The following is a 115,343-nucleotide window of genomic DNA, read 5'->3' as shown; positions in this document are numbered from 1 at the left end:
CACATTATTAAGTCCAATATCGTTTTTATCATTAGCAGGAAATTCTTATGGTGGAACTTGGATTTTATGGTTTGCACAATTAGGTATGTTTATAGCAATACCTTTGACAATAAAATTTTTCTTGCCTTTGTACAGTAGGCTAGAAATAGATACAGCATATGAATACTTAGAAATGAGATACGAAAGTAAAGGTCTTAGAGTAATTGGAGCTTTAATGTTTATAATATATCAAATAGGACGTATGTCTATCATAATGTATCTTCCATCAGTGGTTCTAGCTGGTCTTACAGGAATACCTGTAAATGTACTGATAGTAGTTATGGGCGTAATAGCAATAATTTATTCATATACAGGTGGATTAAAGGCTGTTTTATGGACCGATTTCATACAAGGGATGGTACTAATAGTAGGTGTTACAGGGACATTGTTCTATTTAATAGCAAGTATAAATGGTGGTTTTGGAACAGTGATGGATACACTTACAAGTGGACATAAATTCTTAGCAACTAATGAAGTTATGTTTGATAAAAATATACTGTCTACAAGTGCATTTATAATATTTGTTGGAGCTGGTCTTAATACTTTTTCATCATATGTATCAAGTCAAGATATAGTTCAAAGATTTACTACAACAACTGATATAAAGCAACTTAACAAAATGACATATGGAAATGGTGTTTTATCAATGGGACTTGCAACTGTGTTTTATCTAATTGGAACTTGTTTATTTATATACTATACTCAAAATCCAGATTTAGCTCAAACAGTTCAGCAAGACCAAGTATTTGCATCGTATATAGCTTATGAATTACCAGTAGGTATAACAGGAATACTACTTGCAGCAATATATGCAGCATCTCAATCAACTTTATCAACAGGACTTAACTCAGTTGCTACAAGTTGGACTTTAGATATACAAACTATAATAACAAAAGATATGAGTATGGAAAGACAAACTAAGATAGCACAATATATATCATTAGGTGTAGGTATACTTTCTATAGTTGTTGCAATAATCTTAGCAAATGGAGAAATAAAGTCAGCATATGAATGGTTCAATAGTTTCATGGGACTAGTTTTAGGAGTTCTGGCAGGAGTATTTGTGCTTGGAGCATTTTGTAAAAAGGCAACTAAAATGGGAGCTTATGTCGGATTTATAATATCAGCAATTTTGGTTGTTTATCTAAAATATCGTATGCCAGAAGTAACTTCTTGGGCATATTCTTTAATAACAATAACTACTTCTGTTGTAGTAGGTACAATAGTTAGTGCAATAGAAGCTAAGGTTAAAGCAAAAGTATCTTTACCAAGAGCTGAAACTACTGTTTATTATGAAAAATAATATGATGTTTAAATGATAAATTGTCTTATAGAGTGATTAGATAAATAATTTAGTTACTCTATAGGACTGTAGAATACAATTTATATGTAAAAGTGTAAAAAAATGTATTTAAAATTATATAGGGAGACAATGCTTATGATATTTGGAAATATAAATCATAGTAAGACATATTCAACATTACATGAAGATTTACTTAGATGTTTCGAATATGCTAAAGAGAATTCATTAATAGATTATGAAAAAGGTACTTATACAATAGATGGTGATGATATTTTTGTGAATATTGTAGAGTATAAAACTTGCGAAAAAGAAGAAAGATTCTGGGAAGCTCATAAGAAGTATATAGATGTACACTTAATGCTTGATGGATGTGAAAGAATAGACTTAAATTTTATAGAAAATTTAGAGCAAAAACCATATGAAGAAGAGGGAGATTTTTTACCCCTTGATGGTAAAAACAATGGATATGTAGAACTTAGAAAAAATGATTTCTTAGTGTGTTATCCAGAAGATGCTCATATGACAGCAATAAAAGTTTTAGAAAAAGAAAATATCAAAAAAGCTATTTTTAAGGTTTTGGTTAGATAATGAGGATTTATACAACCACTAAGGCTGAAAATAGTGATTTAACTTTCAGCGATTAGTGATATTTCGTAAATTTTAGTTAGATTACTATTTTCAGCCTTAGTTTTTTATAATGAAAATTGGATGTAATCAAAAGGTTAAAATTTTATAGAGGAGTTAAATCATGGAAGATATAGATATATTTTTATTAATAGGACAAAGTAATGCCAGAGGATTAGGAAATCAAAAAGAGAGTGTTATTCCTAATGAAAATTGTTTTGAATATTTGAGTACTGATGAAATTATAAATATGAGGTGTGAGCTAGAGACTTCAGAAGGTGATGGTACTATAGCACCTGCATTTTCAAATGAATGGAATAAGTTCACTGGAAATAAAGTTTGTTTTATTCATAATGCAAAAGATGGGTCAAGAATAAAAAATTGGAATCATGATAATAACTGGTTTCTAAATGATACTATAGAAAAATTTAATGCAGGATGTAGTACTTTAAGTAAACATTATAATATACAAAGTAAGTATGTTATTTGGATTCAAGGTGAAAGTGATGCAAAATATGGTAGCGATGCCTTATACTATAAAGAAAGTTTAAAAAAGATTGCGTATAGACTTAAAAAAGAATGTATGATTGATAAAATGTTTGTAAGCTTAACTGGTTATTGGCTTGGAGAAGATGAATATTTTGTTAGAACTAGACGAATTGCAGCAGCTCAAGAATCTGCTTGTAATGAATGTGATATACTGTGTGTAGGAAGTAAAATTGCTATGCAATTTCATGATAAAGGCTTAACTATTGACGATGTTCATTATACTCAAGAAGGTCTTAATATCCTAGGAGAGGACTTATGTAAAAATATTTATAAGTATCATATAACTAAGGAAAAAAGTGTCTTAAGTGATACAATAGATTTATCAGAAGCAAGGAAATATATTTGTGAATTGGAAAAGATAAGTAAAAAATTTGTGTAATATAAAATTTTGAATAGAGTTGTTAATTTATAAAAATAATTTGTATGGAGATATGTTATGAAAAATTACGTTTGTATAGATGTTGGAGGTACTTCAATAAAATATGGATTTATTAGGGAAGATGGATTTATAATTGATAAATCAAGTATGGATACTGAAGCAAAGGAAAAAGGTGGAGAAGGAATATTATCTAAAATAAAACAGATAGTGAAAAAATATATAGAAGAAAATGACATAAGTGGTATATGTATATCTACTGCAGGTATGGTTGACCCAATTAAGGGGAAGATATTATTTGCATTGGAAGAGCTGATTCCAAACTATAAAGGTATGGAATTAAAAAAAGAGATAGAAAAAGAATTTAATATAAAATGTGAAGTTGAAAATGATGTTAATTGTGCTGGACTTGGTGAGATGTGGATTGGAGCAGGAAAGGGTGCAACATCTTCTGTATGCCTGACAATAGGTACTGGAATTGGTGGTTGTGTTATAATAAACAATAAACTAATAAATGGATTTAGTAATAGTGCTGGTGAAGTAGGATATATGAATATAAATGGAAGTTCTTTTCAAGAGTTAGCATCTACTAGTAGTCTAGTTAAAAAAGTAGCAAAAATAAAGAGTTTAAATGAAAATGACTTAAATGGAAAAATAATTTTTGATTTAGCAAAGAATAATGACGAAGATTGTTTAAAAGAGCTCAATAATATGATAAAATCATTAGCAGTTGGAATCGCAAATATATGTTATGTAATAAATCCAGAAGTAGTAATTTTAGGTGGTGGAATTATGGCACAGGAGGAATTTCTAAAACCTAAAATAGACAAAGCATTAAAGGAGGTTCTTATAGATAGAGTTTACAAAAATACTAATGTAGAATTTGCAAAGAGACAAAATGATGCAGGAATGCTTGGGGCATTATATAATTTTTTAAATAAAATATAAAGAATAGAAGGGTTTTTAATGAGTATTTTAGAACAATTGGAATCACCAACGTTTAAAGTCACAAAGTCAGATAAATTATTGATAACTTATATAAAAGAGAATATAGAGGATGTATTCTATAAGCCAATATCACAAATAGCGAAAGAAAGTAATATTGGTGAAGCAACTATAACTAGATTTGTAAAAAAGATGAACTTTAGTGGGTTACAAGATTTCAAGGTAACTTTAGCACAAGAGATATCAACCATGAATAAAAAAAATATTATAAATAAAAATATACAAAATGATGAACCAGCTTTGGATACAGCAAAGAAACTTTTAAATTCAAATGTAACTACTTTAGAGAATACTGTAGAGATAATTAATAGTACTGATGTTCACAATTGTGCAAGACTTATAATAAATGCAAAGAAAATTTATTTTATAGGTATTGGATATTCTGGTATAATAGCACAGGATTCAAACTATAAATTTATGAGAATAGGACTTAATTGTGTGAGCTTTGATAGTAGCCATACAATGATAATGATGTCTTCCATAATGGAAGAAGGCGATTTAATTGTAGCGATTTCACATTCTGGTGAAACTGAGGAAATCATAAAAACTGTAAAACTTGCAAGAGATAATAATGCTAAAATTATATCAATAACTGAAAATAAAAACTCTGAATTAAAGGATATTTCAGATGTACACTTATCTTATGTATCAGGAGAAACTGTATTGGAAACTGGTTCAATATCTTCAAAATTAGCACAATTTTTCATTATTGATTTAGTATATACACAGGTAGTAAAAGAACTTTCTAATGAAGCTATTGAAAGAAAAATTAAAACAACAAATGCTATAAAATTGTTTAAAGAATGAATAAAATAAGAAATTTGTAATGTTTTATAGAGCTTTCTTATAAATTTAGGAATGGAGAGATATTACATGTCTAAATTAAAAGATTATAATATTGATAAAGTAATGATTTTTAATAATTTATGTGATAAAACAAAGAATCAACTTAAGGAAAAAGCTAAACTAAAAAGATTACAAAAAAAAGAAATTCTATTTTATGAAAAAGATAGCTTAGACAGTGTTTATGTACTTTTAGATGGAAAAATGTCTATTTTTAAGATAAGTGAAAATGGTGAGAGAAAAGTAATTTTCATATTAAATAGTGGTGAAATTATAAATGATATTACCTTTGATTCTAGTAAAAATTCTACTGTAGGATGTGAGGCATTTGAAAACTCAATTGTAGCTTATTACAGTATAGAAGAATTTTTAGAAATTATGCAAAATGATTTTCAACTTACAAAAGATATTATCTCTTATATGGAAAGAAGAATAAGACGTCTATACAGACAGTTAAAAAATTCTATATCTATAAAAGTAGATAAAAAGCTTGCAGCAAAACTATATAGATTAAGTAAAGAATTTGGAATTTGTTGTGGTGAATGGACTTTACTAAATGTAAACATTACAGTTACATATTTAGCTGACATGCTTGGATGTAAAAGAGAAACTGTTTCTAGAATGATAAAAGTATTGCAAAAGGAAGAACTTATAAAGATTGATAGTAAAGGCTTTTATGTTAAAGAAATTGAACTATCAAAATACTTTAAAAGCAATTAATTGTAACTAAATAAAGACATTATTAAGAGAATCTATTTATAGATTCTTTTTTATTGTGTAATTCGCCAATATTTGTATTAAGTTTGTTGAAACAGCTGAACTCTGATAGTATAATTAGTTTAACAATAAAAAGTGGATATACATATGTTAACACAGCTTCTAAGAAAAGGATGTATTAAAATGAAAAATAAAAAGTTCATAGGCTATGCTCTAGGTTTTATTTTTATATGTATGTTTGTGATGATTTCGCTTTGGGATTTTACTTGTAATGTTAATTCATTAGTAGAAAAAAATAAAAAAATGCATTTAGAAGAACTAGCATTACAAAGTTCAAACGCTATAAATATCAAACTTAATTCGTTAATCCGATTTATAAATAGTATTTCTAAAACTATTTCAGATTCAGATAGCATGAGGAGAGAAGAATTAATAAAAATATTAAATGATGTATCAAAAGAATCTAATTTTGAAAAAATTTATATTGCATATCCAGATGGTACTGTTTATAAAGATAATAAAAAAGTAGATAATATATCACAACAGAGTTATTTTAAGAAAGCAATGAAAGGTGAGAGTAATATTTCTGAAATTATAAGTTCACCTGCAAGTAATGAAAGTAGCTTTATGGTAGCATCTCCAATATATAAAAATGATGAAGTAATAGGGGTATTGTATGGGTCTTATTATACAAGCAGATTAAGTGAATTTATAGATGGAAATAGTTTTAATGGAGAAGGACATACTTATGTTTTTGAAAAGTCAGGAAAACTTATCTTAAAGTCTACTCAAAGAAAAACTAATGATGACATAGATAATATTAGTGATTTTTTCAATTCAATTTCTTTTGGAGAAGATTATAATTATAAGAAATTTAGCAGAAATATATCAAACAAGAAAAGTGGATTCATAGAATATAAGTTTAATGGAAAAGATAGATATGCTATATATGCTCAAGTTGGCATAAATGATTGGTATACTTTATCTTTTATTCCAAAATCTTTAGTACTGAAAGATATTTCAGAAATAAACAAACTTGCAATTATATTAACACTTAAAAACTTCATATCACTTTTAGTTTTAATTTTAATTGTATTTTATAAGGAAAAAAAGTCAAAAGATAGAATTGTGAAGGCTAATTTAGAAATATCTTCACTTACTAATAATATACCTGGAGGAGTCTTTAAGTGTACAATAGGAGAAAAATATGAATTTGTATTTTTAAGTGATGGTTTTATAGACCTTTTTGAGTACACTAAAGAAGAGATAAAATCCATATTTGACAATAATTTTTATGATGTAATTTACAAAGGTGATATAGATAGAGTAAAGAAAGAGTTTGAATTTCAACTGTTGAAGTCAAAAGTAGTTGAAGTAGAATATAGGATGATTACTAAAAATGGAAATTTTGTATGGGTTGTAAATAAGTGTGAACTTATAAAAGATTCTGATGGAAAAGAGTATTTTTATTGTGTATTAGTTGATATAACAGATTTAAAAAGAACAGAAGAAGATTTGAAAATTAATGAAGAAAGGCTTAGGATTGCTTTATTTAAGACTTCTAATATAGTGTTCGACTATGATGTTAAAACGAAGTCTATACACAATTTTAGTGATGTTTCTTCAATATATGGATTAACGAAAAATGTTAAAAACTCAATAGAATATTTTGTTAATTCAAAAATAATACATAATGACTTTATTGATATTTTTGAGGAATCTTTTAATAAAATCGAAAAAGGTGAAGAAAGTGTAGTGTCTGTGATAAAAATAAAACAAGTTAGTGGCGAATACATATGGAATAGGATGACTTTAACTAATATATTTAGTGAAACAGATATGTCAATTAAAGCAATAGGATTGTTGGAAGATATAAATGAGCAGAAAAAAATTGAAATGCAATATAATCAAGAAGAACAGTATCGAAAAGCTATGTTATCTGAAGCAATTGCAATATATGAAGTTAATTTTTCTCAAGATAAACTTATATCAAATAATATAGATTCTAATAATAATTTAAATTTAAGGATTGATGGCAATTACTCTGATGTAATGAAGAATATTGCTGATGATATAATATTTATTTCAGATAAGGAAAATTTTAAAAATATGTTTCATCTTGAAAATGTTTTGGATTCATATAGCAGAGGAGTAAATGAGTTAAAACTGGAATATCGTAGATATGACGATAATGGAGAGCTTTTGTGGGAGCTATGCACAATGCATTTATTTAAAGAACTTCAATCTAATCAGATTAAAGGGTTTGCATATATTAAAGATATAGACAAGCAGAAAAAAGACGAGATGGAGCTTAAATTTAAAGCTGAACGTGACATCTTAACAGGAATTTATAATAAAGGAACAACAGAAATTTTAATAAAGAGATTTATTAGCTTAGAAAGTACAAAAGACAGTGTACATGCATTTTTTATTATTGATTTAGATGATTTTAAATCTATCAATGACAGTCTAGGTCATATTTTTGGTGATAAAGTTTTGGTTGAAGTTTCAACAAAATTAAATTCTATTTTTAGAGAAGATGATATAATTGGACGTATTGGTGGAGATGAGTTTGTAGTTTTTATGAAAAATATAAAAGATACAAAACACATTGAAAATAAAGCAATTGAGTTATGTAATGCATTTAGAAATTATTATACTGGAGAAAATAAGTCGTATAAAGTTTCTTGTAGTATAGGCATATCTGTTATGCCAAATCATGGAATAACCTTTATTGAGTTGTATAAAAAAGCAGATAAGGCACTTTATTATTCAAAACATCGAGGAAAGGACAGATTTATTATATTTAATGATTCTATTTAAGTTTTCAAATATAAACGATTGTTTATGCACTTTAATTAGATATTACATAAAATTAAATAAAAATAAATTAACTGTCTTCATATGATTTAGTCATAAAAGGAGTGGGACTATGAAGAAAAAATATAGATTTATTATTACTTTGGTTGTTTTTTTACTTTTGTTAAATCCATGCTTGATTTTGGCGGATTCTAATAAAGAAAAAGTGAGAGTGGGGTATTGGCCTAGTTATGGAATCTCTGTTACAAAGGATGGTAATTTGTATGGATATACCTATGATTACCTTAATGCAATAGCTAAGATAAATAACTGGGAATTAGAATATATATCTTGTGGATGGAGACAAGGATTAGAAATGCTCAGAGAAGGAAAAATTGATATATTTGGAGCATTGCAAAAAAGTGAAGAGCGTGAAAAATATTATGATTATACAGATTTAAATTTTGGATATGAATATGGAGCATTATATGTAAATGAGAGGAACAATAGCATATCATATAATAATCTAAAAGAAATTGATGGAAAAGTGGTAGGGACTGTATCAAATAATCATTTTAAGAGTGTATTTGATGAATACTGTAAAAAAAATAAAATATCTGTAAAATATAAATATATTGAAAGTTCAAAAGAACTTCAAAAAAAACTTGAAAAAGGAACGATTGATATGTTACTTACAGGTAGTATTAGAGATATGCCAAATACAAAGGTAGCTTTACGCTTTTCATCAGAACCTATATATTATGCAACGACTAAAGGTAATAAGAAGATACTAGATGGTTTAAATTATGCATTAAAAGAGATAAAGCGAGAAGATATATATTATGATGGTAATTTGTTTAATAAACATTATAAAGATACTTCAATAGCTTCAGAAGGATTTTCTTTAGAAGAGAAAGAGTATATAAAGAAACATCCTACAGTAAAAGTCGTATCTGGTACAGATACATCACCATTATCTTTTTATGATAAAAATACAAATTCTTATAAAGGAATATCAATAGATATATTAAAATCAATTTCTAAAAACTCAGGTTTAAAATTTGAATATATAAAAGTAGAAAACTTTTCAGAAGGTTTAAAAATGGTTGAAAATGGTGAGGCAGACATATGTGCAAACATGTTTATGTCGCGGAGCACTGAGTTAGAACACAACATTATGTTTACTGATGGATATCTTGAAACTACTATGTTAGGCATAGCAAAAAGAACTATTAGAATGGATGAAAAAACTAAGGTTGCAATGATAAAATGGACAGGAATAGAGTCATTCGTAAAAGAATATTATCCGAACCAAAATGTTATTTTTTATCCAAATGCTAACAAATGTATAGAAGCCATAAAAAAAGGGGAATGTGATATATTTATTGGAAGTAATTATATATTAAATAATATAATTAATACTGACGAATTTGATGGTCTTATGTTTATGCCCATTGAAAATCAAGTTGTAGATATTGGTATAGGTGTTTCTGGAAAAACAAATTCAACATTATTGTCAATACTTAATAAATCTATTAGTAGAGTTACAGAAGAAGAAGTGGCAATTGCAGTTACAGGAAGTACAAAATATTTAGAACATGAAGTTACAATGTTAGATTTTATACAACATAATATGGTGGTATTTATTTTAATGGTAGCATTTATTGTATTCATAATTTCTGCAATATTTATTTTTAATTATAAAAGACAGGTAGAAAAATTAGAAAATGTAGCTTATGTCGACGAAGTAACAGGCATAAGAAGTTTATTGAAGTTTAAAATCGATGCTAATAAGCTTTTTGAGAAATATGGAGTAGATAAATTTGTTATATATTATATTAATATAGATAAGTTTAAGTATATAAATGATATGTTTGGTTTTGAGTTTGGGGATAATATTCTAAAGTACATAGCAAAGCAAATAGGAAAGAGCCTTTTTAAGGACGAGATATATGCAAGACTATCAGATGATAGATTTATTGTAATGACAAAGAAAAATACCATAGAAAATTTAAGAAAAAGAGCAATAGATTTTTTTGAAACAGTTAGTAAAAATAAAGAAAGAACATTCAAAATAGATATAATACTTAAATGTGGTGTATACTTAATTGATAAAGATGATGTCAATATTGATGTAATGATTGACAGGGCTAAGATAGCCTGCCAAACAATAGAAACTAATTATAAAAGTAAGGTAGCTTTTTATGATGATAAAATAAGGCTTTCTATATTGCGTGAGAAAGAGATTGAAAATAATATGGACAATGCACTCTTGAATGAAGAATTTGTAATTTACTTACAACCTAAATTTAATCTAAAAACAGGTGAAATTATAGGCTCAGAAGCTCTTGTTCGTTGGATGCATCCAACTAAAGGGATTATTCCTCCTAGTGATTTTATTCCTTTATTTGAAAAAAATGGTTTTATAGAAAAACTTGACCTATATGTTTGGGATAAGGTATTTAATGTAATGGCAAGATGGTTAGAAAATGGATTAGAAGTGTTACCAATTTCTATGAACGTTTCAAGAATCCATCTAAGTAATAGAAATATAGTAGCCAGTCTGACGTCTTTAATAAAAAAGTATAATGTACCTACATATCTCATTGAACTTGAGTTGACTGAAAGCTTATTTTTATCTAATATAAGTGTTCTCTTAGATATATTAAATGATTTACATGATATTGGATTTATTGTATCTATGGATGATTTTGGAAGTGGATATTCTTCTCTTAGTCTTTTAAAAAAATTATCAATAGATGTATTGAAGATTGATAGAGAATTTTTAAATGAGACGATTACATCTATACGTGGAGAAAAAATTATAAAGAATACAATTAAATTAGGTAAGGATTTAGATATGATAATTGTCGCTGAAGGAATAGAAACTGAAAGTCAACTGAATTTATTAAAAAATGCAGGATGTGATATTGGACAAGGATATTACTTTGCAAAACCCATGGATATAGAATCTTTTGAAAAACTTGTATTTAAATGATTAGATTTTTAATTAAAGAATATAAATAATAAAAAAAATATTAATAGAGTTTACTAAACTCTATTAATATTTTTTTTTATTTTTGAAACTGTGACAATTATCACAGAAGTATAGAAAATAAAGTGTTAAGATTTAAACAAGATAACAAGTAAGTAAAATTAAAATATAAGAAAGGTGATAAAAATGAAATTAAAATTAGATTCATCTAAATTCAATGAAGGTCTGAAGCATCTAAAAAAAGACTACAAAATATTTGCACCAGTTTTAATACCATTTAAAGGTACTTTTTCAGATACTGACATAATAAGATACCAAGAGGTAAACGATTTCGAAGAAATGGAGTTTGCTCAAAAGGCAAATTTCTCACCAAAAGAAGTGATACTCCCTATAAATCAAGTCTTATTTTATTTTACTGAAAAAGAGTTTAAGGAAAGCGATTTAGACGATAAGAAAATTTTGATTTTCTTAAGAGCTTGTGACATAAATGGAATAAAGAGACTTGATGAAATATATCTAAATAATGGAGAAGAAAAAGACTATTTTTATAAAAACATTAGGGATAAAGTAAAGTTTGTACTTGTAGGATGCAAAGAAAGCTTTAGAAATTGTTTTTGTGTAAGTATGGATTCTAATAAAACTGATAATTATTCAATTGGACTAAATATAGAAGGAAATACTCTATATTTAGATATAAAAGATAGTGAATTTGAAGTATTTAATGGAGAACCAGCTGAATTTAATGTTAATTATGTAACTGAGAATCTAATTTCTGTAGATGTACCAGAGAATATTGATTCAAATGAAATGATAGGAAATTCAATATGGGATGAGTATGATACAAGATGTATTGGATGTGGTAGATGTAATTTTGTATGCCCAACATGTTCATGCTTTACAATGCAGGATATTTTTTATAAGGAAAATGAAAACGTAGGTGAAAGAAGAAGAGTTTGGGCTTCATGCCAAGTAGATGGATATACAGATATAGCAGGTGGAAATTCTTTTAGAAAAAAACAAGGTGAAAGAATGAGATTTAAAGCTATGCATAAAATCAATGATTTCAAAAAAAGATTTGGATATCATATGTGTGTTGGATGTGGAAGATGTGATGATGCCTGTCCACAATACATATCATTTTCAAAATGTATAGAAAAAATAAATGATTTAGTGACTAGTAAGGAGGAAATATAAATGAATTCATATATACCAGTAAGTGCAAAAATAATAGATATAACTAAACACACTGATAAAGAATGGACTTTTAGAGTAAATTGCGATACAAAAGGTGTATTGCCTGGAAAATTCTATGAGATATCTATACCTAAATATGGTGAAAGTCCAATATCAGTATCAGGGTATGGAGAAGACTATATTGATTTTACAATAAGAAATGTAGGGAAAGTTACTAGTGAGTTGTTTAATTATAAAGAAGGCGATTCTTTTTTTATAAGAGGACCTTATGGAAATGGATTTGATGTATCTCTTTATGAAGGAAGAGAAATTGTAGTAGTGGCAGGAGGAAGTGCTTTAGCTCCTGTAAGAGGAATAGTTGAACATTTTTATAACAATAAAGAAAAATGTGAAAAATTTAAACTAATAGTAGGATTTAAATCACCAAAAGATGTTTTATTTGCAGAAGATTTAAAAAGATGGAGTGAAAAACTTGATATCTTAGTTACTGTAGATGGAGCGGATGAAGGATATAATGGAAACGTAGGATTAGTAACAAAATACATACCAGAATTGGATATAAAAGATATAAATAATACTTCTGCAATTGTAGTTGGACCTCCAATGATGATGAAATTTACAGTAGGAGAATTTTTAAAAAGAGATTTAGATGAAAAGAATATTTGGGTTTCTTATGAAAGAAAAATGTGTTGTGGAATAGGTAAATGTGGACACTGTAAGATGGATGATACTTATATATGTTTAGATGGACCAGTATTTGATTATTCATATGCTAAAAATCTTATTGATTAGGGGGCGGAATTTGTGATAAGAGATTTAAATACTAAAAAAGTAATGAAAAATGCTTATAGAATTACAAAAACAAAATATAAAACTTCTTTAAGAGTTAGAGTACCAGGTGGTCTTATTGACCCTGAAAGTTTAACTATAGTTTCTAAAATTGCAAGTGAATATGGTAATGGTCAGATACACATAACTACAAGACAGGGCTTTGAAATATTAGGGATAGATATGGAAGATATGGAAGAAATAAATAAAATTATACAGCCTGTCATTGAAAAAATGAGTATAAATCAAAATGAGAAAAATGCAGGGTATCCAGCAGCAGGAACAAGAAATATAGCCGCATGTATAGGAAACAAGGTCTGTCCAAAAGCGCAATATAATACAACTGAATTTGCTAAAAGAATAGAAAAAGCAATATTCCCAAATGATTTACATTTTAAAGTGGCTTTAACTGGATGTCCAAATGATTGTATAAAAGCTAGAATGAATGACTTTGGAATTATTGGTATGGCTTTACCAGTATATGAAAAAGATAGATGCGTAAATTGTGGAGCATGTGTAAAAAAATGTTCTAAAATATCTGTTGGAGCATTAAAAACAGAAAATAATAAGGTCGTAAGAGATGGAGATAAGTGTATAGGATGTGGAGAATGTGTGCTTAATTGTCCAACAAATGCATGGACTAGAGATGAGAAAAAATACTATAGGTTAGCCATAATGGGCAGAACAGGAAAGAAAAATCCTAGGTTAGCAGAAGATTTTCTTTTATGGGCAGATGAGGATAGCATAATAAAGATAATACTTAATACTTATAAATATGTAGAAAAGTATATAGATAAAGATGCTCCAGGAGGAAAAGAGCATATAGGATATATAATTGATAGAACAGGATTTATGGAGTTTAAAAAGTGGGCACTTGAAGGAGTTCAACTTCCAGAAGTAACTAAGATGCATGAAAATATATACTGGAGTGGTGTTAAATATTAATAAATTAATTAAAATACATGTTTGGGTAAATTAAAAATTAAATAGAAGGAAGAGGGAATTATGCATAAAGAAACTTTGGATAAATTAACTAACGCAGCTATAAATAAAGTAAATTTATTAAATATGAGTAAAGTAAAATATTTAGTATCTTCTGCATTTGCGGGCCTTTATGTAGGAATAGGTATACTTTTAATATTTACTATTGGAGGACTTTTAACTGATGCAGGCTCACCTATGACTAAGATAGTAATGGGATTATCATTTGCAATAGCACTTAGTTTGGTTGTAATGACAGGGACTGAACTATTTACTGGTAATAATATGGTTATGTCGGCTGGTATGTTAAATAAAGGTGTAGGTATAAAAGATACTTCAAAGATATGGATATATAGTTGGGTAGGAAATTTAATTGGAGCTTTGATTTTAGGTCTTATATTTGTAGGAACTGGTCTAGTAGACAAAGGACCTGTAGCTGAATTTTTTGCGAATACGGCAGCAAGTAAAGCTTCCATGCCGTTTATGGCTCTTTTCTTTAGAGGAATTTTATGTAATATTCTAGTATGTGTATCAGTATTATGTTCATTTAGAACTAATAGTGATAGTGCAAAAATAATTATGATATTCTTATGTTTATTTGCTTTTATAACATCAGGTTTTGAACACAGTGTAGCAAATATGACAGTTTATAGTGTTTCATTATTTTCATCAGCAATAAAAACAGTTAGTATTGGAGGAGCTATTTATAATTTAGTAGCTGTTACACTTGGAAATATTGTTGGAGGAGCTTTATTTATGGGGTTGGGTACTTATATATTAGGTAAAGAAAAACTCAAATAAATTTATTGTATAAACAAAATAACTCTCTTAATAAATATAACTTCAGTATTATTAAGAGAGTTATTTTTATTTTTTGAAAAAATATTTGAAAGAAAAATCATATGGGAGCATATGAATTTATATGTATATATACATAATAAAGTGTGTGATATTATGAATTATATATATATATTGATTTATAAAAGTTAGAATCCTTCCGTAAAAAAGACGATTTTGAATAAGGGAACAAATGTGATAAAATAGGTCTTGTTGAAATTTTTAGGGGGGATATGATGACAAAAAAACTGGTAATATCAAAAACAAAAATGTTTATTTTTATAATAGCATTTATTTCTGTATTTATATATTTATTTGGAAGTAAGAATACACTAATAGGCGTAGGTATAGTAACGGCTATGTTGACACTATTAGAAAGAGATTTAACCATTTCTCCAATTAAAAATTTACTAAAATATTTAGCAATAAATATAATTTTAGGAGTATTATCATTTTTTGCGGTACAAAATATGTATTTAGGAATTTTATTAAATTTTATAGCATTATTTATAATAGGATATGTGTTTAGTTATGACCTAAAAAGAGCAGTATATGTACCTTTTGGTCTAATGTATATATTTATGGTAAGTATACCTGTAGGAATAAGTGAACTTCCTATGAGATTGTCAGCTTTAGCTATTGGCGCAGTTACAATAATGATTGCCCAGTTTGTTATGAACAGAAATAGAATGAAAAACGTTGGTGATAAGGAACTAATATCTATATGTGATGAACTGTTAGAAAAAATTAGTCTTTTAAAAAATATTATTAATGATGATAATTCTATAAATAAATCTCATATTAGAAAAATGGATAGTTGTAATTATAGAATAAACTCTATATCCAAAAGTCTTAAAATGGTTATTTTTGATAACAGAAAAGATGACTTTTATATAAGTATTAAAGGAATAGACATAATAAATATTTTATTTTCATTAGAAAGAATAAATTTAATACTGGACAGATATAAGACAGATAGTAAAGAATTTGAGGATGAAGATATAAAAAATATTATAGAAGAAAGTAACACCAATAGTAAAGCAGACGTATTAACTGTAGGGTTTAAAGAAGTAAACTATATTAAAATGTGCTTAGAAAATAAAGATACAATAAGTGATAAAGAAATATTAGGATTTAGAGATTATGTTATTGCTCAAGATACTAAAAATATAAATTTAAAAGAAATTTATAATGTGTTAGAAAATTTATATGAATTTTTATTAGATTATAAAAAAGTAAAAACAAGAGATGAAAAAAAGGCTGAAAGAAAATCAAAGATACCAAAGGAATTTAAAAGACTATCGATATACAAGAAAAACTTCAATTTAAACTCTATAAGATTTTCTTATGCAGTAAAGATTGCTTTAGCTACATCTATAGCTGGATTTATTATGGACTATTTCCATTTAAGAGATGGGAGATGGATAATGTTAACTGTGTTCTCATTAACACAACCTTATGCAGAAAATTGCATTCAAAGGTCCAGAAAAAGAATAGAAGGTACACTTGTGGGAGCTATAATATTTATTGTTTCATTTTCAATAATAAAAGATAGTACATTAAGGTCATTAATAGTTCTCTTAGCAGGATATATAAACTCTTATGTAGTTGATTACAGGAAATTAATGATGTGTGTAACTGTTTCAGCTCTTGGCTCAGCAGTAGTTATGGGAGACCCTAATGTTTTAACCATAAGTAGGATTTCATATGTGGCATTAGGAGCCATTATTGCATTAATAGTAAATAAGTTTATATTACCATATGATGCTAAAACTGGTTATCAACATGTCATAGACATGTATAAGGGAATAGTTAAAAATATAATTGATGAAGTCAATAATTCTATAGAAAATGTGACTAATACTTACTACATAAAGAATTTATTATTGGTACCATCACTTATTGAAGATAGAATTATGTTGATAAATGCTATATATAAAGATAAATATCAAGAAGATTTTTTAGAAAATCAGAGATTACTAATAAGTAATATGTATAATCTATATATAAATATTAATAAGAATAAAATTAAAGATGAAGATATAGAAAAAATATTGAGAGATACTAATTATATTTCAAATTACAATGCAGATAAGTATGATGAAGGAAGAATGATAATCTTAGAAAGTATTAAAAATTCTAAGAATATAGGTGACAAAATAATTTGTCTAAATTTGTTACAGACTTTAAATGGTGTCAACGAAATGTATAGAATAAGTGATATCACTAGAGTTTCAATAGAAGAAACAGCATAGATATTGATTTAATTAAACCATGAAATAGTCATATATTTAGAATAAAGTATATGACTATTTATTTTATATAAGATTAAAAAAATAGTATATAAAAAGCAAAAAACATATATTTATGAATTTTGTATGAAAATAGTTAAAATATTGATTTTTTTCATTGGTTGAAAAAACAATTTACTTAGGATAAACTATAATAGTATTCAAATATTATGGGGGTTAGATTTATGAGTAAAGATGTAAAGGTAAAGCGTAATAAGAAATATGATACATTTAGTATAACTATGGAACTTGAGAGACCTTTACTTTATGATGAGGTTGAAAACAAAGATGATAAAAATAATAATAATAAAAAACTTAATATAAAGAATAAAATATTCAAGGGAATAGGTATACTATTTGTATTGATTTTACTTGGTTTTTTCATATGGATAAATAAAACATATGAACCTCAAAAACTAGCAAAAGAAGCTTTGGTTAGTAATAGTAAAGTAGAGGTAACTGTAAATGGAAATATTTCATTTACACCAAAAGGAAGAAAAGTTTCAAAAGGTTTAATTTTCTATCCAGGGGCTAAAGTAGAAATAGAATCTTATGCACCACTTGCTAGAAAAATAGCAGAAAGTGGATATGAGGTAGTAATTGTAAAGATGCCACTTAATATAGCCTTACTTGGAACCAACAAAGCTCAGAAAGTTATGGATTCTTACAACAATATAGAGCATTGGGTAATAGGAGGCCATTCGTTAGGAGGAGTTGCAGCAGCAAATTTTGCACGTGATAATAAATTAATCGATGGAGTTGTATTTTTATCTTCTTATCCAATGGGTGATGAGTTGAAACAGCTAGGCAAAAAAGTTATATCTATATGGGGAAGTAAAGATGGTGTAGTCAATTTTAAAAGTCTTGTAGAATCAAAACAAAAACTTCCTGATGATACAACTTATGTTGAAATTGAAGGTGGAAATCATGCACAATTTGGAGATTATGGAAAACAAAAAGGAGATAACGATGCTATTATAAGTCAAGAAAAGCAACTTAATATTACTGCTAATAGTATTATTAAATTTTTAAAGAATATATCTTAAATTAAAATTTAAAGTCTATAATTATATAAAGTATTATTTTAATTAAATATTAATAATATAATAGAATGAAGATTCGATTACAAGGGGGATTTTAATATGGAATATGATATGCCACTGTATAGACCACCAAGTGAGGCTTATAGTCTTATAATACAAGTCACACTAGGATGTTCTCACAACAAATGTACATTTTGTAGCATGTACAAGTCAAAAAAATTTAAAATAAAGCCATTAGAAGTAATAAAAAATGAAATTGATATATTTAGAAGACATTATAGACATGTAGAAAGAATATTTTTAGCAGATGGAGATGCATTGATAATACCAATGGAGAAATTAAGAGATATAATCTTATATGTAAAAGAAGTTTTTCCAGAATGTGAAAGAATTACTTTATATGGCTCACCTAAATCTATAGAGAAAAAATCTGATGCTGAACTTAAAGAGTTAAGAGAACTTGGTGTTAAGATGATTTATTTAGGACTTGAAAGTGGAAATGATGATGTATTAGAAGATATTAAAAAAGGATTTAATAGTGAACAATTAATAAAAGTTGGTAAAAAAGTTAAAAAAAGTGGTATCAAATTATCATCTACAGTAATAGCAGGTATTGGAGGAACTAAAAAAACACATCAGCATGCAGTTGACACTGGAAAAATGTTAGGAGCAATTTCTCCAGACTATGTTGGTGTACTTAGTTTAATGGTAGAACCTAATACTGAACTTTATGATTTACTTCAGGCAGGAGAATTTACAATATTGGAAGATAAAGCTGTATTACAAGAAATTAAAGAGATGATAAAAAATATAGATGCCAGTGAAAAAATTGTATTTAGAAGTAATCATGCATCTAACTATGTTAACTTAAAAGGTATATTACCTGATGATAAGCAGCGTTTAATTGATGAGATTGATTACTATCTAAGTAATCAAAAATTAAAAAGAGAAGAATATAGAAGGTTATAGCTTTTACCTATCAATACATATTGATTGATAAGTAAAATGCTAAAATTGTCTAGATTGAAAAAATCATGCTACATTAATAGCCATTTACTATTAATGTAGCATGATTTTTTTGTAAGAAGATATAAGGATGATTCATAGAAAATATCTATTAATAATGATTAAAACATGCACTGGTTTAATATATTTCTTAGCATTATAATAAATACATAAATTTAATTTATAAAAATTACAAATATAAAATGTGTGGAGGAATAGAAATGAAAAAATATCAAAATATCTTTGAGTCATTAACTATAAAAAGGATGAATGTAAAAAATAGAATAGTTATGCCACCAATGGGGACAAATTTTGGTGGTGAAAGTGGAGAATTTAAAGATGAACATATCAAATATTATGAACAAAGAGCAAAAGGGGGAACAGGGCTTATAATAGTAGAAAATGCTTGTGTGGATTTCCCTTTAGGTTCTAATGGAACAACACAGATAAGAATAGACCATGATAGATATATACCTGCTTTATATAAATTAACAGAGACCATACATAAGTATAACACATGTGTAGCAATACAAATTAATCATTCAGGAGCTTCTGCTATGCCAGATAGGATAGATGGTTTAGTTCCTGTATCTTCTTCAAATGTACCTTCAAAAAAAGGAGGAGCAATTCCTAGAGAACTGGATATAGAAGAAATTTTAAATATCGCAAAAAAATATGGAGAAGCAGCTAAGAGGGCTCAAATAGCAGGTTTTGATGCAGTTGAGATACATGCAGGTCATTCATACTTAATAAGTCAATTTTTATCTCCAATTTATAATAAGCGTACTGATGACTTTGGTGGAAATATTGAAAATAGAAGTAGATTTGCAAAACTAGTGATTGATAAAGTTAGAGAAGAGGTAGGTCCATTATTTCCAATATCTTTAAGAATAAGTGCTGATGAATTTATGGAAGAAGGAAATACTCTGGCTGATACTCTAAAAGTTCTAGAATATTTAGATGAAGAAGTGGATATATACAATGTATCAGTAGCATTAAATGATTCTATACAATTTCAAATAGATAAGATGACACTGGAAGATGGATGGCGTTCATACATATCTAAAGCAGTTAAAGAAAAATTTGGTAGACCAACTATAGTAACGGGAAATATACGAAATCCAGAAATAGCATCAAAAATACTTGAAAATGGTGAAGCAGATTTTATAGGTATTGGTAGAGGTCTCATAGCTGATTCTAATTGGGTTGAAAAAGTACAAAATGGAAAAGAAGATTCAATAAGAAAGTGTATTTCATGTAATATAGGATGTGCAGGTAATAGGATTGGCTCCAATAGACCTATTAGATGTACAGTAAATCCCGATTTAATAAATGGAGAAGAATATACACAAAGGAAGGTAAACAAAAAAACAAATGTAGTTATTATAGGAGGAGGAACTGCTGGTCTTGAAGCAGCAGCCACAGCAGCAGAAGTGGGATGTAATGTATTTCTAGTAGAAGAAAAAGAAGAGATAGGAGGACTTGCTAAAGTAATATCGACTTTTCCAGATAAAATGAGAATACACGATTTTCCAAAGTACTTGACACAAAGAGTTAATAAATTAAAAAATTTAATTATATTTAGAAATACAAAAGCTGATATTAAGTTTTTGGAAAATTTAAAGCCTGACATAATTGTAAATGCTACAGGCTCAAGACCATTGATTCCTCCAATAACTGGCTTATTGGATAGAATAGATAGAGAAGGAGAAAATGTAAGTTCCATATTCAAACTATTTGATGATATAGAATCTTTCAAAACGGAAGATTTGAGAGCTAAGAAAGTAGTTGTTATAGGAGGAGGAGCTGTTGGATTAGATGTTGTAGAATTCTTTTCAGAAAATAAGGCTAAAACTTGTATAGTTGAGATGTTGCCAGTAGTAGGAAAAGATTTAGACCCTATAACAAAGGTGACAATGGATAAAATGCTAAAAGATTACAATGTTGATGTATATACAAATACACGATTATTAGAAGTTGGGAAAAATACTTTTAGAGTAAAGAAAGATGAAGAAGAATTTTTGCTAGATTTTGATTACGGATTTATATGCTTAGGTATGAGTTCTAATAATCCAATTTTAAGTGATTTAAAGGAGTATTTTGAACCAAGAAATGTGGAAATTTTAAACATAGGAGATAGCAAAGTTGCTAGAAGAATAATAGATGGGGTTAGGGAAGGAAGAAATATAATAACAACATTAGAAAAATTAAATCTTTTATAGGTAATAAAAAGTAAAGTAACCTTGTATAAAGTTACTTTACTTTTTGATTATGAATTTTAATACTATTTTATTTTTTTATGTATTAAAGGCAATACAATAGCTCTAAATAATCTCTTATAAAGATAATAACTAAAATTAAGTTTAATATAAATAGTCATCAAATATTAAACTAATTTATCAATATCTCCTGATTGGATATAATCAATATTTGATTGAATTTTTTTGTATGGCCAATTCCACCATTTAATTTCTAATAACTTTGAAATTGTATCATCACTAAATCTTTTTTTTATGACTTTTGCAGGTATGCCTCCAACAATCGAATATGGTGGAACATCATTAGTAACTACTGCTCTTGTTCCAATAATTGCACCATCACCAATATGTACTCCTGACATAATTATGGAATCATATCCTATCCATACATCATTTCCAATTACAATATCGCCTTTATTGTCCCATGCATCTTTTATATGGCAGACATCTAAGCCCCATTCTTCATAAAAGATAGGAAAGGTATAAGTAGACTGTGATTTCATTGTATGATTTCCACTAGTCATTAAAAATTTTGAATTACATGCTATTGAGCAAAACTTACCAATTATTAATTTATCGTTATTTATTGGGTAATGATATAATACATTGTTTTTCTCAAAATCTCTTGGGTCATTATAAAAGTCATTATATATTGTATAATCTCCAACTTCTATATTTTCTTTTGTGATTATATTTTTAAGGTATACAGTTTGATAATCATTACTTCTTGGGTATATTTTATTTGAATTTGGAATAGTCATGTTTAAATCTCTCCTTTATAATATGTTATGTTTGACTATTCCGTTATTGCAATACATCTCTTCACAGAATCACTCCTTAAATAGCATTTATATTTAAATTTAAATCCATATATTTGATATTTAAAAACAGACTTTTGACTATATAACATTTTATAACAATTGTATATTTAATTGATTATATATCAAGACCATAAAACTTGCAACCACTTAGTATAGATTAAATAAAAAATAATTTTTAATTTGAATTGTATGAGTATTTGATAGATACTTAATTTTTAATAGTAATTTGACTATAATATCTTGTGTATGGTAGAATTATGATTATATAAATATTAACTTAGTATTTGTATAAACTTATTATCTATGTTAAGTAAATAGATAGTATTTATATGTACTTATTTTTAGGAGGTTTTATTATGAGTCGACTAGAGAGACTCGAAATGAAGAATGTAGAAACTAAGCATTTACAAGAATTCAATCAATTGTTACGTTATGTATTTCAAGTGACAAACCATGATTTACAACAAGTTGGTTGGGAAGAAAGAGAAATAACACTTGCTAAATTACCTGTATTAAGACAAGCCGATGTGCTTGGTTGGTTTGATGAAGATAAACTAGTATCTCAAATAGCCGTTTATCCATTTAAAATCAACATATTTGGTAAAGAATATGATATGGGTGGTCTCACTGGTGTTGGAACATATCCAGAATATTCTAATCTAGGTCTTATGGATAAATTAATGAGACAAGCATTAGCAGATATGCGAGAAAGAAAACAATCTATATCTTACTTATTTCCATATTCAATTCCATACTATCGTCGTAAGGGATGGGAAATAATATCCGATAAAATATCTTTTGAAATTAAGGATACTCAATTACCAAAAACAAAAGTTGTTTCAGGAGAAGTTAAACGTGCAAGCATAGAACATAAAGATATACGAAGTGTCTATGAACGTTTTTCTAAAATGAACCATGCGTGCATGATTAGAAGTGAACTAGCTTGGGAAGAATACTGGCGTTGGGATTTAGAAGAACTGACTTGTGCTATTTATTATGATAAAAATCATAACGCACAAGGTTATGTATTGTATTGGATTTCTGAAGAAATATTCTATATTAAAGAGATGGTATTTGTAGAAGAAGAAGCACGTACAGGATTATGGAATTTTATAAGTGCTCACTTTTCAATGATAAATAAAGTAGTTGGCAATACATATACAGATGAACCATTGGCATTTTTACTTGAAGATGGAGATATTGAAGAAAATATAAAACCATATTTTATGGGAAGAATTGTTGACATAGAACAATTTATAAGTCAATACCCATTTAAGAGACAAGAAAGTGATGTAAAATTAGTTTTTCAGTTGAAAGACCCTTTACTAGATTGGAATACAGGAGTATTTACACTAAATGTTTCTAAAGATGGGAAAGGTATCTTAACTGTTGGTGGTAATAAGGTTGATTTAATGCTTGATATACAAACACTTACAACTATGTTACTTGGCTATAAAAGACCAACGTATCTTCATAAAATAAAACGGATTATTTGTGATAAAGATATAGTCTGTTTATTAGAAAATCTTATTGAACGTGAAAATCCATACTTCTCAGACTATTTTTAATAAATTTTAAAATTTACCTGGGATTGTGTCATAGTATATGATACAATCCCTTTTCTAGTTCGTTTCTTAGTTTATATCTATTAAATTATTGGTTTTGCTATAATCAATAACAAAATTCTTAAATTCACTAACGGCAGGCGTTAAATATTTATTCTTCATTGTAGCTAAATATATGTATCTTTCATGTATAGGGTTTGCTATGGATAAAATTTTTACATTAAAGTATTTAAGTGCAAAGATATTTGGAACGACAGCTATTCCATAATTAATGGAGACTAGTCCTGCAACGGCAGTATCTTCTTCTGTCTCACAGATAATTTGAGGTTTTACATTGACCTTTTCAAATAGATTATCAATGATTGGTCTAATCCCACTATCTTCGCTGAAGAATATAAACGGATAATTTTCTGTATCCTTTAAATCTACACTATCATTTGATGCTAAAGGATGGCTATATGGTACTATTACAACCAATTCTTCTTGAAGTATAGCTGTAAAATCTATATTGGATTCATTTGGAACAAAAGAACAAAATGCCAAATCAAATTTCTCATCCTTTAGACCTTGTATAATCTTCTTTGTAGTACCTTGACCAAATGAAAATGAGATATTTTTATTTGACTCTTTTTCTAAAAAATTACCAATTATATTTGGAATGAAGTGAGCACCTAATGTGTAAATAAATCCTAGGTCTACAACACCTTTTGATATACTAGTATATTCTCTAAGTTTTTTTTCTCCTCTTTCCAATTCACCTAATGCTTTATCAACATAGGTTAGAAAAAATTTACCATATTTAGTGAGACGAACATTTCTGCCTTGCTTTTCAAATAAAAAAGTACCCAATTCTTTTTCAAGAGCTGATATAGCATGACTTAAGCTTGGTTGAGTTATAGATAATTGAGTAGCTGCTTTTGTATAATGCTCAACTTTAGCTAAAACTCTGAAGTAATGCAAATGATTTAGGTTCATTGATATTCAATCCCTTCATAAGTAATGAAATTCGAGTTATTTCTACATAATTATACCATAATTTGTAGATTAATTCTATCAACATCGAGAATAATATATATTATATAAAATACAATTTAAAGAATATTATGAATATTATAAAGTATCACAGTAAATTTAACTTTAAATATACTTAATATATGAGATTTATTATATATAATGTATATCATTTTTACTGTATAATAAAGTTGTGGAAAAAAGAGAATCTAAAATCCTATAGGATTTTTATGCATGGAGGAGAGTATGAATAAGATAGTTCAAGTAAAAAATATTAATATAGGAGAAGGCATACCTAAGATTTGTGTACCAGTTATAGGGAAAAACAAAGAAGATATTATAAAAGAGGTTAAATTATTAAAAGAAACTTGTTTGGATATTATAGAATGGCGTGTTGATTTTTTTGAGAATGTGGAAAATATTCAGGAAGTTAAGGATATACTTTATGAATTAAAAAGTTACATATCTGATATACCTTTATTATTTACATTTAGAAATGTAGAGGAAGGGGGAGAAAAATCAATATCAAAAGATTATTATATTACATTGAATAAAGAGATTTCTAATACTGGTTTGGTAGATTTAATAGATGTAGAGTTATTTATAGGAGATGAAATTGTAGATGAAATGGTTGGTTTTGCTCATAAAAATGGAGTGAAAGTAATCATCTCTAATCATGACTTTTATAAAACACCAAAAAAAGAAGAAATTATATCTCGTTTATGTAGAATGCAAGAGCTAGGAGCAGATCTGCCTAAAATAGCTGTTATGCCACAAAATAAAAACGATGTGCTAGTGTTACTTGAAGCTACAAATGAAATGGCTAGAGTTTATGCAGATAGACCAATTATAACAATGTCCATGTCAGGAATTGGAGTTATAAGTCGATTATGTGGGGAAATATTCGGTTCTGCATTAACTTTTGGAGCTTCTAAGAATAGTTCAGCGCCAGGGCAAATATCATTTAAAGAGTTAAATTCAGTGCTTAGTTTATTACATAATAGTATTAAATGATTTAAAAATGTGAAAAGTAATATCTTATAAATCAACTATGGCATATTTGAAATATGCCATTAAAACACTATAAATTATATATGTAATACAAGAGTATTACTCTGTTTTTTGAGTATTGTACATTACAACATTTGTATCTATCATCATCTATTACACTAGAATGTACAGGATACTTATTTTCATTTAACCAATATTTTTGCATATTCTTAGTCCAAGATTTTGGGAATTTAAATACTTTTTTGTTTATTATAATATCTTCATCTTCAAAGATATTAACTTCTTTTTCAATTTTTATTTTTCTACTATATATTTTATTGATGGATTCTTTATCTAGTTTTACATCCCTATACATATCAGGACAGTAACAACAAACATAATTTCTGTTTTTTCGACGTTTAAATTTAACAACTTTTTCTATGCTAATTTCTAATTTTTCTATATCGTCTTTTATGAATTTAATATCTTCTATATTGTCACTTGAAAAAAGTTCTGTCAATCTTAGAGTATCTACAGTTTCTCTAATTATCTGTTTTTTATAAGAGCAAAGCTCATTTCCCAAAATAAGGTTTAACTTATTAAGTATGTAGTCATTTTTATATTTAAACATCTTGATTTTTTCTAATTCAGTGTTATCTTTAAATTTCAACTTTTCATACCTAAAAGTGATTTTGCTAAAAAGAGTATATTCTACATCAATATATTCTTTTGCAATCTTAAATTTATCGCTACCTTCAATCACAATCATAGCCTATCTCCAATCGTTTTATATTAAAATAAGGCCATAGAACATGGTCTAATAGTGCTAATTAGCACTATAAGACAATGTTAACACAAAAAGACAAAAAAAGGTTATTTATTTCAAATAACCTTTTTGTTTATATAAAATATAAAGAATCTATATTCTATTCTTTTTTACTATATCTATAATCTGCAATATCAGATTTAGCTCTCTCGAATTTAAGTCTTTTAACACTTCATTTATATCATTTTCTAAATATGTCTTTCCAATGGGAGTAATATCTTTTATAAGAGTATCTGCAGAGATATTTAATACACTTACAAATTTTATGAATGTTTTAAGACTTGGATTCTTCTTACCACTTTCTATTTGATTTATATACCAAGGTGATACTCCAACCATATTTGCAAACTCTTTTGAAGTTAAATTCGCTTTTTTACGTTCTTCTTTAAGTCTTTTACCTATACAATTCATTACTGTCATTACTTTCCTCACTTATATTTCTTTGTATTTAATAATGCATTTTATTAACTCTAACATTGCGGCTTGTTCCTTTTCAGTTAATTTATTAATCATTTCATAACATTCCAAAGGTATAGAGTTATCAATGCCTTCTGCTGTAATAATATTTGCAAATAACAATTCAAGTGGTATATTCAAAGCAGTAGCGATTTTCATTATAATATTGATGGATGTATTTGTTTCAGCTCTCTCAATCTGACCAATATATGTTGTATGTAAACCTGCTTTTTCTGCTAGAAATTCTTGACTATATCCCATTTTTGTTCTATAGACTTTTATTCTATCTCCTATTATTTTTCCTATATTTGCCAATTATTATCCCTCCACCTTAGATTATATTCATAGTTTAAGTTGTTTTATATAGACTATTTATACTTTTTTAGTCTGAATATAGACTATATATGTTTTTAAACTGAAATATATGCTATTTATTTTGCATAGTCTGTATCTACAATAAACAAATATGGATAAATTACATTTTTAATTAGACAAATATTTTTCATAATTTCATACCCGTACTACAATAATAAAACGAATTAATAATATGTTAATTATAGCATTTTTTATTATAATTACATATTATAAATGTAGAATATATTTTGAAAATTTGAATAGTTTTGGATTTGACAATATTAGAGGATTGAAGTATATAGAAAGTTTTTCGATAAGTATTTGAAATATGACTATTATGTTAGTAGATTTGATATTTCTAAAGATAATAAATAGATATAAAATAGAAAAGTGATTATAATAGATGAGAATGTATACAATAAGATTTAATAAAAATATATAATTAAATAAATAATGGAAAAATATTACATTAGTTTTGATAATAAAAAGATAAGTATACAATTCTTTATAAACATAAGTTATATATAATATTATCTAAGAGTGATAATTTCATAGAAATATTTAATACCTTATAAATTACATTATATGTATATATATTGTAGTTCAATAGTGATATAATAATAAAAAAATTTAAAGAGAGTGAGAGTACATATGAGAAAACTAGAAGAAATATTAGAGTATAATAAATCATTTGTAGAGAACAAAGAATACGAAAAGTATGCTACATCAAAACATCCAAATAAAAAAATAGTAGTTTTATCTTGTATGGACACAAGATTAACTGAACTTTTGCCTAAAGCTATGAATTTAAAAAATGGAGATGTAAAACTAATAAAAAATGCAGGAGCTACTATAATGCATCCGTTTGGCAGTATTATGAGAAGTATTTTAGTTGCAATTTATGAGTTTGATGTAGATGAGGTTATAGTTGTAGGGCATCATGGATGTGGTATGTGTAATGTTGACACGGATAAATTACTTAGTAAAATTTTAGATAGAGGGATATCTAAAGATGTAATACTTACACTTCGTAGTGCTGGAATTGATACCAAGCAATGGTTACATGGATTTGATTCTGCGGAAGAATCTGTAAAAGATAGTATTAATTTAATAAAAGGACACCCTTTGATTCCTGAAGGAATTATTGTACATGGTCTAATAATATCACCAGAAACTGGAAAATTGGATACTGTTGTAAATGGGTATGAAGACAAATAAAATATTATAGTAGTATATAAGCAATAATACAGTGTTAAATAAAATGTTGTTTCAAGTTTATTTTGGAACAACTTTTTTATTTGAAAATATATGAAAAGGTTTATTTTAAGCTTTCTAATAAAAAAATTATAAGTAGCTAGCTAATTAAAAAACTTACTATTATTTATTAAAATTATAACTAAACTATACGAAAATATTTAATAAATGAAATTTATATGAATTTTTTATAAATATATTGAAAAAAAGTATATGATATAGTAGAATAACACTTAGCCGACTAAGTAATATAAAAATAAGGAGGGGAAGTATGAATAATAATTCTGAAGAAAAATTGAATGATGTTTTCTTGCAATTAATGCGAATATATTTTATAAGAACTCATTTTTATTTTGATAAATTAGGCTTATATCATGGTCAGCCACAAATACTTTTTTCACTAAAGATGAAGAATGGGCAAAGTCAAAAAGAATTAGCAGATAAAAGAAAAGTAAAAGCATCCACTACTACAGTTATGATAAAAAGAATGGAAAAAGCTGGACTCGTAGAAAGAAAACAAGATGAGAAAGACCAAAGAGTGTCTAGAATTTTTTTGACAGATAAAGGTTTAGAAACATGTAATAAAGTTGAAGAATTTAATCAGGAATTAGAAAGAGAATTCTTTTTAGGATTTAGTGAAGAAGAAAAGATAGTACTTAGAAGACTCCTAATGCAAGTAAGAGATAATTTAAAAGCAGGATGTCATAAACATGAGGATGAAAAATATTTTTAAATTTTAAAATAATATTTTTCAATTTAATGTCATTAGACTAATTAATATTACAGAAGGGAAGAAATGTATGTTTAAATTAATTAAATATTTAAAGAAGTCAGCATTATCAATAGTGGTAATAGTATGTCTATTGGTAGTTCAAGCAGTATGTGACCTTTCTTTACCAGAATACACATCCAATATAGTAAATATAGGTATACAACAAGGTGGAGTAGAAAACTCTGTTCCATCTGTGATTAGAAAGGGAGAGTTAGATAAAATTACTTTATTCATGGATAAAAGTAGTAAGGATAAAGTATTAGATAACTATACTTTATTGAATAAAGAAGATTATAGTAAGTATAAAGATAAGTATCCAGGTCTAAAAGATGAATCTCTTTATGAGTTAAATACTAAAGATGAAGATACTATAGATGATTTAAATTCTATCTTTGGTAAAGCCATTTTAATAGTAGCAGGACTTGAAGGTGATAGTAAAGAAGTAAAAGCGATGAAAGCTCAACTAATGAGCCAACTTCCACCACAAGCTACTCAAGGTGGAGATATTGATATGTTTAAGTTGTTATCTGCAATGCCAAAAGAGCAATTAGAAACATTAACTAAAGAGATGAGTAAAGGTTTTGAAGGTATGCCAGAAAGTATGATAACACAAAGTTCGGTATCATATGTAAAGGCAGAATATGAGAAAATAGGTATTGATACAGAAAAAACTCAAAATAATTATATATTACTTACTGGTGCTAAAATGCTTGGTATAGCTATGGTTAGTATGGTAGCTACAATAACAGTAGGATTCTTAGCAGCAAGAGTAGCAGCAAGTGTTGGTAGAAATCTAAGAAGTGGAGTTTTTAGAAAAGTTATGTCATTCTCAAATACTGAGATGAATGAATTTTCTACAGCTTCATTAATTACTCGTAGTACAAATGATATTCAACAAATTCAAATGTTGATGGTTATGTTACTTAGAATAGTATTCTATGCACCTATAATGGCTATAGGTGGAATAATAAAAGTTCTAAATACAAATACTTCAATGGCATGGATTATAGCAGTAGCAGTAGTTGCTATTTTATCATTAATAGTAGTATTATTCTCAGTGGTTATGCCTAAGTTTAAACTAGTTCAAAAGCTTGTTGATAAGTTAAACTTAGTCAGCCGTGAAATAATAACTGGTATACCAGTCATTAGAGCTTTTAGTACTGAAAAACATGAAGAAGAAAGATTTGATGAAGCAAATACAAATTTAACTAAAACAAATCTTTTTGTAAATAGAGTTATGACATGTATGATGCCTGCTATGATGCTTATAATGAACCTTATCACAGTTCTTATAGTTTGGAGAGGTGCATATAGTGTTGATTCTGGGGCAATGCAAGTTGGAGATATGATGGCATTTATACAATATACAATGCAGATAATAATGTCATTCTTGATGATATCAATGGTATCTATTATGCTTCCAAGAGCATCTGTTTCAGCTACACGTATAGATGAAGTAATAGTATCAGATATAAGTATTAAAGACCCTCAAAAAACAGAAGTGCAAGAATTTAAAGAAGATAAAAAAGGTCTTGTTGAATTTAAAAATGTTTCATTTATGTATCCAGATGCAGAAGAACCTATATTGACAGATATATCTTTTACAGCAAAACCAGGAGAAACAACTGCATTTATAGGAAGTACTGGTAGTGGTAAGTCGACTCTTATAAACTTAATTCCTCGTTTCTTTGATGTTACAGAAGGAGAAATATTATTTGATGGAGTTAATATAAAAAATGTTTCTCAACATGACTTAAGAGAGAAAATTGGGTATGTACCTCAAAAAGGAATATTATTCTCTGGTACTATAGAGTCCAACTTAAAATATGGTAGAAAAGACGCAACAGATGAAGAAATGAGAACTGCAGCTGAAATAGCTCAAGCTACAGAATTTATTGATTCTAAACCAGAAGCTTTCAAAACTGAAATTTCTCAAGGTGGAACAAACGTATCTGGAGGTCAAAAACAAAGACTTTCTATAGCAAGAGCAATAGCAAAAAATCCAGAAGTGTATATATTTGATGATAGTTTTTCAGCTCTTGACTTAAAGACTGATGCAGCTCTTCGTAAGGCTTTAAAATCGCAAACTGCTGAAAGTACAGTACTAATAGTTGCACAAAGAATTAGCACAATCCTACATGCAGAACAAATAGTTGTTCTAAATGAAGGAAAAATAGTTGGAATAGGAACACATAAAGAGCTTCTAAAAAATTGCGAAGTTTATGAGCAAATAGCTTTATCACAACTTTCAAAGGAGGAGCTAGATAATGAGTAGAATGGGAAGAGGCCCTATGGGAAAATCTATGGGAGCAGGTCAAAAAGCAAATGATTTTAAAGGAACTATGCGAAAACTAATTGCTTATTTATCTAAATTTAAAATATCAATAATTTTGGTAATTGTATTTGCTATTGGAAGTGCATCATTTTCCATAGTAGGTCCAAAAATCTTAGGTAAGGCAACTACAAAGATATTTGAAGGATTAGTGAGCAAAGTTTCTGGAGGTAATGTAGGTATAGATTTTAATGCAATTGGAAAAATCTTAGTATTTTTACTTTGCCTTTACTTGATAAGTGCATTATTCTCTTTTGTACAAGGATTTATAATGAGTGGAATTTCTCAAAAAGTATCCTATAATTTAAGAAAAGAGATTTCAGTAAAATTGGATAGATTGCCAATGAAATACTTTGATACTAAGACACATGGTGAAATATTATCGAGAATTACAAATGATATAGATACTTTAAGTCAAAGTTTAAATCAAAGTATGACACAACTTATAACATCAGTGACAACTATGATAGGTGTTTTGATAATGATGTTATCCATAAGTGGTATTATGACATTGGTAGCAATTTTAATATTGCCAATCTCAATGTTTGTAATTTCGAGAATAGTAAAGAAATCACAAAAATACTTTAGGTCTCAACAAGAATATTTAGGAAATGTAAATGGTCAGGTTGAGGAGACTTACAGTGGTCAAACAATAGTAAAAGCATTTAACCGTGAAGACGAAGTAATAGAAGAGTTTGATAAATTAAATGATAATTTGTATAATTCAGCATGGAAATCTCAATTCTTATCAGGGATAATGCAACCACTTATGATGTTTATTGGAAACTTAGGATATGTAATGGTTTCAATCTTAGGAGGTTGGCTTGCGATTAAGAAAACAATTGAAGTTGGGGACATACAATCATTTATACAATATGTAAGAAACTTTACACAACCTATGACTCAGATTGCACAGGTTGCTAACTTGCTACAATCAACAGCAGCAGCTTCTGAAAGAGTATTTGAGTTTTTAGAAGAGGAAGAAGAAGACCAAATTGTTGAAAATGCAGTTTCAATAGATGGTTTAGAAGGCAAAATTGATTTTGAAAATGTCAACTTTGGATATAATTCAAACAAGACTATAATAAATGATTTTTCTGTAAATGTTAAACCAGGCCAAAAAGTTGCCATTGTTGGGCCTACAGGAGCAGGTAAAACTACAATAGTTAAGCTCTTAATGAGGTTCTATGATGTTAATAGTGGTGCGATATTGATTGATGGTCATAATATTAAAGATTTCAATCGTAGTGAACTTAGAGAAATGTTTGGTATGGTTCTTCAAGATACATGGTTATTTAGTGGTTCCATTATGGAGAATATAAGATATGGTAAATTAAATGCTACAGATGAAGAAGTTATAGAGGCAGCTAAATCTGCACATGTTCATAGATTTATCAAGACATTGCCAGATGGATATAAGATGAAACTAAATGAAGAAGCAAGTAACGTTTCTCAAGGTCAAAAACAATTATTGACTATAGCTCGTGCCATTTTAGCTGACCCTAAAATATTAATATTAGATGAAGCTACAAGTTCTGTTGATACTAGAACAGAAGTATTGATTCAAAAAGCTATGGATAATCTTATGGAAGGTAGAACAAGTTTTGTTATAGCTCATAGATTATCAACTATACGTGATGCTGATATGATTCTTGTTATGAATGAAGGAGATATAGTTGAGCAAGGAAATCATGAGGAACTTCTAAAGAAAGGTGGATTCTATGCCAATCTTTATAATTCTCAATTTGAAGAAGATGAAGCAATGTAACAAAAAATTGTTTTAGAACAGATATGTAATTTATTAAGATAAGCTAAATAGATAAGATTATATTTTATAAGTATAGTCTTATCTATTATTTTATGTCTTTACAAAGTATGTATTTTATTATACTATGTAATAAGGAAAATGTTGGAGGTGGTTATCAAAATGTATATTTAATCGTATTCTTTAAATTTTATTATAAATAAAATTTAATTTTAATAGTTGTTGATTGTATAAAAGTGTATATTTCTATTACTTTTATTAATCATGTAAAAACTACTTAAATTTAAGAATTGGGTTAAATATAATATGATAATTACATGTTAGTCAATTAAATTGGCATATTTTTAATATATATTTAGAATTTTAATCCTTCTTATGATATAAGTAGCTTGTTTGTATTACTTAGATTTGTAAGGAGTTTTTTTATTGAAAAAACTACATAATATAATTGAGAGGGGGTGTATGAAAGTGATTTTTTCTATAAGATTGAGAAAATAATACACGATTATGGTTATTATAATGTTAAATTAGAAGTGTCATTTAAGGATAAAATAAAGGTATAATTCTTAATGAATTTAATTATAGAGCCATAATCTCGTGCTATATATTAAATAAAAATAGCAGATAAGGAGAATATGGATATGGCGAAAAAAGGAATAATAGTAGGACTAAACATAAATAATAAATCTGAGGATTTTAATGAACTGATGATTGAACTTGAAAACTTGTGTTCAGCATGTGATATTGATGTTGTGGGAAGTATAATTCAAAATGCAAAGCAAGTCAATAGAGCATATTACATTGGTACAGGTAAAGTCGATGAGTTATTAGACTTAATAAAGAAAGAAAATACAGATATAGTAGTATTTTACAATGAACTTTCTACATCACAACTCAAAAACCTTGAAGAAAAATTTAATTGCGAAATTATAGATAGGACAGCATTAATACTTGATATATTTGCACAGAGGGCAAAAACTAGAGAAGCTAAACTTCAAGTAGAAGTTGCTAGTTTAAAATATATGTTACCAAGGCTTATAGGTTCAAATGAAAATTTGGGACGCCAAAGTGGTGGTGTTGGTACTAAAAATAGGGGTTCTGGTGAGAAAAAGTTAGAACTTGACCGTAGAAGAATAGAAGAAAAGATAACTTTTCTAAATAAAGAGCTTGATGATTTAAAATTTCAAAGAGAAACCCAAAGAAGTATGAGGAGAAAATCAAATCTCCCAAATGTTGCTTTAGTTGGGTACACAAATGCTGGGAAATCTTCAATCATGAATAAATTAGTGGACACATTTAAAAATTCTGAAGAAAAGAAAGTTTTTGAGAAAGATATGCTATTTGCTACGTTAGAGACTTCTGTTAGGAATATAGTTCTTTCAAATAACAAAGAGTTTTTATTATCTGATACTGTTGGGTTTGTAAGCAATCTTCCACATGACCTAGTGAAGGCATTTAGGTCAACTTTAGAAGAAGCATGTGAAGCAGATATATTATTACATGTTGTTGATATTTCAAATCCAAGCTACAAAAATCATATTAAAGTAACTGAAGATACTTTAAAACAGATAGGTGCTGATTGTATACCTATGATAAATGTATATAATAAAGTTGATTTAATAGGTGAAGAAGTTTTAAATAATATTGTAGACGATATAGATGGAATCTTTGTTTCAGTAAAAAAAGATATAAATATGGACAAAATGATAAAATGTATTTGTGATAGTATATTTAAGGATTATATAAGATGTAAGATTTTAATCCCATACAGTGAGGGTTATATAGCATCTTATTTTAATGATAATGCAAGCATAATAAGTACAGAATATACCGAAGAAGGAACTGTTTTAGATGTTGAATGTAGTGATATAGAGTTTAATAAGTACAGAAAATATGTTTTAGAGTAGATTTTAAAAAATTAATATAACTTAAAATGTATTTAATGCAAATATTTTAAATCTGAGTTAAATTATACTCATAAAATATAAATATATAAAAAGGGTTCTTAAGGACCCTTTTTATATATGATAATTGTTCTATGAAAAATCAAAACTTACATTATGATTATAGAAAATACAGGTGTATTTTACTATTCATATATAACATACATATTTTTTTGAATGATTCATATGCAATATAACTATTAAATTAGTATATTTGTCATAAATATGAGAAAGTGATAGTAATTAATATATATTATAATATGTATATTCAATACATTTTTTGGAAATTATATTTATGATGTACTGTGGAAAATATTAAAGAAAAGAATATAATAACATATTATTTGATTAAACAAAGTATTGAGAAAAAGGCAATCTAGAACCTAAATAATAATAACAATATTACTGTGTTTACGCAAAAAAATTGTACAACATTTTAGATTGTAAAGTAAAGGATTAAAATAACTAATTACAATAGCAAGTTGTAATTAAAAGTCCGTGATATAATGAATAAAGAAGCAACAAATATAAAATTATTGACATAATAGTAATTAGTTACTATAATAAAAAGTAACTAATTACTATTTGTAAATAGTGATGGAAAGTTTGAGGATTAGCATATAGAGAGGGACAAAAAATGGATATAGAAACTTTAATGAAAAAAATTGTGGTGGATGATGATAGTAGGAAACAAGCTATATTTGCAAATTTGTTTGTAATGCAAAATAAACTTCAAACTGCATGTGACAAGTTAGACCCAGAACTTACAATGAAACAATGGTTACTTTTAGCACTTGCAGAATCTATAGATGAGACTGTGACATTGACTAAGCTTGGAGAGCTTATGGGATGCTCACGACAAAATGTAAAGAAATTAGCTGTTGCTTTAGAAAAAAAGGGGTTTGTACAAATTGAAAAAAATGAAAAAGATTCAAGAGCTACTTGCCTTTTAACAAAGGATAGAGTAGAAGAGTATTCAGAAAGAGTAAGAGATATGCAAATTAAAGTATTAGAGCTTTTATTTAAAGATTTTACAGAAAAAGAGGTAGAACAATTATTTTCTGGGATTATGAAATTAAGCAGAGGAATTGAGTATGTAAGAGATTATGTAGAAGACAATAATTTATAAGATAGAAAAGTAAAAAATCAACTTGGTATGGCATCAAAAGGAGATAATTTATGGAAAATACAGTAGTGATTTACAAAAGTAAATATGGAGCAACAAAAAAATATGCTAAATGGCTTTCAGAATTATTGATTTGTGATAGTTTTGAGATTAAAGATATAAACATAGAAAAAATTATGAAATACGATACTATTATCTTAGGAGGAGGTCTTTATGCTTGTAATATAGCAGGGATTTCTTTTCTAAAGAAGCATTATGAAGAATTAAAAGGAAAAAATCTAATAGTTTTTGGTGTAGGAGCATCACCATATAGTGATGAAGTATTAAAAAAATTAAGAGAAGCTAACCTTAAAGATGAATTAGATGAAATTCCTTGTTTTTATTGCCGTGGAGAATGGAATGAAACAAAAATGTCATGGTTAGATAGTGTACTTTGTGGTTTTTTAAAAAAAGCTATAGCCAAACAAGAGCGTAAAGGACTTAAACCAGCAGAAGCGCCATTGTTGTCAGGAGAAAGTTTTGAATGGTGTGATAAAGAATACTTAAAGCCAATACTTGAATATTTAGACAATATTAAAAGTATAAACTTATAAGTATCTTTAAATATGAGATGTTATAAAAATACATTATAGAATATTTACAAAATAATTTTGTGAATGATAACCTATAATTTGATTGTTCATTATAGTGTTATAATTTAAAAATCATTCAATTTTAAAATATGATTACTAGCCTACTTATTTAATTAAAGGGGCTTTTTTTATTGATAAATTTATGTTATATTTATGTGAATTTCTTAGAATATAAATTGGTAAAATAAAAGTATATAGAATTTTATCTACAATATAAAATAGAAAAATTCTTCAAGAGGGGATTTTAAATAATGGATATAAATAAGTTAGTGATGCTTCAAAGGCAATATTATAATACAGGAAAAACAAGAGATATATCATTTCGCCTAGAAAAGTTAAAAAGATTGAAGTCAGTTGTATTAGAAAATGAAGAAAAAATACTTTTGGCATTAAAGAAAGATTTAAATAAGTCAAACTTTGAAGGTTTTATGACAGAAGTAGGTATGTTTTATAGTGAACTTGATTTTGCTATAAAAAATATAAGAAAATGGGGTAAGACAAAAAGAGTTAAATCAAGTATGGTTAACTTTCCATCTGTATCTAAGATTATTCCACAACCTTATGGTGTTACACTTATAATGTCACCTTGGAATTATCCGTTCCAGTTAGCACTTATACCATTAGTATGGTCAGTGGCAGCAGGTAATTGTGTTATATTAAAGACATCTGAATATTCTGTGTCAACATCTGGTATAGTTAAAGAGATAATTGAAAAGATTTTTTCAAAAGAGTATGTTGCAGTTGTTCAAGGTGGTCAAGAAGAAAGTGAAAAATTATTATTAGAAAGGTTTGATTATATATTTTTTACAGGAAGCACTAATGTTGGCAAAATAGTAATGAAATCAGCATCAGAGTATTTGACTCCTACAACTTTAGAACTTGGAGGAAAAAGCCCTTGTATTATTTTAAAAGATGCAGATATAGACCTTACTGCAAAAAGGCTTACATGGGGAAAACTAATAAATGCAGGGCAAACTTGTGTAGCGCCAGATTATGTATTAGTACATGAAGATAGGAAAGATGAATTAATAGAAAAAATAAAATATTATATTATTAAGTATTTTGGAGATAATCCATGTAATAATGAACACTTTCCTAAAATTATAAATGAAAGACATTTTAATCGTATAGTATCTCTTATCGATATAGATAAAGTAGTATATGGTGGAGATTATAATAATGAGAAATTAAAAATAAAGCCAACTATAGTAAATGATGTTACTTGGGATGACAATATAATGAAGGAAGAAATATTTGGACCTATATTTCCTATTTTAACTTATAAAGACTTAGATGAAGTTGTACAAGAAATTATACAAAGACCAAATCCATTAGCACTTTATATTTTTACAAAAAATAAGAAGCTAGAAAATAAAATTTTAGAAATGATTCCAGCAGGTGGATGTTGTATCAATGATACAATTACACATATAGCTACAAATTACTTGCCATTTGGTGGAGTTGGTGAGAGCGGAATGGGTTCATATCATGGAAAAGCTGGGTTTGATACATTTACTCACTATAAGAGTGTCTTAAAGAAATTAAAATTAGATATTCCTATCAGATATGCACCATATAATGATAAATTAATTAAGATTCTAAAAAAAATAATGTAGATTATATTGTAGAAAGATGAATATAAATAAAATTGAGAACTTGTATTCTAATTATACTTTATAGAATTTAAAATTTTAATTTGGTATATTTGTTATAAAAGTAGTGATTTTGTGATAAAATTTAGTTATATAGAAATAAGGAGGAAAAAATGAAAATTAATTGGAATACAAAGTACACAACAATAGCAATTTATACATTTATAATAGCTGCTTGTAGTATTATATTTTATCTAGTATCATCACAAATCGATGTGTTTTCTAATAATTTAGATGCTATATTTACAACTTTACAGCCTTTTATAATAGGATTTGCTATTGCATATCTTCTTAATTTTATTTTGAAATTTTATGAAGATAGAGTTTTTATAAAAAGTGAGAAATTAAAAAACCTAAAACAAAAATCAAAAAGAGGATTGGGTCTTTTATTAACATATGCAACAGCCGCATTGATACTTTACTTATTTATGTATTTCGTGTTGCCTCAAGTAATTGAGAGTATTGTTGGACTAGCAAATGATATACCTATGTATGTAAATAATGCAACTAAGCTTATTGATAAATTAATGACTGATTTAAATCTTGATGAACAATATTTTAATTTAGCAGTAGATAAATGGAATGAATTTGTTGCATATATTATAAAATTTGTAACTGATTTAATACCGATATTAGGAAATATGTTAAAGAATGTAGCTTCTAGTATATGGAATATTGTTTTAGGATTAATTGTTTCAGTTTATCTACTAATTGATAAAGAAAAATTCTATGGATTAAGTAAAAAAATAACTTATGCAGTATTTACAGAAACACAAGCTGCGAGAATTTTAGAATTGACTCATAGAAGTAATTATACATTTGGAAGATTTCTAGGTGGGAAGATATTAGACTCATTTATTATAGGTATTCTAACATTTGTAATACTTACAATAGTTAAAATGCCATATACATTATTAATATCAGTTATAATTGGTATTACAAATATAATACCTTTCTTTGGACCTTTATTTGGAGCTATACCATCAACACTAATAGTATTGTTTGTATCTCCTATAAAAGCTTTATGGTTATTGTTAATTATATTAATAATACAACAAATAGATGGAAATATTATAGGGCCTAAAATACTTGGAGATTCAATTGGTATATCTGCATTTTGGATTTTATTCTCATTGTTGGTTGCAGGAAAATTATTAGGATTTGTTGGAATGGTTATAGGAGTTCCAATGTTTGCTGTAATTTATTCTATAATTAAAGATGTTGTTGAAGGTAAATTGGATAAAAAGGGATTACCAACAGATACCTCCGATTATATGTAGCCAAAACAGATATTATGTGTAATTAAAAATATATAAATTAAGAAATCTTTAAAGCACTGAGAAGCTTAAACTCTTGGTGCTTTTTAGATATAAAATCATTATAGAAGAGGTGTTTTTTGTGGCGTTTATAGAATGTAAATTTAAGTCTAAATATACAGGAGGAGAAACTGATGTAATTGTAGTTTTACCTGTAGCAAATGGAAAAGAACTTTTTAGTGGTAAAGAGATATATGATTTTGAGGGTAAGTTTAAAACATTATACTTATTTCATGGTTTAGAAGATGACCAAAGTTCATGGATTAGATATACTAATGTGGAACATTATGCTAAAAATAAAAATATAGCTCTTGTAATACCAAGAGTAGAAACTAGTTTTTATACAGATATGGTGTATGGGCACAAGTATTTTACCTTTGTAAGTGAGGAATTACCTAAGTTTGTTAGAGCTATATTTCCTTTATCAGACAAGAGAGAAGATAATTTTGTAGCTGGCATGTCTATGGGTGGATATGGTGCGTTAAAGTTAGCACTTTCAAAACCAAAAGAATTTTCAGCAGTTGCAAGTTTTTCTGGTTCACCTGACATGATTCATGAGTTAGAAAATCAACAAATAGAAACTAATGCAGATATTCTATTTCATGATTTTGGAAGACCAGAGGATGCTAGAAATAGTGATAACGATTTACTTTACATACTTAAGAAACTTAAAGAAAGAAATGAAGATATTCCTAAAATTTATCAATTCTGTGGTGATAGGGATTTTTTATATGAAAATAATCAGACATTTAAGAAATATGCAGAGTCTTTAAATGTAGATGTTATATATGAAGAGTGTGTTGGAGGTCATGAGTGGCGTCTCTGGAATTTATGGATAAAGAAGTTTATAGATATGATTGTGTAGGTACTTATGGTATTAAGAAAAAATATTAAAAAATATCTTTAAATATAATAAAGACTGAAATCCTAAAATCTAATTATGATTCTAATATTTCAGTCTCTAAAAGTTCAATAAAGTTTTATTAAGTTCTTATACGAGTTATTATTGGTGTGAAGTTATCAACTATATCTATATAGTATTTACTCAGTTCTTCTAAAATATCTTCACATAAATCAGTGCTATGACCAAGGTTAATGAGGAATTGTTTTGTAAAATATCTTATTACAGCTTGAGAAGATATATCATACTTGTGTGAAATATAAACTCTAATTATCTCAGGTTTCATGGCAAGTATACCAATACAAGAAAGTATTAACTCGTCATGTTCTATAGATTCTTTATCATTAACATATCTCTTCATTACCATTTCAGTTACACTTCGTTGATAGCTTAAAATAGCTTCTTCATAAGCTATATCTAAATAAAAATTCCTATACGCTTCATTTTTTAGAAGAAAACAAAGGTCAGCATTCATGGCAAGAAAGAACATCATCATAGTACCTTCTTCATGATAATTATAGATTAAAGACTGCATTTCGTCTCTTATATCTTCATATATTATAGCCCCTATTTCGCTTTTACTTGAGAAGTAATAACTTATTAGACCTAAATTTATATTAGCTCTTTCTGCAATTTGCCTAGTTGTCGTTTTATGATAACCTTGTTCAAAAAATAATTCTCTAGCAGCACTTACAATACTAGCTTTTGTTTCTTTTCCTTTTTCTGATTTTGACATATTTACTGTATATACCTCTCTTTTCAATCTTTTTTTGAAAATTTGCTAACTATAAATATTGTAATAGAACCACCTATTATAGGAATTAAAATTCTGTCAAAGACAGTAAGAATGCCAACCATATTTAATAATGCCAATATCATACTTACTATAACAGCATAGATAGCACCTTTTTTTGTAGCACCTTTCCAGCAAAGGCCAATTACAAATGGTGCAAATATTACACCTGTACATAATGGTGCTGGCCAAAATAATAATTCTAATAAACTATCAAATTTAAGTGCTATAATTGCACCTGCTACAGCTGTTAAAGCTGAAGCAATTTGAGAATATTTTAAAGTATTTTTCAAATCATTAAATTCTATATCAGGATGTAATAATTTGTTGTAAATATCTCTTGATATGATAGCACTCATTGAAGTCATTAATGAATCTGCAGTAGACATTATGGCAGCTAATATAGCAGCTAAGAATAATACAGAAATTAAAGGTGGTAAAGTTGTTGATATCATTTGAGGTAAAACCTGGACAGATGATATGTTTGGAAATAAACTACCACCAATAGCTCCAATTATTCCTATAGGAAAAGCAAGAAACAATAGTATAAATCCTGCAATTATACTACTTTTAACTGCATTTTTAGCATTATCAGCACATTGATATCTTAAAAAACTTTCATAAGAAAATATTGAGCCTAAAACTAATGGTAAAACCGTATACATAAAATCACTAATCGATTTATTTCCTGGAAAGAATGGTTCTTTTACCATTGATTGTAACATAAGTAAAGGGTTGTCGCCAACTAATTTTAAGCTTATATAAGCCACTATTGGTAAAAATACTACACAAATAGCAAGTTGAATAAAAGCTGATACTGCAACTCCCCACATTCCTGATGTATAAGTATATATAATGATTACTATGACTCCTATAATTACTGCTACATCATAAGGGATGCCAAATGCAGTAGATACAGAACCAAAAGATATTAATTGACTGCCCATGATGGCTAATATTGATATTGGTGTCACAAGACTTTGATAAGTTCTTAAAAATACACTATGACCATATCTAGTTTCAATATAGTCTGCAGGTGTTATATCACAAGATAAACTCCTTAACTTTCCTGCAAAAAATGCGTTTATAAAACAAGCCAAAGCCGCACCTATAGTAGAGTACATACCAACCCATAACCCTCTTTCAGCTCCCCATTGAACTCCACCTACTAAGCATCCTCCTCCAAAAGATGTAGCAGCGATAGTTGCGGCGAGTATGGGTAAAGGAAGATTTCTACCTGCAATTAGGAAATCAGATGCCGTTTTAACTTTTTTAGAAAAATAAAAACCAATCCATATGTACACTGCACACGTAGCAATTAAAAGTAACATAGTTTCTTCTCCTTTATAAAATATTTTAATAAAATTTATAAAATATATTTTAAATATATTTTATATAAAAGTAGTACGATATTTATTTTTATTAGTTTTGGATTAGTATAGCTATAACAACTTATAGTACTATGTAGAATTACATAAAAAGAAAAAATTGAAAATTCTGAAATTGATATTTATAATGATGTTTGTCTGATAGATTCTTTTTGTAATTGTAACATGCTTTTATTTTTAAATCAATAGTACATGTATAAAAATAAAAGAAATTTAAAGGAGAAAAAAATATTTTTAATATCTAGGCGTAGTATGGAAAAATCTTGAATAAATTATTCTTGAATAAATTTATTGGAATTTAAAATTATCAAAAATTTGATAAAATAATTTGAAATATATGTTTTAATGATATTTTAAAACGGCAAAACAATAAAAGACAAACTTAAATTAAGTTAAATCAGCTTTAAAGTTAATTTTAAAGGCAAAAAATAAAAATAAAAAAGTGTTTGACAATTATGAATTTTGAGAATATAATTAAATTAAAATTATACACATATAAAAAAATAGACTGAATCAAAAAGAAAAAGGAAAAGATTCAGAATATAAAATATTATACGTGAATAATAAAAAAGTAATTAAATTTTATAAGGGAGGGGTAGATGTGAGTAGTCAAGAAAGCAAACCAAAAGGAAACCTTATATCAAATTTTAGAGATGATATGAGAGACCCTAAGAAAAGAGCAATATACACATATTCAAGTTCTATAAACCTAGCATACAATTTTATAGGTTATTTTGTATCAACAGTAACAAATATCTTTTTAACTGATGTAGCAAAGCTTGGTGTAATTATGGCAGGTGGTATGCAAATTGTACAATCTTTCATAAAAATTGCTGTAGCTCCTATAACAGGTACAGTATTTGACAAGCAACCATTTAAAAAAGGAAAATATTACCCATGGCTTAGATATACACCCGCAGCATTGGCATTGACATATGGGATATTTTTCATAGTTCCATTGATGAAAATAAGTCCAGCATTACTTTTACCTTTAATGACCGCTTTATTATTAATAGCATCTTGTGCTCAACAAGTAGTTTTTACTATAATTTATGCTATTTACCCTGTAGTAGCTAAAACACCTAAAGATAGAGTTATAGGTTCAACTACTACAAACATATTTAAAGAAGTCGGTAAATTTTTAGTAGGTTTTTCATATCCGTTATTATTAGTTTTATTTGCAGATGTATTAGGTGGAGAAGGAATGGGTTATCTAGGTACCTATTTATTCTTTGCAGCAGGATGTCTTTTAGTATTTTGGTTTTCTTCAACAGAGATAATAAAATCTGGCGCAGAAGATGAAGTTCTTCAAAAAGAAGAAAAACCAAAGATTAAAGCAAGTGAGATGGCAAAAGCTCTATTTACTAATGTTCCACTTATGATGGCATTTTGTCTAGAATTTCTTATATGTATAAGATCTATAGGTCTAGGGCCTTTAGCTCCATATTATTTTAAATATGTAATAGAAGATGAACGTGGGTTAGCCGTATTTTTATCAATAATGCCTTTAGTAAGTGTAGCGTTCATGTTCTTCGCACCAATATTTATAAAAATATGTAGAGAACAAAAACTAGCTTCAATAATTTCTTTTTCTATATGCGCAATATGTCACTTATTAGTTGCATGGACTCCTTGGGGAAAAACTACTTTAGGTGTAACTATGTTACTGGCAATTGGTGGTGGTTTTGCAAATGTAGTATCAATAATAAACCTTAACTTCTTTGCTGGTTCTTGTGACTATGGACATTGGAAATCAGGAAAAGATTTACCTGGTTTAAGTATGTCATTATATCCAGTTGCAATACAAGTGGGCGTGTTACTTGCAACTACTATAAGAACAGTTTTGATGAATTCAATGGGATATCAAGCTGATATGGTAGTTACAGAAGCAGTTAAAAGTGGCTTCATAAACATGATTTCTTATTCTATGGCAATACCTTTAATAATAGCTGTTGTTATAGCCATCTTATATCCAGTAAGTGATAAGAAACTGAATCAAATAAGAGAAGAATTAAATCAAAGAAATGCTTAGTTAAAAGAGATTTAAATAGATGATTAATTTTAAAATATTAAAGTAAGTAGACGCGATGGCGTTTATATAAATGAAAATACATATACAGAGGGGGCTTTTAAAAAATGATAGAAAAATTATTGAGAAATACAGTAAAAGAGTTACATCAATACGTTCCAGGTGAACCAATAGAAAAAGTTAAAGAGAAATATGGTGTAAAAGAAATAATAAAACTAGCTTCAAATGAAAATCCTCTAGGTCCATCACCAAAAGCAATGGAAGCTATGATTGAAATGTTAAAACAAGGTCAACTTTATCCAGAACCAGAAGCTAATGAACTTAGAAGAAAATTAGCTGACAAGCTAGATTTAAAACCAGAAAACTTTATTGTTGCTAATGGTGCGGATAACGTTATCACATTAATAGGTGAAGCTTTTATAAATAGAGGAGATGAGGTTATATACTGTGACCCAACATTCCCATCATATAGAACTGCAACTGTAAAAAATGAAGGAATACCAGTAGAAGTACCTTTAACAAAAGATTATAAGTATGATTTACAAGGTATATTAGATAAAATTACAGATAAAACAAAATTAATATGTGTATGTAATCCTAATAATCCAACAGGAACAATTGTGGATGATAAAGAGTTGGAAGCATTTTTAAAGAAAGTCCCTGAAAACATTATAACTATATTAGATGAAGCATATATAGAATTTTTAACAGTACCTAATTATGTAGATGGACTTAAGTATGTAAGAGAAAATTACAATGTTATAGTAACAAGGACTTTCTCTAAAATATACGGTCTTGCAGGTCTTAGAGTAGGGTATGGTATTGCTAAAGATGAGATAATAAGAACTTTATTTACAGTAAAAGAGCCTTTCTCTGCAAATCGTGTTGCTATAAGTGGAGCAACAGCAGCACTTGATGATGATGAATTTATAAAAGAAACATATGACTTGAATAGAGCAGGAATGGCTTATTTTAAAGAAGAGTTTACAAAAATGGGATTTGATGTTGTTGATTCACAATCAAACTTCCTTTATGTAGACATGAAGACAGATGTACCAAAGCTATTTGAAGATTTGAAAAAAAGAGGATTTGTAATAAGACCAAGTGCTACACATGCACGTGTAAGTATTGGAACTATGGAAGAAAACCAAAAATTTGTAGCAGTTTTGAAGGAAATATTAAATTTTAAAGAAGAACCAAGCATTGGATAATAGGTAGAAATATTACGAAATGGGGTGTAGATATGAGCTTAAAAATAAACGCAGAGAGATGTAAAAGTTGTGAATACTGCGTTATATCTTGTAAAAAAGGAGCATTAAAAATATCAGATAACATAAATAAAGAAGGATATGCTCATGTAGAAGTTGATGAAAGTAAATGCATACTTTGTGGAATTTGCTATCAAGTGTGTCCAGATAATGTTTTTGAAATAATTAAAGAAGAAGCATGTCAAGAAGCTTAGAAGGAGTTGGAATAATATGAAGAAGATGTGGAAGGGGAACCACGCCATTGCAGAAGCAGCTCTAAGAGGTGGTTGTGAGTTTTATGCAGGATATCCAATTACACCACAAACAGAGGTAATGGAATTTTTATCACATAGAATGTCTGAACTTGGAAGAACTTTTATACAATCTGAAAATGAAATGGCTGCTATATATATGGTATATGGAGCATATGCAAGTGGAATGAGGTCTATGACAAGTTCCTCAGGACCAGGAATATCTCTAAAACAAGAAGGGATTTCATATTTATGTGCAAATCACTATCCTTGTGTAATCGTAAATGTACAAAGATGGGGACCTGGACTTGGTTCACTGGATTCAGCACAGACAGACTACTTAAGAGATACTAGAGGGGGAGGAAATGGAGATTACCATTTAATCGTTTATGCACCAAACAGTATCCAAGAAACTGTGGATTTAATGTACAATTCGTTTGATGTAGCAGAGAAATATAGAGTACCTGTTGAAATTTTGACAGAAGCAGCTTTAGGTCAAATGATGGAACCAGTAGAATTTCCAGAGTTCAAGAAGAGAGAAGAAGATTTAGGTTGGACTTATGATGGAAGTAATAGAGACCATGCAAAAGTTGCAGATAACCAAAAACCAGCTTTTTGTATGGAAAAACGTATGAGAATAACTGAAAATGAACAGCAATGGGAAGATTATCAAGTCGAAGATGCGGAATATGTGTTTGTAGCGTTCGGTATACCATCAAGAACAACTATGAATGCTGTTAGAAGACTTAGAGAACAAGGTGAAAAAGTTGGAATAATAAGACCAATAACAGTGTGGCCTTTCCCATATAAGGCATTTGAAAAGGTAAATAAGAATGTAAAAGGATTTATATCAGTAGAGTCAACAGATACAGGTCAGTTAGTAGAAGATGTTGCTTTAGCATCAAAAAAAGTATGTAAAGAAAATGTACCTGTTTATGGACTATTCAGTGGAAATCATATACCAAAAACACTGCAAGTAATGGACACTTATAGCAAAATAAAATCTGGCGAAATCAAGGAGGTGTTCTAATATGGCTACAGAAAAATTAACACCTAGCGTTGTTTCAATACCAAACAAATTTTGCCCAGGTTGTGGTCATGGAATAGTAAACCGTATAATAGCAGAAGTAATAGAAGAACATGGATATGAAAAAAATCATGTATTAACTTTGGGAGTTGGTTGTGTTTGTAATATGAATTTTAGCTGGAATGGAGATAAGATGCAAACTGCACATGGTAGAGCTTCATCCACAGCTATAGGAATTAAAGTAGCACTTCCAGAAACATTAGTAATGACTTATCAAGGTGATGGAGATGCTTATGTTATAGGTCTTTCTGAAACTTTAAATACCGCATATAGAAATCATAATGTTACTGTATTTGTAATAAATAACAATAACTTTGCGATGACTGGTGGGCAAATGTCATGGACTACTATGCCAGGTCAAGTTACAACAACAAGTGTAAATGGAAGAGATATAAACACTACTGGTAGTCCATTAAAAGTTCCTGAAATGATGGCAGACTTCTTTGATGTAGCATATGTAGCAAGAGGTTCAGTTCATAGTCCAAAGGAAATAATTAATCTAAAAAAATATATAAAAAATGCAATAGAAGCTCAATTGAATGGAGAGGGGTATTCATTAGTTGAAATATTAGCACCTTGTCCAACTAACTGGGGTGTATCATTAGAGAAATCTATCAAGTGGATGGAAGAAGAAATAGTGCCATATTACACTCTTGGCGAATTTAAGCAAAGGGATGGTGAATAATTATGGAAAAAGAGTTAGTATTTGCAGGGTTTGGTGGTCAAGGAGTTTTAACTCTTGGTCTAATTGTAGCTGAGTCAGCACTTGAATTAGGAAAACAGGTAACTTGGATGCCTGCATATGGTCCAACTATGAGAGGTGGAAAAGCATATAGTGTAGTAAAGTTTTCTGATGAGAGTATAGGTGGACCTGATATGGAAGAAATAGATGTTTTAGTAGCAATGAATAAGCCATCTTTAGATTATATAAACTTAGTCAAGGAAGGTGGAACAGTAGTTATTAATACATCTGTAATAGATGATAATATAGCATTAAGAGAAGATATAAATGTAGTTAAAATAAATTGTCAAGAATTAGCTCAAAAAGTAAACAATCCCAAGGCAGCAAATATAGTAGTACTTGGAGCATTAATTGCTAAAACTGGATTACTTGAAAAAGAATTAGCTTTAAAAACTATGTGTGATTTCTTTGAAGAGAAAGGAAAAGGTAAATTCAATATTCAAAATAAAGCAGCATTCATGGAAGGCTATAATAACGCCATTTAATAAATTACCCTTATCTTAAATGATTTATCTCAAGATTTAATAATCTTTAGTGCCAAGATAAGTTTCATCTTGAGATAAAATTCATTTAAAATCACAACTATAAAATATAGGAGAGTGAATTTATGAGCTTGGAAAAACTTATTAGACCAAAGAGCATTGCTATAGTAGGAGTTACTGATAAGCTTGGCTTTGGTAGAAGTGCAGCACTTAGTATAGTAAAAAGTAAAGATACAGATAGAGTATATTATGTAAATCCTAAAAGAGATAAATTGTTTGGAAGAGATTGCTATAAAACGATACAAGAAGTACCAGAAGTGGTAGATTGTGTAGTAGTATGTACACCTAGAAATATAGTTCCATCTGTATTAAAAGATTCTGGAGAATTGGGAACAAAAGCAGCTGTAGTATATGCTAGTGGATTTGCAGAAGAAGGAACAGAAGAAGGAATAGATTTAGAAAATCAACTTATAGAAATATCAAATACATATGATATGAAAATATTAGGTCCAAATTGTATGGGATTATTAAATTGTATAGATAAAGTTAATCTATGGGCAGGTGGTTCTAAATGGGATTTAGATACTAAAAAACCTGGGATAGGAATTGTAGGTCAAAGTGGATTTATAACTGCAGAGATTGTTTCAAGTGATTATTTTAATATATCTTATGGTTTCTCAACGGGAAATGGAAATATAGTTACATTAGAAGATGCTGTTGACTTCCTTGTAGATGATAATTACGCATCAGTAATAGCTATATATCTTGAAGGTTTAAAAAATCCTCAAAAATTTATAGACTCTCTAAAAAGAGCTGCACAAAAGAGAAAACCAGTAATAATATTAAAATCAGGAAGGTCAGAAAAAGGAGCTATTTCTGCTGCTTCTCATACAGGAAACTTAGCTGGCTCGAGTAAGGCTTTTGAAAGTATTTTTGAAAAATATGGAGTGATTTCGGTAGAGAATTTGGAACAATTTATGTGTTTAGCACAGGCTTTTAGTGTTCTAGATGGTAACTTGCCTACAAATTCTAATTTCGCAGCAATAAACTTCTCAGGAGGAGAAAATACTATTTGTGCAGATTTAGCAGAAGAAAATGGTGTAGACCTTGCAGAAATATCTTCTGAAACGAAAGAAGAAATGAAAAATTATCTTCCAGGATTTGCGACACCTAAAAATCCATTAGATGCTACAACTGCGTTATTCCATGAAAAGGATATGATAGTAGGTCTATTACATACATTTGAAAAAGATGATAGTGTTGGATTTACTATGGTAGGTGCAAATATAAGAGATGAAGAAAATGAAATGCATGAGACACTTTGTCAAGCTGTAAGTGAAGCAAGAGAACAAGGGTTAAGGAAGCCTGTGTTTGCAGTTCCAACGCTTGAAGGAAATAGATATCTAAATTATAGAACTAGATTAGAAGATAATCAAGTACCTATAATGTCATCAGTTGGAACTACGTTTACTTGTTTTAATAAAATGGCTAAATTTGTAGATTATGATTATTCAAAGAGAACTTTAGAGTTTGAGGCTGTTAAGAAAAGAGAATCAAATAATGTAGTAGCTCTATCAGAGTTAGATAGTAAGATTGAGATGAAGAAATATGGAGTACCAGTGCCAGGGCAAGGTAATGCAAAAAGTATTGATGAATTAGATGAAATTTTGAAATATATTAACTATCCTGTTGTTTTAAAAATAAATTCTTCCGAAATATTGCATAAATCTGATGTTGGAGGAGTTAAAGTAGGAATTAAAAATAGAGATGAGGCAATAAATGCATATAATGAGATTTTAGCCAATGTAAAAAAAGAAAAACCAAATGCTAAAATTGATGGTATATTAGTTCAAGAAATGGTGGAAAGTGGTATAGAAATTATTATCGGTATTACTAATGATGACCAATTTGGTCCAATGTTACTAGTTGGTCTAGGAGGAGTATTTGTAGAAGTATTTAAGGATACTACTTTATATCCATTACCTATAAATCATGATGAAGCTATGATGATGCTTAGAAAATTGAAGTCATTTAAGCTTTTAGATGGATATAGAGGAAGCGAACCTTGTGATGTTGAAGCCCTTGCAGACATGATGGTTAAGTTAGGAAAATATGCCTATGAAAATAAAGATGAAGTTAAAGAAATAGATTTAAATCCAGTGTTTGTATATCCTAAAGGAAAAGGTGTATGTGCAGTAGATGCTTTAATAGTTAAATATAAATAGCTCATAAGTTTTGGTATTCAACCATAATTAAAGTACTGGCTGAAAATCACATTTATAAATTGAGTAGTGTGATTTTCAGTCACCCCAAATTTTAAATTTAAGTATCTTAAAGTGAAAATAGATTTTTAAAAATTATAAAATAGAACTGTATAAACAATAAAATACTACATATAAAACGAATAATAAAAGGTGTCTTAATGCAAATAATCAATGTTGATTTTCATTAAGACACCTACTTTATTATATTAAAAGGTTTTAAATACTATATTGTTACAGGTGGATTTGTTGGGGCTGCATATGCACGATTAGCAAATTCCTGGTCAACAAAGAATAGACCACCTTCTCCAGCAAGTTTAACACGCTTTATATTGTCTTCACAATTTGTTTCTTCCTCTGCTTGTTCAGATATAAACCAAAGTAAGAACTGAGAAGTTCTAAAGTCTGCCTCAGAGTTTGCTACAGCTGCTAAATTGTTTATTAAAGATGTAACCTTTTTTTCATGAGCTAATGTACGCTCAAGAATATCCATTGCAGAAGTAAAGTCTGAATCTGGCATTGGGATAGCATCAAGTTGAACTTTTCCTCCTACATTATGTAAATATTTGTAGAAAAACATAGCATGGTCTGTCTCTTCTTTATATTGAACATAAAACCAATTAGAAAATCCTTTAAGTCCTTCTGCTTCAAGGTAAGAAGACATAGAGAGATAAAGATATGCAGAATATAATTCATGGTTAATCTGCTCATTAAGTAATTTTTCCATTTTAGCTGAAATCATTTTCATACCTCCAAATTTTAAACGCTCTTATAAAATATAATAATATTAAATGGAAAAATATTCAATAAAAGTGTTTAAATATTTTACATATTTAATAAAAATTTATACTTCCATTAAAAAATTTGTAGCTGACAATGGCTATAGAGCCGATTAATGGTGCATTTGCTCCAAAATTTGAATGTTTTACACTTATTTTTTTATATTTAGAAAAACTTGCCGAAGCAGTTAGTTTTTTTAATAATGTATTTTCTATGAATGTGCCTGGTATATTAAAATCGTAGCCTATTATTATAGAACTACAGTCAATCAATGTAAGTGTATTTACTAATGCGTATGATATATATGTACAAAATTCATCAAGTAAAAACATAGCAAGAGTATCTTTATTATTTGCCTCATCTATTAACTTAACTAGAGAAAAGTCTTTACAGTTAATTAATGGAGAGTTAGGATAAATATGGCTCAATGATTCAACTCTTTTAATTAAATTACTAACACTTGTGTAATAATCCAAGCATCCATTATTACCACAACTACATAATGGTCCACTAAAATTAATAGATGTATGTCCTATTTCTCCACTCTGACCCAGATTACCAGTATGAAGCCTATTTTCCAGTACTAGACCAGCTCCAATACCATTCATTATGTGCAAGTATATATAATTTGATATATCTTTACCTAAACCATACATTTTTTCAGCTAAAGCACCTGAATTAGCATCATTTATCAAAAATATTGGCAAATCAGACATTTCTTCTATAAAATTAACTATATTTAGATTTGATACATTTCCAAAGTCTGGAGGATTCAATATAATACCATTTATATTATCTACTGGACCTATTGAAGAAATACCAATTCCAATTATATCTCTTTTATTATTCTTCATTATCTTAGTAAACATTCTTTTTATTATATCTTTTAAGACCTCATTTGATAGATACTTAGGGTAAGTTTCAGAAAGTTGTTTTACAATATTACCTTTCAAGTCTGAAATAATTACCTTACATATATTTCTTCTTATTAGAATTCCACAGATACAAGGTGATATATTAGAAATATCTAATAAAATAGGTTTACGACCTGATGAATGTGCATTTAAAGTTGATGACTCTATTTCTCTAATCATGTTTTCATTAATAAGTTCTGTAACTAGATTTGATAAAGTCATTTTGGTAAGTCCTGTAGACTTTGCTAAATCAACCCTAGACATAGGTGTATTTGTAGAAAGTAATTTCAATATTATTAACTTATTTTTAATTTTTACATCTTTTATGTTAGAACCTTGTTTGTTGCTCATCGTAAATCTCCTTAAATAAAGTTAAGTGTTTTATTTATTTTCAAGCACAATGTCACTTTATAAAACAGTAACATTTTTTAATTTGAAAATACCATTAATTAGAATATATCACATTATATATCATAAGACACATAAAAATATGTTAGAATTAAATTAAAATTGAAAAATATGTTTACATATTATATAGTAAAAACAGTATGTACTTAATAAAAAAATTGACACATAATAAATTTATTAAAAAATGTATTTTTAACAATATTGATAAAGAATTTACTTAATAATGAATAGATTCTGTAAAGATATAATCTGTTTGTTGTATACAATAAATTTCCATTTTGTAAAAAAATATAATAAATATGAGATATAAATGTCGATTTTTATTACAAATTGTTACTAAATATATGTACATATGTACTGAAACCTTAGAAATTGTAACTAAAATGTAAATTTTTCCTCTAATCTATCTAATATTATGGAAACTTTTTGTAATTTATGATATAATAACAAATATATAATTATTAAATTATAATAAATGACTATAGCATAGATGTAGTACTATGCTATAGTCATTTTTGAATTAAACTTGATATATCAAGGGGGAAGAATATGAGAACAATTAAGAGAGTTTTAGCATTAGGTCTAACATTAGCTATATTTCTAATAAATGTGCCTAATGTAAATGCATTAACATCAGATACTATTAAAGGTAACAATATATATGAGACGGCTGGATTAATAGCAGACAAAAAGAGTTATGATACAGCGATTATGGTAAATATGGATAGTTCGATAGCAGATGGTCTTTCAGCAAGTGGTCTTGCTGGTGCTGTTGATGCTCCAATTTTACTTGCACAAAAAAATAACATACCAAATGAAACGAAACAAAGATTAAAAAATGTCAAAAAAATATACATAATAGGTAAAGAATTATCAATAAGCAAATCAGTAGAAACTGAACTTAAAAACACAGGAGCACAAGTAACTAGATTAGGTGGAGATGACAGAATAAAGACTAGTTATAGTGTTGCTAAAGAGGTAAGTAGTATTAAAAAAGTTGATGAAGTGATATTAACTAATGCATATAAAGGAGAAGCTGATACTATAAGTGCAGCACCTGTGTCAGTAAGAGATGTAGCTCCTATAGTGCTTACAGATGGAAAGAGTGTTCCTTTTTCAACAAGTGATGTAAAATCATATGCAGTAGGTGGAAGTATATCTATGAGTACTAGCTTAGTTAATAAGACTAACTCTAAAAGACTTGGTGGCTCAGATAGATATGATACAAATAAGAAAGTTATAAAAGAATTTTATCCAGATGCATCAGAATTTTATTTAAGTGATGGATATGATTTAGTAAATGCACTTACAGGTTCTACAATTGCTAAAGAAAATCCAATTGTGTTGGTGTCAGAAAGTAGTGATAAATCTATATTAGCAGGAGCAGACAAAATTACTAGATTAGGTACAATAAGTGATAGCATATATAATAAATGTGTTTCTGCTGCACAGAATAATGGTGACTCATCTACAAAAGGTGATTCTCCTATGAAAAATGAGACAAGCATATTAGGTGAACCAACAGCTAGTTTAGAAGCTTGTTTAAAATGGGCTAAATCTAAAAGAGCTAATGATTTATTTATAGAATTAATACCAATATTGTATGATACTGCTGTTCAAGAAGGTGTAAATCCTGTATTAGCAGTAGCTCAATCTGCAAAAGAAACTGGTTTCTGTAATTTTGGTGGGGTATTAGATGCATCATTCAAGAATCCTTGTGGACTTAAGACTTCTTCAGGAGGTTCTGATACTGATAAGAATGCCCACTCAAGATTTGGTACGTGGGAAGAAGGAATCTTAGCTCAGATTCAACATTTATGCTTATATGCAGGACAAGATGGTTATCCACTTTCAAATCCAGTAGACCCTAGACATGAAAAATCTTTATTTGGGAAAGCTAAAACAGTTGAAGGTCTTTCTAATAATTGGGCTGGAGGTCAATATGGACAAGATTTAGTTAGAATGATGGGGGAAATTGAGGCTACAAAATAATTAAAGTATTAATTTAAGATATGCTTATTAAAGATTATCAAATAGCTGACAAATAAGGAATGATTATTGTGAAAAAGAGTAATATTTTTAGTATCATATTTCCCACAATTATAATGATATTAATGTTTTTAACCTTTGCTACAGATATATTTAATATACCAAATGTTCAAGCTAAAGGGATTTTTGTAATAGGAATGGTATTGATTTTTCCAGTTGCCTTTTTAATGCAGGGGATAGTTTGTGTATTAAATAAAACTAATTGGATTTTATCACTTGTAGTGTCTTTAGTAACTTATATAATATTAATGTATATATTTTTAAATGATTCAGCATATGTATATGTTTTACTTTATGCAGCTTTCTATATGATTGGGCATATAACTGCTAAACTCTATTACAAAATTAAGACTTTTAAAAGTTAAATAAAAAAGTGTATGAAAGAGAAGCATCTTTAATGATTTTCTAAAATCAAAATAGATGCTTCTTTTTTATGAAAGATTATGTAAATAAAATTTAACTCTTATAATATTCTTTTAACACTTGTATACAATGAACTCGTAGTATAATTGAGATAGATAAAATAAAGGGAGGGATAATATGAATTTAATAGATAATCATATTCATACTAATTTTTCAAGTGATGGAAAGGATTCGATGGAAGATACAATAAAAAAAGCTATAAGTATTGGTGTTAGATATTTAACTTTTACAGACCATTTAGAGCATGATGAAGGTAGAGGCTTTTGCATTAATTATAATGACTATGTTCCAGTGTTTAATAAGTTCAAAGAAAAATATAAAAAGGACATAGAGTTATTATTAGGAGTTGAAGTTGGTTATAGAAAACATCTAAAAAATGAAATAGATGAAATAATAAACTCTAATCCTTTTGATTTCATATTGTGTTCAACTCATACAATTGATAATATACCTGTTCCATCAAAGGAGTATTTTAAAGGGCTTAGCAAAGAAGATGCATATTATAAATATTTTAATAGTATACTTGAAACTAATCGTGAATTTAGAGACTATAACATATATGGGCATTTAGATTATATATCTAGATATGGAATATATTCAGATAATAGAGTTATATACAATGATTTTAAAGATGTTATTGATGAAGTTTTAAAATCAATAATCGATAATGGAAGTGGTATAGAGTTAAATACTTCTGGTTATAGATATGGATTAAATGCTATACATCCAAATGAAGATATATTAAAAAGATATAAAGAGCTTGGCGGATTTATAGTTACTGTAGGTTCTGATTCTCACAGAGTAGAAGATATATGTAGAGATTTTGATGTGGCTTATGATATGCTTAAGTATCTTGATTTTAAATATGTATCTTTATTTAAAGAAAGAGAAACTTATTTTATAAATATAGAAAAAGTTAAATCTAACAATATAGCTTAGAGCATGTTTTGAAATGAATTAACAGATAGTAAAAAAGTTAATAGTATAATATTGTATCCTCTAGAAAAATACTAGAGGTTTTTATTTTGCAAAAATAACTGGATAAAATTAAATTTAATAATATAATTTATTTTAACTTGGATAGCATATTGTTAATATATTTTACTATTATATATTTTTATTGTGATATAATAATAAAATATATTAACCTATCTTTAAATTATGTAAATTATTATAAAGGAGGGAGAAATTTAAATTGTCTAATAAAAATAAAAAGAATATAAATTTAAGCAATAAAATCAAAGAAACTACTAAAAAAAATTTAACAAAAGAAGCCATATTACATATACCAATGAGTAACTATGCCTATGGTTATGATAGAGAAACATTACATATAAGACTTAGAACTAAAAAAAATGAAGCAAAAAAAGTGATTTTGAGAATAGGAGACCAATATGTATGGGACAAAGGTGGTGCAGGAGGAGGAAATTTAAATGCATCTGGGATTGGTTGGTCTGGTGGTTCAAATATAATAATGGATAAAGAAGTAGAAACTGAATTATTTGATTATTGGATAGCTAAGTGCAAACCATTAAACAAACGTTCAAGATATGGGTTTATAATAGAAGGCCAAGAGGAAAAGATTCTATTTACAGAAAAAAGGATAATAGAGTTGGGCAATGAAAATGACGAAAAAGAATTGTGTGAGATAAGTAATTTTTTTGGATACCCATATTTAAATTATATAGATGTACCTAAAGTACCAGATTGGGTTAAAGAGACTATTTGGTATCAGATATTTCCAGATAGATTTGCAAATGGTGACCCATCTATAAATCCAGTAGGAGTGGAGGAATGGGGAGCTATTCCAACAAGAGATAATTTTACAGGTGGAGATTTGCAAGGTGTGATAGAACACTTAGATTATTTGAGTGATTTAGGGATAAATGGAATTTATTTTTGCCCTATTACAGTTGGAAATACAAATCATAGATACGATACAATTGATTATATGAAGATAGACCCTTCATTAGGAGATAAAGAGACTTTAAAAAGGCTAATAAAAGAAGCTCATAAGAGAAATATAAAAATAATGTTGGATGCTGTTTTTAATCATATAGGATACTATTCTAAACAGTGGCAAGATGTAATTAAAAATAAGGAAAATTCTAGGTATAAAGAGTGGTTCTATATAAAAGACATGAGCAAAGTTGATACTCCAATAGAACAAATAGATGAAAAAAATATACCTTATGAAACTTTTGGCTGTGAAAAGTATATGCCTAAACTTAACACAGAAAATTTAGAAGTAATAGAATATTTATTAGGTGTAGGAAAGTACTGGATACAGGAGTTTGATATAGATGCATGGAGATTGGATGTCTCAAATGAAGTAGACCACGTTTTTTGGAGAAAGTTTAGAGAAGAACTTAAAAAAATAAAACCAGATATATATATACTGGGGGAAATTTGGCATGGTAGTTTACCATGGTTGATGGGGGACCAATTTGATTCAGTTATGAACTATTTGATGTCAGAAGCTATGAAAAAATTCTTTTGTACAGATGAGATAAATGCTGAAGAGTTTAAATACATGATAAATGATATAATGGTAAGTTATCCAATGCAAGTTAGTGAAGTTATTTTTAATTTACTTGGAAGTCATGATACTACAAGGATACTGAATTATGCTAGAGGAAATGTTGATAGAGTTAAACTTGCATATTTGTTTATGTTTATACAATCAGGCAGTCCTTGTATATACTATGGTGACGAAATTGGAATGGATGGAGAACTGAGTTCAATATCTGAAGGACAAAGAAAATGTATGGAATGGAATGAAGAAAAATGGAATAAGGATATATTTGATTTTATGAAGAAGATTATTAGGCTTCGTAAAGAAAATAAAGAACTTAGGTCTATGTCAAATGAATGGATATTAGCAGATAAGGAAAATGGAACTATTCTACTAAAAAAAGAATCCATTTCCATAATAATAAATAATTCATCTAAAGATATAACTTTAAAATTACCAGATTATTTGTCTAATAGAAAAGTAAAAGATTTGTATGAAGAAAAAATAGTAGACTTAAAAGAAGAAATAAGAGTAGAAAAATACAAGTTCATCATTTTAAAATAATATAAAATGTATTTATAGAAGATAGATGAAATACGCTATCATAGACGTAAGTGCTAGTTCAAATAGAAACTATTTTCAGTAAAATAGATTCAGTATGTTTTTTATTTGAATAAAAACAAATATTAACACTTCTAATCATTCTGTAATTCAATAAGAAAAGTAATTACTGAATAGGTAGGGGGAAGGAGCGATATGAATGACTATAAAGAACATATAGTTATAGTAAAATCAGGAACTGTAAATTTAATCTTAGGTGTTATATTTTTATTAATTGGAATCGTTATAAATGTATTACTTCTATATGTTAAACAGTATTATATAGCAGTAATCACTTTTATATTTACAATGTATGGATTATTTTCAATTTTTGATTATACAAGAAAATATATTATTTTTGATTTACATAATATTAAAGTTCGTAAATGTATAGGAAGTGAAAAAGAGTATTCATATCATGATATCACTAGGATTTCAATAAATAATAAAAAACAAGGGTGTCCAGTTAAAATATATGTAGATAAAAGTAAAATTGTAACTTTTTTTATATCTGATAAAAATTACATGTCTGCTATAGCTGAGATGAAGCGAAGAGAGTTACCTTTTGATAATAAAGCCATAGACTATATATCAGATACTTCATTATGGGTTCCAATTCGAGATAATGAAATTAAAGAATTCTGTAATGAAGCATCACTAAAACTTGAAAATCAGATTCGGGAAAATCTGCATAAAATAGAAAAAGAATTGGGAACAGATATATCTTTTTCTTTTGGTATGGATGTTGAAGAAAATCCATTTGTATGTGTATTTTTAGTGTGTATTATGAAGAATAAAAACTATACAAAATTTGTAAAAAAATACAGGGGAAAAGAAGCATGGGCTATATTTCCAGTATATATAGTTGGACCACAATTATATAATAAAGAAATTGAAAAAGGAAAGTTTATTTGCAATATAAACTATTTAAATGCCTTTTCTGGAAGAATGTGGTCAAAGTTTTGTAGAGCAATAAAAAAACAAGGTGTAAAAGAAAGTGAAATGGAAATAGATTTTGAGTTAAAGACTGAATTAGAATAGAAAATTCTATAAATAATACCTTAAATGTAAGAGAGAAGGTATAAAATAAATTGATTATTAGTCTAAAAATTTCTTGTAGAAAGAGGAAATAAGAATGATTGAAGCATTTATATTTGATTTGGATGGTGTAATTACAGATACTGCATATTATCATTATATGGCTTGGAGAAAACTAGCTCATAAGGTTGGTATAGATATAGATACAAAATTTAATGAATCTTTAAAAGGCATAAGTAGAATGGAGTCATTGGACAGAATATTAGAATTTGGAAATAAGAAATATTTATTTTCAGAAGAAGAAAAAGTAAGAATGGCCGAAGAAAAAAACAATTATTATGTATCATTGATAGATGAGATAACTTCAAATGATATTTTGCCTGGAATAGAAAATTTATTAGGTGATATAAAATCTAATAACATAAAAATAGGTTTATCATCTGCAAGTAAGAATGCAACAAATGTGCTAAATCATTTGGGTATGAGTGATAAATTTGATTTTATAGCTGATGCAGGAAAATGTAAAAATAGCAAACCTCATCCAGATATATTTCTTATGTCAGCAGAAGGGCTTAATGTAAATCCTCAAAACTGTATAGGAATAGAAGATGCAAGTGCAGGGATAGATGCTATAAATTCTTCTAATATGTTTTCTGTTGGTGTTGGAAACTATGAGAATTTAAAAAAAGCAAATTTAGTTGTAGATTCAACAAGTCAATTAAATTTCGAATATATACAAGAAAAGTATAATGAGTATATGGTTAGGAGAGTCATATGAAATGTTTATTTAATAATATAGATGAATGGAAGATTATACAAGATAAGATTGAAATCAAAGAAAATAGATTAGCAGAATCTATAATGAGTATAGGTAATGGTTATATGGGTATGAGAGGAAATTATGAGGAAAATTATAGTGGAGATACTCATAAGGGGTCTTATATAGCTGGAGTATGGTTTCCAGATAAAACTCGTGTAGGATGGTGGAAAAATGGATATCCAGAATACTTTGGTAAAATCCCTAATTCAATTAACTATATAGGAATAAGAATTTTTATAGATGACATAGAATTAGACTTAGCAAAATGTAAGATTGAAAATTTTTATAGAGAATTAGATATGAAAAATGGTATTTTAAATCGTAGGTTTATTGTACACATAAGTGATAAAAAATTTGAAGTTAACATTATTAGATTTTTAAGCATATCAGTTAAGGAGTTAGCAGTAATTAAATACAGTATAAAAGCATTAAATTCTGATGCTAAAATAAAATTCATACCATATTTAGATTCAAACATAAAAAATGAGGATTCAAATTATGAGGAAGAGTTCTGGAATGGAGTTTCTTCAAGTTCTTCAGAATATCGAGGAAGCATACTTTCTAGAACAAAGGAAAATGCATTTAATACACCAGTATTTACTGTGGGTGCAATGATGTATATTAAGGCAAGAGGTAAGATAAAAGACCTATCTCATACAAATGAATATAATTACTGTGAGAATTCAATAACAATGGATATTCTAAAAAATGAGGTTGCTAGTATAGAAAAATATGTATCTATAACTTCAACTAGAGACTATAAGGAAAGTGAGCTATTAGGAAAATGTGAAGATATTTTAAATAGAGAAATATCTAAAGATTATGATGATATATTAAATGAACATACAACGTTATGGAATAAAAGATGGAAAAGTGCAGATGTAAAAATAAATGGAGATAAAAGTAGTCAACAAGGCATACGATACAATTTATTTCAACTATTTTCAACATATTATGGAGAAGATTCAAGATTGAATATAGGTCCCAAGGGCTTTACTGGAGAAAAGTATGGAGGGGCTACTTATTGGGATACAGAAGCATTCTGTGTTCCAGTATATCTAGGGGTAGCAGATAAGAAGGTAACTAGAAACCTTTTGGAATATAGATATAATCAATTGGAACAGGCAAAAGATAATGCAAAAAAACTAGGGCTTAAAGGTGCTTTATATCCAATGGTTACATTTGATGGAGTAGAATGCCATAATGAGTGGGAGATAACATTTGAAGAAATACACCGAAATGGAAGTATAGTATATGCAATATATAATTATGCAAATTATACAGGTGACTTTGAATACATAAAAGAAAAAGGAATCGATGTAATAATAGAAATAGCTAGATTTTGGGCTAGTAGAGTTCATTTATCTATAAAAAAAGATTTGTATATGATACATGGTGTAACCGGTCCAAATGAGTTTGAAAACAATGTCAATAATAATTGGTATACTAATTATATAGCTAAATGGTGCTTAGAATATGCTGTAGAAAATGTATTAAAATTAGACATAGAATATAGTGAATGTATTGATAGAAATAATGTAACTAAAGAAGAAGTTGAGCTATGGCAAATGATATCAAAAAAAATCTATCTGCCATATGATGATGAGTTAAAAATAATAGTTCAAAATGATAATTTTTTAGATAAAGAATTTATAGAAGTAAAGGATTTACCAAAAGAAAATCTTCCTCTTAATCAAAATTGGTCTTGGGATAGGATTCTTAGGTCGTGTTTTATAAAACAAGCAGATGTATTACAGGGAATTTACTATTTTGGAAATAGATTTACTAAAGAAGAAAAGAAGAGAAACTTTGATTTCTACGAAAAATATACTGTACATGAATCTTCTTTATCTTCTAGTATTTATTCCATTATTGCTTCTGAAATAGATGATTTGGACAAAGCTTATGAATTATACTCAAGAACTGCTAGGCTTGATTTAGACAATTATAATAATGATACCAATGATGGACTTCATATAACTTCTATGTCTGGTTCATGGCTTTCTATTGTACATGGATTTGCAGGTATGAGGACATGGGATGAAACATTATCTTTTGACCCTAAGTTACCTAAAGAATGGAGAGGTTATTCTTTCAACATAAGCTATAGAGATAATATTATTAATGTAGATGTATGTAGTGATTTAATTAAAATAGAAAATTTAAAAGGTAAGCCAATGAAAATTATTGTATATGGTAAAAAATATATATTAGAAAAATATATAAAAATTGATAGAAATAAATTTAAATAATATTTTTATTATGTTAATAGTTAAAATAAGTTTATCTAATTATGAATTTATTTTAACTATTTTTGTTTAATAGAAAACTATATATTATAACAATAATTGCGCTTTTAGTTAAATATATTTCATAAATCTTCATAAAATCTTCAAAATTTCGTAAAGAAAATGTAACAAAAATAAGATATATTGTATTCAGCAGATAATATAAGGGAGGACAATAATTATGAAGAATAAAAAATTCATTGTTATAATACTGATAATATCAGTTTTAATAGGTGTAGGAGTAAAAGAGTATTTCACCAGAGATATAAACAAGGAAGATATAGAGGTTAGTAAGTATATAAAATATTCTGATTTAGCAAGTAAAAATAATGTACAAGTTAACTGGAAGTATGTAGCTTCTATTGTTGCTATATTGAATAAAAACAACTTAAAAGAAGTTAAAGATTCACAAATAAAAGAAGTATCAGATTTATTTGTTAAAAATTTTTCTGAAAATAATAAAATAAATAAATTAAGTAATGTCTTGGATGAATTAGAATTTAGTAATAAACAAAAAAGATTGGTTGATAATTATATTGACGAACTTAAGGATTATGGCATAAAGCCAGAAAGATTGAAGTCTGATACACAGTATATGAAGTTTATAAACGAAATTAAAGAAGAAGCTATACAAAATTACGAAGATTATAAAATACTTCCATCTATAACTATTGCACAAGCTATAATTGAATCTAGCTGGGGCAAATCAACTTTAGCAAAACAACACAATAATCTATTTGGTATAAAGGCAGACGCCTCTTGGAAAGGTAAATCAGTGACTTTAGAGACAAAAGAACATTTAGATACAATTATAGATGATAAATTTAGAATATATGATGATAAAAACGAATCTATAAAAGACCATGCAAAGTTTTTGGCTACGAATAAAAGATACAAAGCCAATGGTGTATTTGATGCAAAAACGTATATATATCAAGCTAAAGCATTGGAAAAAGCAGGTTATAGTACAGCAAAAGATGAAAATGGAAAGAGCATCTATGCAGACCGTTTAATAGAAATAATTCAACAATACAATCTTCAATTAATAGATAGTGAAATTCAAAGCAACATGTAACTTTGATGTAACATAAGGATGATATATTTATCGAGGAGGTGGCTTTTATGAAAAAAATAGTCTCGATATTTATAAGTTGCATGGTTGTTATAACTACTATTACTGGTTGCAGTAGTGGGGAGGTGGCTAATAGCAAATCATCCATGTACAATGTTAAAAATTTGGATTTTAGTTTTGAAGTGAAACCTGAAACCTTTGAGGTATCAGTTGAATCTAATGGTTCAAGAGAAAAGATATCCGAGCCATTAAAAGAAAGGAAGGTATCAAATTTCAAAAAGACAAAAACAGAAGCATCATGGACATATCCTGATGAAAACATAGACATAAATATAAAAAAAGAGAACAATTATTTAGATGTAAACATTAAATCTAATTCAGAACAAGAAGCTAGTTTTAATTGGCCTAAAGTTGAAGGTGAAAGTTATGTACTACCACTTTATGAAGGTAAGTTTATACCAAGTAATGATAAGTATTGGAAAGAACATTTAAATGAGTCTACTTATAATGTTATAGAATCTTTTTCAATGCAATTCTTTGCAGTAAATAAAGCAAAATATTCTGTGTTATATATTATTGAAAATGAATTCAACAATGAAATTGAATTTAGTTCTAAAGATAAGATTAATTTTACATTTAAACATGAGTATCCAAGTATCAATAAAAATAAAGAGTATGGGTTTAAAGTGTACTTGACCAATAAGAATATTACAGATGTAGCGAAAACTTATAAAAATTATATAGTTGATAAAGACGAATTTAAAACATTAGAAGAAAAATCTAAGGAAAATAAAAATATTGAAAAACTCTATGGAGCACCACAAATTTATTTTGGAGATAAATCTATAATCACAATAAATGATATTAAATGGAATAAATTAAAAGAAAACTTATCAGATGATTTGATTAATTGGATGAAAGAACTTTTAAGTATGAAGTCTGATGATAGTGAATTTATAGAAGTGACTAATCAAATAAAAACTCAAGATTATATAGATAAATATCAAAAAAATCAAATAGTTCAAGCATTTAATGAGGTTATGCAAATGAATACTTTTTATAATGACAAAGTTTTTAATAGTAAGGATAGAGATATAAAAAGAGTATTAGACAAAGGTATATCTAAATTAAATAGAGTAGAACTTATAGAATTTAACAAGAGATTATTAAAATCAAAACTAGGAGATAGTGTGAATGATGTTGCTACATGGACAAGATATAATATAATTGATGTGATTAATGACATCAATAAATCTGGTATTAAAAATGCCTGGATAGGTTTTGATGATATGAAAGAAGGTTATGTATCTCCAGAGATGGTTAAGAGAGCTAATGATTTAGGGTATCTAGTAGGGCCATATGATTCATATCATTCTATACACAAGCCAGGAGAAGAAAAATGGAGTACAGCATCATTTAAGGATAAATCTCTATATGAAAATGCTACTATAGAAAATAAAAAAGGTGAAAAAGAAACTGGATTTCAAGGAGAAGGAAGAAAATTAAATCCTACATTGTCTTTACCAAGTGTGAAAGAGAGAGTACAAAGTATATTGAATGAAGGATATAAATTTAATTCTTGGTTTATAGATTGTGATGCTACAGGTGAAATCTATGATGATTATTCTCAAAGTCACATAACAACTCAAGCACAAGATTTAAAGGCTAGACTTGAAAGGATGTCATATATAAGAGATAATGCAAATATGGTTATAGGTTCAGAAGGTGGAAATGATTTTTCAAGTAGTACCATAGCATTTGCGCATGGTCTTGAGACACCAGCATTTGCTTGGGTTGATAAAGACATGAGCAAGAATAAAGATAGTGAATACTATGTCGGTAGATACTATTCCCCAACAGGAGGAGTACCAGAAGTATTTTCAAAACAGATACCTGTAAAAGAAAAATATAAAAAAATATTTATAGACCCAACTTACTCTCTTCCTTTATTTAGATTAGTTTATAATGATTCTGTTGTATCTTCTCATCAGTGGTTATGGGGAACTTTCAAAATTAAAGATGAAGTTGGAAGCAGAATGATGAGAGAAGTATTGTATAATACGCCACCTATGTATTATATAGATAGAACTGAATGGGAAAAACACAAAGATGAAATAGTTTCACACAATAAAGTATGGTCAGAATTTAATAAAAAGGCTATAAAAAGAGAAATGACAGATTTTAAATTTATTTCTGAGGATAGGTTAGTTCAAATGACTGAGTATGGAGAAGATTTAAAAGTAGTAGCTAATTTCTCTCAAAAGGATGTTAAGTATGGGGCTGAAGTTATAAAAGCAAAATCTTTGGTAATATATGATGATGATAATAAAGTTGTATATAAACCAGAACAATAAATTTAATAAAAACAAATAAACATTATGTCAAATGGTCATTCTGAAATAAGAATCAGTCTAGCCATTTGACATTAAAAAGTATCTTTGAGGAAATGAAATGTATATTTTTAGCTGTAATATGATTTTATTATGATATCTCATTCTTATATAGATACTTAGCAAGAACTGAAATTAATAGCATAATTATAAACATACATATTATAGGTATATAAACTTTAAGGCTAAAAACTTCAAATAATTTACCATGCATAATTTGACCTACTGGAGCAACACATTGTGATACAGCTGTAATAGTGGCCATTACCTTTCCCAATAATTCATTAGGTGTTTGTTTTTGAACAATAGTTAGGACAAATACAGTGATAATTGTCATAGACATAGCAATAGGTATAATGCAAATAAATAATAATATAAAAGATGGATAATATCCTAGTCTGAGCATTGAAGGAGAAATTGAAATAGCCATTGGAATCATTAAAATACTAATTAGCATTAACCAGCGATATAATGTATTCATCTTCATTTTTTTTGCAAATAAACCTATTGAAAGTGCACCTAAAACACTACTAAATTCTATAATCCCTATTCCTATGCCATACATATTATTGCTACTGTGCATTGTTACACGCAAAATATATTGTATTCCGACAAGTAAAAATGGAGTTAAAAATAAATTTAAAGAAGCTGCCAGAATCATAGCTTTACTAATATAAGGCTGTTTTACAACATAAGAAAATCCTTTTTTCATGTCATTAACTATAGTCATTACTATGTCACCATTAAAGTCTCTTTTATTAAAAGGGATATAAATAAACATCTCCATTACTGCTGATAGAAAAAATGCAACGCAACTTATAATAAGAAGCATCTTAAGTCCAATAAGACCGTATAAAAGACCTCCAAGTACAGGAGCAAACATACTTGAAAGCGCACCTATTCCATTTACAATTCCATTTGCTTGTTCTAAATCTTTTTCATTTACTATTAAAGGTATGCTTGCCTGTACAGTAGGCTGATACATACAACTAATAATAGATAAGAGTATCATAATAATTCCAATTAATACAATAGAATCATTTAGAGTAGAAAAAAGACAGATAAAAATGAGGATAATTATAGAACTCATAAAATCAAATATAACCATTAGATTTCTACGATTGAATCTATCAGCTATTGCACCACCAATTGGGGACAATAGAAGTGGAATATTTGATATTGCATATAAAGTTGCAAATATATCTGCACGACCTGTTATATCTAAAATATAAGTAGAAAGACCAAATCTTAATAATGATGAACCCAGTATAGATATAATTTGACCGAGTACTACAAGGTTAAAGTTTTTGTTAAAAGAATTATTTGTTTTATCTAAATTTTGCATATATAGGACACCTCTCTTTTTCTTGACCGACTGTCGGTCTATTAAAATTATAATAAATTATATTCCAAAAGTCAATAGTATATATTCAATGAAAAATTTTAAGATAAGTTTTTACTGTTAATATAGAAATCAATATGTATGAAAGATTATTATGTCTTAAAAAGGATAAGAGCTATATGGTGAATAATCAAAAATGGGTAATTTAGAAGAGTTTTTATGAATAGTATTAATATATAGATATAGGGAGATTGATGTGATTATGTATGAAAATAATAAGGTAATATATAATTTTGAAAGATGTGAAAGACTAGAAAATACTTTTTATTTATCTCAATTTAATACATATAAAAATTTTAAGTTAGCTTCTAAAAAATCCATAGTAAATTCATTGGAGACATCTGTTTGTAATATGAATATTCATAATATAAGTCTTGTTGATACGATGGAATGTGTATCATTAGAAGATGAGCAAATGACGGGTAAGAAATTAATTTTAGTTGGTGATATAGATACTGATGTGATACTAGATTATGTGGGGAATAAGAGAAATAGAAGCTCTAATAAGAGAAATATACTTAAATTAAAAATACCTTTCAGTACATTTATACAAATGCCTAGGAGAATAGAAAATAAAGAGAAAATTAATTTAAAGTATCTTATACAAGATATGGCATCGTCTATTTTAGATGATAATAATTTATTTATTAGTGTGACTGCAATTATAAGTTATGAAAATAGTTCTAAAATGGAGTAATCTTTAGATTATAGAAAGGTGGATGCAATGAGAATAACTAAAACTACTTTTAATGATGTCTTTTCAAATGATATAAGTGGAAGTATTTTAAAAGTAGAAAAATATGTTGATAAAAAATGTGCATCTGTATTCGACATTTTGACTTACACTATTATTGTTACAAATACGAGTAAATATAAAACAGGAAATATATTTTTTAAAGATTATATTTCTAAATATATAGAATTTATAAATAATACTGTAAAAGTTAATAGTATTACAAAATGTGGATTAGACCCACAACAAGGTTTTTACATAGGAAAAATAGATGCTAATTGTAAAAAAATAATATCTTTTAAGAGTGTAGTTTTGCCAAATTCAGCATATAGAGTTATAAAGAATAATGCTAATATATACTATTATTATAAGTGTACCCTAGATAAATTTCCAACAAGAATATCAGTGGAAAGTAATAGTGTTTATACCAACATAAACAAAACTGTATTTAAGCAGTTGAATATAAGCAATACTTTAAAGATGCCTAAAAACCTAAAAGATATATTAAAAGTAAACATAAATAGTAAGATACTTTATGTTAAACCTATAAAAAATCCTACAAACAAAGGAAAAGATTTAAATCTGTGCAATTTAATAGTTTTTGGAAGTATAGAATTTGAAATGGACTATAGTTGTAGAAATCATAGTAAGTTTAAAGTAGTGAGCAAGTCTGATAATATTCAGAAAGAAATGGGTTATGATAATGATTTACAAAATAATAATAAGAATATAAGTGACTGTAAGAAGCAAACAAATTTTAATGAGAATAAAGTAAAAAAGATAACAAAAACTTTTGGATTTTCTTGTTTTATTTGTTCACCAGTTGGAATTGTTTATGAGGATATGAAAAATATAAATATAAAAATTGAACATACATCAGTAAATGAGCTAAATGCAGATGAATTATTTATAGATACATCGCTTTTATTGTATTATTAACTCTTCAAAGTTAAAAATTAAATTTATTAAGCTAGCATTTTATTAGATAGAAAAACATAGATATTGATATATATTGTATATATAAATAATTAATAGAAATTCTTAATTTTAAGTAATTCTAAATAATAAGTATAATATAATATTTTAAAAGTGTAGATTTATGATAAAATAAGACAAATATGTTAAAAAAATGATAATCACAGAGAACTTTTGCCTTCTTCAATTAATATATTATTATTAGTAATAACTTTAAAATCATATTACTATTATATAAAAATTGGCTTAAAAGAAGGTGAAAAAGGTAAATGAAAATATGCATAACAGTAGGTCATAGTATACTAAAGGGTGGTAAAAGTACAGGTGTAAGTGGCATAGTTGATGAATACAATTATAACAAAAAATTAGCTCCTATGTTAGCTGAGATGCTTATAAGTCAAGGTAATACAGTAGATGTAATAGTTTGTCCAGAAAGGCATTTTATGTCAGAAAGAGAAGAATTTTTCTATAGAGTTCCAAAAGTAAATAGTGGCAAATACGATTTACTAGTAGAGCTACATTTAAATAAAGGTGATGGAACAAAATCTGGTGCAGAAGTGCTTTATTATGGTAATGAAGGATTAGAATATGCTAAAAGAGTATCTAATAAACTTGGAGAATTATTTGAAAATAGAGGAGCTAAAAAAAGAGAAAATTTATATATATTGAGAAACACAAATCCAGTTGCAATACAGATTGAAAGTTTTTTCTGTGATAATGTGGATGATTGTAATAAAGCCAATGAAGCAGGTTATGATTATATAGCACGATTAATTGCAGAAGGTATATTAAACAAAGATATAAGTATGTGAGATTATGGTGACTTAGGTGTTGATTAATACCTTTTAATTTTAGATACAAACTAAAACACAAGATATTGGTATAATTTAAACCTGTAAAAGATACATTAGTTTAGTTATCCACAAGAAATACCCCTTGAAAGTATTGATTTATCAATATATTCAAGGGGTATTTAAATATAAATCTATAATTTATTTAGAACTAAACTGTAACTTTATATAATATAGATATTATTTAAGTATAATAAATAATATAAAAATGTTACAACCTTGTATTATAATAAGATAATGTAGAAAAATATAAGAGATAAGATAAATATAATAAGGTGGTAATATATGAAATATACATTCGAAAAATTTAAATTAAACGAAAAGATACTTAAGTCATTGAAAAATTTAGAATATAATATACCTTCTAGAGTACAAATAGAGGTTATTCCAAAACTGTTAAATGGTCAAAACATAGCAGTGAAATCAAAAACAGGAAGTGGAAAAACAGCAAGTTTTGCGATACCTGTATGTGAGAATATAGATGTAGAGTACAATAATATTCAAGCACTTATAGTTGTTCCAACAAGAGAATTAGCTTTACAGGTGAAAGAGGAGATATCAGGAATAGGGAGATTAAAGAAAGTTAGATGTAGTGCTATCTTTGGTAAGCAACCTATAAAAGAACAAATAGCAGAATTAAAGCAAAGAGTTCATATTGTTGTAGCTACTCCAGGCAGAATAATTGACCATATAAATAAAGGTACTATTAAATTGGAAAATATAAAGTATTTAGTAATAGATGAAGCTGATAAAATGTTTAATAAAGGTTTTGTTGAGCAAATGGAAAAAATATTATCAAGTTTACCTAAAGAGAAAACAATAGGACTATTTTCAGCTACAATGAGTGAAGAAATAAAATATATATGTGAAAAATATATGCCAAACTATGGCATTATAAATGTAGGCGAAAATGAAGATAAGAATAATGAGAAAGTAAAACAAATAGATGATAGAATAATAAAAGTAAATGAACAAGATAAGTATATAATTTTAAAAAATTTAATATACAGTGAAAATCCGAAGAGTATAATAATTTTTTGTAATACTAGAGAAAAAGTATCTAGACTATATAATAAGATGAGTAAAGATGGTTTTTTGGTAAGGCAGTTACACGCTGATTTATCACAAGAAAAAAGAATATTTGTAATTAAAGATTTTAAAGACTTAAAGTTCAATGTGTTAGTTAGTAGTGATGTAGCATCTAGAGGAATACATATCGATGATATTTCTTTAGTTGTAAACTATGATGTACCTTATGATAAGGAAAACTACATACATAGAATAGGAAGAACTGGAAGAAAAGGAAGTAGTGGAAAAGCTATTACTATAGTGGATACATGGGATGAAAAATATATAGAAGGCATAGAAGAATATATAGGATATAAAATATATGAAATACCTGAAATAGAGAAAAGTAAAGTTATATCAGGGAAAAGATTGTTTGATGAATATTCAAAAGAACTTTTAAAAGAAGCATTAAAAAGAAAGAAAGTCAGTAAAAGTTATCAAAAGGGCAAAGATACAAAACTAAATTCAGAAGATGAAGTGGTAAGATTATATTTAAATGCTGGTAAAAAAAAGAAAATAAGAGTTTTAGATATAGTTGGGGCGTTCAGTAACCTAAAAGAAATTGCTAATGATGATATAGGTGTAATAGAAGTTCAAGATTTGTGTTCATATGTAGATATATTGAATTATAAAGGAGACTTAATATCAAAAAAATATAAGGAAATACCTATAAAGAAAAAGATGGTTAAGGTAAAGAGAGATATGAGATAGTTGAAGTTAAGAGTGTGAATTAAGTTTAATAAAATAATTTTATATTTTCAAAAAATTATTGAGTTACGAAACTTTAAAAAGTAAGTTATAATGGTCTTATGTGTTTATAATAATAGTCACTATGGATATAAGTTATAAACATATATTTATAAAGATATTAGAGGAGGGAATGTATGGCATATTTCACTTATAATGACAAGAAATGTTACTATAACGAGATAGGAGAAGGTATACCATTACTTTTTTTACATGGTAATACTGCTTCTTCTAAGATGTTTAATGAAGTAGTTGATTTTTACAAAGATGAATACAAGGTAATATTAATAGATTTTGTAGGTCATGGTGAATCTGAAATGGTGGATAAATTCTCTGTAGATTTATGGTTTGATGAGGCTATGCAGGTTATATGCTTTTTAGAAAAAATGAATTATAAAAAGGTAAATATAATTGGAAGTAGTGGAGGGGCTCTTGTAGCATTAAATGTTGCCCTTGAAAGACCTGACTTAGTTAATAAAGTAATAGCAGACAGTTTTGAGGGAGAAGTTCCTTTAGAGTCATTTGTAAAAAATGTGAAGATAGAGCGTGAAGAATCAAAAAAGGATGCTGGGGCAAAAGCTTTTTATATTTATAATCAAGGAGACAACTGGGAAAAAGTTGTAGATAATGATACAGAAGCTATTTTTGAACACTATAAAACTATAGGTAAATTTTTCCATAAACCTCTAGAAACTATGCAACCAGAAGTACTTTTAACAGGAAGTAAAGAAGATGAGTTTGTATCTTTAGTATCTCCTGATTTTTTTGAAAATACTTTTTCAGCACTTATTGAAAAAATTAATAATTGTAAAATGTACTTGTTTGATGAAGGTGGTCATCCAGCCATTTTATCAAATGGATTGAATTTTTCAAATGTAGCAAAGGAATTTTTAAAAGAATAATTTAGTAATACGATTATTTAAAGTTTTAGTATTTACATAAAATGTAGCTTAACTATATAAATTTTAGAATAAATTTATATAGTTAAGCTGTAAGGTTAAATACTTTAATTAAATAAATCTATTATCTCATCATCAGACAAGCTTTTCAAGACACCTTCATTGGATAATTCTCCATTTATAAATTGGTTTATAAGTTCTTTTTTACTTTCTTGTAATTTTATTATTTTTTCTTCTATAGTTCCTTTAGCAATCAATTTTATAACTTGTACTGAATTTTTCTGACCAAATCTATGAGCCCTATCACTAGCCTGATTTTCCACTGATGGATTCCACCATGGGTCGAAGTGAATTACCATATCAGCAGATGTAAGGTTAAGACCAGTTCCACCTGCTTTTAGAGATATTAAAAAAACTTTTTTATCCATACTATTATTAAACTCATCTACAAGCTCAAGTCTTTCTTTAGCATTAGTTTTACCATCTATATAATGGTATTCAATTTTGTACTTATCAAGTTCTTTACTTATGTTTTTAAGTACAGAGGTAAATTGTGAAAATAGTAATATCTTGTGGTTTTCATTTATACTGTCCCTAAGTATTTCTAAACATGTTTCAATCTTTGAACTTTTTTTACCATAATCTTTTACTACTATACTTGGGTCTAAACAAAGTTGTCTTAACTTTGTTAAGTAAGAAAAAATAACTATTTTATCTTTCTTTAGATTTTTATCTTTTATTTTGTCTTGTATATCTTTTGCATATACACTATATATCTTTTTCTGTTCCTTATTTAACTCGACAAAAAAGTTTTTCTCAATTTTATCTGGAAGCTCTTTCATAACTTGTTTTTTACTTCTTCTAAGAATAAAAGGTTTTATAAGTTTTTTTAAATTTTTAACATTATCTTCTTTATTTATGAACAACTCTTGGAATTTTGTTTTACTATATAAATAACCAGGCATTATAAAGTCAAATATAGACCACAATTCTAGAAGATTATTTTCCATAGGAGTACCAGTAAGTGCAAATTTATTTTCTGCATTTATATTTTTTACAGATTCAGTCACCAAAGCTACAGGATTTTTGATATTTTGAGCCTCATCTATGATACAATAATCAAATTTTATTTCACTATATTTTTCTAAATCATTTCTAAGGGTTCCATACGTTGTAAGTATTATGTCAAAATTTTGTAACTCCATAAAACATTTTTCTCTATCTCTCTTACTTCCATGTATCAATAAAACTTTTATATCTGGAGCAAATTTTTCAAATTCATTTTTCCAATTATAAATAAGTGATGTGGGTGTAACGATAAGACTTTTTTTATTAGATAATGATAATAAAAATGCAATAGTCTGTATTGTTTTACCAAGACCCATTTCATCAGCTAATATACCACCAAATTTATAATAATCTAAAACTTTAAACCAATTAAAACCATTTACTTGGTAGTCGCGAAGATTTGCTTTTAAGTTGTTTGGAATTTCCAAATTTATACTATCAAAGTTTTTGAATTTTTCACAAATACTATCCAATTCTTTTTTGCCATCTATAAACTTTAAATTTTTACCTTTTATCATGTCATTTATATAGAGAGCTTTATTATTATGAATTTTGTTGTTTTTTGATTTATCTATTATATCTAGATTTTCAACTAATTCAAAAAAGTCTTGTGTTTCTCTTTCTGATAAATCTATAAAGTTTCCATCTTTAAGCTTATAAAAAGTACGTTTTTCTTGAAAAGCTTTCAGAATAGACTTGTACTCTTTTGGATTTATATCAGATATATTAAAATTAAATTCTAGATAATTTTGATTAGTTTGATTGATTGAAGCTTGAATTGATGAAGAATTGTATATCTTTTTCAATTTAAACTTCTCAGAATAATATATATCTCCAAATTCTTTTAAAGATTCTAATTGTGAATCTAAAAATGTAAATAGGTCATAATCGCTTCCTTTAAATACATAACTGTTATTTTCCTTTATAAATTGTGAAGAAGTTATTTTATTCTCAATTTTAGCTTCTTTTTGTGTATTAGGAAGTATAAATTTTTTCTCTTCATTGTCATATATATACTTTATATCACAACATATGTTTCCATCAATCATATCAAAGTAGAATTCAGCTCTAAAATCTTTTGTTATATTATTTGTTATATTGTCATCTAAATAAACTTCTTGAGATATAGCCCTTAATCTAGGTACCAATAATCCTAAAACATCTTTAGAGTCTTCCTTGTCAAATTTAAGTTCTTTAGATTTTGATAATACTTGATAGATTTTTGAATAATCATGAGCTTTTTTATGTGATAACAAGTATAGATTACCATCATATAAAAGTACATCATTTTTTTTTGTAAGTGGAACAGGTAGCGAATCTTGAGAAGATAAGACTATTTTATCTTCTATATTTTTAAAATTAAACTTTAGTGGCAAAGTATCATTTAATATTTTTGGGTGGTATTCTTTTTTAGAAAAAATAAGTGTAAAATCTTTGTATTTAATAGCATTTAAAAACTGTTTTAAAGAGCTTGCATTTATCTCCATAAACTTCTTTGAATATGATGAAGAAAAATTGTATGAAAGATTTGTGCCATATTCTTCTATAATGTCTACTAATTTCTCATCTTCATCAGCAAAATAATGAATGCTAGGATTATAAGTAAATTTTTTTCCAAAATCCAACTCATATCCATTAAGTTTTGAATATGCAAATTCAGTAATATTTTTTAGAATATACATCTTGTCAATTCCAATTTTAAATTCGGCAATTGCTTTATTTGAATCTATATTTATTAATACATCTAAATTAACTCTTTCTCTTTTAGTATTATCTAAAAAAGAAAGCAGTTGCTTACTTAAGTCTAAGTTAGTTTTAGAATTAGTATTAGAACTTTTATCCTTATCATTACCTAATATGTCTATTAAAATAGGAGGAACATCTTTTTTACTTTTTATTTGTCTTAAACTTTTTATAACAATAGCAACTATATGTTTACATATGAAAATTCTTTGATTTACACCCTTTGATTGACAATCAGCACAACCACAATCATTTTCAATTATCTTAAAATGTCTTATATCTATAGTTATTGAGCTAAAATAAAAGCTATAATTATCTTCAGAATTGACTCCACCACGAAATGTCAGCAGATTATTCTGTAGGTCATCAATATCTATGTCTATATAATCAACCAACTGATTAGTGTAGTATTTTACACCTCTTGACCACCTTGATGGCTCTGTATTTCTTTTTATTAATTTATATATCATATCTATTTTCATTTTATTCACCTTACCTCACTGTATATATTATAATCTAAATGCATTTAATTTACACTCTAAATCTATAGCTAAAATTAAAGTATATATAAATAGCTTTTATCTATCATAAGATATATGCAAATAACAATTTACTATTAGATTTTTGTCGTATTATCTTATAAACTATGAATGAAAAATAATTATCTAAATAAATATTAGAAATATAAAGCTTTATTATTAAAATATTCTTAAATATTATAATATATAGGATTTAAAATATGATATTTGAATGAAAAGAATGTATAATAAGTTTAATAATTATATTTATTATTAGGAAAGGAGAGTGTCAATATGAATAGTTGTAATTTGCTTAAAGCTAAAATACCATGTGAAGAAACTGGCATAGAAATAAAGAGAACTTTGTGCGATATTTGTTCTCCAGGGATACATTGTGGAATTGATGCATATGTTAAAGATGGTAAAATTATAAAAATAGAAGGTACAAAAGAACATCCAATGAACAAAGGATTGCTATGTACAAAAGGTCTTTGTAATAGAGAGTATATCTATAGAGAAGATAGAATAAAGACACCATTAAAGAGAATTGGTAAAAGAGGTGAAGGTAAGTTTAAGCCAATATCATGGGAAGAGGCTTATAGTGAAATAGGAGAGAAATTAAATAAAATAAAAAGTGAATATGGAGCAAAGCATGTAGCATTTTTTACAGGTTATGGAAAGTGGTATAGACCGTTTTTACAAAGGTTTGCATCTTCCTTTGGTTCTCCTAATTATGGCACAGAATCTAGCTCATGCTCAACATCAGCACAGATGGCTGGAAATGTTGCGACTGGGAGAAACTTTACAATGCAAGATATGGAAAATACAAAGACTTACTTAGGGTGGGGATTTAATCCATACTACTCTAAATTTTTAAATAGTGTAAATCTTATAAAATTAAAAGAAAAAGGAATAAAGTTTATAATTGTAGACCCTAGAATAACACCAACAACTCAAAAAATAGCAGACCTTCATTTGAGAGTTAAACCTGGTACTGATGGGGCCTTGGCTCTTGGTATGGCAAATCTATTTATACAAAGAGATTTAATAGATAAAGAATACATAGAAAAACATGTATATGGATTTAACGAATATAAAGAATATGTCAAATCATTTGATTTAGATACTGTAAGTAAGATTACAGGTGTTTCTAAGGATGATATAATAAAAGCAGTAGATATGTTGTCTCAAGGTCCATTTTGTATAAATGAAAGTGCAGCTCCAATAGTTCATCATCAAAATGGATTTCAAAACTATAGAGCAATGATGTCTTTATCAGCTATAACAGGTAATTATGACAGAGTAGGTGGTAATATACCAAAACAAGATTACTTTGCTGGTAAGTTAGGTGGATTTCAAGCACTAGAGAAAGATTTTGTAAAAGAGGTTCTACCTAAAAATATAAATGAAAGAATTGGTGGAGAAAGGTTTCCTCTATGGAATGAGATGGTGACTCAATTTCAGGCTATGGATTTAACAAGGCAGATAGAAGAAAAAACACCATATGAAATAAAAGCTTTGTTTTGCCATGGGATAAATGCTAGAATGTTTCCTAATTCGGGCAGACTTTTCAAAGCATTAGATACTGTAGATTTTTTTGTAAATATAGACTTATTTATGACAGATGCATCAAAATATGCAGATATACTTTTACCTGCATGTACATCTTTTGAAAGAGAAGAATGTAAGAGTTATCCAGGTGGATATATTACATATACTAAAAAGGTTATTGATACATTATATGATTCAAAATCAGATGTAGAAATACTTTCAGATTTAGCAAATGTTATGGATATAGATGATGACTTATTAAAGGCAGGTTATGAAGCAAGTATAAGACATATGTTCAAAGATACATGTGTGGATGTAGATAAACTTAAAGAAAGTGATTTGCCATTAAAATGTAAAGACTTTAAACCATACATAGTAGGTTCATACACAAGAGATGGATATGATACTAGCACATCTAAGTTTGAATTAAAATCTGTAATTATTGAAAAATATAAAGATTTTGGGTTAGATGCACTACCAACATATAGAGGATTTAATGATGATATAGATAGTGATTATACTCATCTATTGACATCAGGAGCAAGAATTCCAAATGCATTACATTCAAGACTTCATGACATAAAGCTTTCAAGGCTATTAAAAAATGAAGCTAGTTGTGATATTTCTAGTTTAGATGCAAAAGAATTGGATGTTATTAATGGAGATTATATAAAAATAACTACTAAGATAGGAAGTTTAAATGTGAAAGTTAATGTTACAGACAGAGTTTTATACAGAAATATACATATGTATCATGGATACAGAGAAGCTGATGTAAATAGCATCATTTGTGATAATTTTGACCCTTATAGTGGATTCCCTGCATATAGAAGTTGTAAGTGTAAGATTGAAAAGATGAATAGATAGATGGAGGGATAAAATGAAAAGTTTATTTAAATTTAATAAAGAATTATGTACAGCATGTGGAGCATGTTTACTTGCTTGTGTAGACCAAAATGATAATAATATAGATAATGGCGAATTTTTTAGACGTGTATTTACAATGGAAGATGGTGAAAATATAGAATATTTTTCGTTAGCATGTATCCATTGTGATGAGCCAAAATGTTTGGATATATGCCCTAAAGGCTGTTTTAAAAAAGATGATGGGTTTGTTTTATTGGATAATCAAAATTGTATAGGATGTAAACTTTGTGAGAAAGCTTGTGAATATGGAGCTTTGAATTATAGCAAGGATGGCAAGGCAAATAAGTGTAATGGGTGTGTTGAAAGATATGAATGTGGTATGGATTCACCTTGTGTAATGGTATGTCCTACAGGAGCATTAGAATTTAATAAATAAATCAAAAAATAGTGACTTACACTTAGTTGTAAGATGTTTTTTATGAAAGACTACATTGAGTTTGTATTATAACAAACTTAATGTAGTTTTTTTTATGGATATAGTTGGATACTATAATATGGCTATGGGGGATAGTTTTTTGCTATTGGACAAAGAATGGAAAAAATATTAAACTTATGTTGTTCAAAGTCGAAGTATAATACAATAAATAGAAAATTGTATTATATTTGTAGTATATAAATAAGGGGTATTGAAATGGAAAATACAAATACATTAATTTTAAAAAATATTACTCATTATTATCAATCTAAAAATGGAGAACATATACATGCTATTAATGATATAGACCTTTCTGTAAAAAAAGGAGAATTTCTAGCTATTGTTGGTTCTAGTGGATGTGGAAAAAGTACACTTTTAAACATAATGTGTGGTATGTTAAAACCTACAAAAGGAGAAGTCTTAATTGATGGAAAACCATTGCATTTTGGAAGACATAAAATAGGATACATATCACAGATGGATACTTTACTTCCTTGGAGGAAGATAGTTGATAATATTGCTCTTGGTCTTGAGATAAGGGGAGAAGATAAAAAACATAGAATAAAATTGGCAAAAGAGCTTATGCAAACTAGTGGTTTAGCTGGTTTTGAGGAAAAATATCCATATGAGCTTTCTGGAGGTATGAGAAAAAGGGCGATTATAATGCGTGCTTTAGCCCAAAATCCAGATGTTATTTTTATGGATGAACCATTTGGTCCATTAGATGTATTTACAAGAGAATTGTTACAAGATGAAATTTTAAATATTTGGGAAAAAAGAAAAAATACTATTGTGTATATTACTCATGATATATCAGAAGCAATAACATTAGCAGATAGAATTATACTTATGAGTTATAGACCTTCATCTATTAAATCAGAATATATTGTAGATTTACCTAGACCACGTAATAATATTGAAAGTAAATCAAGCTCTCAATTTATAGAATTAGAAAAGCAAATTTGGGATGATATAAAGTCTGAAGTAATAAAAGGGAGAAAAGAGGAGATGGGCGAGTATGGAGCTTAAAAAAATACTAAAAAAATGTTATTGTTTAATTTTTATAGCAGTATTTTTAATGGTTTGGGAATATCTATCTGATAATAATTTCATTAATACTTTTTTCTTTAGTTCACCATTGAGTATCATAAAAGATTTAATAGCTATGTTTGGTACGGGTGAAATATGGCCCCATATTTATATAACGTTAAAAGCTTCATTATTTGGTTTATTTTATGGTGTAGTATTTGGAGTAATAATAGCATTTTTATTTGGAAATATACCACTTTTAGCAGATATATTTGACCCAATATTAGTAGGATTATATGGATTACCAAAACTATCACTAGGGCCTTTATTTATAATTTGGTTTGGAATAGGGTTACAAGCCAAAATTTTTATGGCTGCAATAATGGTGTTCTTTTTGGTGTTTTTTAATGCATATGCAGGTTTTAAAAATGTAGATATAAATTTAATAAATACATTAAAAATTATGGGTGCATCCAAGTTGCAGATTATACAAAAAGTAATATTACCTTCCTGTGTTCCTTGGATTATGGCTAGTTTACGTTCAGGAGCAGGGGCTTCAGTTTTAGGTGCAATAGTTGGAGAATATTTAGGTTCTAATCAGGGATTAGGATGGATGGTACAAGCAGCTGGAGGTGTTTACAATATTACAAGAGTATTATCTTGTATCTTTTTAATGATGTTTATAATGTCAATGCTTGATTATATATTAAAACATGTGGAAAAAAGAATTTTAAGGTGGAGAGAGAGTATTGACTAAAAAATAATGTGAGGAGAGAAAATATGAAAAAATTTATTTCGATTTTGTTATGTAGTGTTATGTTATTGGGTATGGTTGCTTGTAACTCTGGAAAAGAAGAAGAAAAGAGTTCAAAAAATGCTAAAAAAGAAACAAAACAGTTAGAAAAAGTTAAAGTATCTGAACCAGTGAGAGGTGAGCTTTGGGGACCAGCATACTTAGCAAAAGCACTAGGATTTTTTGAAGAAGAAGGTTTAGATGTAGAATTTGTTACAGTACAAAGTGATATGCCAACAGCACCAGTGTTATCTGGTGATGCTCAATTTGGTCTATATGGTCCAGAAATGATTTTAGGTTTTAATGAAAAAAATCAAGGCACTAAGTTATTACTTTCAACTACACAAAAATATCCATATTCATTTGTGGTAGCACCAAAATATAGCAGTGTAAAAGATATGAAAGGTAAAACTATAAATGGTGCTGATAGTGGTTCATCTCCTAGAGCATTTGTACGTTCTGTGTTAAAAGAAAATGGTCTTAATCCAGATACTGATGCTACATATGTAAATCTTCCAAACTCAGCATTAGTTGCAGCTTTAGAAAAAGAAGATGTTGCAGGTAGTTATGTATCTCCATCTGCTCGTAAAATTGTACTTGATGCAGGTAATAAGTTAGTTGAAGATATATATAATCCAGAAGTTCATAAAAAGTTAATTGGTTCTGAAAATTATGAAATGTATATAACATTTACTACAGATAAATATATAAAAGAGAATCCAGAAACAGTACAAAAATATGTAAATGCTATATATAAAGCTATATTATGGACAAATGAAAACTCTGCAGAAAAAACAATAGAAACATTGAAACCATTATTCCCAGGAAATGAAATGCTTGAAGATTCTGTAAAAGAAATAAAAGATAATAATATATATTCTAAAGATGGAAGTTTCACTGATGATGGATATGCAGCTATAAATAGAATGTCTATGGCTTCAGGTGTTATTAAAAAAGAAATACCTCGTGAAAAGGCTATAGATGATACTTTTTTAAAAAATGCTCAAAAAAATGTTAAGTTAGATAAATAGATGCAGAGAAAGAAATTGCCTTAAAAGCTGAAATTTTTAAGGTGATTTTTTCTATGTTACTATAATAATTTATCAAACAATATATTAAATTAGGAGATGATGATGATGGAATTGACTTCTGCTGAAAGAATGAAAGCATTAATGAATAAAGAAAAGTTAGACCGTATACCAGTTAATCCAAACGTTACTTTATATGCGGCTAACATTTCAAATTATTCTTCAAAAGAATATTATATGGAACCTGAAAAAGCTTTTAAAGCTCAAATGTGTTCAATAAATTTACATAAGTACGATGCTACTCCAGGTTATGCTATTCCAGAATGGCAGACTTGGGATTTTGGTGGTGAATTAATGTTTTCAGAAACTCCAAGAATAAGACTACCAAAAGTGATAAGAAGACCTATAGAGGATATAAAAGATGTTAAAAATCTAAAAATACCTGATGTAGACACTGCACCATCAGCAATTAGGTCTTTGAAATTTTCTAAAATATGTGTGGAAAATGGGTTTGGATTTTCAGTTCCATCAGGTTCTCCATTTGGTGGAGTACAAAGTATTCTAGGAACAGAACTATTATTAAAATCCTTAAGAAAAGACCCTGAAGTAATACATCATCTTCTTAGAATGGTGACTGATTACATGATGGCAATAACAAAGAAAAGCATAGATATATTTGGTGTAGAAAAAATATCAACATTTTCAGCATATCCTATGGAATCTCATGGAATAATTTCTTCAAAAGATTTTGAAAAATTCTCCATTCCATATATAAAAGAGATTCAAGATATGTATCAAGAATGGGGGATTAAGAAATGGATAGTACATCTTTGTGGAGACCATAAGGAAAACTTAAAATACTGGACAAATGAATTAAAATTACCAAGAAGAACTGTATTTACATTAGGTTATGAGATGGATATGAGAGAGACAGCAGAAGTTTTGGGAGATGAATACATTATTGGTGGAAATGTAAGAAACTCTATTATACATTCAGGGAAACCTGAAGATGTATATGAAGAGAGTAGAAAAGCAATTGAACAAATGAAATATTCTCCAGGAGGATTTATATTGATGCCAGATTGTGCATTAACTCCTCTTGCTCCAGCATGTAATGTACAAGCTATGGTGAAAGCAGTAGAAGATTTCGGAAGATATGATTAAGATATTCATATTGACATTATGGAATAGACTCTTTGAATATATGCTAGTTAGTAAATAGATTTTTCATATTAGACAAAAAATAATAAAAATATTAAATTTAAGATAAGATAAATTATTTTGACATAAAAGTATTTTAAAAATGACCTTATGGTTACTATTATTGTTCAATTTTAAAAATTGGAAAAATGAAAATTAAATTGGTTAAGGGGGAAATATATATGAGTAAAGAAAAAGAGGAATTGTTAAAAAAATTAGCTCATAATGTAGTTGAGATGGAAGAAGAACAAGTAGTAGAGATAGCTGAAGAATATTTAAAACAAAATTTTGACGCATTTGAAGGAATAGATAAGGGGCTTTCTGTTGGAATGCAAAGAGCTGGTGAGTTATATGAAGAAGAGGAATATTATGTTCCAGAACTACTTTTATGTTCAGATGCAATGAATGCAGGTATTGATGTTTTAAAACCTCATATTAAAAAAGAAGATTCAAAGAAAACTGGAAAAATAGTAATGGGTGTTGTGCAAGGTGATACTCATGATATTGGAAAAAATATAGTAAAAATAATGTTAGAAACAGCTGGATTTGAAGTTTACGATTTAGGAAGAGATATACCTATGAGTGAATTTGTTGAAAAAGCTAAGGAAGTAAATGCTGATATTATAGCAATGTCTACTCTTATGACTACAACTATGGATAATATGGAAGTTTTAATAGAAGATTTAAAAGGTCAAGGAATAAGAGATAGTTTTAAAATAATGATAGGTGGAGGTCCTATATCTGAAAGCTATGCTAAAAAGATAGGAGCAGATGGATATTCACCATCAGCAGCAAAAGCTGTTGAATTGGCAAAAAAATTAGTATCCTAAGCGTTATTTATATTATATAAAAAGGATGGTAAATTAATTTGTATACTTGCAAAGAGAGATTATTGAAAGTTTTAAATAGAGAGTCTGTTGATAGACCTCCTTGTATTTGCCCTGGTGGTATGATGAACATGGTTGTAGAAGATGTGATGGATATGAAAGGAATAAGTTGGCCTGATGCACATTTTGATGCTATTAAAATGGCAGAACTCACTTATGGTATCTATGAAAATGATGGTTTTGAAAATTGTGGCGTACCATTTTGTATGACTATAGAAGCTGAGGCAATGGGAGCTAAAGTTGATTTTGGAACTAAAATCACAGAACCTAGAGTGAACTTTTATCCTATGGACACAATATCTGATTACACAAAATTAAAAGAACTTGATATAAATATTGGACGAGCAAAAGTTGTTATAGATGCAATTAAGTATCTAAAAAATAAAGATAGTGATGTACCTATCATTGCCAATGTAGTCGGTCCAATAAGCGTTGCTACATCTTTAATTGAACCTACTATATTTTATAGAGAATTGAGAAAAGATAGAGAAAGTGTCCATAAGCTTTTAGAGTTTGTGACAGAAAATATAATTAAATTTGCAAAGGCACAAATTGAAGCTGGTGCAGATTTAATAGCTATTGCTGACCCAAGTGCTACAGGAGAAATACTTGGACCTAAAAAATTTGAAGAATTTGTGGTTCCATATATAAATAGAATTTTAGATTCATTAAATGAAGATGAAAATAATATTCCAAGCATAGTACATATTTGTGGAAGATTAAAAACTATATATCCTCAATTGAATAGTATTCGTAGTTTAGGTATAAGTTTTGATTCAATAACTGATGAAAAACAGGTTGTATTAAATGTTCCTAACAAAGCAATTATTGGTAATGTAAGTACATATGCCCTTGAATATGGAACTGAGGATAAAGTTGGAGAAATAGGAAGAAGATGTATAAAAAATGGTATAAATATTTTATCTCCAGCATGTGGAATAGGAGCTAGGACTCCAATTAAAAATATACAATCAATGGTTCTGAGTGCACGAGAAAGTGAATGTTAAGCATATGGTAGGTGTCAAAATGTACATATTAACTGTAAATGATAGATATGGAGAACAAAAAAGATTAAAGTTTGATTCTGGAAAAAATTTGTTAGAAATTTTAAAAGAAAATGGAATAATGATTGAAAACCCCTGTGCAGGTAAAGGGTATTGTGGAAAATGTAAGGTTAAAATCTTAAGTAATATTAAAGATAAGAATTTAGAGGAACAAAGAAGGTTTTTAAGTGAGGAAGAAGTTTTAGATAATATTAGGTTAGCATGTTTATATCAAGTACATGGAGATATTGATATAGAATTGTTGCATGATGAAAAAAAAGTAGAAGTATTAGATGAAGGTTATATGCCTAAGTTTGATTTAAATCCTGCTGTAAGAAAAGAATGCAAGATATTTTCAGAAAAGTCTCTTTTACAAAGTGATGCAGTAGAAAAATTATTATTAGAAGATAAAGAAAGTTTACCCTTAAATGTAATAAAAAGGTTTTCTAACTTAAAAGAAGGAGAAACCTATACAATAACTAGGTATGATGGAAAGATTATATCCATAGAAAATGGAGATACAAGAAGTTTGATGTATGGATTTGCAGTTGATATTGGTACAACTACTATGGTGGTATCATTAATAGATTTAAATACTGGTAAAGAAATTAAAAGTGCTTCTTCTATAAATCCTCAAAAAAGCTATGGATTGGATGTGTTATCAAGAATTAATTTTGCATCAAAAGAGAAAAATGGAGCAGAAATTCTAAGTAAAGTGGTTGTTGAATGTTTAAATAATCTATTTAATTATTTGTGTGAGGATAATAAAATAGCAAAGGAAAACATTTATGATATATCAATTGCTGCAAATACTACAATGTTACATTTACTCTTAGGAATAAATCCTAAAAGTTTAGGAATAAATCCATATAGACCGATGTTTAAAGATAGTAAGACTTTTTTAGCTTCAGATATAGGTCTAGAAATATCAAATTACACGAGGCTTTATTGCTTACCAAGTGTGTCTGCATTTATAGGTGCTGATATTACTGCAGGTGCTATTGTCACAAATTTAAAAAAAGTAAATCAGAAGATACTTTTCATAGACATAGGAACTAATGGAGAAATGATTTTATCTGATTGTGGAAAATTAATTGCATGTTCGTGTGCTGCTGGACCAGCATTAGAAGGAATGAATATAACTTGTGGAGTACGAGCAGGTGAGGGAGCTATTGAGGGAATAAGTATCAAAGATGAGGGAATACAAATAGATATTATAGGACAGGGAAATCCAAATGGTATTTGTGGAAGTGGTATTTTAGATTCTATATCTGAAATATATAAAGCGGGTTTGATTAATAAGAGCGGAAGGCTAAAGAAAAAAGATGATTTTAATGAGGATAATTTTCTTAAAAATCTTTTGGTAGAGGATGGTAAAAAGAGAAGTATAGTATTATCTAAAAAATATAATATATATATTACTCAAAATGATATTAGACAAGTTCAGCTGGCAAAAGGAGCTATTTTATCTGGTATTTTATCTATGTTACATAATTTAAAGTTAAATCCTAGAGATATTGACAAAGTAATAATAGCTGGTCAATTTGGAGCACATTTAAAGGTTGAAAGTATTGTTGGTGTAGGAATGGTTCCTGTAGAATTTAAAGATAAAATTAGTTATATTGGAAATTCCTCTAAAAGTGGTGCAATTTTATGCCTTTTAGATATATCAAAAAGAGCTGAAGTAAATGATGTTTTGAAAACATGTGATTACTTAGAATTATCATTACTAGAAGATTATGAACGTTTATTTGCAAGTTGTTTAAGCTTTGATATAAGTAAGTTGAGTAAATAAGTAAGTGGAGGTGAGTTAAAATTAAAGAAAAATACAATTTTAAATGTACATATGATACTACAGGAATGGAAGAGTTAAAATTTCTAAAGGAAAACAATCTAAAAATACCAGATGTTTATCTAAAATGTGATGAAATGGTAAAGGCTACAAAACTTTTAAAAGAAAGTACAAAAAATAGAGTTTGTTATCTTCCGTTATGTGACACTATGTGTGCACAAAGTTTAGGAGCAAATATTTTAATTGATGAATTGAGTACACCAAGAGTAAAAAGCTATAAATATAATGATATTGAAGAATTATTAAATCTTCAAAAAGTTTATTTAGATGAAGTAGAAGCTAATGAAGTATTAAAGGCAATAAAAAAATTATCATCTGAAAACGAAGATGTTATTTTAAGTATTGAAGGCCCAATTACCATTTTGAGTAGCTTAATAGACTTAACAAATATAGTAAAAGCTTTGAAAAATAGAAAAAATGATTTATACAAAATTCTAGAATATGTAAAAGATTTTATTGTAGAGTATGCTGTTAAAGGAGTAGAATCTGGAGCTAAAATTATATCTTATGCTGACCCAACTGGAAATATGGATATTTTAGGTAAGAGAACTTTTTGTAACTTAAGTAGTGATATAACAATAGAAATATTTAAAGAATTACAACAGAAAATAAATGGTAAAGCAAGTATACATATCTGTGGAAGAACAACAACTTCACTTTTGAATTTAGGACTTATGGAGATTGAAGAACTTAACTTTAATAATAATATGACTTATGCAGATGTTCTATTGAAAGAAGGTATATGTAAAGGAAGAATGTTTGGGCAAAATTGTATTAAAAATACTAATAAAAGTGTATTCAATGAAAAGATATATACAGTCAGAATATTATAAGCACTTTAACTTTGAAGTAATATAAATTTTAATTATTGGGGCGTGTTGAGATGAAAATATTAAAAGATGAATTAACACCTAAAGAAAGGGCAATTTTATATAAATCAGGAAAAGAAGTTGATAGATTACCATGTTCATTTTCTTTATCTGAAACAGCACCTGTTATGTATGGATTAAATATAAGTGATTATTATTATTCTTCAGAAATGATGATTGAAATGGAACGAAATTTAGCAAGAGATTTTAATGTGGATTCTATGGGTGTAGGTTTAGGTCTTAGAGGCATAGGAGAAGCTCTTGGTTCTAAGTTAAAATATCCCAAAGATTCAGTCTCTTTTATAGTTGAGCCTGTACTCAAAGATTATTCAATGCTTGATTCTTTAGATATAATAGACCCTTATAAAGATGGGAGAATGCCAGCTATTATAGAAGCATTAAAAGTCTTAACAGATGAATTTTCAAATGAAAGATTTATAGGTTCAAGTTTAGCAGGTCCAATTAGTAATGTTGTAGCTATAAGAGGAGCTGAGAATATACTAAAAGATACTGTTAAAAATAAAGAAAATTTACATAAACTTTTAAAATATACAGTAAAATGTATGCTAAGATACACAGAAGTAATTTATAAAGAATGTGAGTCAAGTGTCAGTCTAGCTGAACCAGTAGCTTCATCTAATCTGATAAGCTTAGTGCAGTTTAAGGAATTTGTAAAACCATATTTAGAAGAATTCGTACTAGGAGTTAAAGAAATTACAGGTTCAGCACCATCTATACATATATGTGGAAAGACTAAAGACAGATGGCAAGATTTAGTTGATGTAGGTCTTTCTGCGTTTAGTGTTGATAATTGCGAAGATTTAGAAGAGGTTAAAAAAGCAATTGGAAACAGTATGGGTATCTCTGGAAATGTACCACCAGTAGAAATTATGAGAAATGGAAGTATTAATGATGTAATGGAATCAGTAAAGGAATGTATCTTAAAGGCAAGTGACAATCCATGTGGATTTACGTTATCTCCTGGTTGTCAAATTCCAGTAGGAACTCCTATTGAGAACATACATGCATTTATGAATGCTGCTAGAATTTACAGTAAAAATGCTGTAAAAGGTAAATTATGTACATTTTAAATATTAATAAAAATATCATTGGAGGAAGTCATGAAAATTAAAAAATTAATTAGTTTATCACTAATAGCTATACTATCATTATCATTAGTAGCATGTTCTGGAAATGATAATGAAAAAAAAGAAAGTGAGTCTGCTAAAAAAGAAGTAAAAACTGTTAAAGTAGGTACATCTGACCCTATTATAAAAGAAATGTTAGATGCAGTACAAAAAGATTATTTAAATGATGGTTATAAAATGGAAGTTACTCTTTTTGATGGAGATATAATAAGTCCAAATAGTGGAGTTGCTGAAGGAACTTTAGATGCCAATTTCTATCAACATAGTGCGTTTTTAGAGCAATTTAATAAAGATAAAGGTACAGACTTGTCAGCAGTAGGAGAGCCTATTTATTATTCAAAAATGGGTGTATACTCAGATAAATTAAAAAGCTTAAATGATGTTAAAGATAATATGAAAGTTGCTATACCATCAGATGCAACTAATAAATCAAGAGCATTAGTTTTATTAGCAGATGAAGGTTTAATTAAATTAAAAGATGGTGTCAAAACTTATAGTCCTTTAGAGGTAGTTGAAAATAAACACAATCTAGAATTTATAGAAATGGATACTGTAAAAATTCCAAGTGCACTTCCAGATGTAGATTTAGGAGTGGTTAGAGCAATACAAATAATGAAATCTGACAAAGACCCAGAAAGTGCTTTAGCTTTTGATGAGCATGGGTCAGAATATGGTATAGTTTTAGCTACTAAAAGTGAAAATAAAGACCAAGAATGGGCTAAAGCTTTAACTAAAGAGTTAAAAGGAGAAAAAGTAAAAGCTATAATAGAGAAAAATTATGGTACTACATCAGTTCTTATAGAAGATAAATAACATAATTTTTAGATTTAACTATTTAAAAGAATTAAGCTGTTTTATGTGTGTATAAAAAACGGCTTAATTCTATGTGAAAAACTTGAGGTGATTATTTGATAAATGTGTCTAAATTGTATAAATCTTTTGGAAGTTTAGATGTGTTAAAAGATATATCTCTTTCTATAGAGCAAGGCGAAATATTTGGTTTGATAGGGAAAAGTGGTGCTGGGAAATCTACACTTTTAAGATGTATAAATCTATTGGAAGATTATGAAAAGGGTGAAATTTTGGTAGATGGATGTGAAATAAAAAACAATTCACATCGCAAAATCAGAGAATACAGAAAGAATATAGGAATGATATTTCAACATTTTTCTCTATTAGAAAGACAAAATGTATATAATAATATAGCTATTCCAATGAAGTGTTGGGGATATAAAAAAGATGAAATAGAAAAAAAAGTAATGGAACTTGTAAAAATAGTAGGTATAGAAGATAAGATATATCAAAAGCCTAAAGAATTGAGTGGAGGACAACGCCAGAGAGTTGCTATAGCTAGAGCTTTATCACTGGAGCCTAAAATTTTACTTAGTGACGAAGCGACATCTGCACTTGACCCAGAAACTACAAAATCTATACTATCACTTTTGAGAGAAATAAATGAAAGACTAAATATAACTATAGTATTAGTCACTCATCAAATGGATGTTATTAGAGAAATATGTAATAGAGTAGCTATATTAGAATATGGAAAGATAGCTGCATTGGGAGATGTCCAAAAGCTATTCTTGAATCAACCAGACTGCTTAAAGAGACTTTTAGGAGAGCAATCGGAGATTATGCCAGAAGAAGGTGTAAATATAAGAATATTATTTAAACAGGATAAAGCTAAAAATACATTGATTCCAGAAATGGCAAAACAAATTCCAGTTAATTTTTCAATTGTGTCTTCTAAGCTAGAAAAATTCAGAGATGATATTATAGGTACCACTGTTATAAACATGGATGCTAGAGATAAAAAAATAATTAGTGAGTATTTAAATAGTAGATGCATAATTTGGGAGGCTTTAGATAATGGATAATCCAAGTCTTGTAATAAATAAAATAATAATTCCTGCAGTGTTTGATACTATTTATATGGTTACATGGGCTACTGTTATATCTTCTATAATCGGTTTTATATTAGCTATTATATTAGTAGAAACTTCAAATGAAGGACTTAGACCTAATAAATACATATATAAGATTTTAGATTTGATGATAAATATAATTAGGTCATTTCCATTTATCATATTGGCGGTGTCTATAACTCCAATTACAAGATTTGTAGTAGGTACTTCTATTGGAAAACAAGCAGCTATGTTACCTCTTATAATAGTTGCATCTCCATTTATAGCTAGATTAATTGAAAGTAATCTTAGAGAAGTTGATAAAGGTATGATTGAAGCAGCTAAATCTTTTGGTGCTTCAAATTTACAAATATTGTTTAGTATTATGTTTAGAGAAGCTATACCATCTATATGTTCAAGTATAACTCTTGCAACTGTATCAATACTTGGTAGTTCTGCTATGGCAGGAGCATTAGGGGCAGGAGGTTTGGGGTCAGTTGCTCTGATATATGGTTATCAAACATTTAACGATACCATAATGTATGGAACTGTAATTATAATAATTATAATGGTTCAAGTGATTCAAACTATTGGAAATGTATTATATAAAAAATTGAAATAAAATTAGATTTAAAAGGAGAGAACAAACTATGAAGAAGCTTAAGTTAATTATTATGCTTGTTTTAGCATCATCACTTTTAATTACAGGATGTTCATCAGGAAATAATAAAAATAAAGAAGAACAAAAAACTATAAGAGTTGCTACATCAGGAACGTATTTCCCCTTTGCTTTTAAAGAGAAAGATAAACTTAAAGGGTTTGAAGTGGATTTCTGGGATGAATTTTCTAAACGAACTAATTGTAAAGTTGAATGGGTATTAACTGATTTTAGTGGATTATTTGGATTATTAGAAGCTGATAAAGCAGATGTAGTATCTGCTCAACTTACTGCAACACCAGACAGAAAGGAAAAATATGGTTTTTCAGATGCTTATAATTATAGTGGAACAAATATTATTGTTAGAAAAGATGATAATAGTATAAAATCAATAGATGATTTAGTTGGCAAAAAGGTAGGTGTGGGTACTGGAGCAGTGGCAAATGAAATACTAAAAGAAAAGTATCCAAATGGCGAAATAAAAATAGTAAATTATTCAAGCGCAACTCTTAAAGGGAACTATCAAGACCTAGAAATGGGAAGATTAGATGCAGTGGTTGCACAGGACGTTGAGGCTTTAATAGCCATAAAAGAACAAAAATTAAATCTTAAAATGGTAGAACCTCCTATTCAATTTGGTGCTTGTTCTTTTGCACTTCAAAAAAATGAAAAAGGTGAAGAATGGACAAAAGAAGTAAATAAAGTAATTGCAGATATGCACAAAGATGGAACTTTGACTAAAATATCTGAAACTTGGCTAGGAAAAGATATTACTAAGGAGCCTACTAATGAGTAATTTGAACTTTGAATTTTGTCTAAGTATATTTCCATTTTTAATTAAAGCCTTGGGAATAACAATACTAATATCTATTGTTGCATTTTTTATATCAATATTATTGGGTGTGATACTTGCATTTTTTACACAGACAAAATCAAAAATTTTGAAATACATAACTAGAATATACATTTCATTCTTTAGAGGAACACCACTTTTAATTCAAATATTTTTCTTTTACTTTGGATTTCCGATGATATTTTCCTTCATGAAAAATTGTTCTCCTTATTTAGCAATAGTAATTTGTTTAGGTGTAAATTCATCTGCATACATGGCAGAAATTATACGAGCATCCATTGAGAGTGTTGATAAAGGACAACAAGAGGCCTGTTATGCTTTTGGATTAAGTAAATATCAGTCAATGGTTAAAATAATCTTACCTCAAGCAGCTACATCTGCAGTACCTCCTATTGTAAGTTGTACACTAGATATAATTAAGGGGTCTTCCTTAGGTTTGACTATAGGAATACAGGATTTAATGGGAGTAGCTCAAGTAGAAGCTGCATCAAGTTTTAAGTTTTTTGAGATATATATGGTAACGATACTAATTTATTGGGCGGTATCTATAGTATTGAGTAATATACAAATCAAGGTTGAAAAAAGGATAGGAAAAGCATATTAGATTTTGGTGTTTAAAGATAGGTTATATAAATATGTTCCTTCTTGTAAATAAATTTTTAATTTTAGAAAAAAGACATTTAGTAGTCTAAATATCAAAAAAATATAGTATCAAAAGGGTCTATATAGTCAGTTAATAAAATAGTTTTTTTCTATTGGAAAAATAAAGAAAATTCTATTATAATTTAACATGTGACAAAAGCTTGCAAAAAACAACATTAAGTGAGGGGGGACTTATTTTATGATTTTTAGTATGAAATATTTTTTAGAATTATTTCCAATAATAATGAAATCATTCAATATAACTGTTATTTTGGCAATAAGTTCATTAGTATTTTCATTAATTATAGGTACAATAGTAGCGTTATCATCTTATTACAAAGTGAAAGTATTGAATCAAATATGTAAAGTGTATGTATCTATCTTTAGAGGTACACCTCTTATGCCACAGTTATTCTTTCTATATTTTGGACTGGCATATATGAGTGATTTTGTTAAAAACATGGACCCAGTATTTGCAACCTCTATAGTACTTAGTTTAAATATGGGAGCTTATATGTCTGAAACTATAAGAGCATCCATACTTTCAATTGATAAAGGGCAGATAGAAGCATCATATGCAATGGGATTAACAAATTTACAAACCATGAAAAGAATAGTGATACCACAGGCTATAAGAGTTGCCTTGCCATCATTATTCAATAATTTCATAGATTTAATTAAAGGGTCTTCTGTAGCTTTTGTTGTTGGAGTAAATGATATAATGGGTGCTGCTAAGTCACAAGGAGCATTGAGTTTTAAGTTCTTTGAAGTGTATGGAGCAGTTATGGTAATTTATTGGTGTATAATAACTCCTTTAGGATGGGGACAAAAAAAGTTAGAAAAGAAGATAAGCGATTATTAGAATATTAAAAAAATACATATAAAGTATTTTTACATAAAAATGGTGTGAGGAGAAGAGATATGATAAAAAGAAATATTATAAAATGTTTAGTAGCAGTTTTAGCATTAGCAGTTGTAACTACTGGTTGTTCAAAAAAAGAGGAAGCAAAGGATGAAAAGGTTATAAATGTAGCTTCATCTAATTCAGCCGACCCATATTCTTATGTTGATAATGGTGAGCATAAAGGTTTTGAAGTTGACATGTGGAAAGAGATTGGTAAAAGAAGTGGATATGAAATAAAAATGGAGCCAACAGGTTTTAGTTCTATATTTGGTATGTTAGATTCTGGTAAAGTTGATGTAGCAGCCAACTTCTTTGGAATGTCTAAAGAAAGATTAGAAAAATATGATGCTTCTATACCTTATGGTTCTGATGCTGTATGTATCGCTGTAAAAGATGGAAATAATGAAATTAATAAACTTGAAGATTTAAAAGGAAAAGTTGTAGCAGTATCAGAAGGTTCTCAAGGTCAACAAGTTGCAGCTAGTGTTAATAAAGATAATTTATTTGAAGAAAAGGTTTATGGTGATGGAACTAATGGTATTCAAGATTTAGACTTAGGAAGAGTTAGTGCCTGGATTGATGCGGAACTTACTGTTGTAGGTGATGCTAAAAAAGCTAACATTAAGATAAGAGTATTAGATGATAAATTATCAGTTACTAACATAGCATATTTCTTTAAGAAAGATGATGAAAAATCTAAGACTATAAAAGAAGATGTAAACAAAGCAATAGAGGAAATGCTTGCAGATGGAACAGTGAAAAAAATATCTGAAAAATGGTTTGGAATGGATGTAAGTGCTGATATACAAAAATAAGTACTCCAAAACTAAAATATAAAGTTTTGATAACTATAGATAAGTATACTAAATTTATCTATAGTTATCTGTGTATTATAATGTATTTATAGTAGTCTTTATAAATAAAAATAAGTTATGGAGGTATTGTAAATGATTGAAACTAAAATAAAATCTATTGCACTAAAAAATAGGGAAAAAATCATAAAAATAAGGCGACAGATACACCATAATCCAGAGTTGGCATTTAAAGAATTTAAAACATCCAAACTTATAAAGGAAGAACTAGATAAACTTAATATAGAATATATAGATGTTGCTGGCACAGGAGTATTAGCTACTATAGAAGGAAAAAATATTAGTGGTAAAACCATACTACTTAGAGCGGATATGGATGCTCTTCCAATAAAAGAGGAAAATGATTTAGAATTTAAATCAATAAATGATAATATGCATGCTTGTGGGCATGATGCACATGTTTCATGGTTGTTAGGAACAGCAATGATTTTAAATGATATAAAAGAAGAACTAAATGGAAATGTAAAGTTACTATTTCAACCTGGTGAAGAAAAAGGTGGTTCTGATATTGTAATTAAAGAAAATGTACTTGAAGGTGTAGATGTATTAGCAGCTGGTCATTGTTGGCCAACCATTGAATCAGGAAAAATTGGAATAGCTAGAAATTGTGCAATGGCAGCAACTAATACTTTCGAAATAACAATAATCGGAAAGGGTGGACATGGAGCAGAGCCTCACAATTGTATAGACCCAATTGCAGTTGGAAATGCAGTGTATTCGTCTATTCAACAGATAGTATCAAGAAAAATTGATCCAGTTGTACCAGTGGTAGTATCTGTTTGCTCTTTTAATTCTGGTGTTTCCAAAAATATAATACCAGATATATGTACACTTCAAGGAACTATTAGAGCAGTAAGTCAGGAAAAAGTGATTGAAGTAAGTAAAATTCTAGAGAACATAGTAAGAAGTGTATGTAAAGCACATGGAGCAGACTGCAAGTTTGAAAAGAGTGCAGGAGGAGATGCTATTATAAATGATAAAAATATGATAGAACTGGGGAGAAAAAGTGCTTGCAAAATACTTGGAGATGAAAATGTTGAAATGATTGATTTTCCAGCAATGACAGGTGAAGATTTTGCTATTTATATGAAAGAAAAACCTGGTTTATTTATGTATATAGGTACAGGTAATAAAGAAAAAAATATAAACTATAAATTGCACAACAGTAAGTTTGATATAGATGAAAAATGTTTGAGCATAGCATCTTCCTTATTATCTCAACTTGCAGTAGATTATTTATGTCAATTTTAGAGTATATTTATTAAAAAAGGTGGAGAATTATGATAAAAGTAGAAAATTTACATAAAAGTTTTAAAGGGACAGAAGTTCTTAAAGGTATAAATCTAGAGATAAATCAAAGTGAAGTAGTAGCTATACTTGGACCATCTGGAACAGGTAAATCAACACTCCTTAGATGTTTAAATTATCTAGTTGAGCCTACAAAAGGGAAGATAATGATTGGAGATGTAAAGGTAGATGTAGAAAAAGCGACAAAAAAAGATATAGCAAATTTAAGAAAACATACATCTATGGTATTTCAGAATTATAACCTATTTAAAAATAAAACTGCACTAGAAAATGTAATGGAGGCATTAATAGTAGTACATAAAAAAAGTAAACAAGAAGCTAAAGAGATATCTTTAAAATTAATAGACAAAGTAGGTATGTTGGATAGAAAAGATTTTTATCCATCAAAATTATCTGGAGGCCAACAACAAAGAATAGGTATAGCTAGAGCTATGGCAGTAAATCCAAATGTAATATTATTTGATGAGCCAACATCAGCACTTGACCCAGAACTTGTTGGAGAAGTGTTAAGTGTTATAAAATCACTTGCAAAAGAAGGAATAACAATGCTTATTGTAACTCATGAAATAAATTTTGCAAAAGAAGTTGCTGATAAAATCATATTTATGGATAATGGTGTAATAGCTGAAGAAGGAACTCCTAATGAGATATTTAATAATCCTAAAAATGAAAGAACTGCAAAATTTTTAAATATCATTAGGAAAGAAGAAGTATTTAATTAAAAAAATATAAGTTAAGTATTTTAAGAGATATAAGATACTCCTATTAAATTTATGAGCTAGAGAATAGATTTAATAGGAGTATTTTTTTATTATTGGATTTATTATTTAATTTTAAATTAGAAACATAACTTATTTGAACTTTAGTTTTAAAAATATCGTAAAATATTTAAATGCATAAAAAAATAATATTTGACAAAATATTATATGTATTTACAATAGTAGCTTAATGAAATTACAGAGTGTAGTAATTAAAGTGACTATACTAAAACCTTATCTTAAATTATAAATTATTAAACTTGAGAATAATTAAACTATATTATATATATTTTTTTATATTGTTTATTTTATTGAAATTAATATAGAAATAAAGTTTTAAAAGTAGAATTTTATTAGGATTTATATATAGATATGAACTATTAAAAACACATTAAAGATACAAAAAAACTATAGAAATTGACATATATTCCAGTATTTGCTAAAGTAGCTGTTGGGGAAAATTACAAAGATTATTAATGCGCATTAGATAATTCACTTTAATTTTTTTAGAGTTTTAAGTAATTTACAATATAAAACATTAGAAGGGAAAATATAAATGAAGGACTTTTTAAAAAATTATAAGTCATCAATTATACTTTTATTATGTACCATAATAGGGGCAATAGTAGGATTAATACTTGGTCCAAAAGCTTCAATACTAAAACCATTTGGAGATTTATTTATAAATGCTCTATTAATGATAGTAGTACCATTAGTATTTCTTAGTGTTTCTTCAGGTGTTGCTAGTGTAAAAAATATGGAACGCTTTGGAAAAATAATGAAAAATACAGCTATAGTATTTATGGGAACAACACTTGTAATTGCAGTTTTAGGTATTACATCTGCATTATTATTTAATCCATCTAAAGGATTAGATGTATCGAGTGTAAAAAGTTTAATGGTGGCTCAAGATGCAGAGAGTTTAGAATCAAAAGGAACATTATTAGACCAAGTAGTATCAAGTATTACAGTTAAAAACTTTGGAGATTTATTTTCTAGTAGTAATTTATTACAATTAGTTATATTTGCAGTTTTAGTTGGAACAGCAATAGCTATGATGGGGGATAGAGGAAATACTATAAGAAAGCTATTATCGGAAGGAACAGAGGCAATATTAAAAGTAGTAAGTATAGTCATGCTTTATGCTCCTATAGGGTTAGGTTGTTACACAGCTACAATAATTGGAGAACTTGGAAGTAAAATAATTCAAGGGTATGTAAGAGTGTTTGTAATTTATTCTCTAACAGCAGCACTGTATTTCTTATTATTTTATAGTTTATATGCTTTTCTATCTGCAGGAAAACAAGGGTTTAGACAATTTTGGAAGAATGCTATAAAACCAATAGCAACAGCATTAGCTACTTCTTCAAGTTCAGCATGTATACCATCAAATTTAGAGGCTAGTAAAAATATAGGAGTTCCCGATGATATATCAGAAACAGTTATACCTCTTGGAATAAATATACATAAAGATGGGTCAGTTTTAGCAGTAATAATAAAAGTTGCATTTTTATCAGGTATTTTAGGTAGTGGTATGGCAAATCCAGCAACAATAGGTCAATTATTTGTAACTGTATTTGTTGTTGGAGTATTTATGGCTCCTGTAGCAGGGGGCTGACTTATCGGAGAGATGCTCGTGGTTAGCATCTTCGGCTTTCCAGTGGAAGCAATTCCATTGTTGACAGTTATAACTACTATAACTGATATTCCTAATACTATATTAAATACAACTGGTAATACAGTAACATCAATGTTAGTTGCACGATTAGTGGAAGGAAAAGACTGGCTTATAGATAAAACATCAATTACTACAAAAAAAATAAGCTAATTATAAATCCAATTAATATATAAAGTTAATAGATGTCTAATTTTGGATAAATTAGACATCTATTAACTTTTTGAGTAAAAATATAAATTTAAGATTCAAGTACAATACTTATAATTTTAATCAATTAACATAATTTATATTGAGGTAGACAAGTTTAGATGTCTAGTCTATTTTTGAAAACAGAATATTTCAAACTTGTTTTTATTAAAAGATAACAAACCTTCATCTCTCATCTTACCAAGCTCTCTTGACATAGAACTCCTATCAACGCACAAAAAATCAGCCATTTCATTTCTTGAAAAAGGAACTGTAAATTTGTGACTACCTGTTTGTTCTATTTGTTTTGAAAAATACATAAGTAATTTTTCACGAGTCGTTTTACGAGAAAGTAATTCTATTTTATTGTGAAGTAAAATATTTTTTTCAGCTATTAATTGTAACATGTTTTCAATTAATCTATTATGAAATACACATGTTGATGAACAAATACCAGTTACACTTTTAAATTTTATAAATAAAATTTCACAAGAAGATGTTGTAGTCACTGTGACATTGCTTTTATGTAGTCTAGTACATGCAAATACTTCTCCAAATAAATCTCCAGGTAATAGTTCAGCTACAATATTTCGATTACCTTCAATATCTTCCTTTATTATATGTGCACTTCCTTTAAGCATAATTCCAATAGAAGTGACCTCACTTCCAACTGAGAATATTATGCTATCCTTTGGATAAATCTTATCAACAACACCTAAACATTCTAACATTGCTTCAAGTTCGTCATTTTTAATTCCTTCAAAGAGAGGAATTTTTTTTAGCAGACTTATATGTTTTTCTAAAATTTTTTTCAAACAATCACTTCCTTGTTGCATATGCAACCGATAATTTGTTTTTATTGTACTATACTAAATTTATAAAAGCAAGAAGATATAAAAATCTTATTACAAAAAATTTGAAAGAAAAACATGTAAGTCTTGAAAATAAATATATAAAAAATCAATATTTTAAATTAAAAAAATTTTATGAGGTGATATAAATTATGAGAAAAATAATTAAAATCGATGAGAAAAAATGTAATGGTTGTGGATTATGTGTTGAAGCTTGCCATGAAGAAGCTATAGGAATGGTAAATGGAAAAGCAAAACTTTTAAGAGATGATTATTGTGATGGTCTAGGAGATTGTCTACCAACTTGTCCAACAAATGCTATTTCATTTGAATATAGAGAAGCAGCAGAGTATGATGAAGTAGCAGTAAAAGCAAACATGGAAGCAAAGAAAGCACAAAATACAAATCTAGCATGTGGATGTCCAGGCTCTCAGTCTAAATCTATAAATAGAGACGTGTCAGATAATGAACAGGTAAATAATAATATAGCAGCTGAAACACAAGGGTCTCAGCTTAATCAGTGGCCAGTACAAATAAAACTAGTACCAGCTAATGCATCATATTTAAAAAATGCAAGTCTTTTAATAGCAGCTGACTGTACAGCATATGCATATGGAAATTTCCATAATAAATTTATGAAAAACAAGGTTACATTAATTGGTTGCCCTAAACTTGATGAAGTAGATTATGCTGAAAAACTTACAGAGATTTTAAAAACGAATGATATTAAAAATATAGTAGTAACACGTATGGAAGTTCCTTGTTGTGGTGGTATAGTAAATGCTGTTAAGACAGCTCTACAAAATAGTGGAAAGATGATACCATGGCAAATAGTTACTATATCTGTAGATGGAAAAATTGTGGATGGAGAAATTTAATTAAGCTAATAACAAAAAATGTAATAAATTTTAATAAATAAAAAGGGAGGAATAAAAATGGAGAATATGTTTTGTTTTCAATGTGAACAAACAGCAGGGGGTAAAGGATGTACTATAAACGGAGTTTGTGGCAAAAAGGGGGGTACAGCCAACTTACAAGATGAGCTTACAGGAGTATTAATTGGTTTTTCAAGAGCAACTATTGGAAATAAAAATAGACCAACAAGTGAAACAGATAAAGTTATGATAGAGGGATTATTCACTACTATAACAAATGTAAGTTTTGATGATGAAGCTATAAAAAGACAAATTGAAAAAACTGAGATAGAAAAAAGTAAACTTGTACCTAGATGTTTAGATTGTGAAACAAAATGTAGTAGAAATGATAACTATGATATGAAAAACTTGTGGAATGACAATGAAGATGTACGTTCATTAAAATCATTAATTCTATTTGGATTAAGAGGTATGGCTGCTTATGCATATCATGCAATGGTACTTGGTTATACAGACAAAGAAGTAAATGAATTTTTCTATGAAGGATTAATAGCGGTTGGAGGGGACTTAGCGATTGATGAACTTTTAGAATTGGTTATGAAAACTGGAGAAATAAACTTAAAATGCATGGAATTACTTGATAGAGCAAATACTGAAACTTATGGAATACCAGAGCCAACTCAAGTACCTATGAAAATTGAGAAAGGGCCATTCATAGTAGTTACAGGACATGACCTTTATGATTTACACAAATTATTAGAACAAACAAAAGATAAGGGAATAAATATATATACTCATGGAGAGTTATTACCAGCACATGCATATCCAAAATTAAAAGAATATAAGCACTTAAAAGGAAATTTTGGTACAGCATGGCAAAATCAACAAAAAGAGTTTGATAATATTCCTGCTCCAATACTGTTTACAACAAACTGTTTAATGCCTGTTAAAGACAGTTATAGAGATAGAGTATTTACTACAGAAGTAGTTGCTTATCCAGGAATGATTCATATTGATGAAGATAAAGATTTTTCTAGTGTAATAGAGAAATCTCTTGAACTTAGAGGCTATAAAGAAGATGTTCATATGACTGGTATTAATGGAGGAGATACATTAACTACTGGTTTTGCAAGAGGTACAGTTTCATCTGTACAGGATAAAGTAGTAGATGCTGTTAAAAGTGGAGATATAAGACACTTTTTATTAGTTGGAGGTTGTGATGGTGCAAAACCTGGAAGAAACTATTATACTGAATTTGTAAAACAAGCCCCTAAAGATACTGTCATATTGACACTTGCATGCGGAAAATATAGATTTAATGATTTATACCTTGGAGAAATTGGAGGTTTGCCTCGTTTAATGGATATGGGGCAATGTAATGATGCTTATAGTGCGATACAAGTAGCAGTCTCATTGGCGAATGCTTTTGAATGTGGAGTAAATGAATTACCTCTTAGTATGGTATTATCATGGTATGAGCAAAAGGCCGTTTGTATACTTCTTACATTACTTCATTTAGGTATCAAAAATATTTATATAGGACCTTCTTTACCAGCATTCTTATCTCAAAATGTATTGAATATATTGGTTGATAAATTTGCATTAACACCTATATCTACTCCAGAAGAAGATATGAAGAAAATACTAGGATAAAGAAAATAAGTATATTCAAGAAGGGAAGTATTTGTAATTAAAATAAATAAGGAAGTGTCTCAAATTAACTTTTTAGTTCATGAGGCACTCTTTTTTTTATGAAATCAAATATATTTTTATCATTTCAATAATAAAAAAGAGGCTTATCTCTATTTTGGACAGCCTCTTATTTATTTTTTATAATATGTTAAGGTACAGAAATTATTTTGATTCGTTAAATTTATTACTTATAATATCTAAAACAAATACTATATTCTATAATATTTATTTTAGATATTATAAGGTATGTACAGTACAAAGTACTTTAAATACCAAAATAGTAACATCGTTATATAGAACTTGCATAAAATATATATACTACTATAATGAAATTATTTTGACTGAAATTTAAAATTGATAAGGTATTTTGTATGGGGGTATATGTATATGAAAAATTCTAATTTTAATATATTGACTTTTGATGGTGGTGGATTAAGAGGAGCATTGAGTATAGCCATACTTGAGAGAATGGTAAATCAGTATCCAAATTTGTTAGATAATATAAATATGTTTGGAGGTACATCTACAGGAAGTTTAATCGCATTAGGTCTTGCGTATGGTGTAAGTCCAAAAGATATAAAAGAACTCTATTCAATAGAAAATTCAAAGCATATTTTCAGTAAAAGTTATGCAGAAATGTTAAGACCTAAGTATGAAAATAAAAATTTAAAAGAAGTTTTACTAAGTATATTTCCAGAAGAATTAGAATTAAAAGACTTGAAAAAATTAGTAATGATACCAAGCTTTTATATAGGAAATGAAGAAAACTCATGGAAACCAGTGTTTTATAATAATATGCCAAGTTCTCTTACAAAGACTAGTAAGGTTATAGATGTAGCAATGGCAAGTAGTGCTGCTCCTGTGTTTTTTCCAACGTATAATCGACATATCGATGGAGGAATAATAGCAACTGACCCAAGTTTAGCATGTATAATTCATGCCATTGATAGTGGGTTTAAACTTAAAAATACAAGACTTTTTTCAATAGGAACTGGATATGTGTATAATAGTATAAAGGCAGATACTACTGAATGGGGAGCTATTGATTGGATAATTAATAAAGAACCCGATTTACCAATTATATCTATAACATTAGAAGGAAATTCTCAAATGAGCCAGTTATTTTCTCAAAAACTTCTTGGAGATAATTACTATAGACTAAATCCAAAAATGGAAAAGAATGTAGCTATGGATGATTATGATGAGTTGGAATATCTGTTATCTTTGGGCGAAAATTGTGATATAAAGGATGCTTTTGGATGGATAAGTAAAAAGAGTTTTTATAGAAAATAGATTTAATTTATAATTACATTTACAAACATTATTTTACTAATTAGAGAAAAACAAGAAAATACAAGATTATTAAGCTACTTCTTAGGGAATAAATAAAATATAATTTTTTTTAAGGAGTGATGAAAATGATAAAACTTGCTACTTTTGCAGGTGGATGTTTTTGGTGTATGGTGAAGCCTTTTGATAAATATGATGGGGTTATAAAGGTAGTTTCTGGATATATAGGTGGTCATGTTGAAAATCCCACATATCAAGAAGTATGTTCAGGAACAACTGGTCATGTAGAAGCTATTCAAATAACTTATGATGATGATATAATAAGCTATGATGAGTTACTAAATATATTTTGGAAACAGATTAATCCTACAGATGATGGTGGACAATTTGGTGATAGAGGGACTCAATATAAGACTGCTATATTTTATCATGATGAAGAACAAAAAAATATAGCTTTAAAGTCAAAAGAAGATTTAGAAAATAGTAAAATATTTGATAGCGAAATAGTAACAGCTATAATTCCAGCAACTAAATTTTATGATGCAGAAGAAAATCATCAAGATTATTATAAAAAAAGACCATTAAACTATAATATGTATTATAAAGGTTCAGGTAGGTATAACTTTGTAAAAAGTCACTGGGATGGAAATAATATAAATAGAGAAGAGTTAAAAAAGACTTTAACTCCTATACAATTTGAAGTTACTCAAAATGATATGACAGAAGTACCTTTTGAAAATGAATACTATGATAATGATAAAGAAGGGATTTATGTTGATGTTGTAAGTGGAGAAGTTTTATTTTCATCAAAAGATAAATTTGATGCAGGATGTGGATGGCCAAGTTTTTCAAAGCCAGTAATAGATAAATCTATAGTTGAGAGAAGCGATTTCTCACAAGGTATGTACAGAGTTGAAGTAAGAAGTGCTAAAGGAAACTCTCATTTAGGCCATGTATTTGATGATGGGCCAAAAGAACTTGGAGGCTTAAGATACTGCATAAATTCTGCCTCTCTTAAATTTATACCTAAAGAAGAGATGGAAGGTTTAGGATATGGAGAATATCTAAAACTTTTTAAATAATTAAAATTAGCTATTATAGACTTAGATAAAAGGTGAAAATAAAAGATATATTTTCATCTTTTGTTTTTTTGTCAATAATATGATAAATTATTAATTGTAATCTTATAATTTATATTGATAGATTAAGAATTTAATTTTGAAAGAGAGAAAACAAATGAATTTAAAAGACTTTAATGGAAAGAGATTAAAATCAGCTAGAGTTTTTAGAGCAAAGACTATAGAACAGTTAGCTAAGGAAACGAAAATAAATAAGAAAGATTTGAAGGCTTTTGAAGAAAATAAATATATTCCTAATATGGAAAATACATTAAAATTATCAAATATATTAAATTTTCCAAAAGAGTATTTTTATAAACATGAAAATATGAATGTTATTGTTGAGGATAGTCATTTTAATCCTCAATCTAAACTACCTAGAGTAGAAGAAATTTCTTATAGAGAAAAAATGATAATTATTCATAAAATATACTCATTTATGGAGAGTTATATTAAGTTTCCAAAAGAAAATTTACCAAGTAAAAGAATAATGTCAGATACTAACATAAATGATATAGAAAGTCTTGCATATAAAACAAGAGAATTTTGGGATTTAAATAACAGCCCAATAGTAAATATGGTAAACTTACTAGAATCTAATGGAATTATAATATCTGGTATGAATGTAGATAAAAAAGGAGCAACAATCTTTACCCAAAAACAGAGAATTGGAAAAGAAGTTAAATATTTAATATCTCTGGGTAATGATAAAAAATCAGCATCAATTAGAAACTATGATTTAGCATATGAACTTGGTTATATAGTGTCAAGTGAATTGAGAATACCAAATAAGCAATTTTCAGCAGATGAGTATGCATGTGCATTTTTATTACCAAAAGAGAGTTTTTTAGAAGACTTGATTCATCCAGAAGACATAGATTATTATGTAGAGTTAAAGAAGAAGTGGATTGTACCTATGTCTGCTATGCTTTTTAGAGCATATAATCTAGGTAAGATAAATTATAAAAAATATAATTATCTTATGAATGAGATGGAGAAAAAAGGGTGGTTAAGAGAAGAACCTCTAGATAAAATGAAAGGTTCAAGTCCAATGTATTTAAAAAGAGCAGTCGAATTATTGATAGAAAATAAAATAATGAGTACAAATAGTATAGTATCTAGTTTAGAAGAATTTGGGATAAATCTTTATCCAGAAGATTTAGAATTGTTAATGGGACTAAAAAAGGGATTATTATCTCAAAATATAAATAAAAAAAGCAAAGTTATAAAATTTGATGGAAATAAGTAGATTGATATTTGAGTATTGAAATTAAAAGCAGGTATAGATGATTTTAACATTAGCTTAGTTAAAAGATTTTTGTTATGAGTAATTTACCTGCTTTTAATACAAAGTTTTAAAATTTAAAAAAAGTATCTTAGTCGACCATTAGTAGCTCATAACAAACACCTTGAGCTACCAAGTTAAATCCAAAATGTGAACCAACATGACCAATTCCAATTATTGATATTTTTCTAGGTTTTATTGTAAAACTTAGCATCTCATTACATTTTGTTTTATGTATACATATCATGATACTCTACAATAATCATAGAGTTATTTAAATGAGTTAGATAAGACTCTCTTAAAATAATTTTGAATCTAAAGTGTTTTTGAAAGTGCAATATGTTCTCTTAAAACAGAGCAAGATTTACTAAATTCATTTTGCTCATCTTCAGTCAGATTGATTTCAATAATTTCTTCTATGCCATCTTTTCCTATAACACAAGGAACACCTGCAAATACATTTGTCTCATTGTATTGACCTTCTAACAGTGTAGAGACAGGTAGAATTTTTTTCTCATTATGTAATATAGCTTTTACAATTTCTACTAAAGCAGTTCCTATTCCAAATTCTGTACAATCTTTACCATTTATTATACTTATACCTGTTTTCTTATTTTTTTCAACTATTGATGGCAAATCTAGTTCTCCATAAGTAGTTGGATTATCCTTTATCATGTCTAATAAAGGCTTACCACCAATTGAAACATGAGACCAAGGAACCATTTGAGAGTCTCCATGTTCACCCATAGAATAAGCTTGTATTGACTGTTGAGCTATTCCAGTTTCTTCAGATAGAAGTCTTCTAAGTCTTGTTGAATCTAAAGCTGTGCCAGTTCCAATAACTTTATTTTTAGGAAAATCAGATTTTTCCCAAATATAATTTGTGACTACATCAACAGGATTAGATATAACTATAAATATACCATCAAAACCAGAATTAATTATAGGTTCTACTATAGACTTTATCATTCCAATGGTTGGTCTTAGTAGGTCTAATCTAGTTGTGTTTTGTCTACGTAAAGGTCCTTCTGAAGAGTCAGCAACGCTTATTACTACTATATCAGAATCTTGGCAATCATCAAAAGTTCCCTTGTCTATAGATACTTTATGTGGTAAATAAGAAACTGCATCAGCTAAGTCTAAAGCTTGAGCTTTTGCTTTAGCCTCATCTATATCAATCATAAAGAGTTCATCACAAACCCCTTGAGTTATCAAACTAAATCCACAATGAGACCCAACATGCCCTGAACCCACAATAGATATTTTTCTTGGTTTTATTGCCATTTTATATCACTCCCCCTAAAACAACGACACATTTATAAGAAAATTATAGATGTTATTAAAAGCTGTTTTTGTATATTTTAATATTCTATTATTTCAGAAAATTTATTTAATATGATTTTATACTAAAATTTTTAAAAAATCAATGTTAATATACTCTATATTAATGAATGTTAAAGTATTATATGTATATTTAAAATTATTAATAATTATTAAAATATGTAATGTCGCGGATATTTAAAATATTTAAGAGTAGAATATGTTCATAAATAATAATGATGTCGGTTGATAATGATATTAAATTGAGGTATACTGTTTTTTCAAATTAAAAAATAAAGGAGTAAATGTGTTATGAATTATTACACAAAGGAAGAATTGATGGAAGCACTGAGAGTAGTTTCTTCAAGTATTATTAATTGTGAAAAAATGCAACCAAAATTTTCAGAGGGGACTTCTCATCATACACGTTTTAAGAATATTATAGAAGCAATGTATATTTCAAAATCATTAATAATGTATGAAATTAGTAAAAGAGATTAAAGCTTATTTTACAATTTAACATGTTTTAATATACTTTTCATTATATAAGAAAATAAGTAAGCATACATGTTATAAAATATTGGAATAATATACAATTATAAATTTGTTAACACTAATATCTATATGTTAAAATATAGTAGATGATGTTAGTAAATAATAGGATGAGTTCTATTTTAATACAATTAAATTAAGCTTAGGTTGAAATTTGTATTTAAAAAGTAAAGTAGTCTAGAATTAAGAAAATGGAGATAGAATTATAATGGAAAAGTTATATTATACAAACCAATATGTAAGAGATTTTACAGCAGAAATAATTGAAATAAAAGAAATAGAAAATAAGTATCATGTTTTATTAGATAAGACAGCGTTTTTTCCTGGTGGAGGAGGTCAGTTTGAAGACCTGGGAAAAATAGAGAATTATGATGTAATAAGTGTGTATGAAGATGGAAAAAATATATACCATGTATTAGATAAAAAACCTATAAAGATACATAAGGTAAAGTGTAGTATTGATTGGGATAGAAGAGAGGATGGAATGCATCAACATTTTGGACAACATGTATTATCTGGATGTTTTTTTAAAACTTTTAATGCAAATACGACAGGTTTTCATCTAGGAAATGAGTATAGTACAGTAGATATAGAAGGTAATTTAGAAGAGGATAAAATTAGAGAGATAGAGTTGCTTGCTAATGAAATTATTCGTCAAAATATACAAGTAGAAACCTTACTTCCAACAAAAAAAGAACTAAAAAAGATTTGGTTAAGACGTGACTTGCCAAATACTAATGAAGAGATAAGAGTAATAAAAATAGGTGATTTAGATACAAATGCGTGTTGTGGAGTGCATCCAAAATCAACTGGTGAATTGAGAATGATAAAAATAAAGAAATGGGAAAAACATAAGTCAAGTACAAGAATAGAGTTTCTAGCAGGTAAAAGGGCAGTGGATGAAGTATTAAAGAGGGATATATATCTGACTAAAATATGTAGATATTTGAGTTGCAGTGAAGAGGATGCTATAAATGGTATTGTAAATTTAAATAATAAGGTGGAAGAAGCTCTAAGTAAAAAAAGAAAGATTGAAGAAGTAGTAGCTAATTATCAAGTTAAAGAAATGATTGAAAATGCAAATAAAATTAATACTATTTCAGTTATTAAAAAGGTCTATGATAATGAAGATTTAAAATATGTAAACAAAATAGCAAACAAAATTACAGAAGATGAAAATAATATTGCATTATTTGCTGTTAAATTTGAAGATAAAATAAATCTAATTTTTGCATGTTCTAAAAACTTGAAAAATATTAATATGGGAAATTTATTAAAAGATGCAATAAGTCTTATAGATGGTAAAGGTGGAGGAAGCCAAGTACTAGCTCAAGGTGGAGGAAAAAATAATGGTAATTTAGAAGCTACACTTGATTATGCATTTATGAAGCTAGAAAAAACTCTATAAATATATTTAAGCAAAAACATCAATGTAATAAAATAGATATGGGGGAATAAACATGGAACAACAAAAGGATTATATAGAGTTATATGAAAATGAAGAATTAATAGAGATAAGGGAAGCTCGTATAGATGATTTGGATGTAATAGCAAAATTTAATTATAATTTAGCTAAGGAAACTGAAGGAAAAGAGCTTGATATGGATGTTCTGACTAAAGGTGTAAAAGCATTATTATTGGATGAAAGAAAAGGTAAATATCATGTCTATACAGTATTTGATAAAGTTGTTGCACAGATTATGTATACGTATGAGTGGAGTGATTGGAGAAATGGGAACTTTCTTTGGATTCAGAGTGTATATGTAGAGAAAGAATATAGAAGAAAAGGTATTTTTAATTATTTATTTAATTATATAAAAAATATGTGTGATAGAGATGAAACTATTGTTGGAATGAGATTATATGTAGAAAAAGAAAACATAAATGCAAAAGCAACATATGAGTCTTTAAATATGTATGAGTGTGATTATAATATGTATGAATATGAAGTAATACACTAGTAATATAAACCTATGATATTATAGAGGTTATTGAGTATATTGATAACTATGTGAAATAAACTGGATATTATAATTAGAATTTTTAGGGGGTATAAAAATGGACGTTTTCAAAGGAATGTTTTATGTATTTTTATTTTTAGATTTAGTATCAATATTTTGCTTCTTTTTTAACAAAGGAAAAATAGCATCTAATAAATTTGTATTTAATGCAATAGGGGTACTTACATTTGTGCTTTGTTTTATGCTTTTTAGTTATTATCCAAATAGCAATATTCTTGGCAAGTTTATTGCATCTATATTTTTTATATTTGGAATAGTAGGAGTTATGTTAAAAGAGAAAAACTTTTTATATGCTAGGCTTCTTTTAACATTAGTTATTGTTTTTTCAACACTTATATTGTTCGTTATTCATTAGAATATATTTGTTTAAGGATCTGTTAAGGTCTACACTTTTTAGTGTAGGCTTTTTTTTGTTTTTAATAAATATTTAAGGAAATTTTAAGAAAATTTTAAAATCGTCTTAAATGTTTATTGTTACCATTGAAATATTAAGAGAGAAGGTGATTATTAGTGGAAGAAAATAAAAAATTAGAAAAATTTTTACTATCAATTGTGTACATAATATTTTTTGTATATGTTTTATTGACTATAAAAATAATTTTATTTAAAGATGTACCAATTTACGCTATTTTAAAAGGAATGTTCAGGTCTGTAAATTTAATACCATTTTATACAATATGGCAATTTATCATAGATAATAATATTAGTTTTATGAGAGCTACTGTAAATATTATAGGAAATATAGGCATATTTATTCCAATGGGGATTTTCTTCCCTATAGTATTTAAAGAATTAAATAAAAAAACTATGATTACAGCAATTATATTTATTAGTTTAGGATTTGAAACAATACAATATATTCTTGCTCTTGGAAGTAGTGATATAGATGATATTATTTTAAATTCATTGGGTGGTATAATTGGTATTGCTATTTACATAAATATGACTAAATTATTTCCTAATAATATAATAAAGTTCAAGGCTATAATAGGAACTAGCTTGATTTTAGGAGTTATAGGGCTAGGAATTATTTCTATAAATTATCAAGATTTGCTAAACTTTAAATTTAAATCAAATAAAGAAATATCAAAAATATTAATTGAGGAAAATAAGGAAATAATCAAGGATATAAATAAAGATGAAGTAGACATAATTGGTACATTTGAGAGATTTGAAAAAGGCACAATAACAATTAAAGCTGGTTCTAATAATAAAGTAAAGAGACCAGAAAATATAATTGATAGTGATGGAAATGTAAGAATTTATTTAAGTGAAAATACAAGATTAGTATCTTATGTGATTACTGAAGAATCAAAAAGTGATGTAGTTAAATATCAAGAATTTGATGTTAAAAATTTACCATTATTAAGGAAATACGATACATTTTATGTTTGGATTGATAAAGAAAACCAATCAAAAGATAAACATGGGATTGTAGCTAGCAAATTGTTAATTGGATTAAATGAATAGGACATTAATTTAATATAAAAGAATAACAAACATAAAAAACGAAAAAACTATTTCTATAACTATTTTTACATTATGCATAAAATAAGACAACTTAGTGAAGGAGTAGAGATAAATTATGGAAATAATAAGGTATGTTTTGTACTTTTTTATATATTCTTTTTTAGGATGGACAGTAGAAAGTATAGGTTGTTCTATAGCGAGCAAAAGAATAATTAATAGAGGCTTTTTAAATGGTCCAATATGTCCTGTTTATGGTTTTGGAGCAGTGATTATAATATCATTATTGGAAAGGTTTGATAATATAGTCATAATATTTCTATTAGGCATGATTTTAACAACAATATTAGAGTATTTTACAGGATTTATTTTAGAGACCTTATTTCATGCAAAATGGTGGGATTATTCTGACAGAAAATTCAATATAAAGGGTAGAGTATGTTTAAAAAATGCAATATACTTTGGTGTAATGTCTGTTATAATAGTAAAGTTGATACATCCATTTATAAAGTATTTTGTAGGAACAATTCCATATAGAATATTAATATCAATGGCTATAATTACAACACTTTGGACTATAATTGATTTAATTGTTACTATTATAACACTCAAAAAATTGGATATAAAGTTAAGCTTGTTAGATGAGATAATTGCAGACCTTAGTGATATAAATGTGAAACTTGATAAATTTGATAGAGGCGAGATACAAGCTTTATTTAAAACAGTAAATAAAGATGAATTGGAAACTAGAGAAAAAATAAACAAAATAAACAGTAAATTAGACCGTATAGAGTCCAATATTATCCTACAAAAAAGAGTTATCAAAGCTTTTCCATATATAAAACATAAAAAACAACAAGAGCAATTAGAGTATTTCAAAGGTATTATTAGAGAAAATAAAAGATAATTATACAATTTAATAGAAAATAAACAGAATAATGGTATTTATAAGTTAATTTTTAAAGGACTCTATAAAAATAGAATAGAGTCCTTTATTTTTTGTGGAATAATGTTTATTTGATAAGAATAAAATATATTGTTCCTGAATAACAAATATTTTGAAAATTGTAAAAACATATATTGACAATTTGTGCCAAAGATAATAACATTAAGTATATAAAGAATTTTATATAGAAATATCTTTATAAATCGCAATAATTTTAAAACATAAATCTATTTAAAGAGGGGATGATTTGCCAATGAGCGAGATAACTAGTCAAATGATAAGTACAGAAGAAAAAAAATATGTTGCTAAAACACAAAAAATACCTTACTATCCAGTAGCATTTAAATCAGGTGATGGTGCAATGTTATATGATTATGAAGGTAATGAGTATGTTGATTTTTTAGCAAGTGCAGGCTCTGCGAATGTAGGTCATGGAAATAAGGAAATCTCACAAGCAGTTAAAGAACAAATGGATGATATCACACAATATACACTTGCGTATTTCCATAGTGATCCTCCTGTAAAATTAGCTGAAAAGCTTGTGGAAATAGCCCCTGGAGATAATGATAAAAAAGTATTATACAGTGCAACAGGTTCTGCTTGTATAGATGCTGCTATAAAACTAGCAAGAGGGTATACTGGAAGAACAAAAATAATATCTATGTATGAATCTTATCATGGAAGTACTTATGGAGCTATATCTATATCTGCATTAAGTACAAATATGAGAAGAAAAATGGGTCCATTGTTACCAGAAGTTTATCACTTCCATTACCCTGATAAAAATAGAACAGCTAAAGAATGTTTAGATGAGATAGAATATGCTTTTGCGCACTATTTACCAGCAGAAGAAGTAGCTGCAATATTTATAGAACCAATTGCAGGAGATGCAGGAATAATAGTACCTCCAGTAGAGTGGGTACAAGGTTTAAGTAAAATATGTAAAGAAAATGGAATACTACTTATAAGTGATGAAATACAACAAGGTATGGGAAGAACAGGTAAGTGGTTTGGTATAGAAAATTTCGGAGTTGAAGCAGACCTTATAGTTCTTGGAAAATCTGTTGGAGGTGGATTACCTTTAGGAGCAGTTGTTGGAAGAACTGAGATAATGCAAAGCCTTGATGCTCCAGCACATCTATTTACTTTAGCTGGAAATACAACAGTATGTGTAGCTGCTTTAAAATCTATAGAAATAATTGAAAGAGAAAACTTACTTCAAAAGAGTATAGAAATGGGAGATTATATTAAAGCAGGATTTGAGAAGTTAAGAGAAAAATACGATATAATTGGAGAAATAAGAGCTTTAGGATTATCTATAGGAGTTGATATAGTTAAAGGAAATGGCTCTAATGAAAAAAATCCAGATGCTACAGCTAAGATATGTTATAGATGTATACAAACTGGTTTAATAATGATATTCTTAGGTCAATCTACTTTAAGAGTACAACCTCCTCTAGTAATAACTAAGGAACAAGTAGATAAAGCAATGAGTATCATAGATTCTGCAATAGATGATTATTTAAATGGTAGAATTGGTGATGAAGTATATGAAGTAACTCAAGGTTGGTAAAATACATATAAATAAAAATAAGAGTTATCTCAGTTTTAGAAAGTAATTTCTGAAATGAGATAACTCTTTTAAATTACCCACAAGTAAGAAGATTAGTTGATTCATTAAGGGTCATGTTTTGGATGTCATTCTTGTGAGCATCAGAAACAGTATTACGAGAGTAGTTACCTTTACTTGTATTATCTGTTAATTTAGTTATAATTAATATTGCTAAAAGAATAAAAATTACTGTGTATAAGGCAATAACATAAGGTTTTCTTTTATATTTGTATTTGTTGTTAAAAAAAGAATGACCATAATTATTTTTATTGACTTTAGATTTATTAGTATTTATATTCTTTTTCTTGTTACTTTTCTTTTTATCATCCTTTTTTCTATTTTTAGGGTAAGGAATGACTTTGTGTGTATTATCAAGTTTGATATTTTTATTTTTTTGAATATTGCTTTCTAGGCTAGCTTTTTTTTCTCCAAATTGAATAGTTTTATTGGTATTGTTGTTATCTTTCAATGTTAATCTCCCTCCCTTAAACTTTCCCTTTAGATAATATTACTACTAACCCATAGAATATACAATAAATAATATATAAGTAATAAAATTTTATAAGTATAAGTCTCTTTCTCCACGTTCTAAGGCAGTCATATTGTTAGATACTATGTTTCTTATATCTTCTCTTTCTATCTTAGCTATTTCTTCTGTGATAAGTTTTTTGCCCATAGCTTTAAGTTCCTCATCACCATAATCAATTAGAAATTCGTTTAATGTAGTAAGAGCATTTGGTGTACAGACATTGTGGATTTGGCGACTTTTAGCTAAACTCATAAATCTATCTCCAGTTCTACCTTTGCGATAACAAGCTGTACAAT

The 115,343-nt window shown here is 27.8% G+C and carries 97 protein-coding genes and 1 pseudogene (2 of these 98 cut by a window edge); 82 read left to right on the top strand and 16 right to left on the bottom strand.

Annotated elements, in window-relative coordinates:
* The 16 genes from Q3287_RS04355 to Q3287_RS04280 all read left to right on the top strand — a co-directional run.
* Nucleotides 1–1,342: the 3' portion of a sodium:solute symporter gene (locus Q3287_RS04355; protein ID WP_054276985.1), read on the top strand. Its footprint begins 161 nt before the window's first position; only the last 1,342 of its 1,503 coding nucleotides appear in the window; the start codon falls outside the window, past its left edge; its stop codon occupies nt 1,340–1,342.
* 135 nt (nt 1,343–1,477) lie between these two features.
* Complete coding sequence (locus Q3287_RS04350) at nt 1,478–1,930, top strand: YhcH/YjgK/YiaL family protein (RefSeq protein WP_054270702.1); 453 nt, start codon at nt 1,478–1,480, stop codon at nt 1,928–1,930.
* Between the two features lie 160 nt (nt 1,931–2,090).
* The gene (locus tag Q3287_RS04345; protein WP_407963576.1) at nt 2,091–2,894 is read left to right on the top strand and encodes a sialate O-acetylesterase; all 804 of its coding nucleotides are present in this window, start codon (nt 2,091–2,093) and stop codon (nt 2,892–2,894) included.
* A 57-nt stretch (nt 2,895–2,951) separates the two neighbouring features.
* Nucleotides 2,952–3,839: an ROK family protein gene (locus Q3287_RS04340; RefSeq protein WP_054276983.1), complete on the top strand. Its 888-nt coding sequence runs from the start codon at nt 2,952–2,954 to the stop codon at nt 3,837–3,839.
* Between the two features lie 18 nt (nt 3,840–3,857).
* Nucleotides 3,858–4,703, top strand: a complete 846-nt coding sequence (locus Q3287_RS04335; protein WP_054270699.1) for a MurR/RpiR family transcriptional regulator — start codon at nt 3,858–3,860, stop codon at nt 4,701–4,703.
* Nucleotides 4,704–4,769: 66 nt separating this feature from the next.
* Complete coding sequence (locus Q3287_RS04330) at nt 4,770–5,459, top strand: Crp/Fnr family transcriptional regulator (RefSeq protein ID WP_054276981.1); 690 nt, start codon at nt 4,770–4,772, stop codon at nt 5,457–5,459.
* Nucleotides 5,460–5,639: 180 nt separating this feature from the next.
* A complete protein-coding gene (locus Q3287_RS04325; protein ID WP_407963575.1) occupies nt 5,640–8,279 on the top strand; it encodes a GGDEF domain-containing protein in 2,640 nt (879 codons plus the stop codon).
* 109 nt (nt 8,280–8,388) lie between these two features.
* Complete coding sequence (locus Q3287_RS04320) at nt 8,389–11,253, top strand: EAL domain-containing protein (protein WP_407963574.1); 2,865 nt, start codon at nt 8,389–8,391, stop codon at nt 11,251–11,253.
* A 183-nt stretch (nt 11,254–11,436) separates the two neighbouring features.
* On the top strand, nt 11,437–12,444 hold the full coding sequence (gene asrA, locus Q3287_RS04315) for an anaerobic sulfite reductase subunit AsrA (protein ID WP_054270695.1): 1,008 nt from the start codon (nt 11,437–11,439) through the stop codon (nt 12,442–12,444).
* A complete protein-coding gene (gene asrB / locus Q3287_RS04310) occupies nt 12,445–13,236 on the top strand; it encodes an anaerobic sulfite reductase subunit AsrB (RefSeq protein WP_054270694.1) in 792 nt (263 codons plus the stop codon). It begins immediately after the preceding gene.
* Nucleotides 13,237–13,248: 12 nt separating this feature from the next.
* Nucleotides 13,249–14,217, top strand: a complete 969-nt coding sequence (gene asrC, locus Q3287_RS04305; protein WP_407963573.1) for a sulfite reductase subunit C — start codon at nt 13,249–13,251, stop codon at nt 14,215–14,217.
* A 60-nt stretch (nt 14,218–14,277) separates the two neighbouring features.
* Nucleotides 14,278–15,054, top strand: a complete 777-nt coding sequence (locus tag Q3287_RS04300; RefSeq protein ID WP_223195589.1) for a formate/nitrite transporter family protein — start codon at nt 14,278–14,280, stop codon at nt 15,052–15,054.
* A gap of 272 nt (nt 15,055–15,326) precedes the next feature.
* Nucleotides 15,327–17,345 carry an FUSC family protein gene (locus tag Q3287_RS04295; RefSeq protein ID WP_407813894.1) on the top strand — a complete coding sequence of 673 codons (2,019 nt, stop codon included), beginning with the start codon at nt 15,327–15,329 and terminating at the stop codon, nt 17,343–17,345.
* A gap of 221 nt (nt 17,346–17,566) precedes the next feature.
* Nucleotides 17,567–18,427 carry an alpha/beta hydrolase gene (locus tag Q3287_RS04290; protein ID WP_054270690.1) on the top strand — a complete coding sequence of 287 codons (861 nt, stop codon included), beginning with the start codon at nt 17,567–17,569 and terminating at the stop codon, nt 18,425–18,427.
* 96 nt (nt 18,428–18,523) lie between these two features.
* Complete coding sequence (locus Q3287_RS04285; protein ID WP_054270689.1) at nt 18,524–19,393, top strand: radical SAM protein; 870 nt, start codon at nt 18,524–18,526, stop codon at nt 19,391–19,393.
* A gap of 257 nt (nt 19,394–19,650) precedes the next feature.
* Entirely contained in the window at nt 19,651–21,651 is a 2,001-nt protein-coding gene (locus Q3287_RS04280) for an FAD-dependent oxidoreductase (protein ID WP_407963572.1), read from the top strand.
* A 164-nt stretch (nt 21,652–21,815) separates the two neighbouring features.
* Here the strand turns inward: Q3287_RS04280 and Q3287_RS04275 are convergent, their stop codons facing one another.
* Complete coding sequence (locus Q3287_RS04275; RefSeq protein ID WP_054270687.1) at nt 21,816–22,448, bottom strand: CatB-related O-acetyltransferase; 633 nt, start codon at nt 22,446–22,448, stop codon at nt 21,816–21,818.
* A gap of 416 nt (nt 22,449–22,864) precedes the next feature.
* Between Q3287_RS04275 and eis the strand changes: the two genes are divergently transcribed.
* Complete coding sequence (eis, locus tag Q3287_RS04270; RefSeq protein ID WP_074179743.1) at nt 22,865–24,076, top strand: enhanced intracellular survival protein Eis; 1,212 nt, start codon at nt 22,865–22,867, stop codon at nt 24,074–24,076.
* Between the two features lie 66 nt (nt 24,077–24,142).
* Here eis and Q3287_RS04265 read toward each other — a convergent pair whose 3' ends face one another.
* On the bottom strand, nt 24,143–25,048 hold the full coding sequence (locus Q3287_RS04265; protein WP_054270685.1) for a LysR family transcriptional regulator: 906 nt from the start codon (nt 25,046–25,048) through the stop codon (nt 24,143–24,145).
* Between the two features lie 282 nt (nt 25,049–25,330).
* Between Q3287_RS04265 and aroD the strand changes: the two genes are divergently transcribed.
* Nucleotides 25,331–26,098 (top strand): type I 3-dehydroquinate dehydratase, encoded by a 768-nt coding sequence (aroD, locus tag Q3287_RS04260; RefSeq protein WP_074179745.1) that lies wholly within the window; start codon nt 25,331–25,333, stop codon nt 26,096–26,098.
* A 67-nt stretch (nt 26,099–26,165) separates the two neighbouring features.
* Here aroD and Q3287_RS04255 read toward each other — a convergent pair whose 3' ends face one another.
* The 3 genes from Q3287_RS04255 to Q3287_RS04245 form a co-directional block, all read right to left on the bottom strand.
* Nucleotides 26,166–26,843 carry a hypothetical protein gene (locus Q3287_RS04255; protein ID WP_054276970.1) on the bottom strand — a complete coding sequence of 226 codons (678 nt, stop codon included), beginning with the start codon at nt 26,841–26,843 and terminating at the stop codon, nt 26,166–26,168.
* A gap of 150 nt (nt 26,844–26,993) precedes the next feature.
* Nucleotides 26,994–27,320 (bottom strand): helix-turn-helix domain-containing protein, encoded by a 327-nt coding sequence (locus tag Q3287_RS04250; protein WP_227832136.1) that lies wholly within the window; start codon nt 27,318–27,320, stop codon nt 26,994–26,996.
* A gap of 12 nt (nt 27,321–27,332) precedes the next feature.
* Nucleotides 27,333–27,671 (bottom strand): helix-turn-helix domain-containing protein, encoded by a 339-nt coding sequence (locus tag Q3287_RS04245; protein ID WP_054270682.1) that lies wholly within the window; start codon nt 27,669–27,671, stop codon nt 27,333–27,335.
* Between the two features lie 690 nt (nt 27,672–28,361).
* Here Q3287_RS04245 and Q3287_RS04240 point away from each other — a divergent pair.
* The 10 genes from Q3287_RS04240 to Q3287_RS04195 all read left to right on the top strand — a co-directional run bounded on the left by Q3287_RS04240 (nt 28,362) and on the right by Q3287_RS04195 (nt 41,367).
* Nucleotides 28,362–28,928 carry a carbonic anhydrase gene (locus Q3287_RS04240; protein ID WP_054276969.1) on the top strand — a complete coding sequence of 189 codons (567 nt, stop codon included), beginning with the start codon at nt 28,362–28,364 and terminating at the stop codon, nt 28,926–28,928.
* 307 nt (nt 28,929–29,235) lie between these two features.
* The gene (locus tag Q3287_RS04235) at nt 29,236–29,697 is read left to right on the top strand and encodes a MarR family winged helix-turn-helix transcriptional regulator (protein ID WP_054270680.1); all 462 of its coding nucleotides are present in this window, start codon (nt 29,236–29,238) and stop codon (nt 29,695–29,697) included.
* Nucleotides 29,698–29,764: 67 nt separating this feature from the next.
* Nucleotides 29,765–32,011: an ABC transporter ATP-binding protein gene (locus Q3287_RS04230; protein WP_074179746.1), complete on the top strand. Its 2,247-nt coding sequence runs from the start codon at nt 29,765–29,767 to the stop codon at nt 32,009–32,011.
* Complete coding sequence (locus tag Q3287_RS04225; RefSeq protein WP_407963571.1) at nt 32,004–33,836, top strand: ABC transporter ATP-binding protein; 1,833 nt, start codon at nt 32,004–32,006, stop codon at nt 33,834–33,836. The genes Q3287_RS04230 and Q3287_RS04225 overlap by 8 nt, the downstream gene beginning before the upstream one ends.
* Before the next feature lie 638 nt (nt 33,837–34,474).
* On the top strand, nt 34,475–35,740 hold the full coding sequence (gene hflX / locus Q3287_RS04220) for a GTPase HflX (protein WP_407963570.1): 1,266 nt from the start codon (nt 34,475–34,477) through the stop codon (nt 35,738–35,740).
* A gap of 673 nt (nt 35,741–36,413) precedes the next feature.
* The gene (locus Q3287_RS04215; RefSeq protein WP_243192592.1) at nt 36,414–36,905 is read left to right on the top strand and encodes a MarR family transcriptional regulator; all 492 of its coding nucleotides are present in this window, start codon (nt 36,414–36,416) and stop codon (nt 36,903–36,905) included.
* 50 nt (nt 36,906–36,955) lie between these two features.
* Nucleotides 36,956–37,495, top strand: coding sequence for a flavodoxin domain-containing protein (locus Q3287_RS04210; protein WP_407963569.1), 540 nt, complete (start codon nt 36,956–36,958; stop codon nt 37,493–37,495).
* 290 nt (nt 37,496–37,785) lie between these two features.
* Nucleotides 37,786–39,150: an aldehyde dehydrogenase gene (locus Q3287_RS04205; protein WP_407963568.1), complete on the top strand. Its 1,365-nt coding sequence runs from the start codon at nt 37,786–37,788 to the stop codon at nt 39,148–39,150.
* A gap of 149 nt (nt 39,151–39,299) precedes the next feature.
* The gene (locus Q3287_RS04200; RefSeq protein ID WP_054270673.1) at nt 39,300–40,466 is read left to right on the top strand and encodes an AI-2E family transporter; all 1,167 of its coding nucleotides are present in this window, start codon (nt 39,300–39,302) and stop codon (nt 40,464–40,466) included.
* Nucleotides 40,467–40,584: 118 nt separating this feature from the next.
* The gene (locus Q3287_RS04195) at nt 40,585–41,367 is read left to right on the top strand and encodes an alpha/beta hydrolase family protein (RefSeq protein WP_054270672.1); all 783 of its coding nucleotides are present in this window, start codon (nt 40,585–40,587) and stop codon (nt 41,365–41,367) included.
* A 118-nt stretch (nt 41,368–41,485) separates the two neighbouring features.
* On the opposite strand, the gene Q3287_RS04190 is transcribed toward Q3287_RS04195, so the two are convergent.
* Entirely contained in the window at nt 41,486–42,139 is a 654-nt protein-coding gene (locus Q3287_RS04190; protein WP_054270671.1) for a TetR/AcrR family transcriptional regulator, read from the bottom strand.
* Nucleotides 42,140–42,162: 23 nt separating this feature from the next.
* Nucleotides 42,163–43,527: a sodium:solute symporter family protein gene (locus tag Q3287_RS04185; protein WP_054276963.1), complete on the bottom strand. Its 1,365-nt coding sequence runs from the start codon at nt 43,525–43,527 to the stop codon at nt 42,163–42,165.
* A 658-nt stretch (nt 43,528–44,185) separates the two neighbouring features.
* On the opposite strand from Q3287_RS04185, the gene Q3287_RS04180 reads away from it, so the two are divergent.
* The 7 genes from Q3287_RS04180 to Q3287_RS04150 all read left to right on the top strand — a co-directional run bounded on the left by Q3287_RS04180 (nt 44,186) and on the right by Q3287_RS04150 (nt 51,647).
* The gene (locus tag Q3287_RS04180) at nt 44,186–45,616 is read left to right on the top strand and encodes an MFS transporter (RefSeq protein WP_054270669.1); all 1,431 of its coding nucleotides are present in this window, start codon (nt 44,186–44,188) and stop codon (nt 45,614–45,616) included.
* A 104-nt stretch (nt 45,617–45,720) separates the two neighbouring features.
* Nucleotides 45,721–46,824, top strand: a complete 1,104-nt coding sequence (hisC, locus tag Q3287_RS04175; protein WP_054276961.1) for a histidinol-phosphate transaminase — start codon at nt 45,721–45,723, stop codon at nt 46,822–46,824.
* A 32-nt stretch (nt 46,825–46,856) separates the two neighbouring features.
* Nucleotides 46,857–47,075, top strand: coding sequence for a 4Fe-4S binding protein (locus Q3287_RS04170; RefSeq protein ID WP_021385063.1), 219 nt, complete (start codon nt 46,857–46,859; stop codon nt 47,073–47,075).
* Between the two features lie 16 nt (nt 47,076–47,091).
* Entirely contained in the window at nt 47,092–48,141 is a 1,050-nt protein-coding gene (gene vorB, locus Q3287_RS04165; RefSeq protein WP_021385064.1) for a 3-methyl-2-oxobutanoate dehydrogenase subunit VorB, read from the top strand.
* Between the two features lies 1 nt (nt 48,142).
* On the top strand, nt 48,143–48,883 hold the full coding sequence (locus Q3287_RS04160) for a thiamine pyrophosphate-dependent enzyme (RefSeq protein ID WP_054270667.1): 741 nt from the start codon (nt 48,143–48,145) through the stop codon (nt 48,881–48,883).
* Nucleotides 48,884–48,885: 2 nt separating this feature from the next.
* Nucleotides 48,886–49,425: a 2-oxoacid:acceptor oxidoreductase family protein gene (locus Q3287_RS04155; RefSeq protein WP_054270666.1), complete on the top strand. Its 540-nt coding sequence runs from the start codon at nt 48,886–48,888 to the stop codon at nt 49,423–49,425.
* Between the two features lie 122 nt (nt 49,426–49,547).
* Nucleotides 49,548–51,647 (top strand): acetate--CoA ligase family protein, encoded by a 2,100-nt coding sequence (locus Q3287_RS04150; protein WP_243192590.1) that lies wholly within the window; start codon nt 49,548–49,550, stop codon nt 51,645–51,647.
* A 262-nt stretch (nt 51,648–51,909) separates the two neighbouring features.
* On the opposite strand, the gene Q3287_RS04145 is transcribed toward Q3287_RS04150, so the two are convergent.
* A complete protein-coding gene (locus tag Q3287_RS04145) occupies nt 51,910–52,425 on the bottom strand; it encodes a ferritin (RefSeq protein WP_243192589.1) in 516 nt (171 codons plus the stop codon).
* 91 nt (nt 52,426–52,516) lie between these two features.
* A complete protein-coding gene (locus Q3287_RS04140; protein WP_054270664.1) occupies nt 52,517–53,728 on the bottom strand; it encodes an ROK family transcriptional regulator in 1,212 nt (403 codons plus the stop codon).
* 606 nt (nt 53,729–54,334) lie between these two features.
* On the opposite strand from Q3287_RS04140, the gene Q3287_RS04135 reads away from it, so the two are divergent.
* The 9 genes from Q3287_RS04135 to Q3287_RS04095 all read left to right on the top strand — a co-directional run bounded on the left by Q3287_RS04135 (nt 54,335) and on the right by Q3287_RS04095 (nt 66,944).
* Entirely contained in the window at nt 54,335–55,777 is a 1,443-nt protein-coding gene (locus Q3287_RS04135; RefSeq protein WP_054270663.1) for a cell wall-binding repeat-containing protein, read from the top strand.
* A gap of 68 nt (nt 55,778–55,845) precedes the next feature.
* Nucleotides 55,846–56,199, top strand: a complete 354-nt coding sequence (locus Q3287_RS04130; RefSeq protein WP_054270662.1) for a hypothetical protein — start codon at nt 55,846–55,848, stop codon at nt 56,197–56,199.
* Between the two features lie 175 nt (nt 56,200–56,374).
* On the top strand, nt 56,375–57,196 hold the full coding sequence (locus Q3287_RS04125; protein ID WP_219673342.1) for a histidinol-phosphatase HisJ family protein: 822 nt from the start codon (nt 56,375–56,377) through the stop codon (nt 57,194–57,196).
* A 256-nt stretch (nt 57,197–57,452) separates the two neighbouring features.
* Nucleotides 57,453–59,336, top strand: coding sequence for a glycoside hydrolase family 13 protein (locus Q3287_RS04120; RefSeq protein ID WP_407963567.1), 1,884 nt, complete (start codon nt 57,453–57,455; stop codon nt 59,334–59,336).
* A 192-nt stretch (nt 59,337–59,528) separates the two neighbouring features.
* Complete coding sequence (locus Q3287_RS04115; RefSeq protein WP_407963566.1) at nt 59,529–60,413, top strand: hypothetical protein; 885 nt, start codon at nt 59,529–59,531, stop codon at nt 60,411–60,413.
* 94 nt (nt 60,414–60,507) lie between these two features.
* Complete coding sequence (gene pgmB / locus Q3287_RS04110; protein WP_054270659.1) at nt 60,508–61,188, top strand: beta-phosphoglucomutase; 681 nt, start codon at nt 60,508–60,510, stop codon at nt 61,186–61,188.
* On the top strand, nt 61,185–63,482 hold the full coding sequence (locus Q3287_RS04105; protein ID WP_407963565.1) for a glycoside hydrolase family 65 protein: 2,298 nt from the start codon (nt 61,185–61,187) through the stop codon (nt 63,480–63,482). The genes pgmB and Q3287_RS04105 overlap by 4 nt, the downstream gene beginning before the upstream one ends.
* Before the next feature lie 217 nt (nt 63,483–63,699).
* Nucleotides 63,700–64,593, top strand: coding sequence for a glycoside hydrolase family 73 protein (locus Q3287_RS04100; protein WP_407963564.1), 894 nt, complete (start codon nt 63,700–63,702; stop codon nt 64,591–64,593).
* Between the two features lie 47 nt (nt 64,594–64,640).
* Nucleotides 64,641–66,944 (top strand): glycoside hydrolase, encoded by a 2,304-nt coding sequence (locus tag Q3287_RS04095; protein WP_407963563.1) that lies wholly within the window; start codon nt 64,641–64,643, stop codon nt 66,942–66,944.
* Nucleotides 66,945–67,071: 127 nt separating this feature from the next.
* Here the strand turns inward: Q3287_RS04095 and Q3287_RS04090 are convergent, their stop codons facing one another.
* Nucleotides 67,072–68,325, bottom strand: coding sequence for an MFS transporter (locus tag Q3287_RS04090; RefSeq protein ID WP_074179614.1), 1,254 nt, complete (start codon nt 68,323–68,325; stop codon nt 67,072–67,074).
* A 259-nt stretch (nt 68,326–68,584) separates the two neighbouring features.
* Between Q3287_RS04090 and Q3287_RS04085 the strand changes: the two genes are divergently transcribed.
* The 5 genes from Q3287_RS04085 (at nt 68,585) to Q3287_RS04065 (ending at nt 73,658) form a co-directional block, all read left to right on the top strand.
* Nucleotides 68,585–69,079, top strand: coding sequence for a hypothetical protein (locus Q3287_RS04085; RefSeq protein ID WP_054270654.1), 495 nt, complete (start codon nt 68,585–68,587; stop codon nt 69,077–69,079).
* Between the two features lie 27 nt (nt 69,080–69,106).
* Nucleotides 69,107–70,054, top strand: a complete 948-nt coding sequence (locus Q3287_RS04080; protein ID WP_054276952.1) for a DUF11 domain-containing protein — start codon at nt 69,107–69,109, stop codon at nt 70,052–70,054.
* A 305-nt stretch (nt 70,055–70,359) separates the two neighbouring features.
* A complete protein-coding gene (locus tag Q3287_RS04075) occupies nt 70,360–70,902 on the top strand; it encodes an N-acetylmuramoyl-L-alanine amidase (protein WP_054270652.1) in 543 nt (180 codons plus the stop codon).
* A gap of 324 nt (nt 70,903–71,226) precedes the next feature.
* Nucleotides 71,227–72,720, top strand: a complete 1,494-nt coding sequence (locus Q3287_RS04070) for a DEAD/DEAH box helicase (RefSeq protein ID WP_054276950.1) — start codon at nt 71,227–71,229, stop codon at nt 72,718–72,720.
* Nucleotides 72,721–72,893: 173 nt separating this feature from the next.
* Complete coding sequence (locus Q3287_RS04065) at nt 72,894–73,658, top strand: alpha/beta fold hydrolase (protein WP_407963562.1); 765 nt, start codon at nt 72,894–72,896, stop codon at nt 73,656–73,658.
* Nucleotides 73,659–73,762: 104 nt separating this feature from the next.
* Here Q3287_RS04065 and Q3287_RS04060 read toward each other — a convergent pair whose 3' ends face one another.
* The gene (locus tag Q3287_RS04060) at nt 73,763–76,948 is read right to left on the bottom strand and encodes a DEAD/DEAH box helicase (RefSeq protein ID WP_176702524.1); all 3,186 of its coding nucleotides are present in this window, start codon (nt 76,946–76,948) and stop codon (nt 73,763–73,765) included.
* A 330-nt stretch (nt 76,949–77,278) separates the two neighbouring features.
* On the opposite strand from Q3287_RS04060, the gene Q3287_RS04055 reads away from it, so the two are divergent.
* From Q3287_RS04055 to Q3287_RS03955, 21 genes and pseudogenes are all read left to right on the top strand, one after another.
* The gene (locus tag Q3287_RS04055; RefSeq protein ID WP_167640620.1) at nt 77,279–79,402 is read left to right on the top strand and encodes a molybdopterin-dependent oxidoreductase; all 2,124 of its coding nucleotides are present in this window, start codon (nt 77,279–77,281) and stop codon (nt 79,400–79,402) included.
* 13 nt (nt 79,403–79,415) lie between these two features.
* Nucleotides 79,416–79,838, top strand: coding sequence for a 4Fe-4S dicluster domain-containing protein (locus Q3287_RS04050; protein WP_054270647.1), 423 nt, complete (start codon nt 79,416–79,418; stop codon nt 79,836–79,838).
* Between the two features lie 255 nt (nt 79,839–80,093).
* Nucleotides 80,094–80,906 (top strand): ABC transporter ATP-binding protein, encoded by an 813-nt coding sequence (locus Q3287_RS04045; RefSeq protein ID WP_054270646.1) that lies wholly within the window; start codon nt 80,094–80,096, stop codon nt 80,904–80,906.
* Entirely contained in the window at nt 80,896–81,663 is a 768-nt protein-coding gene (locus Q3287_RS04040) for an ABC transporter permease (protein WP_054270645.1), read from the top strand. The genes Q3287_RS04045 and Q3287_RS04040 overlap by 11 nt, the downstream gene beginning before the upstream one ends.
* A gap of 23 nt (nt 81,664–81,686) precedes the next feature.
* Entirely contained in the window at nt 81,687–82,730 is a 1,044-nt protein-coding gene (locus Q3287_RS04035) for an ABC transporter substrate-binding protein (protein WP_407963561.1), read from the top strand.
* 102 nt (nt 82,731–82,832) lie between these two features.
* Complete coding sequence (locus Q3287_RS04030; RefSeq protein WP_407963560.1) at nt 82,833–83,891, top strand: uroporphyrinogen decarboxylase family protein; 1,059 nt, start codon at nt 82,833–82,835, stop codon at nt 83,889–83,891.
* 218 nt (nt 83,892–84,109) lie between these two features.
* On the top strand, nt 84,110–84,757 hold the full coding sequence (locus tag Q3287_RS04025) for a corrinoid protein (protein ID WP_074179621.1): 648 nt from the start codon (nt 84,110–84,112) through the stop codon (nt 84,755–84,757).
* 38 nt (nt 84,758–84,795) lie between these two features.
* Nucleotides 84,796–85,821 carry a methylcobamide:CoM methyltransferase MtbA gene (locus Q3287_RS04020; RefSeq protein WP_223152898.1) on the top strand — a complete coding sequence of 342 codons (1,026 nt, stop codon included), beginning with the start codon at nt 84,796–84,798 and terminating at the stop codon, nt 85,819–85,821.
* Between the two features lie 19 nt (nt 85,822–85,840).
* On the top strand, nt 85,841–87,652 hold the full coding sequence (locus Q3287_RS04015) for an ASKHA domain-containing protein (protein WP_219673353.1): 1,812 nt from the start codon (nt 85,841–85,843) through the stop codon (nt 87,650–87,652).
* A gap of 65 nt (nt 87,653–87,717) precedes the next feature.
* Nucleotides 87,718–88,542: a uroporphyrinogen decarboxylase family protein gene (locus Q3287_RS04010; RefSeq protein WP_219673354.1), complete on the top strand. Its 825-nt coding sequence runs from the start codon at nt 87,718–87,720 to the stop codon at nt 88,540–88,542.
* A 50-nt stretch (nt 88,543–88,592) separates the two neighbouring features.
* Entirely contained in the window at nt 88,593–89,669 is a 1,077-nt protein-coding gene (locus Q3287_RS04005) for a uroporphyrinogen decarboxylase family protein (RefSeq protein ID WP_223152900.1), read from the top strand.
* Between the two features lie 30 nt (nt 89,670–89,699).
* Nucleotides 89,700–90,539 (top strand): MetQ/NlpA family ABC transporter substrate-binding protein, encoded by an 840-nt coding sequence (locus Q3287_RS04000; protein WP_054270637.1) that lies wholly within the window; start codon nt 89,700–89,702, stop codon nt 90,537–90,539.
* Between the two features lie 95 nt (nt 90,540–90,634).
* Complete coding sequence (locus Q3287_RS03995) at nt 90,635–91,603, top strand: methionine ABC transporter ATP-binding protein (RefSeq protein ID WP_223152901.1); 969 nt, start codon at nt 90,635–90,637, stop codon at nt 91,601–91,603.
* Nucleotides 91,596–92,252, top strand: coding sequence for a methionine ABC transporter permease (locus Q3287_RS03990; RefSeq protein WP_223152902.1), 657 nt, complete (start codon nt 91,596–91,598; stop codon nt 92,250–92,252). Before Q3287_RS03995 ends, Q3287_RS03990 begins: the two co-directional genes overlap by 8 nt.
* Before the next feature lie 28 nt (nt 92,253–92,280).
* Complete coding sequence (locus Q3287_RS03985) at nt 92,281–93,084, top strand: transporter substrate-binding domain-containing protein (protein ID WP_167640614.1); 804 nt, start codon at nt 92,281–92,283, stop codon at nt 93,082–93,084.
* Nucleotides 93,077–93,745 (top strand): amino acid ABC transporter permease, encoded by a 669-nt coding sequence (locus tag Q3287_RS03980; RefSeq protein ID WP_223152903.1) that lies wholly within the window; start codon nt 93,077–93,079, stop codon nt 93,743–93,745. Before Q3287_RS03985 ends, Q3287_RS03980 begins: the two co-directional genes overlap by 8 nt.
* Nucleotides 93,746–93,982: 237 nt before the next feature.
* Nucleotides 93,983–94,645: an amino acid ABC transporter permease gene (locus tag Q3287_RS03975; protein ID WP_054276945.1), complete on the top strand. Its 663-nt coding sequence runs from the start codon at nt 93,983–93,985 to the stop codon at nt 94,643–94,645.
* 59 nt (nt 94,646–94,704) lie between these two features.
* Complete coding sequence (locus Q3287_RS03970; protein WP_054276944.1) at nt 94,705–95,502, top strand: amino acid ABC transporter substrate-binding protein; 798 nt, start codon at nt 94,705–94,707, stop codon at nt 95,500–95,502.
* Nucleotides 95,503–95,634: 132 nt separating this feature from the next.
* On the top strand, nt 95,635–96,810 hold the full coding sequence (locus Q3287_RS03965) for a M20 family metallopeptidase (protein ID WP_223152904.1): 1,176 nt from the start codon (nt 95,635–95,637) through the stop codon (nt 96,808–96,810).
* A 29-nt stretch (nt 96,811–96,839) separates the two neighbouring features.
* Nucleotides 96,840–97,589 (top strand): amino acid ABC transporter ATP-binding protein, encoded by a 750-nt coding sequence (locus Q3287_RS03960; protein ID WP_054270629.1) that lies wholly within the window; start codon nt 96,840–96,842, stop codon nt 97,587–97,589.
* Between the two features lie 592 nt (nt 97,590–98,181).
* Nucleotides 98,182–99,453, top strand: a pseudogene (locus tag Q3287_RS03955) (dicarboxylate/amino acid:cation symporter).
* 167 nt (nt 99,454–99,620) lie between these two features.
* Here Q3287_RS03955 and Q3287_RS03950 read toward each other — a convergent pair.
* A complete protein-coding gene (locus tag Q3287_RS03950; RefSeq protein WP_054276943.1) occupies nt 99,621–100,325 on the bottom strand; it encodes a Crp/Fnr family transcriptional regulator in 705 nt (234 codons plus the stop codon).
* A gap of 164 nt (nt 100,326–100,489) precedes the next feature.
* On the opposite strand from Q3287_RS03950, the gene Q3287_RS03945 reads away from it, so the two are divergent.
* The 5 genes from Q3287_RS03945 to Q3287_RS03925 all read left to right on the top strand — a co-directional run bounded on the left by Q3287_RS03945 (nt 100,490) and on the right by Q3287_RS03925 (nt 106,564).
* Nucleotides 100,490–101,218: a 4Fe-4S binding protein gene (locus Q3287_RS03945; RefSeq protein WP_054270627.1), complete on the top strand. Its 729-nt coding sequence runs from the start codon at nt 100,490–100,492 to the stop codon at nt 101,216–101,218.
* Nucleotides 101,219–101,275: 57 nt separating this feature from the next.
* Nucleotides 101,276–102,868 carry a hydroxylamine reductase gene (hcp, locus tag Q3287_RS03940; protein WP_407963559.1) on the top strand — a complete coding sequence of 531 codons (1,593 nt, stop codon included), beginning with the start codon at nt 101,276–101,278 and terminating at the stop codon, nt 102,866–102,868.
* A gap of 426 nt (nt 102,869–103,294) precedes the next feature.
* Nucleotides 103,295–104,200 carry a patatin-like phospholipase family protein gene (locus tag Q3287_RS03935; RefSeq protein WP_074179629.1) on the top strand — a complete coding sequence of 302 codons (906 nt, stop codon included), beginning with the start codon at nt 103,295–103,297 and terminating at the stop codon, nt 104,198–104,200.
* Between the two features lie 125 nt (nt 104,201–104,325).
* A complete protein-coding gene (gene msrA, locus Q3287_RS03930; RefSeq protein WP_219673360.1) occupies nt 104,326–105,279 on the top strand; it encodes a peptide-methionine (S)-S-oxide reductase MsrA in 954 nt (317 codons plus the stop codon).
* A 154-nt stretch (nt 105,280–105,433) separates the two neighbouring features.
* Nucleotides 105,434–106,564 (top strand): helix-turn-helix transcriptional regulator, encoded by a 1,131-nt coding sequence (locus Q3287_RS03925; RefSeq protein ID WP_074179631.1) that lies wholly within the window; start codon nt 105,434–105,436, stop codon nt 106,562–106,564.
* 127 nt (nt 106,565–106,691) lie between these two features.
* Here Q3287_RS03925 and Q3287_RS03920 read toward each other — a convergent pair whose 3' ends face one another.
* Nucleotides 106,692–106,814, bottom strand: coding sequence for a hypothetical protein (locus Q3287_RS03920; RefSeq protein WP_265340538.1), 123 nt, complete (start codon nt 106,812–106,814; stop codon nt 106,692–106,694).
* A gap of 101 nt (nt 106,815–106,915) precedes the next feature.
* Entirely contained in the window at nt 106,916–107,884 is a 969-nt protein-coding gene (locus Q3287_RS03915) for an L-lactate dehydrogenase (protein ID WP_407963558.1), read from the bottom strand.
* Between the two features lie 348 nt (nt 107,885–108,232).
* Here Q3287_RS03915 and Q3287_RS03910 point away from each other — a divergent pair, with 348 nt between their 5' ends.
* The 7 genes from Q3287_RS03910 to Q3287_RS03880 all read left to right on the top strand — a co-directional run bounded on the left by Q3287_RS03910 (nt 108,233) and on the right by Q3287_RS03880 (nt 114,479).
* Entirely contained in the window at nt 108,233–108,421 is a 189-nt protein-coding gene (locus Q3287_RS03910) for a hypothetical protein (RefSeq protein ID WP_407963557.1), read from the top strand.
* A 259-nt stretch (nt 108,422–108,680) separates the two neighbouring features.
* A complete protein-coding gene (locus tag Q3287_RS03905) occupies nt 108,681–109,880 on the top strand; it encodes an alanyl-tRNA editing protein (RefSeq protein WP_407963556.1) in 1,200 nt (399 codons plus the stop codon).
* A 52-nt stretch (nt 109,881–109,932) separates the two neighbouring features.
* On the top strand, nt 109,933–110,433 hold the full coding sequence (locus Q3287_RS03900; protein ID WP_054270619.1) for a GNAT family N-acetyltransferase: 501 nt from the start codon (nt 109,933–109,935) through the stop codon (nt 110,431–110,433).
* Nucleotides 110,434–110,530: 97 nt separating this feature from the next.
* Entirely contained in the window at nt 110,531–110,848 is a 318-nt protein-coding gene (locus Q3287_RS03895; protein WP_054276936.1) for a hypothetical protein, read from the top strand.
* A 155-nt stretch (nt 110,849–111,003) separates the two neighbouring features.
* Nucleotides 111,004–111,963: a VanZ family protein gene (locus Q3287_RS03890; RefSeq protein WP_407963555.1), complete on the top strand. Its 960-nt coding sequence runs from the start codon at nt 111,004–111,006 to the stop codon at nt 111,961–111,963.
* 115 nt (nt 111,964–112,078) lie between these two features.
* A complete protein-coding gene (locus tag Q3287_RS03885) occupies nt 112,079–112,867 on the top strand; it encodes a putative ABC transporter permease (RefSeq protein WP_407963554.1) in 789 nt (262 codons plus the stop codon).
* Between the two features lie 292 nt (nt 112,868–113,159).
* The gene (locus Q3287_RS03880) at nt 113,160–114,479 is read left to right on the top strand and encodes an aminotransferase class III-fold pyridoxal phosphate-dependent enzyme (RefSeq protein ID WP_054270615.1); all 1,320 of its coding nucleotides are present in this window, start codon (nt 113,160–113,162) and stop codon (nt 114,477–114,479) included.
* A gap of 73 nt (nt 114,480–114,552) precedes the next feature.
* Here the strand turns inward: Q3287_RS03880 and Q3287_RS03875 are convergent, their stop codons facing one another.
* Together Q3287_RS03875 and hydG are read right to left on the bottom strand one after the other, a co-directional pair.
* Nucleotides 114,553–114,987, bottom strand: coding sequence for a hypothetical protein (locus Q3287_RS03875; RefSeq protein WP_054276933.1), 435 nt, complete (start codon nt 114,985–114,987; stop codon nt 114,553–114,555).
* Between the two features lie 90 nt (nt 114,988–115,077).
* Nucleotides 115,078–115,343 carry the 3' end of a [FeFe] hydrogenase H-cluster radical SAM maturase HydG gene (hydG, locus tag Q3287_RS03870; RefSeq protein ID WP_054276932.1) on the bottom strand. The gene runs 1,111 nt beyond the window's last position, so the window shows 266 of its 1,377 coding nt (coding positions 1,112–1,377); its start codon lies off the right edge, out of view; its stop codon occupies nt 115,078–115,080.

The sequence above is a fragment of the Clostridioides sp. GD02404 genome, from assembly GCF_045898275.1.
In the GTDB taxonomy this organism is placed as follows: domain Bacteria; phylum Bacillota; class Clostridia; order Peptostreptococcales; family Peptostreptococcaceae; genus Clostridioides; species Clostridioides difficile_A.
Note: the sequence above shows the minus strand (reverse complement) of the source record. Positions and strands in the feature narration are given on the sequence as shown.

Bases quoted from the DNA above. Each gene is read 5' to 3' on its own strand.
- Q3287_RS04090 (WP_074179614.1), bottom strand. From the start codon at position 68,325: ATGCAAAATTTAGATAAAACAAATAATTCTTTTAACAAAAACTTTAAC.
- Q3287_RS04025 (WP_074179621.1), top strand. From the start codon at position 84,110: ATGAGTAAAGAAAAAGAGGAATTGTTAAAAAAATTAGCTCATAATGTA.
- Q3287_RS04155 (WP_054270666.1), top strand. From the start codon at position 48,886: ATGGAAAAAGAGTTAGTATTTGCAGGGTTTGGTGGTCAAGGAGTTTTA.
- Q3287_RS04005 (WP_223152900.1), top strand. From the start codon at position 88,593: ATGAAAATATTAAAAGATGAATTAACACCTAAAGAAAGGGCAATTTTA.
- Q3287_RS03970 (WP_054276944.1), top strand. From the start codon at position 94,705: ATGATAAAAAGAAATATTATAAAATGTTTAGTAGCAGTTTTAGCATTA.
- Q3287_RS04070 (WP_054276950.1), top strand. From the start codon at position 71,227: ATGAAATATACATTCGAAAAATTTAAATTAAACGAAAAGATACTTAAG.
- asrB (WP_054270694.1), top strand. From the start codon at position 12,445: ATGAATTCATATATACCAGTAAGTGCAAAAATAATAGATATAACTAAA.
- Q3287_RS04295 (WP_407813894.1), top strand. From the start codon at position 15,327: ATGACAAAAAAACTGGTAATATCAAAAACAAAAATGTTTATTTTTATA.
- Q3287_RS03990 (WP_223152902.1), top strand. From the start codon at position 91,596: ATGGATAATCCAAGTCTTGTAATAAATAAAATAATAATTCCTGCAGTG.
- Q3287_RS04085 (WP_054270654.1), top strand. From the start codon at position 68,585: ATGTATGAAAATAATAAGGTAATATATAATTTTGAAAGATGTGAAAGA.
- Q3287_RS04170 (WP_021385063.1), top strand. From the start codon at position 46,857: ATGAGCTTAAAAATAAACGCAGAGAGATGTAAAAGTTGTGAATACTGC.
- Q3287_RS03900 (WP_054270619.1), top strand. From the start codon at position 109,933: ATGGAACAACAAAAGGATTATATAGAGTTATATGAAAATGAAGAATTA.
- Q3287_RS03905 (WP_407963556.1), top strand. From the start codon at position 108,681: ATGGAAAAGTTATATTATACAAACCAATATGTAAGAGATTTTACAGCA.
- Q3287_RS04040 (WP_054270645.1), top strand. From the start codon at position 80,896: ATGGAGCTTAAAAAAATACTAAAAAAATGTTATTGTTTAATTTTTATA.
- Q3287_RS04235 (WP_054270680.1), top strand. From the start codon at position 29,236: ATGAATAATAATTCTGAAGAAAAATTGAATGATGTTTTCTTGCAATTA.
- Q3287_RS04010 (WP_219673354.1), top strand. From the start codon at position 87,718: ATGGAAGAGTTAAAATTTCTAAAGGAAAACAATCTAAAAATACCAGAT.
- vorB (WP_021385064.1), top strand. From the start codon at position 47,092: ATGAAGAAGATGTGGAAGGGGAACCACGCCATTGCAGAAGCAGCTCTA.
- Q3287_RS03915 (WP_407963558.1), bottom strand. From the start codon at position 107,884: ATGGCAATAAAACCAAGAAAAATATCTATTGTGGGTTCAGGGCATGTT.
- Q3287_RS03925 (WP_074179631.1), top strand. From the start codon at position 105,434: ATGAATTTAAAAGACTTTAATGGAAAGAGATTAAAATCAGCTAGAGTT.
- Q3287_RS03950 (WP_054276943.1), bottom strand. From the start codon at position 100,325: ATGCAACAAGGAAGTGATTGTTTGAAAAAAATTTTAGAAAAACATATA.
- Q3287_RS04000 (WP_054270637.1), top strand. From the start codon at position 89,700: ATGAAAATTAAAAAATTAATTAGTTTATCACTAATAGCTATACTATCA.
- Q3287_RS04290 (WP_054270690.1), top strand. From the start codon at position 17,567: ATGAGTAAAGATGTAAAGGTAAAGCGTAATAAGAAATATGATACATTT.
- Q3287_RS04095 (WP_407963563.1), top strand. From the start codon at position 64,641: ATGAAAAAAATAGTCTCGATATTTATAAGTTGCATGGTTGTTATAACT.
- Q3287_RS04185 (WP_054276963.1), bottom strand. From the start codon at position 43,527: ATGTTACTTTTAATTGCTACGTGTGCAGTGTACATATGGATTGGTTTT.
- Q3287_RS04225 (WP_407963571.1), top strand. From the start codon at position 32,004: ATGAGTAGAATGGGAAGAGGCCCTATGGGAAAATCTATGGGAGCAGGT.
- Q3287_RS04045 (WP_054270646.1), top strand. From the start codon at position 80,094: ATGGAAAATACAAATACATTAATTTTAAAAAATATTACTCATTATTAT.
- aroD (WP_074179745.1), top strand. From the start codon at position 25,331: ATGAATAAGATAGTTCAAGTAAAAAATATTAATATAGGAGAAGGCATA.
- Q3287_RS04150 (WP_243192590.1), top strand. From the start codon at position 49,548: ATGAGCTTGGAAAAACTTATTAGACCAAAGAGCATTGCTATAGTAGGA.
- Q3287_RS04205 (WP_407963568.1), top strand. From the start codon at position 37,786: ATGGATATAAATAAGTTAGTGATGCTTCAAAGGCAATATTATAATACA.
- Q3287_RS04115 (WP_407963566.1), top strand. From the start codon at position 59,529: ATGAATGACTATAAAGAACATATAGTTATAGTAAAATCAGGAACTGTA.
- pgmB (WP_054270659.1), top strand. From the start codon at position 60,508: ATGATTGAAGCATTTATATTTGATTTGGATGGTGTAATTACAGATACT.
- Q3287_RS04330 (WP_054276981.1), top strand. From the start codon at position 4,770: ATGTCTAAATTAAAAGATTATAATATTGATAAAGTAATGATTTTTAAT.
- Q3287_RS04075 (WP_054270652.1), top strand. From the start codon at position 70,360: ATGAAAATATGCATAACAGTAGGTCATAGTATACTAAAGGGTGGTAAA.
- Q3287_RS04280 (WP_407963572.1), top strand. From the start codon at position 19,651: ATGAAAAAATATCAAAATATCTTTGAGTCATTAACTATAAAAAGGATG.
- Q3287_RS04285 (WP_054270689.1), top strand. From the start codon at position 18,524: ATGGAATATGATATGCCACTGTATAGACCACCAAGTGAGGCTTATAGT.
- hisC (WP_054276961.1), top strand. From the start codon at position 45,721: ATGATAGAAAAATTATTGAGAAATACAGTAAAAGAGTTACATCAATAC.
- Q3287_RS04125 (WP_219673342.1), top strand. From the start codon at position 56,375: ATGAATTTAATAGATAATCATATTCATACTAATTTTTCAAGTGATGGA.
- Q3287_RS04345 (WP_407963576.1), top strand. From the start codon at position 2,091: ATGGAAGATATAGATATATTTTTATTAATAGGACAAAGTAATGCCAGA.
- Q3287_RS03910 (WP_407963557.1), top strand. From the start codon at position 108,233: ATGAATTATTACACAAAGGAAGAATTGATGGAAGCACTGAGAGTAGTT.
- Q3287_RS03975 (WP_054276945.1), top strand. From the start codon at position 93,983: ATGATTTTTAGTATGAAATATTTTTTAGAATTATTTCCAATAATAATG.
- Q3287_RS03965 (WP_223152904.1), top strand. From the start codon at position 95,635: ATGATTGAAACTAAAATAAAATCTATTGCACTAAAAAATAGGGAAAAA.
- Q3287_RS04275 (WP_054270687.1), bottom strand. From the start codon at position 22,448: ATGACTATTCCAAATTCAAATAAAATATACCCAAGAAGTAATGATTAT.
- Q3287_RS04055 (WP_167640620.1), top strand. From the start codon at position 77,279: ATGAATAGTTGTAATTTGCTTAAAGCTAAAATACCATGTGAAGAAACT.
- Q3287_RS03960 (WP_054270629.1), top strand. From the start codon at position 96,840: ATGATAAAAGTAGAAAATTTACATAAAAGTTTTAAAGGGACAGAAGTT.
- Q3287_RS03935 (WP_074179629.1), top strand. From the start codon at position 103,295: ATGAAAAATTCTAATTTTAATATATTGACTTTTGATGGTGGTGGATTA.
- Q3287_RS04210 (WP_407963569.1), top strand. From the start codon at position 36,956: ATGGAAAATACAGTAGTGATTTACAAAAGTAAATATGGAGCAACAAAA.
- Q3287_RS04190 (WP_054270671.1), bottom strand. From the start codon at position 42,139: ATGTCAAAATCAGAAAAAGGAAAAGAAACAAAAGCTAGTATTGTAAGT.
- hcp (WP_407963559.1), top strand. From the start codon at position 101,276: ATGGAGAATATGTTTTGTTTTCAATGTGAACAAACAGCAGGGGGTAAA.
- Q3287_RS04325 (WP_407963575.1), top strand. From the start codon at position 5,640: ATGAAAAATAAAAAGTTCATAGGCTATGCTCTAGGTTTTATTTTTATA.
- Q3287_RS04350 (WP_054270702.1), top strand. From the start codon at position 1,478: ATGATATTTGGAAATATAAATCATAGTAAGACATATTCAACATTACAT.
- Q3287_RS04030 (WP_407963560.1), top strand. From the start codon at position 82,833: ATGATGGAATTGACTTCTGCTGAAAGAATGAAAGCATTAATGAATAAA.
- Q3287_RS04215 (WP_243192592.1), top strand. From the start codon at position 36,414: ATGGATATAGAAACTTTAATGAAAAAAATTGTGGTGGATGATGATAGT.
- Q3287_RS04080 (WP_054276952.1), top strand. From the start codon at position 69,107: ATGAGAATAACTAAAACTACTTTTAATGATGTCTTTTCAAATGATATA.
- hflX (WP_407963570.1), top strand. From the start codon at position 34,475: ATGGCGAAAAAAGGAATAATAGTAGGACTAAACATAAATAATAAATCT.
- Q3287_RS04230 (WP_074179746.1), top strand. From the start codon at position 29,765: ATGTTTAAATTAATTAAATATTTAAAGAAGTCAGCATTATCAATAGTG.
- Q3287_RS04255 (WP_054276970.1), bottom strand. From the start codon at position 26,843: ATGATTGTGATTGAAGGTAGCGATAAATTTAAGATTGCAAAAGAATAT.
- Q3287_RS04135 (WP_054270663.1), top strand. From the start codon at position 54,335: ATGAGAACAATTAAGAGAGTTTTAGCATTAGGTCTAACATTAGCTATA.
- eis (WP_074179743.1), top strand. From the start codon at position 22,865: ATGAGTCGACTAGAGAGACTCGAAATGAAGAATGTAGAAACTAAGCAT.
- msrA (WP_219673360.1), top strand. From the start codon at position 104,326: ATGATAAAACTTGCTACTTTTGCAGGTGGATGTTTTTGGTGTATGGTG.
- Q3287_RS03920 (WP_265340538.1), bottom strand. From the start codon at position 106,814: ATGCTAAGTTTTACAATAAAACCTAGAAAAATATCAATAATTGGAATT.
- Q3287_RS03985 (WP_167640614.1), top strand. From the start codon at position 92,281: ATGAAGAAGCTTAAGTTAATTATTATGCTTGTTTTAGCATCATCACTT.
- Q3287_RS03895 (WP_054276936.1), top strand. From the start codon at position 110,531: ATGGACGTTTTCAAAGGAATGTTTTATGTATTTTTATTTTTAGATTTA.
- Q3287_RS03980 (WP_223152903.1), top strand. From the start codon at position 93,077: ATGAGTAATTTGAACTTTGAATTTTGTCTAAGTATATTTCCATTTTTA.
- Q3287_RS04240 (WP_054276969.1), top strand. From the start codon at position 28,362: ATGAGAAAACTAGAAGAAATATTAGAGTATAATAAATCATTTGTAGAG.
- Q3287_RS04250 (WP_227832136.1), bottom strand. From the start codon at position 27,320: ATGACAGTAATGAATTGTATAGGTAAAAGACTTAAAGAAGAACGTAAA.
- Q3287_RS04100 (WP_407963564.1), top strand. From the start codon at position 63,700: ATGAAGAATAAAAAATTCATTGTTATAATACTGATAATATCAGTTTTA.
- Q3287_RS04320 (WP_407963574.1), top strand. From the start codon at position 8,389: ATGAAGAAAAAATATAGATTTATTATTACTTTGGTTGTTTTTTTACTT.
- Q3287_RS04160 (WP_054270667.1), top strand. From the start codon at position 48,143: ATGGCTACAGAAAAATTAACACCTAGCGTTGTTTCAATACCAAACAAA.
- Q3287_RS04035 (WP_407963561.1), top strand. From the start codon at position 81,687: ATGAAAAAATTTATTTCGATTTTGTTATGTAGTGTTATGTTATTGGGT.
- Q3287_RS04015 (WP_219673353.1), top strand. From the start codon at position 85,841: ATGTACATATTAACTGTAAATGATAGATATGGAGAACAAAAAAGATTA.
- Q3287_RS04300 (WP_223195589.1), top strand. From the start codon at position 14,278: ATGCATAAAGAAACTTTGGATAAATTAACTAACGCAGCTATAAATAAA.
- Q3287_RS04335 (WP_054270699.1), top strand. From the start codon at position 3,858: ATGAGTATTTTAGAACAATTGGAATCACCAACGTTTAAAGTCACAAAG.
- Q3287_RS04050 (WP_054270647.1), top strand. From the start codon at position 79,416: ATGAAAAGTTTATTTAAATTTAATAAAGAATTATGTACAGCATGTGGA.
- Q3287_RS04340 (WP_054276983.1), top strand. From the start codon at position 2,952: ATGAAAAATTACGTTTGTATAGATGTTGGAGGTACTTCAATAAAATAT.
- Q3287_RS04145 (WP_243192589.1), bottom strand. From the start codon at position 52,425: ATGATTTCAGCTAAAATGGAAAAATTACTTAATGAGCAGATTAACCAT.
- Q3287_RS04200 (WP_054270673.1), top strand. From the start codon at position 39,300: ATGAAAATTAATTGGAATACAAAGTACACAACAATAGCAATTTATACA.
- Q3287_RS04105 (WP_407963565.1), top strand. From the start codon at position 61,185: ATGAAATGTTTATTTAATAATATAGATGAATGGAAGATTATACAAGAT.
- Q3287_RS04060 (WP_176702524.1), bottom strand. From the start codon at position 76,948: ATGAAAATAGATATGATATATAAATTAATAAAAAGAAATACAGAGCCA.
- Q3287_RS04065 (WP_407963562.1), top strand. From the start codon at position 72,894: ATGGCATATTTCACTTATAATGACAAGAAATGTTACTATAACGAGATA.
- Q3287_RS03880 (WP_054270615.1), top strand. From the start codon at position 113,160: ATGAGCGAGATAACTAGTCAAATGATAAGTACAGAAGAAAAAAAATAT.
- Q3287_RS04265 (WP_054270685.1), bottom strand. From the start codon at position 25,048: ATGAACCTAAATCATTTGCATTACTTCAGAGTTTTAGCTAAAGTTGAG.
- Q3287_RS03885 (WP_407963554.1), top strand. From the start codon at position 112,079: ATGGAAATAATAAGGTATGTTTTGTACTTTTTTATATATTCTTTTTTA.
- Q3287_RS04140 (WP_054270664.1), bottom strand. From the start codon at position 53,728: ATGAGCAACAAACAAGGTTCTAACATAAAAGATGTAAAAATTAAAAAT.
- asrA (WP_054270695.1), top strand. From the start codon at position 11,437: ATGAAATTAAAATTAGATTCATCTAAATTCAATGAAGGTCTGAAGCAT.